This window comes from Variovorax pasteuri, assembly GCF_051216435.1.
Lineage (GTDB): Bacteria > Pseudomonadota > Gammaproteobacteria > Burkholderiales > Burkholderiaceae_C > Variovorax.
The window spans coordinates 1-110,096 of sequence record NZ_JBPJZS010000011.1 but is presented as its reverse complement, the minus strand read 5'-3'; the positions used below and the strand labels follow the sequence as shown (position 1 = coordinate 110,096).

General features: G+C 67.3%; 108 protein-coding genes, 1 tRNA gene and 1 pseudogene (1 of these 110 running past the window's edge). 68 read left to right on the top strand and 42 right to left on the bottom strand.

Going from position 1 to position 110,096, the window contains the following annotated elements; genetic code table 11:
- From rimI to pyrF, 3 genes are all read left to right on the top strand, one after another.
- Positions 1 to 472 carry the 3' portion of a ribosomal protein S18-alanine N-acetyltransferase gene (gene rimI / locus ACSFBM_RS29570; protein WP_435487564.1) on the top strand. It extends 71 nt beyond the left edge of the window, so the window shows 472 of its 543 coding nt (coding positions 72–543); its start codon lies beyond the left edge, outside the window; it ends in the stop codon at positions 470 to 472.
- Positions 469 to 1,278: a uracil-DNA glycosylase gene (locus ACSFBM_RS29565; RefSeq protein ID WP_435487563.1), complete on the top strand. Its 810-nt coding sequence runs from the start codon at positions 469 to 471 to the stop codon at positions 1,276 to 1,278. The genes rimI and ACSFBM_RS29565 overlap by 4 nt, the downstream gene beginning before the upstream one ends.
- 78 nt (positions 1,279 to 1,356) lie before the next feature.
- Positions 1,357 to 2,181, top strand: coding sequence for an orotidine-5'-phosphate decarboxylase (gene pyrF, locus ACSFBM_RS29560; RefSeq protein WP_435487562.1), 825 nt, complete (start codon positions 1,357 to 1,359; stop codon positions 2,179 to 2,181).
- A gap of 6 nt (positions 2,182 to 2,187) precedes the next feature.
- Here pyrF and ACSFBM_RS29555 read toward each other — a convergent pair whose 3' ends face one another.
- On the bottom strand, positions 2,188 to 2,922 hold the full coding sequence (locus ACSFBM_RS29555; protein ID WP_435437466.1) for a helix-turn-helix domain-containing protein: 735 nt from the start codon (positions 2,920 to 2,922) through the stop codon (positions 2,188 to 2,190).
- A gap of 138 nt (positions 2,923 to 3,060) precedes the next feature.
- Here ACSFBM_RS29555 and ACSFBM_RS29550 point away from each other — a divergent pair, with 138 nt between their 5' ends.
- The 6 genes from ACSFBM_RS29550 (at position 3,061) to ACSFBM_RS29525 (ending at position 8,914) form a co-directional block, all read left to right on the top strand.
- Entirely contained in the window at positions 3,061 to 3,915 is an 855-nt protein-coding gene (locus tag ACSFBM_RS29550) for a hypothetical protein (protein ID WP_435487561.1), read from the top strand.
- A 14-nt stretch (positions 3,916 to 3,929) separates the two neighbouring features.
- Positions 3,930 to 5,885: an MFS transporter gene (locus tag ACSFBM_RS29545; RefSeq protein WP_435487560.1), complete on the top strand. Its 1,956-nt coding sequence runs from the start codon at positions 3,930 to 3,932 to the stop codon at positions 5,883 to 5,885.
- 116 nt (positions 5,886 to 6,001) lie between these two features.
- On the top strand, positions 6,002 to 6,508 hold the full coding sequence (locus ACSFBM_RS29540) for a YiaA/YiaB family inner membrane protein (protein ID WP_435437469.1): 507 nt from the start codon (positions 6,002 to 6,004) through the stop codon (positions 6,506 to 6,508).
- A gap of 27 nt (positions 6,509 to 6,535) precedes the next feature.
- The gene (locus tag ACSFBM_RS29535) at positions 6,536 to 6,994 is read left to right on the top strand and encodes a hypothetical protein (protein WP_435487559.1); all 459 of its coding nucleotides are present in this window, start codon (positions 6,536 to 6,538) and stop codon (positions 6,992 to 6,994) included.
- 65 nt (positions 6,995 to 7,059) lie between these two features.
- The gene (locus tag ACSFBM_RS29530) at positions 7,060 to 7,803 is read left to right on the top strand and encodes a DUF2145 domain-containing protein (protein ID WP_435487618.1); all 744 of its coding nucleotides are present in this window, start codon (positions 7,060 to 7,062) and stop codon (positions 7,801 to 7,803) included.
- 19 nt (positions 7,804 to 7,822) lie between these two features.
- Positions 7,823 to 8,914: a serine endopeptidase gene (locus ACSFBM_RS29525; protein WP_435487558.1), complete on the top strand. Its 1,092-nt coding sequence runs from the start codon at positions 7,823 to 7,825 to the stop codon at positions 8,912 to 8,914.
- Positions 8,915 to 8,981: 67 nt separating this feature from the next.
- Here ACSFBM_RS29525 and ACSFBM_RS29520 read toward each other — a convergent pair whose 3' ends face one another.
- Positions 8,982 to 10,196 carry an MFS transporter gene (locus ACSFBM_RS29520; RefSeq protein WP_435487557.1) on the bottom strand — a complete coding sequence of 405 codons (1,215 nt, stop codon included), beginning with the start codon at positions 10,194 to 10,196 and terminating at the stop codon, positions 8,982 to 8,984.
- 100 nt (positions 10,197 to 10,296) lie between these two features.
- Between ACSFBM_RS29520 and ACSFBM_RS29515 the strand changes: the two genes are divergently transcribed.
- Both ACSFBM_RS29515 and ACSFBM_RS29510 read left to right on the top strand, forming a co-directional pair.
- Positions 10,297 to 11,280 carry a GlxA family transcriptional regulator gene (locus ACSFBM_RS29515; protein ID WP_435487556.1) on the top strand — a complete coding sequence of 328 codons (984 nt, stop codon included), beginning with the start codon at positions 10,297 to 10,299 and terminating at the stop codon, positions 11,278 to 11,280.
- Positions 11,281 to 11,409: 129 nt separating this feature from the next.
- Positions 11,410 to 11,790, top strand: coding sequence for a DUF3597 domain-containing protein (locus ACSFBM_RS29510; protein WP_124959031.1), 381 nt, complete (start codon positions 11,410 to 11,412; stop codon positions 11,788 to 11,790).
- A gap of 70 nt (positions 11,791 to 11,860) precedes the next feature.
- On the opposite strand, the gene ACSFBM_RS29505 is transcribed toward ACSFBM_RS29510, so the two are convergent.
- The 3 genes from ACSFBM_RS29505 to queA all read right to left on the bottom strand — a co-directional run bounded on the left by ACSFBM_RS29505 (position 11,861) and on the right by queA (position 14,967).
- Positions 11,861 to 12,637 (bottom strand): SDR family NAD(P)-dependent oxidoreductase, encoded by a 777-nt coding sequence (locus tag ACSFBM_RS29505; protein ID WP_435487555.1) that lies wholly within the window; start codon positions 12,635 to 12,637, stop codon positions 11,861 to 11,863.
- Between the two features lie 108 nt (positions 12,638 to 12,745).
- Positions 12,746 to 13,918, bottom strand: a complete 1,173-nt coding sequence (tgt, locus tag ACSFBM_RS29500) for a tRNA guanosine(34) transglycosylase Tgt (RefSeq protein WP_435487554.1) — start codon at positions 13,916 to 13,918, stop codon at positions 12,746 to 12,748.
- A gap of 5 nt (positions 13,919 to 13,923) precedes the next feature.
- Positions 13,924 to 14,967, bottom strand: coding sequence for a tRNA preQ1(34) S-adenosylmethionine ribosyltransferase-isomerase QueA (gene queA, locus ACSFBM_RS29495; RefSeq protein ID WP_435487553.1), 1,044 nt, complete (start codon positions 14,965 to 14,967; stop codon positions 13,924 to 13,926).
- 114 nt (positions 14,968 to 15,081) lie between these two features.
- Between queA and ACSFBM_RS29490 the strand changes: the two genes are divergently transcribed.
- The 3 genes from ACSFBM_RS29490 to recG are packed head-to-tail and all read left to right on the top strand — an operon-like array spanning position 15,082 to position 19,393.
- A complete protein-coding gene (locus ACSFBM_RS29490; protein WP_435487552.1) occupies positions 15,082 to 15,768 on the top strand; it encodes a DUF4166 domain-containing protein in 687 nt (228 codons plus the stop codon).
- On the top strand, positions 15,765 to 17,255 hold the full coding sequence (locus ACSFBM_RS29485; RefSeq protein WP_435487551.1) for a TIGR01777 family oxidoreductase: 1,491 nt from the start codon (positions 15,765 to 15,767) through the stop codon (positions 17,253 to 17,255). Before ACSFBM_RS29490 ends, ACSFBM_RS29485 begins: the two co-directional genes overlap by 4 nt.
- 5 nt (positions 17,256 to 17,260) lie before the next feature.
- Positions 17,261 to 19,393 (top strand): ATP-dependent DNA helicase RecG, encoded by a 2,133-nt coding sequence (gene recG, locus ACSFBM_RS29480; RefSeq protein ID WP_435487617.1) that lies wholly within the window; start codon positions 17,261 to 17,263, stop codon positions 19,391 to 19,393.
- Between the two features lie 6 nt (positions 19,394 to 19,399).
- Here the strand turns inward: recG and ACSFBM_RS29475 are convergent, their stop codons facing one another.
- Together ACSFBM_RS29475 and ACSFBM_RS29470 are read right to left on the bottom strand one after the other, a co-directional pair.
- Positions 19,400 to 20,032 carry a LysE family translocator gene (locus ACSFBM_RS29475; RefSeq protein WP_435487550.1) on the bottom strand — a complete coding sequence of 211 codons (633 nt, stop codon included), beginning with the start codon at positions 20,030 to 20,032 and terminating at the stop codon, positions 19,400 to 19,402.
- 24 nt (positions 20,033 to 20,056) lie between these two features.
- Positions 20,057 to 20,761: a GntR family transcriptional regulator gene (locus tag ACSFBM_RS29470; protein ID WP_435487549.1), complete on the bottom strand. Its 705-nt coding sequence runs from the start codon at positions 20,759 to 20,761 to the stop codon at positions 20,057 to 20,059.
- A gap of 320 nt (positions 20,762 to 21,081) precedes the next feature.
- Between ACSFBM_RS29470 and ACSFBM_RS29465 the strand changes: the two genes are divergently transcribed.
- From ACSFBM_RS29465 to ACSFBM_RS29415, 11 genes are all read left to right on the top strand, one after another.
- The gene (locus tag ACSFBM_RS29465) at positions 21,082 to 21,825 is read left to right on the top strand and encodes a DUF969 domain-containing protein (RefSeq protein WP_435487548.1); all 744 of its coding nucleotides are present in this window, start codon (positions 21,082 to 21,084) and stop codon (positions 21,823 to 21,825) included.
- A 2-nt stretch (positions 21,826 to 21,827) separates the two neighbouring features.
- A complete protein-coding gene (locus ACSFBM_RS29460; RefSeq protein WP_435437481.1) occupies positions 21,828 to 22,784 on the top strand; it encodes a DUF979 domain-containing protein in 957 nt (318 codons plus the stop codon).
- Between the two features lie 21 nt (positions 22,785 to 22,805).
- A complete protein-coding gene (gene pcp, locus ACSFBM_RS29455; protein WP_435487547.1) occupies positions 22,806 to 23,501 on the top strand; it encodes a pyroglutamyl-peptidase I in 696 nt (231 codons plus the stop codon).
- Between the two features lie 51 nt (positions 23,502 to 23,552).
- A complete protein-coding gene (locus ACSFBM_RS29450; protein WP_435487546.1) occupies positions 23,553 to 24,329 on the top strand; it encodes a LamB/YcsF family protein in 777 nt (258 codons plus the stop codon).
- A 5-nt stretch (positions 24,330 to 24,334) separates the two neighbouring features.
- Positions 24,335 to 25,924 carry a 5-oxoprolinase subunit B/C family protein gene (locus ACSFBM_RS29445; RefSeq protein WP_435487616.1) on the top strand — a complete coding sequence of 530 codons (1,590 nt, stop codon included), beginning with the start codon at positions 24,335 to 24,337 and terminating at the stop codon, positions 25,922 to 25,924.
- A gap of 10 nt (positions 25,925 to 25,934) precedes the next feature.
- Positions 25,935 to 27,662, top strand: a complete 1,728-nt coding sequence (locus ACSFBM_RS29440) for an acetyl/propionyl/methylcrotonyl-CoA carboxylase subunit alpha (protein ID WP_435487545.1) — start codon at positions 25,935 to 25,937, stop codon at positions 27,660 to 27,662.
- A gap of 4 nt (positions 27,663 to 27,666) precedes the next feature.
- Complete coding sequence (locus ACSFBM_RS29435) at positions 27,667 to 28,686, top strand: TRAP transporter substrate-binding protein (protein WP_435487544.1); 1,020 nt, start codon at positions 27,667 to 27,669, stop codon at positions 28,684 to 28,686.
- Positions 28,687 to 28,769: 83 nt separating this feature from the next.
- Positions 28,770 to 29,735, top strand: coding sequence for a LysR substrate-binding domain-containing protein (locus ACSFBM_RS29430; protein ID WP_435437501.1), 966 nt, complete (start codon positions 28,770 to 28,772; stop codon positions 29,733 to 29,735).
- 141 nt (positions 29,736 to 29,876) lie between these two features.
- Positions 29,877 to 30,452: a Dps family protein gene (locus tag ACSFBM_RS29425; RefSeq protein WP_435487543.1), complete on the top strand. Its 576-nt coding sequence runs from the start codon at positions 29,877 to 29,879 to the stop codon at positions 30,450 to 30,452.
- A 75-nt stretch (positions 30,453 to 30,527) separates the two neighbouring features.
- Entirely contained in the window at positions 30,528 to 31,388 is an 861-nt protein-coding gene (gene ubiA, locus ACSFBM_RS29420) for a 4-hydroxybenzoate octaprenyltransferase (protein ID WP_435487542.1), read from the top strand.
- A gap of 11 nt (positions 31,389 to 31,399) precedes the next feature.
- Entirely contained in the window at positions 31,400 to 31,870 is a 471-nt protein-coding gene (locus tag ACSFBM_RS29415; RefSeq protein WP_435487541.1) for a MaoC/PaaZ C-terminal domain-containing protein, read from the top strand.
- A 6-nt stretch (positions 31,871 to 31,876) separates the two neighbouring features.
- Here the strand turns inward: ACSFBM_RS29415 and proC are convergent, their stop codons facing one another.
- Both proC and ACSFBM_RS29405 read right to left on the bottom strand, forming a co-directional pair.
- On the bottom strand, positions 31,877 to 32,743 hold the full coding sequence (proC, locus tag ACSFBM_RS29410) for a pyrroline-5-carboxylate reductase (RefSeq protein WP_435487540.1): 867 nt from the start codon (positions 32,741 to 32,743) through the stop codon (positions 31,877 to 31,879).
- Positions 32,740 to 33,927, bottom strand: coding sequence for an esterase-like activity of phytase family protein (locus tag ACSFBM_RS29405; protein ID WP_435487539.1), 1,188 nt, complete (start codon positions 33,925 to 33,927; stop codon positions 32,740 to 32,742). The genes proC and ACSFBM_RS29405 overlap by 4 nt, the downstream gene beginning before the upstream one ends.
- A 215-nt stretch (positions 33,928 to 34,142) precedes the next feature.
- On the opposite strand from ACSFBM_RS29405, the gene rplN reads away from it, so the two are divergent.
- The 18 genes from rplN to ACSFBM_RS29315 all read left to right on the top strand — a co-directional run bounded on the left by rplN (position 34,143) and on the right by ACSFBM_RS29315 (position 43,066).
- The gene (gene rplN, locus ACSFBM_RS29400) at positions 34,143 to 34,511 is read left to right on the top strand and encodes a 50S ribosomal protein L14 (protein WP_009124801.1); all 369 of its coding nucleotides are present in this window, start codon (positions 34,143 to 34,145) and stop codon (positions 34,509 to 34,511) included.
- Between the two features lie 12 nt (positions 34,512 to 34,523).
- Positions 34,524 to 34,856 (top strand): 50S ribosomal protein L24, encoded by a 333-nt coding sequence (rplX, locus tag ACSFBM_RS29395; protein ID WP_435437507.1) that lies wholly within the window; start codon positions 34,524 to 34,526, stop codon positions 34,854 to 34,856.
- An 11-nt stretch (positions 34,857 to 34,867) separates the two neighbouring features.
- The gene (gene rplE / locus ACSFBM_RS29390; protein WP_013544114.1) at positions 34,868 to 35,407 is read left to right on the top strand and encodes a 50S ribosomal protein L5; all 540 of its coding nucleotides are present in this window, start codon (positions 34,868 to 34,870) and stop codon (positions 35,405 to 35,407) included.
- A gap of 8 nt (positions 35,408 to 35,415) precedes the next feature.
- Positions 35,416 to 35,721, top strand: coding sequence for a 30S ribosomal protein S14 (rpsN, locus tag ACSFBM_RS29385; protein ID WP_093436359.1), 306 nt, complete (start codon positions 35,416 to 35,418; stop codon positions 35,719 to 35,721).
- Between the two features lie 20 nt (positions 35,722 to 35,741).
- Positions 35,742 to 36,137: a 30S ribosomal protein S8 gene (gene rpsH, locus ACSFBM_RS29380; RefSeq protein ID WP_056516708.1), complete on the top strand. Its 396-nt coding sequence runs from the start codon at positions 35,742 to 35,744 to the stop codon at positions 36,135 to 36,137.
- Positions 36,138 to 36,161: 24 nt separating this feature from the next.
- Entirely contained in the window at positions 36,162 to 36,695 is a 534-nt protein-coding gene (gene rplF / locus ACSFBM_RS29375) for a 50S ribosomal protein L6 (RefSeq protein ID WP_435437508.1), read from the top strand.
- Between the two features lie 14 nt (positions 36,696 to 36,709).
- Positions 36,710 to 37,075 (top strand): 50S ribosomal protein L18, encoded by a 366-nt coding sequence (gene rplR, locus ACSFBM_RS29370; protein ID WP_042672913.1) that lies wholly within the window; start codon positions 36,710 to 36,712, stop codon positions 37,073 to 37,075.
- Between the two features lie 18 nt (positions 37,076 to 37,093).
- Complete coding sequence (gene rpsE, locus ACSFBM_RS29365; protein WP_013544109.1) at positions 37,094 to 37,612, top strand: 30S ribosomal protein S5; 519 nt, start codon at positions 37,094 to 37,096, stop codon at positions 37,610 to 37,612.
- A gap of 25 nt (positions 37,613 to 37,637) precedes the next feature.
- Positions 37,638 to 37,823, top strand: a complete 186-nt coding sequence (gene rpmD, locus ACSFBM_RS29360) for a 50S ribosomal protein L30 (protein WP_009124818.1) — start codon at positions 37,638 to 37,640, stop codon at positions 37,821 to 37,823.
- Between the two features lie 11 nt (positions 37,824 to 37,834).
- Entirely contained in the window at positions 37,835 to 38,266 is a 432-nt protein-coding gene (gene rplO, locus ACSFBM_RS29355; RefSeq protein WP_101491466.1) for a 50S ribosomal protein L15, read from the top strand.
- A 27-nt stretch (positions 38,267 to 38,293) separates the two neighbouring features.
- Positions 38,294 to 39,607, top strand: coding sequence for a preprotein translocase subunit SecY (gene secY, locus ACSFBM_RS29350; RefSeq protein ID WP_435437510.1), 1,314 nt, complete (start codon positions 38,294 to 38,296; stop codon positions 39,605 to 39,607).
- 66 nt (positions 39,608 to 39,673) lie between these two features.
- Entirely contained in the window at positions 39,674 to 39,787 is a 114-nt protein-coding gene (gene rpmJ / locus ACSFBM_RS29345; protein ID WP_013544106.1) for a 50S ribosomal protein L36, read from the top strand.
- Between the two features lie 23 nt (positions 39,788 to 39,810).
- On the top strand, positions 39,811 to 40,176 hold the full coding sequence (gene rpsM / locus ACSFBM_RS29340) for a 30S ribosomal protein S13 (RefSeq protein WP_093243005.1): 366 nt from the start codon (positions 39,811 to 39,813) through the stop codon (positions 40,174 to 40,176).
- Positions 40,177 to 40,188: 12 nt separating this feature from the next.
- Positions 40,189 to 40,593, top strand: a complete 405-nt coding sequence (gene rpsK / locus ACSFBM_RS29335) for a 30S ribosomal protein S11 (RefSeq protein WP_009124825.1) — start codon at positions 40,189 to 40,191, stop codon at positions 40,591 to 40,593.
- 130 nt (positions 40,594 to 40,723) lie between these two features.
- Positions 40,724 to 41,347 (top strand): 30S ribosomal protein S4, encoded by a 624-nt coding sequence (gene rpsD / locus ACSFBM_RS29330; protein WP_009124826.1) that lies wholly within the window; start codon positions 40,724 to 40,726, stop codon positions 41,345 to 41,347.
- Between the two features lie 142 nt (positions 41,348 to 41,489).
- On the top strand, positions 41,490 to 42,479 hold the full coding sequence (locus ACSFBM_RS29325) for a DNA-directed RNA polymerase subunit alpha (protein WP_093059385.1): 990 nt from the start codon (positions 41,490 to 41,492) through the stop codon (positions 42,477 to 42,479).
- A gap of 93 nt (positions 42,480 to 42,572) precedes the next feature.
- Positions 42,573 to 42,971 (top strand): 50S ribosomal protein L17, encoded by a 399-nt coding sequence (rplQ, locus tag ACSFBM_RS29320; protein WP_116910279.1) that lies wholly within the window; start codon positions 42,573 to 42,575, stop codon positions 42,969 to 42,971.
- 18 nt (positions 42,972 to 42,989) lie between these two features.
- Positions 42,990 to 43,066, top strand: a tRNA-Met gene (locus tag ACSFBM_RS29315).
- 112 nt (positions 43,067 to 43,178) lie between these two features.
- On the opposite strand, the gene ACSFBM_RS29310 is transcribed toward ACSFBM_RS29315, so the two are convergent.
- Positions 43,179 to 43,829 (bottom strand): HD domain-containing protein, encoded by a 651-nt coding sequence (locus ACSFBM_RS29310; protein ID WP_435487538.1) that lies wholly within the window; start codon positions 43,827 to 43,829, stop codon positions 43,179 to 43,181.
- Between the two features lie 107 nt (positions 43,830 to 43,936).
- Between ACSFBM_RS29310 and ACSFBM_RS29305 the strand changes: the two genes are divergently transcribed.
- On the top strand, positions 43,937 to 44,914 hold the full coding sequence (locus ACSFBM_RS29305; RefSeq protein ID WP_435487615.1) for a GlxA family transcriptional regulator: 978 nt from the start codon (positions 43,937 to 43,939) through the stop codon (positions 44,912 to 44,914).
- 28 nt (positions 44,915 to 44,942) lie between these two features.
- On the opposite strand, the gene ACSFBM_RS29300 is transcribed toward ACSFBM_RS29305, so the two are convergent.
- The 6 genes from ACSFBM_RS29300 to ACSFBM_RS29275 are packed head-to-tail and all read right to left on the bottom strand — an operon-like array spanning position 44,943 to position 51,877.
- The gene (locus ACSFBM_RS29300) at positions 44,943 to 45,341 is read right to left on the bottom strand and encodes a RidA family protein (protein WP_435437511.1); all 399 of its coding nucleotides are present in this window, start codon (positions 45,339 to 45,341) and stop codon (positions 44,943 to 44,945) included.
- Positions 45,338 to 46,960, bottom strand: coding sequence for an AMP-binding protein (locus ACSFBM_RS29295; RefSeq protein WP_435487537.1), 1,623 nt, complete (start codon positions 46,958 to 46,960; stop codon positions 45,338 to 45,340). Before ACSFBM_RS29295 ends, ACSFBM_RS29300 begins: the two co-directional genes overlap by 4 nt.
- Before the next feature lie 5 nt (positions 46,961 to 46,965).
- Positions 46,966 to 48,159, bottom strand: coding sequence for an acyl-CoA dehydrogenase family protein (locus ACSFBM_RS29290; RefSeq protein ID WP_435487536.1), 1,194 nt, complete (start codon positions 48,157 to 48,159; stop codon positions 46,966 to 46,968).
- 4 nt (positions 48,160 to 48,163) lie between these two features.
- Complete coding sequence (locus tag ACSFBM_RS29285; RefSeq protein WP_435487535.1) at positions 48,164 to 49,018, bottom strand: enoyl-CoA hydratase family protein; 855 nt, start codon at positions 49,016 to 49,018, stop codon at positions 48,164 to 48,166.
- Positions 49,015 to 49,494, bottom strand: a complete 480-nt coding sequence (locus ACSFBM_RS29280) for a MarR family winged helix-turn-helix transcriptional regulator (protein WP_435437515.1) — start codon at positions 49,492 to 49,494, stop codon at positions 49,015 to 49,017. Before ACSFBM_RS29280 ends, ACSFBM_RS29285 begins: the two co-directional genes overlap by 4 nt.
- A 1-nt stretch (position 49,495) precedes the next feature.
- Positions 49,496 to 51,877: a bifunctional salicylyl-CoA 5-hydroxylase/oxidoreductase gene (locus tag ACSFBM_RS29275; RefSeq protein ID WP_435487534.1), complete on the bottom strand. Its 2,382-nt coding sequence runs from the start codon at positions 51,875 to 51,877 to the stop codon at positions 49,496 to 49,498.
- 129 nt (positions 51,878 to 52,006) lie between these two features.
- On the opposite strand from ACSFBM_RS29275, the gene ACSFBM_RS29270 reads away from it, so the two are divergent.
- Both ACSFBM_RS29270 and ACSFBM_RS29265 read left to right on the top strand, forming a co-directional pair.
- Positions 52,007 to 53,278 (top strand): class I SAM-dependent methyltransferase, encoded by a 1,272-nt coding sequence (locus ACSFBM_RS29270; RefSeq protein ID WP_435487533.1) that lies wholly within the window; start codon positions 52,007 to 52,009, stop codon positions 53,276 to 53,278.
- 12 nt (positions 53,279 to 53,290) lie between these two features.
- Positions 53,291 to 53,614 (top strand): DUF1840 domain-containing protein, encoded by a 324-nt coding sequence (locus ACSFBM_RS29265; protein WP_435487532.1) that lies wholly within the window; start codon positions 53,291 to 53,293, stop codon positions 53,612 to 53,614.
- 12 nt (positions 53,615 to 53,626) lie between these two features.
- Here the strand turns inward: ACSFBM_RS29265 and ACSFBM_RS29260 are convergent, their stop codons facing one another.
- Together ACSFBM_RS29260 and ACSFBM_RS29255 are read right to left on the bottom strand one after the other, a co-directional pair.
- On the bottom strand, positions 53,627 to 54,646 hold the full coding sequence (locus ACSFBM_RS29260) for a Bug family tripartite tricarboxylate transporter substrate binding protein (RefSeq protein WP_435487531.1): 1,020 nt from the start codon (positions 54,644 to 54,646) through the stop codon (positions 53,627 to 53,629).
- Positions 54,647 to 54,724: 78 nt separating this feature from the next.
- Entirely contained in the window at positions 54,725 to 55,678 is a 954-nt protein-coding gene (locus ACSFBM_RS29255) for a LysR family transcriptional regulator (protein WP_435487530.1), read from the bottom strand.
- 124 nt (positions 55,679 to 55,802) lie between these two features.
- Here ACSFBM_RS29255 and ACSFBM_RS29250 point away from each other — a divergent pair, with 124 nt between their 5' ends.
- Entirely contained in the window at positions 55,803 to 56,570 is a 768-nt protein-coding gene (locus ACSFBM_RS29250) for an SDR family oxidoreductase (RefSeq protein ID WP_435487529.1), read from the top strand.
- Positions 56,571 to 56,700: 130 nt separating this feature from the next.
- On the opposite strand, the gene ACSFBM_RS29245 is transcribed toward ACSFBM_RS29250, so the two are convergent.
- From ACSFBM_RS29245 to ACSFBM_RS29215, 7 genes are all read right to left on the bottom strand, one after another.
- Positions 56,701 to 57,123 (bottom strand): MarR family winged helix-turn-helix transcriptional regulator, encoded by a 423-nt coding sequence (locus ACSFBM_RS29245; protein WP_435487528.1) that lies wholly within the window; start codon positions 57,121 to 57,123, stop codon positions 56,701 to 56,703.
- 20 nt (positions 57,124 to 57,143) lie between these two features.
- Complete coding sequence (locus tag ACSFBM_RS29240; protein WP_435487527.1) at positions 57,144 to 58,121, bottom strand: alpha-ketoacid dehydrogenase subunit beta; 978 nt, start codon at positions 58,119 to 58,121, stop codon at positions 57,144 to 57,146.
- A gap of 5 nt (positions 58,122 to 58,126) precedes the next feature.
- Positions 58,127 to 59,149, bottom strand: a complete 1,023-nt coding sequence (locus tag ACSFBM_RS29235; RefSeq protein ID WP_435487526.1) for a thiamine pyrophosphate-dependent dehydrogenase E1 component subunit alpha — start codon at positions 59,147 to 59,149, stop codon at positions 58,127 to 58,129.
- A 114-nt stretch (positions 59,150 to 59,263) separates the two neighbouring features.
- Positions 59,264 to 61,660, bottom strand: a complete 2,397-nt coding sequence (locus tag ACSFBM_RS29230) for an ATP-binding protein (RefSeq protein WP_435487525.1) — start codon at positions 61,658 to 61,660, stop codon at positions 59,264 to 59,266.
- Positions 61,657 to 62,319, bottom strand: coding sequence for a response regulator (locus ACSFBM_RS29225; protein ID WP_435487524.1), 663 nt, complete (start codon positions 62,317 to 62,319; stop codon positions 61,657 to 61,659). The genes ACSFBM_RS29230 and ACSFBM_RS29225 overlap by 4 nt, the downstream gene beginning before the upstream one ends.
- A gap of 140 nt (positions 62,320 to 62,459) precedes the next feature.
- Entirely contained in the window at positions 62,460 to 63,191 is a 732-nt protein-coding gene (locus tag ACSFBM_RS29220) for a winged helix-turn-helix domain-containing protein (protein WP_435487523.1), read from the bottom strand.
- A 42-nt stretch (positions 63,192 to 63,233) separates the two neighbouring features.
- A complete protein-coding gene (locus ACSFBM_RS29215) occupies positions 63,234 to 64,568 on the bottom strand; it encodes an EAL domain-containing protein (protein WP_435487522.1) in 1,335 nt (444 codons plus the stop codon).
- 522 nt (positions 64,569 to 65,090) lie between these two features.
- Here ACSFBM_RS29215 and ACSFBM_RS29210 point away from each other — a divergent pair.
- Entirely contained in the window at positions 65,091 to 70,427 is a 5,337-nt protein-coding gene (locus ACSFBM_RS29210) for a YadA-like family protein (protein ID WP_435487521.1), read from the top strand.
- 44 nt (positions 70,428 to 70,471) lie between these two features.
- On the opposite strand, the gene ACSFBM_RS29205 is transcribed toward ACSFBM_RS29210, so the two are convergent.
- Positions 70,472 to 73,891 (bottom strand): ESPR-type extended signal peptide-containing protein, encoded by a 3,420-nt coding sequence (locus ACSFBM_RS29205; protein ID WP_435487520.1) that lies wholly within the window; start codon positions 73,889 to 73,891, stop codon positions 70,472 to 70,474.
- Between the two features lie 492 nt (positions 73,892 to 74,383).
- On the opposite strand from ACSFBM_RS29205, the pseudogene ACSFBM_RS29200 reads away from it, so the two are divergent.
- Together ACSFBM_RS29200 and map are read left to right on the top strand one after the other, a co-directional pair.
- Positions 74,384 to 74,620, top strand: a pseudogene (locus ACSFBM_RS29200) (ParD-like family protein); the annotation flags it as partial.
- 110 nt (positions 74,621 to 74,730) lie between these two features.
- Complete coding sequence (gene map / locus ACSFBM_RS29195) at positions 74,731 to 75,612, top strand: type I methionyl aminopeptidase (protein WP_435487519.1); 882 nt, start codon at positions 74,731 to 74,733, stop codon at positions 75,610 to 75,612.
- Between the two features lie 15 nt (positions 75,613 to 75,627).
- On the opposite strand, the gene ACSFBM_RS29190 is transcribed toward map, so the two are convergent.
- The gene (locus ACSFBM_RS29190; protein ID WP_435487518.1) at positions 75,628 to 76,581 is read right to left on the bottom strand and encodes an AraC-like ligand-binding domain-containing protein; all 954 of its coding nucleotides are present in this window, start codon (positions 76,579 to 76,581) and stop codon (positions 75,628 to 75,630) included.
- 305 nt (positions 76,582 to 76,886) lie between these two features.
- Here ACSFBM_RS29190 and ACSFBM_RS29185 point away from each other — a divergent pair, with 305 nt between their 5' ends.
- Both ACSFBM_RS29185 and ACSFBM_RS29180 read left to right on the top strand, forming a co-directional pair.
- Positions 76,887 to 77,519, top strand: a complete 633-nt coding sequence (locus tag ACSFBM_RS29185) for a response regulator (RefSeq protein ID WP_435437533.1) — start codon at positions 76,887 to 76,889, stop codon at positions 77,517 to 77,519.
- 19 nt (positions 77,520 to 77,538) lie between these two features.
- On the top strand, positions 77,539 to 78,819 hold the full coding sequence (locus ACSFBM_RS29180) for a phospholipase D-like domain-containing protein (RefSeq protein WP_435487517.1): 1,281 nt from the start codon (positions 77,539 to 77,541) through the stop codon (positions 78,817 to 78,819).
- Here the strand turns inward: ACSFBM_RS29180 and ACSFBM_RS29175 are convergent.
- On the bottom strand, positions 78,816 to 79,235 hold the full coding sequence (locus tag ACSFBM_RS29175; RefSeq protein WP_435487516.1) for a surface-adhesin E family protein: 420 nt from the start codon (positions 79,233 to 79,235) through the stop codon (positions 78,816 to 78,818). The genes ACSFBM_RS29180 and ACSFBM_RS29175 overlap by 4 nt on opposite strands.
- A gap of 151 nt (positions 79,236 to 79,386) precedes the next feature.
- Between ACSFBM_RS29175 and ACSFBM_RS29170 the strand changes: the two genes are divergently transcribed.
- Both ACSFBM_RS29170 and ACSFBM_RS29165 read left to right on the top strand, forming a co-directional pair.
- Positions 79,387 to 80,073 carry an alpha/beta hydrolase family protein gene (locus ACSFBM_RS29170; RefSeq protein WP_435487515.1) on the top strand — a complete coding sequence of 229 codons (687 nt, stop codon included), beginning with the start codon at positions 79,387 to 79,389 and terminating at the stop codon, positions 80,071 to 80,073.
- A gap of 172 nt (positions 80,074 to 80,245) precedes the next feature.
- On the top strand, positions 80,246 to 80,752 hold the full coding sequence (locus ACSFBM_RS29165; RefSeq protein WP_435487514.1) for a ferritin-like domain-containing protein: 507 nt from the start codon (positions 80,246 to 80,248) through the stop codon (positions 80,750 to 80,752).
- Between the two features lie 37 nt (positions 80,753 to 80,789).
- Here ACSFBM_RS29165 and ACSFBM_RS29160 read toward each other — a convergent pair whose 3' ends face one another.
- On the bottom strand, positions 80,790 to 81,071 hold the full coding sequence (locus ACSFBM_RS29160) for a hypothetical protein (RefSeq protein ID WP_435487513.1): 282 nt from the start codon (positions 81,069 to 81,071) through the stop codon (positions 80,790 to 80,792).
- 294 nt (positions 81,072 to 81,365) lie between these two features.
- Here ACSFBM_RS29160 and xylF point away from each other — a divergent pair, with 294 nt between their 5' ends.
- The 4 genes from xylF to ACSFBM_RS29140 all read left to right on the top strand — a co-directional run bounded on the left by xylF (position 81,366) and on the right by ACSFBM_RS29140 (position 85,819).
- The gene (gene xylF / locus ACSFBM_RS29155; protein WP_435487512.1) at positions 81,366 to 82,388 is read left to right on the top strand and encodes a D-xylose ABC transporter substrate-binding protein; all 1,023 of its coding nucleotides are present in this window, start codon (positions 81,366 to 81,368) and stop codon (positions 82,386 to 82,388) included.
- A gap of 124 nt (positions 82,389 to 82,512) precedes the next feature.
- Complete coding sequence (locus ACSFBM_RS29150) at positions 82,513 to 83,703, top strand: sugar ABC transporter permease (RefSeq protein WP_435487511.1); 1,191 nt, start codon at positions 82,513 to 82,515, stop codon at positions 83,701 to 83,703.
- 144 nt (positions 83,704 to 83,847) lie between these two features.
- Positions 83,848 to 84,654, top strand: coding sequence for an ATP-binding cassette domain-containing protein (locus tag ACSFBM_RS29145; RefSeq protein WP_435487510.1), 807 nt, complete (start codon positions 83,848 to 83,850; stop codon positions 84,652 to 84,654).
- 1 nt (position 84,655) lies between these two features.
- Positions 84,656 to 85,819, top strand: coding sequence for an ROK family transcriptional regulator (locus tag ACSFBM_RS29140; protein WP_435487509.1), 1,164 nt, complete (start codon positions 84,656 to 84,658; stop codon positions 85,817 to 85,819).
- A gap of 4 nt (positions 85,820 to 85,823) precedes the next feature.
- Here the strand turns inward: ACSFBM_RS29140 and ACSFBM_RS29135 are convergent, their stop codons facing one another.
- Positions 85,824 to 87,137, bottom strand: coding sequence for a helix-turn-helix domain-containing protein (locus ACSFBM_RS29135; RefSeq protein ID WP_435487508.1), 1,314 nt, complete (start codon positions 87,135 to 87,137; stop codon positions 85,824 to 85,826).
- A gap of 131 nt (positions 87,138 to 87,268) precedes the next feature.
- Here ACSFBM_RS29135 and ACSFBM_RS29130 point away from each other — a divergent pair, with 131 nt between their 5' ends.
- Positions 87,269 to 89,383, top strand: a complete 2,115-nt coding sequence (locus tag ACSFBM_RS29130; protein ID WP_435487507.1) for a PQQ-dependent dehydrogenase, methanol/ethanol family — start codon at positions 87,269 to 87,271, stop codon at positions 89,381 to 89,383.
- Positions 89,384 to 89,491: 108 nt separating this feature from the next.
- On the opposite strand, the gene ACSFBM_RS29125 is transcribed toward ACSFBM_RS29130, so the two are convergent.
- Entirely contained in the window at positions 89,492 to 90,466 is a 975-nt protein-coding gene (locus ACSFBM_RS29125) for a tripartite tricarboxylate transporter substrate-binding protein (RefSeq protein ID WP_435437545.1), read from the bottom strand.
- 208 nt (positions 90,467 to 90,674) lie between these two features.
- On the opposite strand from ACSFBM_RS29125, the gene ACSFBM_RS29120 reads away from it, so the two are divergent.
- Positions 90,675 to 91,868: a M48 family metalloprotease gene (locus tag ACSFBM_RS29120; protein ID WP_435487506.1), complete on the top strand. Its 1,194-nt coding sequence runs from the start codon at positions 90,675 to 90,677 to the stop codon at positions 91,866 to 91,868.
- A 133-nt stretch (positions 91,869 to 92,001) separates the two neighbouring features.
- On the top strand, positions 92,002 to 92,571 hold the full coding sequence (locus ACSFBM_RS29115) for a type 1 glutamine amidotransferase domain-containing protein (protein WP_435487505.1): 570 nt from the start codon (positions 92,002 to 92,004) through the stop codon (positions 92,569 to 92,571).
- Here ACSFBM_RS29115 and ACSFBM_RS29110 read toward each other — a convergent pair.
- Positions 92,516 to 93,742 (bottom strand): citrate synthase, encoded by a 1,227-nt coding sequence (locus ACSFBM_RS29110; protein WP_435487504.1) that lies wholly within the window; start codon positions 93,740 to 93,742, stop codon positions 92,516 to 92,518. The genes ACSFBM_RS29115 and ACSFBM_RS29110 overlap by 56 nt on opposite strands.
- Before the next feature lie 82 nt (positions 93,743 to 93,824).
- Here ACSFBM_RS29110 and ACSFBM_RS29105 point away from each other — a divergent pair, with 82 nt between their 5' ends.
- Together ACSFBM_RS29105 and ACSFBM_RS29100 are read left to right on the top strand one after the other, a co-directional pair.
- A complete protein-coding gene (locus tag ACSFBM_RS29105) occupies positions 93,825 to 94,946 on the top strand; it encodes a citrate synthase/methylcitrate synthase (protein WP_435487503.1) in 1,122 nt (373 codons plus the stop codon).
- 88 nt (positions 94,947 to 95,034) lie between these two features.
- Positions 95,035 to 96,054, top strand: coding sequence for a hypothetical protein (locus ACSFBM_RS29100; RefSeq protein WP_435487502.1), 1,020 nt, complete (start codon positions 95,035 to 95,037; stop codon positions 96,052 to 96,054).
- Here the strand turns inward: ACSFBM_RS29100 and ACSFBM_RS29095 are convergent.
- The 7 genes from ACSFBM_RS29095 to ACSFBM_RS29065 all read right to left on the bottom strand — a co-directional run bounded on the left by ACSFBM_RS29095 (position 96,045) and on the right by ACSFBM_RS29065 (position 104,724).
- On the bottom strand, positions 96,045 to 97,292 hold the full coding sequence (locus ACSFBM_RS29095; RefSeq protein ID WP_435487501.1) for a phenylacetate--CoA ligase family protein: 1,248 nt from the start codon (positions 97,290 to 97,292) through the stop codon (positions 96,045 to 96,047). The genes ACSFBM_RS29100 and ACSFBM_RS29095 overlap by 10 nt on opposite strands.
- A 46-nt stretch (positions 97,293 to 97,338) precedes the next feature.
- Positions 97,339 to 98,151 carry an ABC transporter ATP-binding protein gene (locus tag ACSFBM_RS29090; protein ID WP_435487500.1) on the bottom strand — a complete coding sequence of 271 codons (813 nt, stop codon included), beginning with the start codon at positions 98,149 to 98,151 and terminating at the stop codon, positions 97,339 to 97,341.
- Between the two features lie 92 nt (positions 98,152 to 98,243).
- Positions 98,244 to 99,575, bottom strand: a complete 1,332-nt coding sequence (locus ACSFBM_RS29085; RefSeq protein ID WP_435487499.1) for an ABC transporter substrate-binding protein — start codon at positions 99,573 to 99,575, stop codon at positions 98,244 to 98,246.
- 68 nt (positions 99,576 to 99,643) lie between these two features.
- Positions 99,644 to 100,708, bottom strand: a complete 1,065-nt coding sequence (locus ACSFBM_RS29080) for a branched-chain amino acid ABC transporter permease (protein WP_435487498.1) — start codon at positions 100,706 to 100,708, stop codon at positions 99,644 to 99,646.
- A gap of 3 nt (positions 100,709 to 100,711) precedes the next feature.
- Entirely contained in the window at positions 100,712 to 101,641 is a 930-nt protein-coding gene (locus tag ACSFBM_RS29075; protein ID WP_435487497.1) for a branched-chain amino acid ABC transporter permease, read from the bottom strand.
- A gap of 345 nt (positions 101,642 to 101,986) precedes the next feature.
- Complete coding sequence (locus ACSFBM_RS29070) at positions 101,987 to 102,772, bottom strand: ABC transporter ATP-binding protein (RefSeq protein ID WP_435437556.1); 786 nt, start codon at positions 102,770 to 102,772, stop codon at positions 101,987 to 101,989.
- Positions 102,769 to 104,724 carry an AMP-dependent synthetase/ligase gene (locus tag ACSFBM_RS29065; protein ID WP_435487496.1) on the bottom strand — a complete coding sequence of 652 codons (1,956 nt, stop codon included), beginning with the start codon at positions 104,722 to 104,724 and terminating at the stop codon, positions 102,769 to 102,771. Before ACSFBM_RS29065 ends, ACSFBM_RS29070 begins: the two co-directional genes overlap by 4 nt.
- Positions 104,725 to 104,808: 84 nt before the next feature.
- Between ACSFBM_RS29065 and ACSFBM_RS29060 the strand changes: the two genes are divergently transcribed.
- The 4 genes from ACSFBM_RS29060 to ACSFBM_RS29045 all read left to right on the top strand — a co-directional run bounded on the left by ACSFBM_RS29060 (position 104,809) and on the right by ACSFBM_RS29045 (position 107,182).
- Entirely contained in the window at positions 104,809 to 105,597 is a 789-nt protein-coding gene (locus ACSFBM_RS29060) for a Crp/Fnr family transcriptional regulator (protein WP_435487495.1), read from the top strand.
- Entirely contained in the window at positions 105,594 to 106,067 is a 474-nt protein-coding gene (locus ACSFBM_RS29055) for a hypothetical protein (RefSeq protein ID WP_435487494.1), read from the top strand. Before ACSFBM_RS29060 ends, ACSFBM_RS29055 begins: the two co-directional genes overlap by 4 nt.
- A gap of 62 nt (positions 106,068 to 106,129) precedes the next feature.
- On the top strand, positions 106,130 to 106,897 hold the full coding sequence (locus ACSFBM_RS29050; RefSeq protein WP_435437560.1) for an SDR family NAD(P)-dependent oxidoreductase: 768 nt from the start codon (positions 106,130 to 106,132) through the stop codon (positions 106,895 to 106,897).
- A gap of 27 nt (positions 106,898 to 106,924) precedes the next feature.
- Complete coding sequence (locus tag ACSFBM_RS29045; protein ID WP_435437561.1) at positions 106,925 to 107,182, top strand: hypothetical protein; 258 nt, start codon at positions 106,925 to 106,927, stop codon at positions 107,180 to 107,182.
- 139 nt (positions 107,183 to 107,321) lie between these two features.
- On the opposite strand, the gene ACSFBM_RS29040 is transcribed toward ACSFBM_RS29045, so the two are convergent.
- Positions 107,322 to 108,350, bottom strand: coding sequence for an MBL fold metallo-hydrolase (locus tag ACSFBM_RS29040; protein ID WP_435487493.1), 1,029 nt, complete (start codon positions 108,348 to 108,350; stop codon positions 107,322 to 107,324).
- Positions 108,351 to 108,410: 60 nt separating this feature from the next.
- Complete coding sequence (locus tag ACSFBM_RS29035; protein ID WP_435487492.1) at positions 108,411 to 109,391, bottom strand: Bug family tripartite tricarboxylate transporter substrate binding protein; 981 nt, start codon at positions 109,389 to 109,391, stop codon at positions 108,411 to 108,413.
- Between the two features lie 206 nt (positions 109,392 to 109,597).
- Between ACSFBM_RS29035 and ACSFBM_RS29030 the strand changes: the two genes are divergently transcribed.
- A complete protein-coding gene (locus ACSFBM_RS29030; protein WP_435487491.1) occupies positions 109,598 to 109,975 on the top strand; it encodes a VOC family protein in 378 nt (125 codons plus the stop codon).
- Positions 109,976 to 109,979: 4 nt separating this feature from the next.
- On the opposite strand, the gene ACSFBM_RS29025 is transcribed toward ACSFBM_RS29030, so the two are convergent.
- Positions 109,980 to 110,096 (bottom strand): Fe-Mn family superoxide dismutase (locus ACSFBM_RS29025; RefSeq protein WP_435487099.1); only part of this gene is annotated, 117 nt, incomplete at its 5' end.

The window sequence follows — 110,096 nt, the reverse complement described above, 5'->3', positions numbered from 1 at the left end:
CGCGGTCGAGCAGACGGCCTACAGCCACCCCTGGACGCGCGCCAACTTCACCGATTCCATGGCCGTGGGCTACCACTGCCAGTGCCTTCTGGCGCCCGGCGTGGCGCAGGGCGTGCGCTCGCCGGTCACCGAACTGGGCGAAACGCTGATCGGCTATTTCGTCGCCATGAAGGGCGTGGACGAGGTGCACCTGCTGAACATCACCGTGGCGCCGGCCTTCCAGCGCCAGGGCTGGGCGCCGCTCATGCTCGAGGCCCTGGGCGGCTGGTCGCGCGCCGAGAGCGCGCAGTGGCTGTGGCTCGAAGTGCGCCAGAGCAACCAGCGCGCGCTCGACATCTATCTGCGCCACGGTTTTCGCAGCGTCGGCGTGCGCAAGGGCTACTACCCGGCCCATGACAACAAGCGTGAGGACGCGGTCGTCATGAGCCTGCGATTGAATGAAACAGGCACCGCCTGGGGAGCCTTGCGATGAGTGCCGTGCAGACATTGAAGCTCGACGCGCGCCAGCGCGCCATGCTCGAAGAGATGGGTGTGAAGGTCTGGTGGCCCGTGCCGGAGGTCGCCGATGCGGTCGAGGCGGCGCCAGCTGCTATTGAAACAGTAGCGGCATACGCAGATGCGGCGCGCGCAGATGAGCGAAACGAGGCCGAAATGCCGGTCGCCGCACCGGCGCCTGCGCCTGCGCCTGTCGCCCGGCCCGCCATGGCGCCCGCGCCGGCCGCCCGTCCGGCCGCCGCGCTCCAGCCTCAAGGCGCCGCCGTGCTGGTCGAAGCGCCCTGCCGCCTCTATGCCGAAGCCGGCGCCAAACCCGCGCAAGGCGGCTGGCTCGTCGTCGCCGACATGCCGCCCGAGGCCGACGGCCGCCACGGGGAGCCCTTTGCGGGCGACGCCGGCCGCCTGCTCGACAACATGCTGCGCGCCCTGAAGCTGCACGACGGCCGCACGCCCGTGCACCTCGTGCGCACCCACCGCGGCGTGGCCGCCGGCCAGCCCGGCAGCCCGCGCGCGTTGGACGAGGCCTTCGGCGAACACGCCGCCGCGCTCGCCCCGCGCGTCGTGCTGGCCATGGGGCCGCTGGCCGCGCAAGGCCTGATGCAAAGCGGCGACCCGCTGGGCAAGCTGCGCGGGCGCGTCGTGCCGCTGGCTGGCGTCGACGGCGCGTCGGTGGTGGCGACGTATCACCCCGCCTACCTGCTGCGCAATCCGGCCGACAAGGCGCGCGCCTGGGCCGACCTGTGCCTGGCCGCGGAACAGCACGCACCCACCCCATCGCCCTGAGGGGCTCGCCGGCTGAAACAGGCGCGCAGACAGGCGCTGAAACAGCTGCCGGAGCGGGCCGGCCTAAAATCCCGGCCCATGACTTTCCTCGACAAGCTGGCCGCCGCACAGCAAAAAAACGGTTCGTTGCTCTGCGTGGGGCTCGATCCCGAGCCCGCCAGGTTCCCGGGGCAATTCAAGGGCGACGCCAGCCGCATCTATGACTTCTGCGCGCGCATCGTCGACGCCACGGCCGACCTGGTCATCGCCTTCAAGCCGCAGATCGCCTATTTCGCGGCCCACCGCGCCGAGGCGCAACTCGAGCAGCTCATGGAGCACATGCGCCGCAATGCGCCCCACGTGCCCACCATCCTGGACGCCAAGCGCGGCGACATCGGCTCCACCGCCGAGCAGTACGCGCTCGAAGCCTTCGAACGCTACGGCGCCGACGCCGTCACGCTGTCGCCCTTCATGGGTTTCGACTCGGTGGCGCCCTACCTCAAGCACGAAGGCAAGGGCGCCTTCCTGCTGTGCCGCACCAGCAACCCCGGGGGCTCCGACCTGCAGGGGCAGCGGCTGGCGGACGTGGAGGGCCAGCCCTTCCTGTACGAACACGTCGCCAAGCTGGCACAGGGGCCGTGGAACCTCAACGGCCAGCTCGGCCTGGTGGTGGGTGCGACCTATCCGGCGGAAATCGAGCGCGTGCGCGAACTCGCGCCGACCGTGCCGCTGCTGATTCCGGGCGTCGGCGCCCAGGGCGGCGACGCGGTGGCCACGGTGCGCGCCGGCTGGCGCGCGGACGCGCCGATCATCGTGAACTCGTCGCGCGCGATCATCTATGCGTCGTCGGGCGACGACTTCGCCGATGCGGCGAAGAACGCGGCGCGCGGCACGCGCGACGCGCTGGAAGCCGCCAAGGCCTGAGCGACATCAGGCGCGGCGCAGCCGGGTGAACAACTCGAACTCCCAGTTGCGCATGCCCAGCAGCAGCGTGTAGCCCTCGCGGTCCTTGGCCGACAGCTTCTGGTCGGTCTGGTGCTGCTGCGCAAAGTCCTGCGCCACGCGCTGCAGGCGCTCCAGGAAAGCGGGCGCCAGCGAGCGGCTGATCGAGCCGTGCACCAGCAGCAGCCCCTCGGCCGGGCCGTCGAAGCCGCCGCGGTAGTAGTCGAGCACCACGTTCTCGCGGAAGAACTCCATCACCGGGCCGTGCGGCCGCCAGCGGAAGGTCTTGGCCAGCTTCAGGCGGTAGCGGTTCAGCGGGCGCAGCTCGATGATGCCGATGCGGTCCAGCTGCGCCAGGCAGCCGATGCACTCGGCCTCGCTGATGCGGTAGGCCGTCACGATCTGCTCCAGCGTCCACTGGCTCAGCACGCTGATGGCCACCAGCAGCAGCTTCTTGTCTTTCACCACCGCCTTTTCCTGCTCCTGCGTCAGCTCCTTGAGCAGCGGCTGGGCGTCGGCCACGCGGCGGGCCAGCTCGGCAAAGTCGATCTTCAGTGCGCGGCAGATGGCGTCCACCCGCGACAGCGGCATGTCGCTCTTGGCCAGCATGCGCTTGACGCTGGACTCCGCCATGTCCAGCGACCGGGCCAGGTCGGCGTAGGTCATGCGGGCGCTTTTGAGTTCGTTCTTGAGGGCTTGGACGAGGTCGACGGTGGTGCTCATGAAGGTTCAGGTCAGGCGGAAGGTATTGAAAGAAGATACCAAGGGGTGTGAATTAGTACCTCGTATCGATTCTCGATGCCTGCAGGGAGGCTGGCAACCAGAATCCGCGGCTTGTTACCCCACCCACCGAGGCCCGCCATGCATCTGCCCTCTCTCAGCCGCCGCGAACGCGGACTGCTTTTCACCCTCGCGCTGCTCACGCTGATCGCCATCTTCGGCCCCGAGCTGCCGGCCGCCGACGTCGCCATCGCCTCGGTGTTCGCCGACGACCGCGGCTGGCAAGGCCTGCCCAATGCCATGGACGTGCTGAGCAACATTCCGTTCGTGGTGGTCGGCCTGTGGGGCCTGTACCGGCTCAACCGCATCGACCGCTCGCACCAGCAGGCGCTGTCGGCGTTTCCGCTGGCGCCGCCGGCCAGCGATCCGCCCGACAACACGCTCGACTGCGCCTGGCTCTTCTTCGCCGGCCTGATCGCCGCCGCCGCGGGCTCGGCCTTCTACCATCTCGTGCCCGACGCCCCCCGGCTCGCCGCGGACCGCGCCGGCATGGCGGTGGCCTTCGCGGGGCTGATCGGCGTGGCGGTGTGCGAACGGGTGAGCCAGCGCGCCGGCTGGCCCGCCGCCTGGTTCGTGCTCACGGCCGGCCTGCTGTCGGCCGAGGTGTTCCAGGAGAGCGGCAACGTGCTGCCCTGGGCGCTGGTGCAGTTCGGCGGCATGGCGCTGGTGCTCACGCTGGCGCTGTCCACGCCGATGCGCAAGTCGGTCGGGCTGAAGCTGGGCTGGGTGATCTTCTTCTATGTGGTGGCAAAGGGCTTCGAGCTGGCCGACCACCAGATCTACGAGTTCACGCGGCACACGGTGTCGGGCCACTCGCTCAAGCATCTGACGGCGGCGCTGGCCGGCCTGCCGGTGGTGTTCGCCCTGCGCAAGCTCGAAATGCGCTGGCAAGCCGCGCTGCGGCACAATCCGGGCGCCGCCGCCGTGGCAGCCTGAGGAGAATTCTTCGAATGACAAACCCCGCCGCTGCTGCAGCCACCCCCGTGGTCCACGAAGCGAACGCCCACGCCAACCAGTTCGCCCTCCTCAAGCAGCGGCGCTTCGCGCCTTTCTTCTGGACCCAGTTCGCCGGCGCGGCGAACGACAACCTCTTCAAGTTCGCCTTCACCGTCATGGTCACCTACCAGCTGCAGCTCAGCTGGATGCCGCCGGCCATGGCGGGCCTGGCGATCGGGGCGCTGTTCATCCTGCCGTTCCTGCTGTTCTCGGCCACGGCCGGTCAGCTGACCGACAAGTTCGACAAGACGAAGATGATCCGCTTCGTCAAGAACCTCGAGATCGCGATCATGTTCATCGCGGCCTGGGGCTTCGTCACGGCCAATGCGGTGGTGCTGCTGGGCTGCGTGTTCCTCATGGGGCTGCACTCCACGCTGTTCGGGCCGGTCAAGTTCGCCTACCTGCCGCAGGTGCTCGACGCGCGCGAGCTCACGGGCGGCAACGGCATGGTCGAGATGGGTACCTTCGTGGCCATCCTGCTGGGCCAGGTGGCGGGCGGGCTGCTGGTGGCGGTGCCGCAGGTCGGCCACATGAGCGTGGCCGTGGCCTGCGTGCTGCTGGCGCTGGTGGGGCGCGGCGTGGCGCAGGCCATTCCGCAGGCGCCGGCCACCGACCCCTCGCTGGTCATCAACTGGAACCCGTTCAGCGAGACCTGGCGCAACCTCAAGCTGGCGCACCAGAACGTGGTGGTGTTCCGCTCGCTGCTGGGCATTTCGTGGATGTGGTTCTTCGGCGCGGTGTTCCTGAGCCAGTTTCCGAGCTTCGCCAAGGAAGTGCTGCACGGCGACGAGCAGGTGGCCTCGCTGCTGCTGGTGGTGTTCTCGATCGGCATCGGCGTCGGCTCGCTGCTGTGCGAGACGCTGAGCCGCCGGCAGGTCGAAATCGGCCTGGTGCCGCTGGGCGCGATCGGCATGAGCGTGTTCGCGATCGACCTGTACTTCGCCTCGCGCGGCCTGCCGCAGGTGCCCGAGATGGGCATCGGCAGCTTCGTGCACCAGGGCGCGCACTGGCGCGTGATGGCCGACCTGGGGCTGCTGTCGCTGTTCGCGGGGCTGTACAGCGTGCCGATGTACGCGCTCATTCAGCTGCGCAGCCAGCCCACGCACCGCGCACGCATCATTGCGGCGAACAACATCCTCAATGCGCTCTTCATGATCGGCAGCTCGGTCATCGCCGGCGCGCTGCTGGGCGCGGGCTTCACCATTCCGCAGATCTTCCTGTTCACCGGCATCGCCAACGCGGTGGTGGCGTTCTACATCTTCATGCTGGTGCCCGAGTACCTGCTGCGCTTCGTGGCGTGGGTGCTGTCGCGCTTCGTCTACCGCTTCGACATCAAGGGCGACGAGCACATTCCCACCGAGGGCGCGGCCGTGCTGGTGTGCAACCACGTGAGCTTCATCGACGCGGTGCTGCTGATGGCGGCGAGCCCGCGGCCCATCCGCTTCATCATGGACCACCGCATCTTCAAGGTGCCGGTGCTGGGCTGGCTGTTCAAGCTGGCCAAGGCCATTCCCATCGCGCCGCAGAAGGAAGACCCGGCCGCCTACGAAGCGGCCTTCGCCAAGGCGCTGGGCGTGCTGCGCGAGGGCGACCTGCTCGCCATCTTCCCCGAGGGCGCCATCACCCGCGACGGCACGCTGCAGCCCTTCAAGGGCGGCGTGATGAAGATCATCGAGAGCGCCCGCGCCGAGGGCCTGGAGCCGCCCGTGATCCCGATGGCGCTGACCAACCTGTGGGGCTCGTACTTCAGCCGCATCGAGCTGCGCGGCGGGCAGAACGTGGCCATGGCCAAGCCCTTCCGCCGCGGCTTCTACAGCCGCGTGGGCCTGAACGTGGGCACTGCCGTGCCGCCGGTCGAGGTGCAGCCCGAGTCGCTGCGCCAGCGCGTGAGCGGGTTGCTCGGCGCCTGAAAGTAGCTCCCTGAGATACCGGTGGCGCTGCAAGCCGCCACCGGTGCAAGCATTCAAGCCTCGCGGTGCGGGAGCGAACCATCATTCGCCCACCTTCACTACGCCGCGAGGCACAAATGCAACCCCTTTCATCCACGACCGTTTCCATCCAGCGCGATTCGCGGGCCTGGCAGTTCCAGACCTGGGCCTCTTTCGCGATCGCCGTCTTCCTGTGCGCCACCGGCTTGAGCTGGCTGCCGGGCGAGGCGCTGGACCGGGCGTTCATGGTGATGGGCTACGTGTTCTGCCTGAGCACGGCGTTCATGCTGTCCAAGTTCATCCGCGATGGCGAGCAGGCCGCCGCGGCCGCCGCTGGCTCCGCCACCGGCCGCGACGTGCCCCTGTGGCGCCTGGTGGTCTGGGGCAGCTTCTTCACCGCGATGGGCCTGACCGCGTGGGGCCTCGTGCGCATGGAGATCAATGACGCCTACAAGGCCTTCCTGGGCGTGAGCTGGTTGTTCCTCGTGAGCTCGGCCTTCACGCTGGCCAAGACGCTGCGCGACCGCCATGAAGCCGACATGGCCGAGGCCCGCCTGCAAGGCCGCCGCCTGGCCCGTGCCGAAGCTGCCGGCACCACCGAATAAGCCGTGCCCGAACAACGAAAGACCGTCATGAAAAAGTCCATTGCCGCCGTCCTGCTCGCTGCCTGCACGGCCTTCGCCGGTGTCGCGTTGCCTTTGCAGGCCCAGGCGCAGAGCGACGCCTCCGTGGCCCTGTCGATGATGCCGGTCGCCTCGGTGCTGGTCGCCGGCTCGGCGGCCGGCGCGTCGGCCACTGCGGTGGTCGCGGTGCCTGCCGCGCTGTCGGTGGGCGGCGCCACGCTCGTGGTGGTCGCGGTCGAAGCCTCGGTCGACGGCACGGTGTACGTGCTCGAACGCGCCTCGGACGGTGCACGCGCCAGCATCAAGGTGGCCGGACGCGCCGCCAACGGCGTGTCGAATGCCGTGGGCACCAGCGTGCTGGTCAGCGTGATCGGCGCCGGTGTGGTGCTGTCGGCCGCCGGCGAGGTGCTGGCCGTCGTGCCCAACGTCATCGGCCGGGCGCTGCTCCACAACGAGAGGCTGTTGTGAAGCGCGCGCTTTCCCTTTCCGCCACCGCCGTGTTTGCCGTCGTCGTTGCCGCGGCGGCGCTGCCGATGCAGGCGCAGGCCGGGCGCTCTTGCGAGCAGGCCAGGCCGACGCCCGCGGTCATCGTCAAGGGCATGCAGCTGGCCGAGCGCACCTCCCAGGCGCTCGACGCCAGCGGCGCGCGCGTGGTGATCCTGGCGCGCGCCGGGCAGGACCTGGGCAAGTACGGCCTGGGCTACTCGCACCTGGGCATCGCCTACAAGACCGAGGCCGGCCCGTGGCGCGTGGTGCACAAGCTCAACCAGTGCGGCACCGCGGTGGCGGACGTCTACCGCCAGGGGCTGGGCGAGTTCTTCCTCGACGACCTGTGGCGCTACGAGGCCGCCTGGGTGGTGCCTGCACCTGCCGTGCAGGCGCAGCTGATGGCCGCGCTCAACGAGTCGCCCGCGCGCATCGTGCGGCTGCACACCGCGCCGTACAGCATCGTCGGCTACGCCTGGGGCCAGAAGTACCAGCAGTCGAACCAGTGGGCGGTCGAGACGCTGGCCGCAGCCATGGAGCCCGCCACCATCAACAGCCGTGCGCAGGCGCAGGCATGGATGCAGTTCAAGGGCTACGAGCCGACCACGCTGAAGCTCGGGCCGCTCACGCGGCTGGGCGGTCGCGTGGGCTCGGCCAACGTGGCCTTCGACGACCACCCGAACGACAAGCGCTTCAGCGACCGCATCGAGACGGTGACGGTCGACTCGGTGTTCGCATGGCTGCCGCGCGCCGGCCTGGGCGCGGCACCCGTCACCCTCAGGATTCAATGAACAGAAAAGAAAGAACGGCATGAGCAAATCTCTGCGTCTGTCAGAAAAGTGGTTCCGCCGCGGCCTGTGGCTCGTGGCGTTCGTGTTCGCGAGCTTCCTCATCGGGCTGGGCAGCACGATCGTGGGCGACCTGCCGCAGGTCGAGCGCGTGCGCGGCATCGACGACTTCATCGACCTGCGCGCCGCGCAGCCGTTGCGCGCGACCATCGCGGCCTCGGAAGCCACCGAGCTGCAGGCCGCGCGCGACCTCGACCAGATCCGCCTGCAGCTGCAGGCCGCGCAGCAGGCCAATGCCAATGCGCGCGAGACCTTCGGCAACTGGCTCGCCACGCGACGCGCCACCGCGCAGCCCGACCAGGACCCCGAGCTCATCGCGCGAACCAAGGCGCTCGACGCCTTCAAGCGCAAGGAAGAAGAGGTGCAGCGCCAGGTCAACGCGCAGCAGCAGATCACGCTGGACGCGCGCCAGGCCGAGCAGCGCGCACGCACCGCGCTCGCCGAACTGGAGCGCGACGCGCAAGTAAAGCTCGACGCCGAGTACCGCCGCATCGAACTGCGCGTGTTCGGCTACCGCCTGGCGCTCACGCTGCCGCTGCTGGTGGTGGCCGGCTGGCTGTTCGCGAAGAAGCGCAAGAGCACCTACTGGCCGTTCGTGTGGGGCTTCATCTTCTTCGCGCTGTTCGCCTTCTTCGTCGAACTGGTGCCGTACCTGCCGAGCTACGGCGGCTATGTGCGCTACGTGGTGGGCATCGTGCTGACGGTGATCGTGGGGCGCTACGCCATCGTCGCGCTCAACCGCTACCTGGCGCGCCAGAAGCTCGCCGAGCAGCAACCCGACCAGGTGCGGCGCGAAGAGCTCAGCTACGACACCGCGCTCGCGCGCCTGGGCAAAGGGGTGTGCCCCGGCTGCGAGCGGCCGGTGGACCTGAAGAACGGCGAGATCGACTTCTGCCCTCATTGCGGCATCGGCCTGTACGACCACTGCGGCGTGTGCGAGACGCGCAAGAGCGCGTTCTCCAAGTTCTGCCATGCCTGCGGCACCTCGGCGGCACCGCACGGGCTGCCGCCGCCGGGCAACGAAGGCGCACCGGCGCTCCGGCCGGCGAACTAGCCGAGAGGCAGGCTCTTGCCACGTCGCGACCAGGCTTTCGACCCGAACGAAGTCCGTCCGACACGCTTCATGCGGCGGCCGTCGCACGGCGCGTCGAGCGCGCCCAGACGAAGGTCATGGCGGCCGCGAGCAGGACCACCGGCAACATCGCGGCATTCAGCGGCGCCCAACCGAAGTGGTCGAGCGCCGGGCCGGCGGCCAGCGTCGCAAAGGCGGTGCACACGTTGCGCAGCAGCTCGGCGGCGCCCTGCGCGCGGCCGCGCTCCTGGGGGCGGTACGACTGCGCCAGCAGCGTGGTGCCGCCGACGAACATGAAGTTCCAGCCCACGCCCAGGCAGAAGAGCGCCGCGTAGAAGGCGGGCAGCGTGGTCGAGCTCATCGCGACGACCGAGCACACGACGTTGAGCACCATGCCCAGGCTCACCACGCGCGGCAGGCCCCAGCGCTGGATGAGCGCGCCCGCGAACAGCGCCGGCGCATACATGCCCACCAAGTGCCACTGCATGATGCCCGCGCCGTCGTTGATGCTGTGGTTGCAGGCCACGGCCGCGAGCGGCGCGGCTGTCATCACGAACATCATCGACACCGAACCCACCACGTTGTTGGCCAGCGCGGCGATGAAGATCGGCTGGCGTGTGATCTCGCGCAGCGGGCGTGGCGGGCGTATGTCGATGGGCGCGCCTGCTGCGGTCTGCGGCTGCGTGTCGCGGTAGAGCGCCAGGATCAGCACGACCGATATCGCGCCCAGCACCGTAACCATCAGGTAGGCGCCCGCGAACAAGACCGGCGGAAAAAGGTCCTTGCTCCACGCCGCCAGCGCGGGCCCCGCAATGGCCGCGATGACCCCGCCGGCCAGCACCGTCGACACGGCGCGGCTCTTGTCCGCAGCAGCCACGCCATCGGCCGCTGCCAGCCGGTAGAACTGCGCGAAGGCCTGGTAGACGCCCACCAGCGCCGTGCCCGCACAGAACACCCAGAAGTCGCCGTGGAACACGGCCCACACCGACACCAGCCCGCCCGCCGTGCCCGCGAGCGCGCCCAGCGTGAAGCCGCCGCGCCGACCGATGCGCTGCATGAGCAGCGACGCGAACCATGTCGCCACCGCGCCCGCCACCGTGATGAGCGCGTAGGGCAGCGTGGCCAGCGACTTGTCGGGCGCGAGCATGTGGCCCGTGAGCGCGGTGAGCGTGAGGTCGATGGACACGGCCGCCGTGTAGAGGCCCTGGCAGATCGCGAGCACGCGCGCGTCGCGGCGGCCGGTGGAGGTTGAGGTGGCGGTCATGGGAGCGCGTGAACAAGACAACGGGACAACGGGTTTTGACAGTGCCGACTTTATGCGCCGACACTGTGGCCATAAAGACATACTTCCCTCATAAATCGACATGACTCATTTCGTTGCCTTTCTGGTCGTTCCCGAGTTCCAGCTGCTCGACATGGCCGGTCCGCTGTCGGTGTTCCAGGTGGCGGGCGAGATCGGACGCAACCGGCGCGGGCCGGCCTACGAGGTCGCGGTGCTGTCGGAGCGCGGCGGGCGTGTCGCGTGCTCCGCCGGGGTCGAGATGCAGACGCGCTCGTGGCGCGACTCACGGGCCGGCACGCTCGTCGTCCCCGGCGGCTGGGGGGCGCGACAGGCCGGCGCGGCCACGCCAGCGCTCATGCAGCACCTGCGCGCCGCGCTGGCCGCCAGGCGGCGCGTGGCCAGCGTGTGCACGGGTGCGTTTTTGCTGGCCGAGGCGGGCCTGCTCGACGGCCGCCGCGCCACCACGCACTGGCGGCAGGCCACGCGGCTGCAGCGCGACTACCCGGGCGTGACGGTCGATGCCGATCGCATCTTCGTGCGCGACGGCAATGTCTGGAGTTCGGCCGGCATCGCGGCCGGCATCGACCTGGCGCTGGCCATGGTCGAGGCCGACCTGGGCGCGGACATCGCGGGCGCCGTGGCGCGCGAAATGGTCGTCTACCACCGGCGCACGGGCGGGCAGTCGCAGTTCTCCGCGCTGCAAGACCTCGCACCGCAGAGCGGGCGCATGCGCGCCGTGCTGGCGCACATCGGCGAGAACCTCACGGCCGACCTCGACATCGAGCGGCTCGCCGGCGTGGCCTGTGTGAGCCCGCGCCAGTTCATGCGCGCCTTCAAGGCGGAAACGGGCCAGACGCCGGCCAAGGCCGTGGAGCGCATTCGCGCCGAAGTCGCACGCGCGCATATTGAGAGCGGCGACAGCAGCATCGAGGCGGTGGCGCGGCTCACCGGCTTCGAGGACACCGAGCGCATGCGGCGCGCGTTTGTGCGCGTGTATGGGCAGCCGCCGCAGGCCTTGCGGCGCGTGGCGCGCGCCGCCGCACCTGCCGGATCGCCCGATGTGTGAAGCAGATCACGCAGCGGACCTCGCAAGACACACCCCGTAGCGGGAGCGCCGCAGGCCCGTGCTACAACCAGCGGCTGCGGCACAAATGTTGCCGCAGGTTATCAATCCCTCATTCCACGGAGCACTCGCATGAGCATTTTCGGCAGCATCCTCTCCAAGATCTTCCCGTCCGCGAACGCCGCGCCTGCACCCGCTGCGCCGGCCGCGCCTGCTCCCGCCGGCGCACCCGCGGCCGCCGCGCCGCCGCCCGCCATCACGGTGGTGGACGTCGAGGCCCTGCTCGACGGCATGCCCGGCGCGAGCAGCCTGAACTGGCGCACCTCCATCGTCGACCTGATGAAGCTGCTGGGCCTGGACAGCAGCCTGGACGCGCGCAAGCAGCTGGCCGCCGAACTGAGCTACGGCGCCGACACCAGCGACAGCGCCAAGATGAACATCTGGCTGCATCGCCAGGTGATGACCAAGCTGGCCGCCAACGGCGGCAAGGTGCCCGCAGAGCTGCGCGACTGATCCTTCACGCAGCGCAAACAAGAAAGCCCGGCATGCCGGGCTTTCTGCTTTGTGAAGAGGGTGAAAGGCTTCAGGTCCAGCCTGCATCCACGACATAGTCTTGCGCGGTGCACATGCGCGAGTCGTCCGCCGCCAGGAACAGCGCCATCGCCGCGATGTCCTCGGCCATCACGCGGCCCGGCAGGCATTGCGCCGCGTCGATCTCCGCGCCCGACTCGGGCTTGACCCACAGCTTGATCTGCCGCTCGGTCATCACCCAGCCCGGCACGATCGAATTCACGCGGATGTTCTGCTTGCCCAGGTCGCGCGCCAGCGAGCGCGTGAGGCCGCGCGCCGCGGCCTTGCAGGCCTGATAGACGGGGTAGCCCTTGCCCTTGATCATCCAGCTGATCGAGCCGAAGTTGACGATCGAGCCGCCGCCCAGCGCGCGCATGTCGTCGGCCACCGCCTGCGCGGCGAAGAACTGGTGCTTGAAGTTGACGGCCACGAGCCGGTCGAAGTCGTCGCTGGTCACATCGGCCATCTCGTGGCGGCGGTCGTTGGCGGCGTTGTTCAGCAGCACGGCGATCGGGCCGAAGCGTTGGCGCACCGCGTCGATGGCGGCGGCGAGCGCGGCCGTGTCGGTCACGTCGCAGGCCACGAACAGGGCCGGGTGTTCGCCCTGCAACTGCGCCGCGAGCGCGTCGCCGGCGGCGGTGTCGAGGTCGCAGAAGCCGACCTTCGCGCCCTGCGTATGAAAGGCCCGCACCAGCGATTCGCCGATGCCGCTGGCACCGCCGGAGATGAACACGGTGCGCCCGGCCAGCGAGGGGTAGCGGGCGGTGTAGGGAGAGGATGCGTTGGTCATGGGCGTGCGGCAACAGCAGTGGGAACGGACAGCGAGCCTACCGGATGCGAATGCCCATGGCCAGGCCAGTGCCAGGTTGGTGCCGACGGGCCGCGGCCCGCACGCCCGTCAGACGCCGCGCGCGCGCTCCGACTTGAACCGCGCGCGGAATTCCGTGAACGTGCCCGCATCCAGCGCCGCGCGGATCTCGGTCATCAGGTTCAGGTAGTAGTGCAGGTTGTGGATGGTGCACAGCATCGGCCCGAGCATTTCGCCGCAGCGGTCCAGGTGGTGCAGGTAGGCGCGGCTGAAGCCTTCGCGTCCGCCGTCGTTCCAGCTCACGCCCGACGTGCCCGCGCAGGCGTGGCAGGTGCAGCTCGGGTCCACCGGCTGCGGGTCGGTCTTGTGGCGCGCGTTGCGCATCTTCAGGTCGCCGAAGCGGGTGAACATGGTGCCGTTGCGCGCATTGCGCGTGGGCATCACGCAGTCGAACATGTCCACGCCGTCGGCCACGCCTTGCACCAGGTCTTCGGGCGTGCCCACGCCCATCAGGTAGCGCGGCTTGTTCGCGGGCAGCCGGTGCGGCGTGTGGCCCATGATGTGCAGCATCTCTTCCTTGGGCTCGCCCACGCTGACGCCGCCGACGGCATAGCCCGGAAAGTCCATGTCGACCAGCGCCGCCAGCGACTCCTCGCGCAGGTTCTCGAACATGCCGCCCTGCACGATGCCGAAGAGGGCGTTCGGGTTTTCCAGCCGCGCGAACTCGGTCTGGCAGCGCCTGGCCCAGCGCAGGCTGAGCTCCATCGAGACGCGCGCCTCGGCCTCGGTCGTGATGTGGCCCTGGGTGTCGTAGGGCGTGCACTCGTCGAACTGCATCACGATGTCGCTGTTCAGCACGGTCTGGATCTGCATCGAGACCTCGGGCGTCAGGAACAGCTTGTCGCCGTTGACGGGCGAGGCGAACTTCACGCCCTCTTCGCTGATCTTGCGCATGGCGCCCAGCGACCACACCTGGAAGCCGCCCGAGTCGGTGAGGATGGGCTTGTTCCACTTCTCGAACTGGTGCAGGCCGCCGAAGCTCTGCATCACGTCCTGGCCCGGGCGCATCCACAGGTGGAAGGTGTTGCCCAGGATGATCTGCGCGCCCATTTCTTCGAGGCTGCGCGGCATCACGCCCTTGACGGTGCCGTAGGTGCCCACGGGCATGAAGATCGGCGTCTGCACCTTGCCATGGTTGAGCGTGAGCGTGGCGCGGCGCGCGTGGCTGTCGGGGTCGGTCTTGAGGAGTTCGAATTTCAGCATGTCGTTCAGTCCGTGTGTCGTGCGAGCAGCATGGCGTCGCCGTAGCTGAAGAAGCGGTAGCCGCCGGAGATTGCGTGGGCATACAGCGCCATCACGCGCTCGTAGCCCGCAAGGGCCGAGACCAGCATCATCAGCGTGCTCTTGGGCAGGTGGAAGTTCGTCACCAGCAGGTCGACGTGCTGGAACGCGAAGCCCGGCGTGATGAAGATGCGGGTGTCGCCCGCGGCCTCGCCGGTCTTGGCCCATGACTCCAGCGTGCGCACGGTGGTCGTGCCCACCGCCACCACGCGCCCGCCGCGCGCCTTGCACTCGGCGATGGCGCGCTGCGTGGCCTCGGGCACTTCGTAGCGCTCGGCGTGCATCGTGTGCTCTGCAATGTTCTCGGTCTTCACCGGCTGGAAGGTGCCCGCGCCCACGTGCAGCGTGACGCTCGCACGCTGCACGCCGCGCGCTTCGAGTTCGTCCAGCAGGCCCTGGTCGAAGTGCAATGCGGCCGTGGGCGCGGCCACTGCGCCGGGCACGCGCGCGAACACGGTCTGGTAGCGGCTTTCGTCGTCGGCGGAATCGGTGTGCGTGATGTAGGGCGGCAGCGGCACGTGGCCGCAGCGCTGCATCAGCGCGTACGGGTCTTCGCCCGCGTCGCTTTCGAAGCCGAAGCGGAACAGCGCGCCGTCTTCCTCGGGCCAGCGGCCCAGCAGCGTGGCGCGGAAGCCTCCCACCATCTGCAGCGTGGTGCCCACGGGCGGCTTCTTGCTCACCTTCATGTGGGCAACGACCTCTTGGCCCTGCAGCACACGTTCGACCAGCAGTTCGAGCTTGCCGCCGGTCGGCTTCTCGCCGAACAGGCGCGCCTTGACCACGCGCGTGTCGTTGAAGACCAGCAGGTCGCCCGCGCGCAGCAGCGAAGGCAGGCTCTTGAAGATGCGGTCGACCGGGGCGGGGCCTGTGCCGTCGAGCAGACGGGAGGCGGTGCGTTCGGTGGCCGGGTGTTGCGCCACCAGATCGGGTGGCAGGACGAAATCGAAATCGGAGAGCGTAAAAGCGCGCATGGTGCTTGAGGGCCGGACGGGCCCGTTCCAAGGAAGACGGCCGGCATTCTCCCATGCCGAGAAAACCGGGCCGCGGCGTGAGGCTGCACGGGGTTGCCGAGGCAGAATCAGCGGATGGTCGATTCACAAGCAGCCCGCGTTTCTTCGGGGTCCGAACCGGGCGTTGCCCCCGGCCCCTCCGAAGGCGAGCTCTTCAAGAAAATTCTCGGCCATGCCTGGCAGGGCCTGCACCCCGACATTCGCCGCCGCTTCGACAAGAACCCCTCGCCGGGCAAGGCGCTGCACTACCTGGGCGCGCTCAGCGAGCTGCGCTGCTCGCGCTTCGGCCGGTTGCTCGGCCACCTGACGCAACCGATGATCCAGGGCGCGCTCATTCCTTACAGCGACAGCCACTTTCCCGTGGAGATCCAGGTCTACGCGAAGCCGGATGACCCGGCCATCTACAAGCAGCGCATCTACCGCCTGCACGGGCGCAAGCCCATCCAGTTCACCAGCTTCATGCGCGAGAGCGAGCGCGGCGAGGTGCTGGAGTACGTGGGCATGGGCCTGGGCATGAAGCTGGTGCTGAGCGTGGAAAACGGCAGCCTGCATTTCCAGAGCGACGGCTATTTCTGGGACCTGTTCGGCTGGCGCATTCCGTTGCCGGGCCTGCTCACGCCGGGCAAGACCTTTCTCTGGCACCACAACGAAACGCCCGAGCGCTTCAACATCCGCATCGAGATCCGCCACTGCCTGATGGGCACCACCTTCACCCAGGTCGGCGTGTTCGAGGAAGTGCCGGAACCGAAAGCCCCCCGATGATCGACACCCACCTGCTGGCCCTGCAGCTCATGGCCGCCCAGGGCGCGCTCGGCGCCTTCGACACGCTCTACCACCACGAGGGCACCGAGGCGCTGCCGCGGCGCGCCACGGCGGGGCGCGAGCTGTCGATACACGCCACGCGCTCGTCCATCTACTGCGCGCTGTTCATCGGCCTGTCGTCGTGGGCCTGGCACGGCGCATGGGCGTGGGTGCTGCTGGCGGTGTTCGGCGTCGAGATCGTGCTCACGCTGTGGGACTTCGTGGTCGAGGACGGCAGCCGCCTGCTGCCGCCGACGGAGCGGGTCACGCACACGGTGCTGGCCATCAATGCGGGCGCCTTCATCGCGCTGCTGGCGATGAATGCGGTCGACTGGGCCGCGCAGCCGACGGCCATGGTGTGGCAGCCGTACGGCTGGCTCAGTGCCTTCCTCGCGTTGTGCGGCGCGGGCGTGGGTGTGTCCGGGTTGCGCGACGGTCTTGCGGCGCGCGCGATCTTCAAGCGCCAAAGGCAGGCGCAGGCACGCGACGCGCAGGCGCTGGTGCGCTTCGGTTCGAAGCCGCAGCGCGTGCTGGTCACGGGCGGCACCGGCTTCATCGGCCAGTTGCTCGTGCGCCAGCTGCTGGCCGACGGCCATGCGGTGACGGTGTGGACGCGCGACGCGCGCTCGGCCGCCTGGGGCTTCGGCGGTGCGGTGCGCTGCGTGCAGTCGCTGGCGCAGGTGCCCGCGGCCGACGACATCGAGGTGGTCGTCAACCTTGCGGGCGCGCGCATCCTGGGCCTGCGCTGGAGCGAGCGGCGCCAGCAGCAGCTGCTGCAAAGCCGCGAGGGTCTGACGCAGCAGCTGGTCGCGTGGATCGCGGCGCGGCCGCGCAAGCCGTGGCTGCTGCTCTCGGGCTCGGCCATCGGGTACTACGGCGTGCAGCCGCACGGCGACACCACCAAGCTGGCCGAAGACGCGCCGCCGCAGGACATCTTCATGTCGCAGCTGTGCCGGCGCTGGGAGCAGGCCGCGCATGCGGCCGTGGCGCACGGCGTGCAGGTGGCCTGCATGCGCTTCGGCTTCGTGCTGGGCCACCAGGGCTCGCTGCCGCAGTTGCTGCTGCCGATTTCTCTGGGCATGGGCGGTCGGCTGGGCAGCGGGCGGCAGTGGCTGTCGTGGGTGCACGTGCACGACCTGGTCCGCGCCATGGCCCATGTGTGGACCGTGGCGGAAGGCACCGCCGGGCCCGCGACCGCGCGAGCCTGGAACTTCACCGCGCCCGGCGCGTTGAGCCAGGAAGAATTCACCCGCGTGGCCGCCGGCGTGCTGCACCGCCCCTGCTGGATGCCCACGCCCGCCGCGCCCGTCAAGCTGCTGCTCGGCGAACAGGCCGACCTGCTGCTCGAAGGCCAGCGCGTGGTGCCGGCGCGGCTGCTGCAGACCGGCTTTCGCTTCGCGTTTCCCGATGCCCGCAGCGCCTTGACGGACCTTTGCCGCCCGCGCTAGAAGCCCTGCCTGTGCCCGCCAAGAAAGCCCCGACCCCCGCCACTGCCACCGCACCTGCGCCTGCGCCTGCAGGGCCGCCCGGCAGCGGCCTGAGCCTGGTGCAGCGCGCGCTGCGCAAGCTCGGCCTGGTGCGCGACATCGACTTCGCGCTGTACCTGCCGATGCGCTACGAGGACGAGACGCGCATCGTGCGGCTGGCCGACACGCGCGACGGCGACATGGCGCAGGTCGAGGGCGTGGTGACCGACTGCGAGGTGGTGTTCCGCCCGCGCCGCCAACTCATCGCCACCCTCGACGACGGCTCCGACACCTGCGAGCTGCGCTTCTTCAACTTCTATCCGTCGCAGCAGAAGCAGCTGGCGGTCGGCGCCAAGGTGCGCGTGCGCGGCGAGATGCGTGGCGGCTTCGTGGGGCGGCAGATGATGCACCCCACGGTCAAGGCGGCCGGCACCTCGCTGCCCAATGCGCTCACGCCGGTGTACTCGACCGTGGCCGGCCTCGCGCAGCCGGTGCTGCGGCGCGAGGTGCGCTCGGGCCTGGCGCGCGCGGTACTCGACGAGACGATCCCGGTGCAGATCGGCCTGCGCGGCGCGTGGGACCTGCGCGCCGCGCTGAGCTTCCTGCACTACCCGACGCCCGACGTGTCGATGGCAGCGCTCGAAGACCACAGCCACCCGGCGTGGCAGCGCATCAAGGCCGAGGAACTGCTGGCGCAGCAGCTGTCGCAACTGCAGGCCCGGCTGGAGCGCGCGGCGCAGCGCGCGCCGGTGCTGCCCTCGTCCGCCGAGCCGGCCGCGACCTCGCTGCATGCGCAGCTCCTGGCCGTGCTGCCCTTCGGCCTGACCGGCGCGCAGCAACGCGTGGGCGAAGAGATCACCGCCGACCTGGGCCGCCCCATTCCCATGCACCGCCTGCTGCAGGGCGACGTGGGCTCGGGCAAGACGGTGGTGGCCGCGCTGGCGGCGGCGCGCTGCATCGACGCGGGCTTCCAGTGCGCGCTGATGGCGCCCACCGAAATCCTCGCGGCGCAGCATTTCGGCAAGCTGGTCGGCTGGCTCGACCCGCTGCTGGCCGAACGCGGCCTGCGCGTGGCATGGCTCACGGGCAGCCAGAAGAAGAAGGAGCGCGACGAGATGTCGGCCGCCGTCGAGAGCGGCCAGGCGGCGCTGGTCATCGGCACGCACGCGGTCATCTCAGAGAAGGTGCGCTTCAAGAAGCTCGCGCTGGCGATCATCGACGAGCAGCACCGCTTCGGCGTGGCGCAGCGGTTGGCCTTGCGCGGCAAGGCCAGCGGCGACCTGGAGCCGCACCTGCTGATGATGAGCGCCACCCCCATTCCGCGCACCCTGGCGATGAGCTACTACGCCGACCTCGACGTCTCCACGCTCGACGAGCTGCCGCCGGGCCGCACCCCCATCGTCACCAAGCTGGTGGCCGACCACCGGCGCGACGAGGTGATCGAGCGCATCCAGTCGCAGATTTCGCAGGGCCGGCAGGTCTACTGGGTGTGTCCGCTGATCGAGGAGAGCGAGGCGGTCGACCTGCGCAACGCCACCGAAACGCGCGAAGAGCTGGCCGGCACGCTGGGCGATGCCGTCCAGGTCGGCCTGCTGCATTCGCGCATGCCCACGGCCGAGAAGCAGGCCGTGATGGCGGCGTTCACCGCCAATGAAATCCAGGTGCTGGTGAGCACGACCGTGATCGAAGTGGGCGTCGACGTGCCCAACGCCTCGCTCATGGTCATCGAGCATGCCGAGCGCTTCGGCCTGTCGCAGCTGCACCAGCTGCGCGGGCGCGTGGGGCGGGGCGCGGCGGCCTCGGCCTGCGTGCTGCTCTATGCGCCGGGCGACAGCGGGCGCGTGGGCGAGGCGGCGCGCGCGCGGCTCAAGGCCATGGCGGAAACGGGAGACGGCTTCGAGATCGCGCGGCGCGACCTGGAGATTCGGGGCCCGGGCGAGTTCCTGGGCGCGCGCCAGTCGGGCGCGCCGCTGCTGCGCTTCGCCGACCTGGCGACCGACACGCTGCTGCTCGACTGGGCGCGCGAGCTGGCGCCGGTGATGCTGCACAAGCACCCCGAGCTGGCCCAGCGGCACATCGACCGCTGGCTCGGCACCAAGGCCGAGTACCTGAAAGCCTGAAGTCGCTCAGCCCGCCGGCCGGCGCGTGAACGCCAGGATCAGCCCGAAGCCGACCATCATGCTGCCACTCACGCGGTTGAACCAGCGCATGGCGCGGCTGCCATCGGCCAGCCGGCGCATGCGTGCGCCGAGCATCGCGTAGAGCGCGATCGCGACCAGCTCGAACACCAGGAAGGTCACGCCCAGCAGCAGGTAGCTGGAGGCGTACGCGCCGGGCACCACGAACTGCGGAAAGAAGGCGGTGAACACCAGGATGGCCTTCGGGTTGCCCGCTGCCACGGTGAATTCCTGGCGCACCAGCGCGCGCATGGACAGCGGCGCCGAAGCGTCGCGCGACTGCACCTCGGCCGTGGGCGCCGGCGCACGCAGCAGCCGGATGCCGATCCACACCAGGTAGGCCGCGCCGATGTACTTGATGACGTCGAAGGCCATCTCCGACGCCACCAGCACCGCACCCATGCCCAGCCCCGCGATGGCGATCATGATCGCGAAGGCCACGAGCCGCCCGCTGGCCGCCATGACGGCCGGCGACACGCCGTGCTTCGCGCCGTTGGTGACCGACAGCAGGTTGTTGGGGCCGAAGGCCATGTTGATGGCGAAGCAGGCCGGCAGGAAGAGTAGGTAGGCAGACAGGGTCATGGCGTCTCCTTGAAGTGGAAATGGTCAGTTGTCGATGCCGTTTTCGGGCATCTGCCGCGCGTAGACGGCCAGCACGATGCGTTCGGAGTGAATGAGGTAGTCGTTGAGCGACGCCGAGCCCTCGGCGAACTTGCCGGCCTCGATGAGTTCGAGCAGCTTGGTGTTCATGTCCACATAGGGCGCGTGCAGGAACTCCGGGTCTTTCAGCAGGCCGAAGGCCAGCCGCAGCTCGACCAGGATGTGCGCGAACAAGATGTTCAGCCGTTCGCTGTCCGCCAGCTCCACGATGCCCTTGTGGAACTCCATGTTGGCCGTGCCCACGCCCAGCCAGTCGCCGGCGTCGCGGCATTTCAGCGCCGTTTCCACCGCCTCGCGCATGTGCTTCTTGGCCGGATGCCGCGGGTAGGCCTGCGCCAGCGCCTGGCATTCGATGAGCCGGCGCACCCGGTAGATGTCGATGATCGACGCGATGCTCGGCACCGCCACGAACACGCCGCGGTTGGGCGCGTGCTTGAGCAGCCCTTCCTTGGTCAGCGTGCGGAACACCTCGCGCAGGGTGTTGCGCGAAATCTCGAAGCTGTCGGCCAGTGCGGCCTCCGACAGCCGCTGCCCGGGCGAGAACTCGCCCTTCACGATCTTCTGGCGGATGAGTTCGGCGACCCGGTCGTTGAGCGTCTGCGTGCCGGCGGCCGGCGATGCGGGGGAAGTCGGGGAGGCCAGTGAAGTCATTCCAGGAAGGGGAGGATGGAAGGGGCGGGAAAACCGGGTGAACCCGGGCGAACCGGGCCCAGGCGAGTTTGCAGCAGATTGCGCTCCCGGATTGCAGGTTTCAGGCCATGGCCGATGCACCCGGAGCGGGCGCGATCAGGGTTTTCATGGGGTCACCCGGGCACTGTTGTTGGGCACACTAATCATGATTGTTCAACAATCTCTGATTAATGAGTGATTCAGGTGAAATCAATTGCTCATTCATTGGCACGAGGTTTGCATCAAGCGAAGGACCGGCGTTCCCGCGCAAGGTGTCTCTGAATCCATAACGAAAGACCAACATGACTCCTGACATCCCTCATCTGTGGCCGCTGATCGGCGTGGCCGTGATCATTGCGGGCTTCATCCTGCGCTTCAATCCGATGCTGGTGGTGATCGTCACGGCCATCGTGACGGCGGCCGCTGCGGGCTTCGGGCCGATGGCCATCCTCACGGCCATCGGCAACGGGTTCATCAAGACGCGCAACCTGCCGCTGATCATTCTTCTGCCGCTGGCCGTCATCGGGCTGCTTGAGCGCCACGGCCTGCGCCAGCACGCGCAGAACTGGATCAGCCGCATCAAGTCGGCCACCGCCGGGCGCCTGCTGATCGTCTACCTCGCCGCGCGCGAACTCACCGCCGCCGTCGGCCTCACCAGCCTGGGCGGCCACCCGCAAATGGTTCGCCCGCTGCTCGCACCCATGGCCGAAGGCGCCACCGAGACCCGCTACGGCAAGCTGCCCGACCGCCTGCGCCACAAGCTGCGCGCCTATGCCGCGGCCACCGACAACGTGGGCCTGTTCTTCGGCGAGGACATCTTCGTGGCCTTCGGCGCCATCGTGCTGATGAGCACCTTCCTGCACGAGGCGGGCATCGACGTGGAGCCGCTGCACATTGCGCTGTGGGGCATTCCGACGGCCATTGCCGCCTTCATCATCCACTCGTGGCGCCTGCGCCGGCTCGACCAGTCGATCGCGCGCGAGATGGCCGGTGAGAAGGCCCAAGACGCTGTCGTCGCACCTGTTGCGACCCAGGAAGGCCGCTGATCATGATTCTCTCGATCCAGCACCTCTACATCCTGGTCGGCCTGATCCTCGCGGTCACGGCCATCATGACGCTGACCGACCGCCAGCATCCCAAGCGCTACACCAGCGGCCTGTTCTGGGCGCTCTATGCGCTAGTGTTCCTGATCGGCGACAAGCTGCCGCCGGCCGTGGTCGGCGGGGGCGCCATCGTCATGGCGGTCATTGCCGGCCTGCGCGGCGTTGGCGCGGGCAAGCACCGCGAGCCCACGCCCGAGCAATACCAGGCCAGCGCCACGCGCCTGGGCAACAAGCTCTTCATGCCCGCGCTGGCGATTCCGCTTGTCACCGTGATCGGCACCGTGCTCATGAGCAAGGTGAAGATCGGCGACGCCTTCCTGCTCGACCCCAAGAACACCACGCTGGTGAGCCTTGGCGTGGGCTGCGTGGTGGCGCTGGCGCTGGCCTGCTGGCTGACGCGCGAGACGCCGATGCAGGGCATGCGCGAGTCGAGGCGCCTGACCGACGCGCTGGGCTGGGCCGTGGTGCTGCCGCAGATGCTGGGCATGCTGGGCCTGGTGTTCTCCGACGCGGGCGTGGGCAAGGCCGTGGCGTACATCACCACCAGCTACATCAACATGGACATCCGCTTCGTGGCGGTGGTGGTGTACGTGCTGGGCATGGCGCTGTTCACCATCATCATGGGCAACGGCTTCGCGGCCTTCCCGGTGATGACGGGCGGCGTGGGCGTGCCGGTGCTGGTGGGCGTGTACCACGGCGACCCGGCCGTGATGGCGGCCATCGGCATGTTCTCGGGCTACTGCGGCACGCTGATGACGCCGATGGCGGCCAACTTCAACATCGTGCCGGCGGCGCTGCTGGAGCTGCCCGACAAGAACGCGGTGATCAAGGTGCAGATACCGACCGCGGCCGCCTTGCTGGTGGTCAACATCTTCCTGCTGTACTTTCTGATGTTCCGTTGACATGCCACGGAGGTAACGCGCATGACCACCAAAGCCAGGCAGCCGATCGCACCCCGGGTGCTGCTCGCGGGCTTCGAGCCCTTCGAGAACGATCCCGTCAACCCCGCGTGGGAGATTGCCCGCGCGCTCGACGGCTGGGCCTGCGAAGGCGCCGTGGTGCAGGCGCTGCAGCTGCCCTGCGTGTTCGGCCGCGCCATCGACACGCTGGACGCCGCGCTGGCGGACATCCTCGGCAACAAGGCGCCGCTGCCGCTGGTGCTGTGCATCGGCGCGGCGGGCGGGCGCACCGAGATCTCGATGGAGCGCGCCGCGCTGAACGTCGACGACGCGCGCATCCCCGACAACGCGGGCTTCCAGCCCATCGACACCGAGGTGGTGGCCGGCGGGCCGGCGGCCTACTTCTCGACATTGCCCATCAAGGCCATGGTGCGCGACATGCGCGCCGCGGGGCTGCCGGCGGCGGTGTCGAACAGCGCAGGCACCTTCGTGTGCAACCACATCTTCTATGCGCTGATGCACCGGCTGGCGACGCAGCCGGCGCTGGCGCACACGCGCGGCGGCTTCGTCCACGTGCCCTACCTGCCCGAGCAGGCCGCACCCAAGCCGGGCGTGGCGAGCATGGCGCTGGCCGCGCAGGTGGACGCCTTTCGTGTGGGCATACGCACCGCGCTCACCGTGCGCCAGGACGTGCGCGAGACCGCCGGCCGCCTGCATTGACCTTGCATTGACATCCAGGGCGCGCCTCACTGCGCGCCGGAGACGAACACGATGAACATCGACTTGAACAGTGACCTCGGCGAGAGCCTGGGCGTGTGGCGCATGGGCGACGACGCGGCCATGCTCGCCCTCGTGAGCAGCGCCAACGTGGCCTGCGGCTTCCATGCGGGCGACCCGGCCGGCATTCTGCGCACCCTGCGCCAGGCCAGGGAACGCGGCGTGGCCATCGGCGCGCATGTGTCGTACCGCGACCTCGTGGGCTTCGGGCGCCGCAACATGGACGTCGAAAGCGCCGACCTGCGCGCCGACGTGATCTACCAGATCGGCGCGCTCAAGGGACTGGCCGCCGCCGCCGGCACCACGGTGCGCTACGTGAAGCCGCACGGCGCGCTCTACAACACCATCGCCCATGACGAGCGCCAGGCGCGCGACGTGATCGCCGCCATCCAGCAGGCCGACCCCACGCTGTGCCTGGTGGCGCTGGCGGGCTCGCCCTTGCTGGGCTGGGCGCGCGGCGAAGGCCTGCGCGCCGTGGCCGAGGCCTTTGCCGACCGCGCCTACACGCCCAAGGGCACGCTGGTGTCGCGGCGCGAGCCCGGTGCGGTGCTGCACGACGCCGGCGAGGTGGCCGAGCGCATGCTGCGGCTGGCCGCCGACGGCGTGCTCACGGCCATCGACGGCAGCACGGTGCGCATCGAGGCCGAATCGGTCTGCGTGCACGGCGACAGCCCGGGCGCGGTCGAGATGGCGCGCCAGGTGCGCGCGCGGCTGGAGCAGGCGGGCGTGACGATCCGGCCTTTCGTGGACGACCTTGCGAGCGCTGACTAATGACGATGCGCTTTCTTCCGGTCAACCTGAATGCGCTGCTGGTCGAGCTCGACGACCTGCCGCAGACGCTGGCGCTGCTGGCCTCGCTGCGCGCCGAACCCATCGCCGGCATCGAGGAGCTGGTGCCCGCCGCGCGCACGCTGCTGGTCACGTTCCGTCCGGCCGCCATCGGCGCGGACGAACTCGTGAGGCAGATCGGACAGCGCAGCCTCGACGCCTGCGAGACGCGCATCGACAAGCACATCGAGATTGCGGTGCGCTACAACGGCGAAGACCTGGCCGAGGTGGCCGGGCTGCTGGGCATCGCGCCCGAGGAAGTGGTGCGACGCCACACCGGCAGCGACTACACCGTGGCCTTCACCGGCTTCGCGCCCGGCTTCGCCTACCTCTCGGGCGGCGACGCCAGCCTGAACGTGCCGCGCCGCTCGGTGCCGCGCACCCGCATTCCGGCGGGCGCGGTGGGCCTGGCGGGCAGCTTCAGCGGTGTCTATCCGCAGGCCAGCCCGGGTGGCTGGCAGATCATCGGCATCACCGATGCGCCGATGTGGGACCTGTCGCGCGAAACACCGGCGCTGCTGCAGCCGGGCGACACGGTGCGCTTCGTGGATGCCACGGCGCTGCCGAAGGCAGAGCCCGCGGCGGTGGAGGCCGCGCCTTCCCGCCCTGTTGCGGCGAACGGCTGCGCCTTCGAGATCCGTGCCGCCGGGCTGCAGGCGCTGCTGCAGGACGGCGGCCGCCACGGCCAGGCGAAGCAGGGCGTGTCCGCGTCCGGCGCCATGGACCGGCGTTCGCTGCAGGCGGCCAACCGGCTGGTGGGCAACCCTTCGGACGCGGCCTGCATCGAGATCGCCTATGGCGGCTTCCAGTTCGTCTGCCGCGGCGATGCGGTGGTGGCCATCACCGGTGCCGAGGGCCCCGTCACGCTGACCCGCGCCGATGGCGCGGCGTGGCCGCTGCCGCGCTACCAGCCGGTCGCGCTGGCTGACGGCGACACGCTGGCGCTGGGCGAGCCGCAGGCCGGCATCCGCAGCTACCTGGCGGTGCGCGGCGGCTTCGACGTGGCGCCGGTGCTCGGCAGCCTGTCGACCGACACGCTCGCTCGCATCGGTCCGCCGGCCGTGGCCACGGGCGATGTGCTGCCCGTGCGCGCGGTGGCGGCAGGCGCCTTGGTGGGCGCCGCCGAAACGCCGCCGGACGACCTGCCCACGGTGCAACAGGAGGTCGTGCTCGACATCGTGCTCGGCCCGCGCACCGACTGGTTCACGCCCGAGGCGGTCGCCTTGCTGTGCAGCCAGTCGTGGGTGGTCACGCCGCAGTCGAACCGCGTCGGCATCCGCCTGTCGGGCGAGTTGCCGCTGGCGCGCGCCAACCCCGCCGAGCTGCCCAGCGAGGGCACTGCCTACGGTGCACTCCAGGTGCCGCCCAGCGGCCAGCCCGTGCTGTTCCTGGCCGACCATCCGCTGACCGGCGGCTACCCCGTGATCGCCTCCGTCGCCACCCACCACCTGGACCGCGCGGGTCAGATTCCCGTGAACGCGCGCGTCCGCTTCCACCCGATTGCCGCTCCCGGCCCCGTCGCGCCCAGCGCACCGTGAAAGCCCCCCGATGAAAAAACTCCTGATCGCCAACCGCGGCGAAATCGCCGTGCGCATCGCGCGCGCCTGTGCCGACCACGGCGTGCAGTCGGTCGCCGTGTATGCCGATGCCGACCTGAACGCGCTGCACGTGCGCATGGCCGACGAGGCCTGCGGGCTGGAGGGCGACAAGCCCGCCGACACCTACCTGAACATCGCCAAGCTGCTGGCCGTGGCCAGGCGCAGCGGTGCCGACGCGGTGCACCCGGGCTACGGCTTCCTCTCCGAAAGCGCGGCGTTCGCGCAGGCCGTGATCGACGCCGGCCTCACCTGGGTCGGCCCGTCGCCGTCCGCCATCGCGATGCTGGGCGACAAGGTGCAGGCCCGCAAGCTCGCGCTCAAGGTCGGCGCGCCGCTGGTGGCGGGCACGGCCGACCCGGTGAGCAGCGCCGGCGAGGTGCTCGCCTTCGCCGAGACGCACGGCCTGCCGGTCGCGATCAAGGCCGCCTTCGGTGGCGGCGGGCGCGGCATCAAGGTGGCGTGGCGGCTCGACGAGGTCGAAGGGCTCTACGAATCGGCGGTGCGCGAGGCCGTGACGGCCTTCGGGCGCGGCGAGTGCTATGTCGAGCAGTTCCTCGACCGGCCGCGCCACGTCGAGGCGCAGGTGCTGGCCGACACGCACGGCCATGTGGTGGTGGTCGGCACGCGCGACTGCTCGCTGCAGCGGCGCAACCAGAAGCTGGTGGAAGAGGCGCCCGCCCCCTTCCTGAGCGACGAACAGCGCGAGCGCATCCACCAGTCGGCGCGCGACATCTGCGCGGCGGCCGGCTACACGGGCGCCGGCACGGTCGAATTCATGCTGAGCGCGAGCGGTGCGATCTCCTTCCTCGAGGTGAACACGCGGCTGCAGGTGGAGCACCCGGTGACCGAGGAGACCACGGGCATCGACCTGGTGATCGAGCAGTTGCGCATCGCCGAGGGGCTGCCCCTGTCGATCACGCAGACGCCCGCGCCGCGCGGCCATGCCTTCGAGTTCCGCATCAATGCCGAAGACGTGGGGCGCGGCTTCCTGCCGTCGCCGGGGCCGGTGAAGGTGTTCGACGCGCCTTCGGGCCCGGGCGTGCGCGTGGACACGGGCGTGGACGCGGGCTCGCAGGTGCCGGGCACCTTCGATTCGCTGATGGCCAAGCTCATCGTCACCGGCGCCACGCGCGAGCAGGCGATTGCGCGGGCGCGGCGCGCGCTGAAGGAGTTCCGCATCGAGGGGCTGCCCACGGTGCTGCCGTTCCACCGCGCGGTGATGGCGCACCCCGACTTCGTGTCGGGCGACGCGTTCAAGGTGCACACGCGCTGGATCGAGACCGACTTCGCCAACGGCGAGGCCGCGGCGATGCGGCCCGACCCGCTGCCCGACACGGCCCTGTTGCGCACGGCGATCGAAGTGGACGGCCGGCGCATGGCGCTGGGCCTGCCGGCAGTGCTGTTGAGCGGGCTGTCGTCGGCCGCCGGTGCTGCGGGCATGGCGCCCGCCCAAGCGGTCGTGGCGGATGCCGCCGCCGTGGCCGCGCCGGTGTCCGGCACCTTGCAGGGCTGGAAGGTCGCCGACGGCGACGAGGTGGTGCAGGGCGCGGTCGTCGCCGTGATGGAGGCGATGAAGATGGAGATGCAGGTCGTCGCGCACCGTGCGGGGCGCATCGCCTTCGCGGTGGCAGCGGGCGGCCATGTGGCGGCGGGCGCCACGCTGGCGACCATCGGCTGATGCCATGAACCACGCCCCCGTCATCAGCCGCCGGTCATTCACGTTGCTGGCGTGCGGTGCGGGGGCGATGTCGGCGTTGTCAGCGCTGTCCCCCGCCTCGGCCGCGCCCGGTGCCACCGTGTGGCGGCTGGCCACGGGCTATCCGGCGGAGAACTTCCACACCGTCAACCTGCTGGCAATGGCCCAGGAGGTCGAGCTGGCCACCCAGGGGCAGCTGCGCATCGAGGTCCATCCGAAGAACACGCTGGTCGCGCTGAACGCCATCCGCGCCGCGGTGCAGGACGGCAAGGTCGAGGCCGGCGAAGCCATCATGAGCAGCCTGGTCGCCGACGTGCCGATGGCCGGCGCCGACTCGGTGCCGTTCATCACCCACGGCTATGCCGACGCGATGCGGCTGTGGCGCATCCAGCGTCCGCTGATCGAGCGGGCGTTCGCGCAGCGCGGCCTGCGCGTGCTCTATGCCGTGGCGTGGCCGCCGCAGGGCCTGTATGCGAACCGGCCGCTGGGCGGCATGAGCGACCTGCGCGGCCTGCGCATGCGCGCCTACAACGCCACCACCGCACGCATCGCCACGTTGATGGGCGCGGTGCCGGTCGACGTGCCGGCCACCGAGCTCGACCGCGCGCTGGCAGACGGGCGCATCGACTGCATGATGACCTCGGCCGTCACGGGCGTGGAAAGCCGGGTGTGGCAATCGATGCGCTTCTTCTACGACATCGACGCCTGGTTTCCCAAGAACCTCGTGTTCGCCAACGGCAGGGCCTGGGACGCATTGCCCGCGGCCTCGCGCGACGCGCTGACGGCGGCCAGCACGGCCGCCGAGTCGCGCGGATGGGCCGCCAGTGCCACCGCCGCGGCCCGCGCCATGGACGAGCTGCGGCGCAACGGCGTGAAGACCGAACCGGTGCCCTACCTGTTCAGCCGCGACCTCCAGCGCCTGGGGGAGCACTTCTCGCTGGACTGGGTCAAGCAGGCGGGCGTGGGGGCCAACGACATCTTCATTCCGTATTTCGACAAGCACTGAAACACAGGGAGCTACAAAACACAGACCTGCTTAGACCCTGGGCCAGCCGGGTCACGGCCCCTTGCGCATAATTGACGCAAGCTATGACTCTCACCGAACTCAAATACATCGTCGCTGTAGCCCGCGAACGGCACTTCGGCAAGGCGGCCGAGGCCTGCTACGTCTCCCAACCGACCCTGTCGGTGGCCATCAAGAAGCTCGAGGACGAACTCGAGGTCAAGCTCTTCGAGCGCAGCGCCGGCGAAGTGACTGTCACGCCGCTGGGCGAGCAGATCGTGCAGCAGGCGCAAAGCGTGCTCGACCAGGCTGCCAGCATCAAGGAGATCGCCAAGCGCGGCAAGGACCCGCTGGCCGGCCCGCTGAACCTGGGCGTGATCTACACCATCGGCCCGTACCTGCTGCCCGACCTGGTGCGCCAGGTGATCGCCCGCACCCCGCAGATGCCGCTGGTGCTGCAGGAGAACTTCACGGCCAAGCTGCTGGAGATGCTGCGCGCCGGCGAGATCGACTGCGCCATCATGGCCGAGCCCTTTCCCGACACCGGCCTGGCCATGGCGCCGCTGTACGACGAGCCCTTCATGGCGGCGCTGCCCGTCAAGCACAAGTTCGCCGACCGCGAATCGATCACCTCCGAAGAACTGCAGAGCGAGACCATGCTGCTGCTGGGCACGGGCCACTGCTTTCGCGACCACGTGCTCGAGGTGTGCCCCGAGTTCGCGCGCTTCTCCAGCAATGCCGAAGGCATCCGCAAGAGCTTCGAGGGCTCGTCGCTGGAAACCATCAAGCACATGGTGGCCTCGGGCATGGGGGTGACCCTGGTGCCGCGCCTGTCGGTGCCGGCCGAGGCGCTCAAGCCCAAGGTCAAGGGCCGCAAGGAATTCGAGCAGATGGTGCGCTACCTTCCCGTGCGCGACGCGCACGACCGCGAGCCGCCCACGCGCCGCGTGGTGCTGGCGTGGCGGCGCACCTTCACGCGCTACGAGGCCATTGCGGCGCTGCGCAATGCCATCTATGCGTGCGAGCTGCCTGGCGTGAAGCGGCTGTCCTGAAGGCGGCAATTCGGGGAATCGGCCTACGCCAGGGCCGTTTTGAATCGTTGATCGCTGAGATAGAGTGACGCTGTTGCGAAGCCGCACGCCGGCTTCCAGAATCGAAGCGTTTCACCCAAACTTGAAGAAAGAGTTCTCGCCATGGCCAAAGCCCCGAAGAAATCGTCGTCAGCTTCCTCCGCCGGCAAGGTGCCCAAGAAGGGCGGCACGGTGGTCGCGCAGGAGTCGGGCAGCCGCAATGCACCGATCATCAACATCGGCATCGAGCGCCAGGACCGCGCCGCCATTGCCGAAGGCCTGAGCCGCGTGCTGGCCGACACCTACACGCTGTACCTCACCACGCACAACTTCCACTGGAACGTGACGGGCCCGCACTTCAACTCGCTGCATGCGATGTTCATGGGCCAGTACACCGAGCTCTGGAATTCGACCGACGTGCTGGCCGAGCGCATTCGTGCACTGGGTCACTACGCGCCGGGCTCGTACGCCGAGTTCAGCAAGATCGCCACCGTGCCCGACGTGCCGCAGAACCCGCCCAAGGCGATGGAGATGGTGCGCATCCTGGTGAAGGGCCACGAGACCGTGTCGCGCATCGCGCGCGAATTCATTCCGGTGGCCGAAGAAGCCGGCGACGACCCGACGGCCGACATGCTGACCGCGCGCTGCACGGTGCACGACCAGACGGCCTGGATGCTGCGTTCGCTCCTCGAGGACTGATCCCCGTCCCTCGGATTCCGAGACCCTGAAACGAGCGGCACAATGGCCGCTCTTTTTTTGCCCGCCGCAATCGCAATGCTTGCCCGTCGTTTCGCGCTGTACCTCGACCTGATCCGCTGGAACCGTCCCGCCGGCTGGCTGCTGCTGCTGTGGCCCACGCTCGGCGCGCTGTGGTTCGCGGCGGGCGGCTGGCCCGGCTGGCACCTGCTGGTGGTGTTCACGCTCGGCACTTTCCTCATGCGCAGTGCCGGCTGCTGCATCAACGACGTGGCCGACCGCGACTTCGACCGCCACGTGAAGCGCACCGCGCAACGGCCCGTGACCAGCGGTGCCCTGCCGGTCAAGGAGGCGCTGGGGCTCGGTGCCGTGCTGGCGCTGGCGGCCTTCGCCCTGGTGCTCACCACCAACCGGCTCACGGTGCTGTGGTCGTTCGCGGCGCTGGCCATCACGCTGGCCTATCCCTTCGCCAAGCGCTTCGTCTCGGTGCCCCAGGCGGTGCTGGGCATCGCCTTCAGCTTCGGCATTCCGATGGCCTTCGCGGCGGTGCAGTCGACGGTGCCGGTGCTGGTCGTGTGGCTGCTGGCCGGCAACCTGTTCTGGGTGCTGGCCTACGACACCGAGTACGCCATGGTCGACCGCGACGACGACCTGAAGATCGGCATGAAGACCTCGGCCATCACCTTCGGGCGCCTCGATGTGGCCGCGGTGATGACGAGCTACGCGATCTTCCTGGCGATCTGGTGCTGGGCCGGCGCGAGTCACTCGCTGGGCTTGTTGTTCTACGCCGGCATCGCCCTGGCGACGGCGCAGGCTGTGTGGCACTGGCGCCTGATTCATGACCGCACGCGCGACGGCTGCTTCAAGGCCTTCCGCCTGAACCACTGGTTGGGCTTCACCGTGTTCGCCGGCATCGTGGCCGGCTACGCGGTGCGCTGAGGGCTTCTTCGATGCTGGAGAGACTGACGCAGAAGATCGGCCAGGCGGGCTTCTCCGAATGGCACCGCATCACGCAGGAAATGGTCGAGCGCTACTCGGAGCTGTCGGGCGACGGTGAAGGCGAGTGGATCCACCTCGACCCCGAGCGCGCGGCGCGTGAGGCGCCTTACGGCGGCACCATCGTGCAGGGCTTCTTCCAGGTCTCGCACCTGATCCGGCTGACCGGCGAGGCCATGCGCACGCTGCTGCCCTTCGATTCGAACCACGCGCTGAACTACGGCTTCGACCGGCTGCGCTTTGTGCGGCCCATGCCGGTGGGCGCGCGCTTCCGGGCGCGGGTGCGCATACTGGAGGTGACGCCCAAGCCGGACGACAGCTTCCTGCTGAAAGAGGAAGTGCTGCTCGAGCTGGAGGACGGCACCGTCACGCTGGCCGCCGAGTGGCTGTTCTTCCTGGGGCCGCGCGCGCTGCCGCCGGCCTGAGCGCCATCAGCTGCGGCCGAATTCCTCGCCCAGCTCGGCGGCGCGCTTCTGCGCCGCGCGGATCGCGGTCTTGAACTGCGCCTTCACGTCGGCCTGCTGCAGCGAGGTGATGGCTGCGTAGGTCGTGCCGCCCTTGGAGGTGACGCGCTCGCGCAGCACCGAAGGCGGCTCGGCCGCGCTGTGCGCCAGCGCCGAGGCACCGGTGAAGGTGCCGATGGCTAGCTGCTGCGCCTGCTCGGGCGTGAGGCCCATCTCGACGCCGGCTTCGGTCATCGCCTCGATGAAATAGAACACGTAGGCCGGGCCCGAGCCGGACATGGCGGTGACGGCGTCCAGCGCCGATTCGGCATCGACCCAGATCAGTTCGCCGGTGGGCGCCAGCAACTGCCCGACCGTCGCGCGGTCGGCGCTCTCGGCGCCGGGGCGGGCGTACAGGCCCGTCATGCCCTTGCCCACGAGCGCGGGCGTGTTGGGCATGGCGCGCACCACGCGCTCGGTGCCGAGCCAGCTGGCGATGCTGTCCGACGGAATGCCCGCAGCCACGCTCAGGTGCAGGGCGTCGGTCGCGAATTCGCGCACCGGGCGGGCCGCGTCCGCGAAGGTCTGGGGCTTGACCGCCCAGACCACCACGCCGCAGCGCGACAGGGCCTCGCCGGCCTCTGCCTGCGCCGTGATGCCGAAAGACTGGGCGAGCTTCGCGCGGGCTTCCTCGAAGGGCTCGACCACCTCGAACGCGTCCGCCGGTGTGCCTTGCTGGATCAGGCCGCCGATGATGGCGCTCGCCATGTTGCCGCCGCCGATGAAGGCCACGGGCGGCAACGGCGGGAGCGGCGCGGGGCCGGTGCGGGGGAGGAAGGTGACGGCGATGGTCATGGTCGGTCGGTGCGGTCTGTGTAGGCGAAGGCGGCGAACTGGGTCACTTGAAGCGGGTTGAAATTGTCGTCGCTCACGACCACCAGCACGCGCTGGCCGTCTGGCAGCGGCGGCCCCCAGCACATGCCTTCGGTGTTGTCGAGGCGGGACAGGCCGAGCGTCGCGAAGTCGGCCACCAGGGTCTTGGCCGCAGGGCGGTGGTTGCCCGGCGCCAGCGCGTCGACGGCGAGCACGTCGCTGGCCGCGCGGGTGTCGATCTCGTACAGGCGCAGCGAGTTGCCTGTGCCGGTGGCGTAGGCGCGCTCCAGCACCAGCATGCGGTCGGCGTCGAGCATGAGGATCTCGCTCACGCCGTTGTCCGCGTAGGTGCCGGGAACCAGCGGGCGCAGCGGGATGGCGTCGGGCACGTAGGCCACCTGGCGGTCGGCCTGGCCGGTCTGCAGGTCGATGCGGGTGAAGCGGCAGGGGCCGCCGGGCGCACCGACGGTGGGCTCGGGGCCGTCCTGGATCAGGGCGTTTTCCATGCCCAGCCAGGCGAAACGGCCGTCGGGCGTGAGGGTGACGCCCTCGAAGCTGAGGTTGTCGCGCGGGCCGCGGCGCTGCGCCGGATCGGGCTGGAACATCGCCGGCATCGGGAACTCGCGCAGGAAGCGGCCGTCGCGGGCCGACTCGTACAGCGCGGGCCCGAAGCCGCGGGCGACGTCGCCCTCGCTGGTCCAGAGCAGGGTGTTTGTCGCCGGCCGCAGGCGCAGGGCTTCCGGGTCGGGCACGGGCAGCCCGTCGACCGCATGGCGCCGGTTCGGCCAGGGGCCGCCGCCGGGGCGTTGCAGCTGCACCACGCCGATGGGCTCGGGCTGCGCCAGCTGGGGCTGCGGCCAGCGGGCGGTGTAGTAGCGCGCGGGGGCCAGGTCCGACCGGTCATCGCTGATCAGCAGGTACTCCCCCTGGATCGGGTCGTAATCGATGCCCGAGAGGCCGCCTGCCGTGGTGCCCTCTATATTGAAGCGGTGCGGCCATCGGGCTTCGGCGATGCGGCGCAGCCGGCCAGTTCCGGGGCTGGAAGCCGGGGAGGCACTCCTGCACGCGGCCAGGCTCAGCGCCAGCAGGCCGGCCGCGCCCGCCAGAAGGCGCCGGCGCAGGGGCGGCGAAGGGGCGTTCGAAAGGGAGTTCTCGGGGGAGCGCACGCCCCGAAGTCTAGTGCCAGTGCGAAATGCTGGAATGGGGTAGTTGACATCGCTCTGAGTGCGTGCAACAATCGCGGGCTTCGCTTCTAAAAGGCGAAGCTTTCAGCCCAAAGCGGAAGCGCCCCGAGTGGTTCGGGGTGTGGACGACGGGACCAAGACTGACCGCGGTGTCTCCCTCCTGGAGGCTCATCGGTACAAGTTGGGAATATCAAGAAATGATCCAAACTGAATCCCGGCTCGAAGTGGCCGACAACACGGGCGCGAAATCCGTCCTGTGTATCAAGGTGCTCGGTGGCTCCAAGCGGCGTTATGCCAGCGTGGGCGACGTCATCAAGGTGAGCATCAAGGAAGCCGCTCCGCGTGGTCGCGTCAAGAAAGGCGAGATCTACAGCGCAGTGGTGGTCCGCACCGCCAAGGGCATCCGTCGCGCTGACGGCTCGCTCGTCAAGTTCGACGGCAACGCTGCAGTGTTGCTCAACGCCAAGCTGGAGCCTATCGGCACCCGCATCTTCGGACCGGTCACGCGCGAACTGCGCACCGAGAAGTTCATGAAGATCGTGTCGCTGGCACCCGAAGTTCTCTAAGGACACAACGCCATGAACAAGATTCGCAAAGGCGACCAGGTCATCGTGTTGGCCGGTCGTGACAAGGGTAAGCGCGGTACCGTTTCGCTCCGCAAGGACGATTCGCACATCGTCATCGACGGCCTGAACCTCGTCAAGAAGCACACCAAACCGAACCCGCTCAAGGGTACGACCGGTGGCATCGTCGAGAAGTCCATGCCCATTCACCAATCCAACGTGGCGATCTTCAATGCCGCGACCGGCAAGGCCGATCGCGTGGGCATCAAGGTCACCCAGGGTGCTGACGGCAAGCGCGTGGCTGTTCGCGTCTTCAAGTCCAGCGGCGACGAAATCAAGTTCGCCTAAGAGGTACTCACATGGCACGTCTCCAACAACACTATCGCGAAAAGATCGCGAAAGACCTGACTGAAAAGTTCGGCTACAAGTCGCCGATGCAGGTCCCGCGCCTCACCAAGATCACGCTCAACATGGGCGTGGGTGAAGCAGTCGCCGACAAGAAGGTTCTCGACAACGCTGTCGCCGACCTGACCAAGATCGCCGGCCAGAAGCCCGTGGTCACCAAGTCGAAGAAGGCTATCGCCGGTTTCAAGATCCGCGAAAACCAGCCCATCGGCTGCATGGTCACGCTGCGTGGCGTGCAGATGTATGAGTTCCTGGACCGTTTCGTGACCATCGCGCTGCCGCGTGTTCGCGACTTCCGCGGCATCTCCGGCCGTGCGTTCGACGGCCGTGGCAACTACAACATCGGCGTCAAGGAACAGATCATTTTCCCCGAGATCGAGTACGACAAGGTCGATGCCTTGCGCGGTCTCAACATCAGCATCACGACGACGGCCAAGACCGACGAAGAAGCCAAGGCGCTTCTGGCTGGTTTCCGTTTCCCGTTCAAGAACTGAGGCGAACTGTGGCTAAACAATCTTTGATCCAGCGCGAACTCAAGCGCGACAAGCTGGTTGCCAAGTTCGCGGCGAAGCACGCAGAACTGAAGGCGGCTTCCAACGACCTGAAGAAGAGCGACGAAGAGCGCGCAGCAGCCCGCCTGGGCCTGCAAAAGCTCCCGCGCAATGCGAACCCGACCCGCCAACGCAACCGTTGCGCAATCACCGGTCGTCCGCGCGGTACCTTCCGTCAATTCGGTCTGGCTCGCGCCAAGATCCGTGAACTGGCTTTCGCTGGCGACATCCCCGGTGTCACCAAGGCCAGCTGGTAAGCCAGGCAGGAGCAAACAACATGAGCATGAGTGATCCCATTGCCGACCTGCTGACGCGTATCCGTAACGCGCAGATGGTGGCGAAGCCCACTGTGTCGATCCCGTCTTCCAAGGTGAAGGCTGCGATTGCACAAGTCCTGAAGGACGAAGGCTACATCGACGGCTTCGAAGTGAAGACCGATGCAGGCAAGTCCGAACTCGTCATCACGCTGAAGTACTACGCTGGCCGTCCGGTCATCGAGCGTATCGAACGCGTGAGCCGCCCCGGCCTGCGCGTCTACAAGGCCAGTGCAGCCATTCCGCAAGTCCAGAACGGCCTCGGCGTTGCGATCGTCACGACCCCCCAGGGCGTGATGACCGACCGCAAGGCTCGCGCCACCGGTGTCGGCGGCGAAGTTCTGTGCTACGTCGCCTAACCGAGACATCGAGGAGTTACTGAAATGTCCCGAGTAGGAAAAATGCCGATCACCATCCCCGCAGGCGTGGATGTGTCGATCAAGGAAGACCAGATCAGCGTGAAGGGCACGGGCGGTTCGCTCGTCCTGCATCGCAATGCACTGGTCAAGGTCGTCAGCAATGACGGCAAGCTGAGCTTCGAGCCCGCCAACGAGTCGCGTGAAGCGAACGCGATGAGCGGCACGATCCGTCAGCTGGTGAACAACATGGTGGTTGGCGTGACCAAGGGCTTCGAGAAGAAGCTCAACCTGGTCGGCGTCGGCTACAAGGCTGCAGCCTCCAACAACAAGTTGAACCTGCAAGTCGGTTATTCGCACCCGGTCAACATCGAAATGCCGCAAGGCATCACGGTGGCCACTGCGACCCCGACCGAAATCGTGATCAAGGGTGCTGACCGTCAGCGCGTTGGTCAAATCGCCGCTGAGATCCGCGCTGTTCGTCCGCCTGAGCCTTACAAGGGCAAGGGCATCCGTTATTCGGACGAGAAGATCGTGATCAAAGAGACCAAGAAGAAGTAAGGGGCAGCAAAATGATGTTGACCAAAAAAGCACAGCGTCTTCGCCGCTCGCGCCAGACCCGCATTCGCATCGCGACGCAGGGCGTGGCCCGTCTCACGGTGAACCGCACCAACCTGCACATCTACGCAACCGTCATCTCCGACGACGGCACCAAGGTGATTGCAACCGCATCGACGGCAGAAGCCGAAGTGCGTACCTCGCTCGGCGGTTCGGGCAAGGGCGGCAATGCCGCCGCAGCCACCGCAGTCGGCAAGCGCATCGCTGAAAAGGCGAAGGCTGCAGGCGTCGAGAAGGTCGCTTTCGACCGCGCTGGTTTCGCATACCACGGCCGCGTCAAGGCGCTGGCCGAGGCCGCCCGCGAAGCCGGTCTGCAGTTCTAACCGGACACGAGATTCAAAATGGCAAAGATTCAAGCAAGAACGCAGAACGAAGGCCCTGAAGACGGTTTGCGCGAGAAGATGATCGCGATCAACCGCGTCACCAAGGTGGTGAAGGGTGGTCGTATCCTCGGTTTCGCAGCACTCACCGTGGTGGGTGACGGCGAAGGTCGCGTCGGCATGGGCAAGGGCAAGTCGAAGGAAGTGCCTGCTGCCGTGCAGAAGGCAATGGAAGAAGCCCGTCGCAACCTGGCCAAGATCTCGATCAAGAACGGCACGCTGCATCATCGCGTGACGGGTCATCACGGCGCCGCTTCGGTCGTCATGATCCCCGCCCCGAAGGGTACCGGCATCATCGCCGGCGGCCCGATGCGCGCCGTGTTCGAAGTCATGGGCATCACCGACATCGTGGCCAAGAGCCATGGTTCGTCGAACCCCTACAACATGGTTCGCGCCACGCTCGACGGGTTGAAGAACTCGACGACCGCGTCCGCGGTGGCTGCCAAGCGTGGCCTGACCGTCGAAGAAATCTTCGCTTGAGCGCAAGCCTGAAAGAAGCATTCAAATGACGACGCAACAACAAACCCTCAAGGTGCAATTGGTCAAAAGCCCGATTGGCACCAAGGAATCGCATCGCGCGACCGTGCGTGGCCTCGGCCTGCGCAAGCTCAACAGCGTGAGCGAGCTGCAAGACACCCCGGCGGTGCGCGGCATGATCAACAAGATCAGTTATCTGGTCAAAGTTCTGTAAGAGAGACTGATATGGAACTCAATGGCATCAAGCCGGCAGCCGGCGCCAAGCACGCCAAGCGTCGCGTTGGCCGTGGTATCGGCTCTGGCATCGGCAAGACCGCAGGTCGCGGTCACAAGGGCCAGAAGTCGCGCGCAGGCGGTTTCCACAAGGTGGGCTTCGAAGGCGGTCAAATGCCTCTGCAGCGTCGCCTGCCCAAGCGTGGCTTCAAGTCGCACCTGCTGAAGTTCAACGCCGAAGTCACGCTGACTGCCCTCGAGCAGCTCGGCCTGGCCGAAGTGGACGTCCTGGCGCTGAAGCAAGCCGGCCTCGTGGGCCAGCTCGCCAAGGTCGTCAAGATCATCAAGACCGGTGAACTCACCAAGGCCGTCAAGCTGACGGGCGTGGGTGCAACGGCTGGCGCCAAGGCTGCTATCGAAGCAGCCGGCGGCAGCTTCGCCTGATCACCCTCGGACTGAAAGAAGTTCTTCGTGGCAACTAACGCGGCAACGATCGCAAAAACAGGCAAGTTCGGCGACCTTCGTCGTCGGCTCGTGTTTTTGCTGCTCGCGCTCGTGGTCTACCGGGTCGGCGCTCACATTCCTGTGCCGGGTATCAACCCGGACCAGCTGGCAGCGTTGTTCCAGGGCCAGCAGGGCGGCATTTTGAGCCTGTTCAACATGTTCTCGGGCGGGGCGCTGTCGCGTTTCACCGTGTTCGCGTTGGGGATCATGCCGTACATCTCGGCGTCGATCATCATGCAGTTGATGACCTACGTGATTCCTACCTTCGAGCAATTGAAGAAGGAAGGCGAGGCTGGCCGCCGCAAGATCACTCAGTACACGCGTTACGGCGCGCTGGGTCTGGCACTGTTCCAGTCGTTCAGCATCTCGGTGGCGCTCGAGTCGTCGGCCGGCCTGGTCATCGCACCCGGCTTCGGCTTCCGCCTGACCGCCATGGTGAGCCTGACGGCCGGTTCGATGTTCCTGATGTGGCTCGGCGAGCAAATCACCGAACGCGGCCTGGGCAACGGCATCTCGATCCTGATCTTTGCAGGTATCGCAGCTGGCTTGCCCAATGCCATCGGCGGCCTGGCGTCCCTGGTGACAACCGGTGCGATGAACCCCATCATTGCGCTCTTCATCATCGCGGTCGTGGTGCTGGTCACCTACTTCGTGGTGTTCGTGGAACGTGGTCAGCGCAAGATCCTCGTGAACTATGCGCGGCGACAGGTGGGCAACAAGGTCTATGGTGGCCAGTCTTCGCACCTGCCGCTGAAGCTGAACATGGCTGGCGTGATCCCGCCGATCTTCGCTTCGTCGATCATCCTGCTGCCCGCAACGGTGGTTGGCTGGTTCAGCACGGGCGAAGGTGGTTTCCGCTGGATCAAGGACATCGCTGGCGCGCTGCGTCCGGGTGAGCCGATCTATGTGCTGCTGTATGCCGCTGCGATCGTTTTCTTCTGCTTCTTCTACACGGCTCTCGTGTTCAACAGCAAGGAAACGGCCGACAACCTGAAGAAGAGTGGAGCATTCATTCCTGGCATTCGCCCGGGTGACCAGACCGCTCGCTATATCGACAAGATTCTGGTTCGCCTGACGTTGGCCGGCGCGGTGTACATCACCTTCGTCTGCCTGCTGCCAGAGTTCCTGATCCTGAAGTACAACGTGCCGTTCTACTTCGGTGGTACCTCCCTGCTGATCATCGTGGTCGTCACGATGGACTTCATGGCCCAGGTGCAAAACTACATGATGTCCCAGCAGTACGAATCGCTGCTGAAGAAGGCTAACTTCAAGACATCGTAGGGCTGTGTTTTTCAGTATTGAGTCCGGGCGGTAGACCGCCACGTTAAACAGTTTTAGGAGAATGAAATGAGAGTTTCGGCTTCGGTCAAAACCATCTGCCGTAATTGCAAGGTCATCCGCCGTAAAGGTGTGGTGCGTGTGATTTGCACCGACCCGCGCCACAAGCAGCGCCAGGGTTGATTGAAGAGTATTAGAGGACGCACATGGCACGTATTGCTGGCATCAACATCCCGCCGCACAAGCACGCTGAAATCGGCCTGACCGCCATTTTCGGTATCGGTCGCACCCGCGCCCGTCAAATCTGCGAAGCGAGCGGCATCGAATATTCGAAGAAGATCAAGGATCTGACCGACGGCGATCTCGAGAAGATCCGTGATCAGATCGCTCTCTTCACCATCGAAGGCGATCTGCGTCGCGAAACGACGATGAACATCAAGCGTTTGATGGACATCGGTTGCTATCGCGGCTTCCGTCACCGTCGCGGCCTGCCGATGCGCGGCCAGCGCACGCGCACCAATGCCCGCACCCGCAAGGGTCCGCGCAAGGCTGCGCAGTCCCTGAAGAAATAAGGATAGACCAGCATGGCTAAAGCACCTGCAAACAACGCCGCACAGCGCGTTCGCAAGAAGGTTCGCAAGAACGTTGCGGACGGCATCGCCCACGTGCATGCCTCGTTCAACAACACCATCATCACGATCACCGATCGCCAGGGCAACGCCCTGTCGTGGGCTTCGTCGGGTGGCCAGGGCTTCAAGGGCTCGCGCAAGTCGACGCCGTTCGCTGCGCAGGTGGCTTCCGAAGTTGCCGGCCGTGCTGCTGTTGAACAAGGTATCAAGAACCTCGACGTCGAGATCAAGGGCCCCGGCCCCGGTCGCGAATCGTCGGTGCGCGCACTGGCTGCGCTCGGCATCCGGATCAATTCCATTGCCGACGTGACGCCCGTTCCGCACAACGGCTGCCGCCCCCAGAAGCGTCGCCGCATCTGAGCGTCAGTCTGCAAGGCGCAGCCGGCTTTGAATAGCGGCTGCGCATTTGTTTTTTATCTAAGCCCACCGCCATCCGCGTCTCGCAGGTGGCTCCCGCAGGCAACTGCGGCAGATACACAAAGGAAAAATCGTGGCACGTTACCTCGGCCCCAAGGCCAAACTTTCCCGCCGTGAAGGCACCGACCTGTTCCTGAAGAGCGCCCGCCGCTCGATCCAGGACAAGGCCAAGTTCGACTCCAAGCCCGGCCAACACGGTCGCACCTCGGGTCAGCGCACTTCCGACTACGGCCTCCAACTGCGTGAAAAGCAGAAGGTCAAGCGCATGTACGGCGTGCTCGAGAAGCAATTCCGCCGCTACTTCGAAGAAGCCGATCGTCGCCGTGGCAACACCGGCGCCAACCTGCTGTTCATCCTCGAATCGCGCCTGGACAACGTCGTCTACCGCATGGGCTTCGGCTCGACCCGCGCTGAAGCGCGTCAACTCGTGTCGCACAAGGCGATCACGGTGAACGGTCAGTCGGTCAACATCCCGTCGTACCTGGTCAAGACCGGTGACGTGATCGCCGTGCGCGACAAGTCGAAGAAGCAGAACCGCATCGTCGAAGCGCTCCAGCTCGCCCAGCAAGTCGGTATTCCGGCATGGGTCGATGTGAACGCCGACAAGGCCGAAGGCACGTTCAAGAAGGTGCCCGATCGCGACGAATTCGCAGCCGACATCAACGAATCGCTGATCGTCGAACTCTATTCGCGTTGATTTTTTCTTCCCGCATCCGCCCTTCGGCGCATGCGGGAGATTGTTATTGTTGTTCACGTTCCTGCCCCGCACTCTGCTGCGGGTCAGGTGCTTCACCAGCCTTACCGGTGTAACGAGCCGGGGGTATTGAGAGGAAGTCTGCATGCAAACCACCCTGCTGAAACCCAAGACCATTCAGGTCGAGCAACTTGCGCCGAACAAGGCCAAGGTCACGCTCGAACCTTTCGAGCGCGGCTACGGCCACACGCTCGGCAACGCGCTGCGTCGCGTTCTGCTGTCGTCCATGGTGGGCTACTCGGCCACCGAAGTCACGATCGCTGGCGTTCTGCATGAGTACTCGTCAATCGACGGTGTGCAGGAAGATGTCGTCAACATCCTTCTGAACCTCAAGGGCGTGGTGTTCAAGCTCCACAACCGCGACGAAGTCACGCTGAGCCTGCGCAAGGACGGCGAAGGCCCTGTCCTGGCCTCGGACATCCAGACCCCGCACGACGTCGAGATCATCAATCCTGACCACGTGATCGCGCACCTGTCGCAAGGCGGCAAGCTCGACATGCAGATCAAGGTCGAAAAGGGTCGCGGCTACGTGCCCGGCACGATGCGCCGCTACGCGGACGAGCCGACCAAGTCGATCGGCCGCATCGTTCTCGACGCGTCGTTCTCGCCCGTGAAGCGCGTGAGCTACACGGTCGAAAGCGCCCGTGTCGAACAGCGTACCGACCTGGACAAGCTGCTGGTCGAGATCGAGACCAACGGTGCGATCACCGCCGAAGACGCAGTGCGCGCATCGGCTAAAATCCTGGTCGAGCAGCTCGCCGTGTTTGCGCAGCTCGAAGGCGGCGAACTCGCCGCATTCGATGCACCCGCACCGCGCAGCGCACAGCAATTCGATCCGATCCTGCTGCGCCCTGTCGACGAACTCGAACTGACGGTGCGCTCGGCCAACTGCCTGAAGGCCGAAAACATCTACTACATCGGTGACCTGATCCAGCGCACCGAGAACGAGTTGCTCAAGACCCCTAACCTGGGTCGCAAGTCGCTCAACGAAATCAAGGAAGTCCTCGCTTCGCGCGGCCTGACCTTGGGTATGAAGCTCGAAAGCTGGCCACCGGCCGGCCTCGACAAGCGTTGATTTGAATTTTTGAAGGTTGGCCCAGAAAAGGGCCAGTGCACCGGGCAGTACCTGACACGGCTGCCTGTTTTTATAAAGTAAAGGAAAAGCACCATGCGTCACGGTCACGGACTCCGCAAACTCAACCGCACCAGCTCGCACCGCCTTGCGATGCTGCAGAACATGATGAATTCGCTCATCGAGCACGAAGTCATCAAGACCACGGTCCCCAAGGCCAAGGAACTGCGCCGCGTCATCGAACCGATGATCACGCTCGCCAAGAAGCCCACGCTGGCCAATAAGCGCCTGGCCTTCGACCGCCTGCGCAGCCGCGACAGCGTCGTCAAGCTCTTCGGCGAACTCGGCCCGCGTTTCGCCGCGCGCCCGGGCGGCTACACCCGCATCCTGAAGATGGGTTTCCGCGTGGGCGACAACGCTCCGATGGCGCTCGTCGAACTGGTCGACCGTGCTGAAATTAAAGACGACGCAGCTGAGCAAAACGCTGCTGAATAAGCTATAATTTATACTTGCCGCGCGATGGAGCAGCCTGGTAGCTCGTTGGGCTCATAACCCAAAGGTCGCAAGTTCAAATCTTGCTCGCGCAACCAATTTAAAAGGCCCTTTGAATTTCAAAGGGCCTTTTTTCTTGGCTCGGTAAATGAATTGAAAAAGCCCTCGCAATGAGGGCTTTTTTGTTTCCAGAGTTTCCGAAGATGAACCTCAGCCGTGCCAGGCCGAGCAACGGATCACGCTGCAGAAGTTGCCCCGGTGAAAGTGCGGCTCCTTGTCCGCGATCACGTCTGCCTTGACGTTGCCGAAGGTGCTCTGTGGCTTGTGCCGGATGCCTTCATAGAAGGCCTGGATGATGTCTTCCTTGAAGTTTTCCGTGCGTGGATGCGCATGCACGACCCGCGCGCGCTCGGCCTCGCTGAACTCCTTGTAGGTCAGCCCCAGCACGTCCATCTCGACACCGGCCGTGACCAGCGCCACCACCGGATGCATGTGCTGCGGAATCCCGGGCGTCGTGTGCAGCGCGATCGCCGTCCACACCAGGTCGATGTCCTGTTGCGTGATCCCGTGTCCCCGCAGAAAGTCCCGCGCCACGTTCGCGCCGTCGACCTCGAAACGCTCGTGCGCGCTGCTGTGCTCTTTCAGCAGGCCCATGTCGTGGAACATCGCGCCCGCGTACAGCAGCTCCGGATCGAACGTGAGCCCGCGGCGTTTGCCGGCCAATGCGCCGAAGTAGTAGACCCGGCTCGAGTGGTGGAACAGCAGCGGCGGTGCCGTGTCCCGGACCAGTTCGGTGATCTCGTGTGCAAGCTTGCTGTCGGGGATGCGCACCCCTTCGATGTCTGTCGTCGTCAAAGCCATGTGGATTCTCCTGTGCGTGTGAGCATGACTCTAGGGTTCGGATAGAGTGTCCTGAATCGCCATGAAGCGACGAATCCAGCCATTCCACGACCGAAGGAGACACCGACATCGCACGCAGCGCCAAGACCATCGCGATCCTCGCCATGCCCGGCGTCCAGCTGCTGGACGTGTCGGGCCCGCTCGATGTATTCGCCGAAGCCAACGTACAAGCCCGTGCGGAGGCCTATCGCATGCGGGTCATCGCGAGCCGGCGCGGCGCCATTCGCAGCTCGTCAGGCGTGCGGCTGATGCCGGACGCGGTGATAGGCGACGAGATGAACGAGCCCATTCACACGCTGCTCGTCGCCGGCACGCCGCATGCGGCAAGCACACTGTTCGACCTCGACGTGACCGCATGGCTGCGCCAGCGCACACCGAAGGTGCGCCGCTTCGGCTCCGTCTGCAGCGGTGCCTTCGTGCTGGCGCAGGCCGGCTTGCTGAACGGCCGTCGTGTGACCACGCATTGGGCGGTGGCCGATCAACTCGCACTGGATTTCCCTTCGGTCACCGTCGATGCAGACGCCATCCACGTTAGCGACGGCCGCGTACGCACCGCCGCCGGCGTGACCGCGGGCCTCGACCTGGCGCTCGCTCTGGTGGAAGAAGACCTGGGCCGCGAAATCGCGATGAAGGTCGCCGCTCAGCTCGTGATGTTCTTCAAGCGCCCCGGTGGCCAGATGCAGTTCAGCCGCAAGGGCGAAGCCGCACCCACGGGGCGTTCGGCCTTGCAGGAGGTCCAGCGCTGGATCGCGGCGAACCCCGCCATGGCCCATGGCGTCGCGAATCTCGCCGCGCGCATGGGCCTCAGCGAGCGCCATTTCGCGCGGCTGTTCAGGCAAGAAGTGGGGGTCACGCCCGCGGCATGGGTGGAAGAGATTCGCGTGGCCGCCGCGCGCCGCCTGCTGGAGGTGGGGGACGCCGCACCCAAGCAGGTGGCGTCGCTGTGCGGCTTTGCCGATGCCGACACGCTGCGCCGTGCGTTCCGGCGTCAGGTCGGCATCACGCCTGCGGAGTACCGCAAGCGCTTTGCGCACGCCATCGTGTGAGCCACGATGGCGGTGCGCGGGAACGGCATCAGTCGGGAACGACCGCCGTCACCTCGATCTCGACCTTCGCGCGGTGCTCGACCAGCGCCGCCACCTGCACGCAGGTCATGGCCGGGAAGTTGCGGCCCATCGCATCGCGATAGACGGGGCCGAGCTCGGAGAGCCGGCGGCTGTATTCGTCGCGGTCCGTCACGTACCAGGTCATGCGCACCATGTGCTCGGGGCCCGCTCCGCCCGCGCGCAGCACCTCGACGATGTTGCGCAGTGCCAGCCCGCACTGTTCGATGAAGTCGTCCGACTCGAACTGCTGCTGCGCATTCCAGCCGATCTGGCCGCCGACGAACAGCATCGTGCCGCGCGCGGCAATGCCGTTCGCATAGCCCTTGGGAGGCAACCAGCCTTCAGGCTGCAGGAGTTTGTTGATCATGGTGTGGTGTTGAGTTGTCTCAGTTTGAATCGCTGGAGCTTGCCGGTCTCGGTGCGCGGAAGCACCGTTACGAACTCGATCTCGCGCGGGTATTTGAACGGCGCGATCGTCGCCTTCACGTGGTCCTGCAGCGCCTTCACCAGGGCTGCGTCGCCTTGCTGGCCGGGCTTGAGCACGCAGAACGCCTTCACGATCATGCCGCGGTCCGCATCGGGTTTGCCGATCACGCCGCACTCGGCCACGGCCGGGTGCTTGAGCAGGGCATCTTCGACCTCCGGGCCGCCGACGTTGTAGCCGGCCGTGATGATCATGTCGTCGGCGCGCGCCTGGTAGAAGAAGTAGCCGTCGTCGTCCTGCACGAACGAGTCGCCGGGGTAGTTCCAGCCGTTCTTCACGTAGTCGGTCTGGCGCGGGTCTTCGAGGTAGCGGCAGCCCACGGGGCCTTGCAGCGCGAGCTTGCCGACGGTGCCGCGCGGCACCTCGTTGCCCGCGTTGTCCACCACCTTCGCGATGAAGCCGGGCACCGCCTTGCCGACCGCGCCGCGGCGCACGTCGTCGCCGGCGGCCGAGATGTAGATGTGGAACACCTCGGTGCCGCCGATGCCGTCGAGCATCTCGATGCCCGAGGCTTCCTTCCACAGCTGGCGCGTCGCGTCGGGCAGCGCCTCGCCGGCGCTCACGCTGATGCGCAGCGTGGGCAGGCCGTGCTGCTTCACGAACGGCGCCATCTGGCGATAGAACGTGGGCGCGGTGTAGCAGATGGTCGCACCGACCTCGTTGATGAGCTTCACGAGCCCTTCGGGCGTGAACGGCGCATCGGCGAAGTAGACCGAGGCACCAGCCCACATCGGAAACACCAGCAGCCCGCCGAGCCCGAAGGTAAAGGCCAGCGGCGGCGAGCCGATCACGATGTCGTCGCTGCGCGCGTGCAACACATGGCGCGGCCAGGTCTCGCACATCGCGAGCACGTCGCGGTGCGTGGTGACGGGCGCCTTCGGCTTGCCCGTGGTGCCCGAGGTGAACGCGAGCAGCGCGATGTCGTCCGATGCCGTGCGGCAGGCCTTGAACACGCCGCTCTTCGTTGCTGCGCGTGCAGAGAGGGAGTCGGGTGCGTCGGGCTTGTTGAACGCGATCACCGTGGCAAGCACCGGGTACTCGCGCTGCGCGATCAGGAGTTCGTCGAGCAGGCGCCCGTCGCACAACGCGGCCACGGGCCGTGCCTTGTCGATGATCTCGCCCAGTTCCTTCGCACGCAGCAAAGGCATCGTGGCCACGGCAATGAGGCCCGCCTTCACCACCGCCAGCCACGACAGCGCCATTGCCACCGAATTGCCGCCGCGCAGCAGCACGCGGTTGCCCGGCACCAGCCCGAGGTCTTCCGTCAGCACCTGCGCGATGCGGTTGACCTCGACGGCCGCTTGCGCGTACGTCAGCGTGCCTGCGGGCGAACGCAGCATCGGCTTGTCGCCGAAGCCTTTCGCGGCGGCCTTGTCGAGCAGCTCCTCGACCAGGTTCAGCTGGTCGGGCAACTGCAGCTCGGGCAGCTCATAGCGAAAGACGGGCAGCTGCTCGGCAGGCGGCAGGCGGTCGTGAACGAAGCGGTCGACTTGGGCAGACACGGTATTTATCCCCGCAGAACGGATTTGCCAATGATCAGTTGTTGAACTTCCGTCGCGCCTTCATAGATGCGCAGCGAACGGATGTCGCGGTAGAGGCTTTCAATCTTCGTGCCAACCTTCACGCCCAGGCCGCCGTGCATCTGCAGGGCCATGTCGATCACGCGGCTTGCGTTCTCGGTGGCGCACATCTTGGCCATGGCGGCGGCAGCGGACACGTCGCCGACCGCGGGTGCACCGCGTTGCTCCGCGTCGTCGCGCATCCATGCCGCGCGGTAGGTGAGCAGTGCGGCACTGTCGATCAGCGCGGCCATCTCGCCGAGCTTGGCCTGCGTGAGCTGGAAGTCCGCGAGCGTCTGGCCGAACATGCGCCGGTTCTTCGAATGCGAGATGGCTTCCGCCAGCGCGCGTCGGCCCATGCCGAGTGCCGCGGCAGCGACCGATGCGCGGAAGATGTCGAGCGTGCGCATCGCCAGCTTGAAGCCGCCGTTGAGCTCCCCGAGTTGCGCGGTGCGCGGCACGACGCAGTTCTCGAAGCGCAGTGTCGCGAGCGGATGCGGCGCCATCACGTCGATGTGCTCGGAGCTGTCGAGGCCCGGTGTCGTCGCATCGACGATGAAGGCCGTGATGCCGCGCGTGCCACCGTTCGGATCGGTCTTCGCGAACACGCAGTAGAAGTCGGCGATGCCGCCGTTGCTGATCCAGGTCTTCTCGCCGTTCAGCTTCCAGCCATCGGCCGTCGCTTCGGCGCGCATCGCCATCGCGCCCACGTCGGAGCCCGCTTCGGGCTCGCTGAGCGCGAAGGCCGCGATCTTGCTGCCCTTCGCAACTGCAGTCAGGTAGTTCGCATGCTGCTCGGGCGTGCCCGCGAGCGTGATCGCACCGCTGCCCAGGCCCTGCATCGCGAAGGCGAAGTCGGCAAGCGGCGAATGGAAGGCGAGCGTTTCGCGCAGCAGCACGAGTGCGCGCGAGTCGAGGCGCTCGAGCGCCCCGCCCGAGGTGCCCGGCACGCAGTAGCGCAACCATCCACCCTCGCCGAGGCGCCGCACCCAGTCGCGGCATGCGGCGCGATCGTCATGTTCGTCCACCTCCTGTGCCGCCGCCCAAGGCAGCAGGCCATCGGCCAGCGCGCGGTGCGCGTCGTCGAAGAAGGGCAGTGCGAGGTGCGCGGTCGAGGGCGGCGCGGGTGCTTTGGTCATCATCGCGTCAGTCTCCGCCGAACACCGGCTTGCGCTTGGCCGCGAAAGCTTCGTAGGCACGCTTGAAGTCTTCGGTCTGCATGCAGATGGCCTGGGCCTGCGCCTCGGCTTCGATGGCCTGGTCGATGGTCATCGACCATTCCTGCGCGAGCATGGTCTTGGTCATGCCGTGCGCGAAGGTCGGGCCTTCGGCCAGGTCGCGCGCCACCTTGGTGGCGGCCTCGAGCAGCGCATCGCTTTCGTGCAGCGCATTGAAGAAGCCCCAGGCATGGCCTTCCTGCGCCGTCATGGCGCGGCCGGTGAACAGCAGCTCCGACGCACGGCCCTGGCCGATCACGCGCGGCAACAGTGCGCACGCACCCATGTCCGCGCCAGCAAGGCCCACGCGCGTGAACAGGAACGCGGTGCGCGTGGCAGGCGAGCCGTAGCGCAGGTCGCAGGCCAAGGCGATCATCGCGCCGGCACCGGCGCACACGCCGTCGATCGCACCGACGATGGGCTGCGGGCAGGCGCGAATGGCCTTCACCAGGTCGCCCGTCATGCGCGTGAACTCCAGCAGCTCGGGCATGCGCATGCCGGTCAGCGGGCCGATGATCTCGTGCACGTCGCCGCCCGAGCAGAAGTTGCCGCCCGCGCCGGTGACCACGATCACCTTCACGTCGGTGGCGTAGTTCAGCGCGCGGAACAGGTCGCGCAGTTCGGCGTACGAGTCGAAGGTCAACGGGTTCTTGCGCTCGGGCCGGTTCAGCGTGACGGTGCCGATGCCGTTGTCGTAGCTCCATGCGAAGTGCTCGGCCTTGTAGGCTGCCTTCGCTTCGAATTGGGCGCGCATGGGATTGCCTGCGCCGATGTAGTGCTTCATTCGGTCTCCGCCATCGATTGGTTGTGTGAGTGTTGCTTGACCTTGCCGAGCAGCTTGTGCAGCTGCGCGATCTCCTTGGTGCTGAGGCCGGAGAAGGCCCCGACGATCCAGTCTTCGTGCTGTTGCGCCATCTCGTTGAAGAGCTTGCGTCCGCGCGCCGTGAGGCGCACGCGCCAGGCGCGGCGGTCGCCTTCGACGTTGATGCGCTCCACCAGGCCTTCGGTCACCAGCTGGTCGGTGATGCCCGTGACGTTGCCGCCCGTGACCATCATGCGGCGCGAGAGCTCGTTCATCTTCAGGCCCTCGGGCGAGCGCTCGAGTTGCGACATCAGGTCGAAGCGCGGCAGCGTGGTGGTGAACTGCGAGCGCAGCTCGTTGCGCACCTGCTTCTCGATCAGCTGGGTGCATGTAAGCAGCCGCAGCCAGAGCCGAAGGGCTTCCGGATGTTCGCTGTGCGCGCGCGCTTCGAGGTCCATGTCAGTGCGTCTCGTCCGTGTTCGCGGCGGCAGCCGATGCGGTGGCCGCGGCGATCTGCTGTTGCTTGGCGATCTCGCGGTACATCTGGTCGCGCCCGCTCAGGTACTGCTTCGGCCAGTCGACGTAGCGGCTTTGCAGCTTGGCCGCTTCGTGCAGCGTCCACGCCGGGTCGGCCAGGTGCGGGCGCGCCACGGCGCACAGGTCGGCGCGGCCGGCCGCGATGATGCTGTTGGCCTGGTCGGCGTCGGTGATGGCGCCGACCGCGATGGTCGCAATGCCGACCTCGTTGCGGATGCGGTCCGAGAACGGCGTCTGGTACATGCGGCCATACACCGGTTTCGCGGTGCGCGTGGTCTGGCCGGACGACACGTCGATGAAGTCTGCGCCGGCTTGCTTGAACAGGCGCGCGATCGCCACCGCATCGGCGTCGGTGTTGCCGCCGGGGGCCCAGTCGTGCGCGGAGATGCGCACGCTCATGGGCTTGTCTTCGGGCCACGCGGCGCGCATGGCGCGGAACACCTCGAGCGGATAGCGGCAGCGCGCTTCGATGTCGCCGCCGTATTCGTCCGTGCGCAGGTTGGTCAGCGGGCTGATGAAGGCCGACAGCAGGTAGCCGTGCGCGCAGTGCAGCTCGAGCCAGTCGAAGCCGGCCTCCAGCGTGCGGCGCGTGGCGTCGACGAACTGGTCGCGCAGCGTGTCCATCTGCTCGCGCGTGATCGCGGCGGGCAGCTGGTTCTGTTCGCCGTAGGGCACGGCGCTCGCGCCCAGCACCGGCCAGTTGCCGCTTTCCAGCGGCTCGTCGGTGCCTTCCCAGCCCACGCGCGTGGAGCCCTTGGGGCCGCTGTGGCCGAGCTGCATCGCGATCTTCGCGCTCGACTGCGTGTGCACGAAATCGACGATGCGCTTGAACGCGGCCTGCTGCGTGTCGTTGTAGAGGCCCGTGCAGGCCGGGGTGATGCGGCCTTCGGGCGTCGGGCTCGTCATTTCGACGAACACCATCGCGGCGCCGCCGAGCGCGCGCGCGCCCAGGTGCACCAGCAGGAAGTCTTGTGGCACGCCGTCGACCGCGCTGTAGGTGGCCATCGGCGACACCAGGATGCGGTTCTTCAGCGTGAGCCCGCGCACGGTGTAGGGCATGAGCATCGGCGGCATCGCCTTGCCGCCCGCCAGCCACTGCTCGTAGCCGCCGAGCCATTGCGTGTCGCGCACGCGCAGGTTCTCGTGGCTGATGCGTTGCGACCGGGTGAGCAGCGAATAGGCGAACTGCTCGATCTGCATGCCGGTGTAGCGCGGCACGTTCTCGAACCATTCGGTGGAGTTGCGCGCGGCGTTCTGGATCTTCAGCACCTCGACGCTGCGGCGCGCTTCGTAGCCTTCGAGCACATGGTCGACGGTGCCGCCCTGCGCGAATTCGTTGGCCAGGTCGATCGCGTCTTCCAGCGCGAGCTTGGTGCCCGAGCCGATGGAGAAGTGCGCCGTGTGCGCGGCGTCGCCCATCAGCACCACGGGCACCGAGCGGCCCTCGACGTCGATGCGGTGCGTCCAGCGCTCGCACACCACGCGCGGAAAGCGGATCCAGTTGGCCGAGCCGCGCAGGTGCGTGGCGTTGCTGATGAGCGAGTGGCCGCCCAGGTACTTGGCGAACAGCTTCTCGCAGAAGGCGACGGCCTCGGGCTGCTCCATCTGGTCCAGGCCATGGGCCTTCCACACGGCTTCGGGCGTCTCGACGATGAAGGTCGAGGTCTTGTCGTCGAACTGGTAGGCGTGCGCCTGGAACCAGCCGTGCTCGGTCTCTTCGAAGGCGAAGGTGAAGGCGTCGAAGGTCTGGTGCGTGCCCAGCCACACGAAGCGGCATTCGCGCAGGTCGACGTCGGGCTTGAACACTTCGGCGTAGCGCTGGCGGATGCGGCTGTTCAGGCCGTCGCTGGCAATGACCAGGTCGGCGTTGTACTTGGCGGCAACCGCCTGGTCGTCGGCGGCATCGGTTTCAAAGACCAGTTCCACGCCGAGCGCGAGGCAGCGTTCCTGCAAGATGTTGAGCAGCCGCTTGCGGCCGATGCCGCAGAAGCCGTGACCGCCCGAGCGCACCTGGCCGCCCTTGAAGAAGACCTGGATGTCGTCCCAGTGGTGGAACTCGTTGCCGATGAGCGCCGCGGTGGGACCGTCGGCCGCGCGCAGGTTGCCCAGCGTCTGGTCGCTCAGCACCACGCCCCAGCCGAAGGTGTCGAAGGGGCGGTTGCGCTCCAGCACGGTGATCTGGAGCGCCGGGTTGCGCGCCTTCATCAGCAGGGCGAAATACAGGCCTGCCGGCCCGCCGCCGATGCACAGGATGCGTTGGAGGTCCGAGGCGGGAGCGGTTTTGACCGTGCTGAGGCTGTTCATGGTTGAATAGTTTAGGCATAAACAATCTGCTGTCAATGAGGATTCGTAACGGGGCCGGCGCGCCGCTCGGCGCCCCCGCCGGCGCGGGGAGTCATGCAAAAACTTTGAAAAATCAATACCATGGCCCCCATGCAAAACTTGATACTGAAGATCGAGTCGCAGCTGGCCTCGCTGCCTGTTCCCATTGCCCTGGAACTGCCGGACGGCCGGCGCGTTGCCCAGGCGGGGGCCCGCGTCACGCTGGCTTTCAAGGAGTGGAAGGTGCTTGCCAAGCTGGCCGCCCACCAGGTCGGCGCCATCGGCGAGGCTTACGTCGAGGGCAAGGTGCAGATCGAGGGCGCCATGCGCGACCTGATCGACGCCACCGTGGGCATGCTGCCCGGCAACCCGGCCGAGACCGACACCAGCTGGTGGAGCCGCCTGCAGCACCGCGCCAAGTCGCGCGGCTCGCACTCGCTGCGCAAGGACGCGGCCCAGATCGAGTTCCACTACGACGTTTCCGACGATTTCTACGCGCTGTGGCTCGACCCGCGCCGCGTGTATTCGTGCGCCTACTTCCGCACGCCCGAGCTCACGCTGGCGCAGGCGCAGGAAGCCAAGCTCGACCACATCTGCCGCAAGCTGATGCTGCAGCCGGGCGAGCGCTACCTGGACATCGGCTCGGGCTGGGGCGCCTTGCTGCTCTGGGCGGCCGAGCACTACGGCGTCGACGCCACCGGCATCACGCTGTCGAAGAACCAGCATGCGCACGTGCAGCGGCTCATCGAGGAAAAGGGCCTGCAGGGCCGGGTGCGCGTGGAATTGCGCGACTACCGCGAGCTGCCCGACGCGCAGCCCTTCGACAAGATCTCATCGGTGGGCATGTTCGAGCACGTCGGCGCTGCCAACATGCCGACCTATTTCCGCAAGATCCACGCGCTGCTCAAGCCGGGCGGGCTGGTGCTCAACCACGGCATCACCTCGGGCGAGCTGAACTACCGCCAGCTGGGCGCCGGCATGGGCGACTTCATCGAGAAGTACATCTTCCCGGGCGGTGAGTTGCTGCACGTGACCCACGTGCTGCGCGACACCGCGGCTGCGGGCCTGGAGATGGTCGACACCGAAAGCCTGCGCCCGCACTATGCGCGCACGCTGTGGGCCTGGTCGGATGCGCTGGAGGCGCAGCTTGGCACCGCGCTCGAGGTGCTCCAGCGCAACGGCGGGCGCCAGGCCGAGAACGCCGAGCGCGTGCTGCGCGCCTACCGCCTGTACCTGGCGGGCTCGGCCATGAGTTTCGAGCAAGGCTGGATTTCCTTGCACCAGATGTTGTCGACAAAGCCTGACGGCAATGTAGGGCGCGCAGGCGTCTTGCGCGGCGCGCAGTCGGTGTACCCTTTTGCCCGTGATTACATCTACAAGTGAGTGAGGAACACCATGCTCTATCGTTTCCAGTCCCGGGCTTCCGCTGATTTCGTCATGCTCGAAGTGCACGCACGCCAGCTGCTCGACATCGTCGGCAAGTCGGTCGCGCCGCAAGGCATCATCACCGTCGAGCAGATTCCCGGCGCCATCTCCGCGCTCGAGGCCGCGCTGGCCCGCGAGGGCGGCAACGCCCACAACCATGACGACTACGCCGTCGAAGGCCATGCCGCCGATGCAGAGAAGCAGCATGTAGGACTGCACCAGCGTGCAGCGCCTCTGCTTCACATGCTCAAGGACTCCCTGGCCGACAAGAAGGACGTGACCTGGAAGACCTGAGGGTCCTGCGCGTCAGTCCACTGTCGCGCCAGAGTCCTTGACGACCTTCGCCCACTTCACGTGTTCGCTCGCAATGAGCTTCGTGAAGTCCGCGGGTGAATTCCCGCTGGGCAGCGCCCCCTGCGCGAGCATCTTTTCCTTGATGGCCGGCGTGTTCAGCGACTTGGCCACTTCCTGCTGAATCCGGTTGACGATCTCGGGCGAGGTGCCGGCCGGCGCCAGCAGCCCGAACCACGAACTGGCCTCGTAGCCCTTGAGCGACGGGCCTCCCACCTCTGCCACCGTCGGAATGTCCACCAGCGCCGGCGAACGCTGTGCGCTCGTCACGGCCAGCGCGGTGAGCTTGCCGGCCTTGATCTGCGCCATGGACGAGGGCAGGTTGTCGAACATCACGTCGGCGTTGCCGCCCACCATGTCCAGCAGCGCCGGGCCCGAGCCCTTGTACGGAATGTGCGCCATGAACGTGCCCGTCATGCTCTTGAACAGCTCGCCCGCCAGGTGGATCGAGGTGCCGCTGCCGCTGGACGCCATGTTCAACTTGCCGGGGTTGGCCTTGGCGTACTTGATGAAGTCCTGCACGTTGTGGATGTTCAGCGCCTTGGCCTTCTCGGCGTTCATTTCCATCACGTTGGGCACGGCGGCGACCAGCGTGATCGGCACGAAGTCCTTGATCGGGTCGAAGGGCAGCTTGGGGTACAGCGCGCGGTTGATGCCATGCGTGCCCACCGTGCCCATCAGCAGCGTGTAGCCGTCGTTCGGCGCGCGCGCCACCAGCTCGGCGCCCACGTTGCCGCCGGCGCCCGCGCGGTTGTCCACGATGAACTGCTGGCCGAAGGCCTTGGAGAGCTCGGGCGCCATGGCGCGCGCGAGGATGTCGGTGGTGCCGCCGGCCGCGAACGGCACGACGATGCGCACCGGCTTGGTCGGCCAGGTGGCCTGGGCCCACGAAGGAGCGGCCATCACGGTGAGGGCGGTTGCGAGGGAAGCGGCCAGCGCGGTGCGGCGATTCGATTGAAATGAGAAAGAAGTCATGCGCGCGTTTGTACAGGGGCGCGCCGCGGGCGTCGCGGGTGAAAACCCCGTGACCCGACGGGCCGGCCGTTCGCCAGGTCAGCCCACCTGCATCCGCTGCGCGAAGCGCTCGTCGCGAAAGCGCTGCAGCACGAAGTCGATGAACACGCGCGTCTTGGGCGGCAGCAGCTTCTTGCTCGGGTAGTAGAGCCACACCGCGCCCGCATCCTGATGCCACTCGGGCAGCAGCCGAACCAGTGCGTCACTGCGCAAGCCGCGCTCCACGAAGGGCATCGGCAGCATGGCCACGCCCAGCCCCATGAGCGCCGCATGCGCGATGGCTTCGGGGTCGTTGAAGATGGCGCGCGGCCGGGGCAGCTCGACGGTGGCCTCCTCGCGGTCTTGGCGCTCCTGGCCGTCCTGGCCCTTGGCATGCCGCAGCGTCCAGCTTCGCACCCGTCCCGTGGGCGAGGACCGGCGCAGCAGCGTGTCGAGCGAGGCCAGCTCCGACGGGTGCCGCGGCCGCTTGCGCCCCTGCATGTAGGCGGGCGAGGCCACCGCCACCACGTGGATGCGCGAGAGCTCCCGCGCCACCAGCCCGGCCGGCAGCTCGATGCCCCCGCCGATGGCCGCGTCGAAGCCTTCGCCCACCAGGTCGACCTGCTGGTTGTCGAAATGCCAGTCCGGCACGATGCCCGGGTAGCGCGCCAGAAAGTCGCCCAGCATCGGCAGCACATGCTCGCGCCCGAAGGCCTGGCCCATGCTCACCTTCAGCGTGCCCGCCGGCTGGCCGTCGTCGGTGTCGACGCCCGCCACGGCCGCCTGCAGCGTGGCCAGTGCGCCGCCGATCTGCGCCAGGAAGCGCTCGCCGCCCTCGGTCAGCGTCAGGCGGCGCGTGCTGCGCTGGAACAGCCGCACGCCCAGCCGGGCTTCGAGCCGCGCAACGTTCTTGCTGACCGCGGCCGGCGTCAGCCCCAGGCGCCGGGCGGCGGCCGAGAAGCTGCCGCCCTCGGCACTTTGCACGAAGGATTCGAGGTGGTTGAGCGGTTCCATGCAGTGCATTCTCCCGCGCATCTTCAACCAACGGTTGAAGTTGATTGCGCCAATTAATGGCTACCGCGAAGGGAATGGAATGCCGACACTGAAGGCCTTCTTCCTCCAACCGATCGGAAAAATCATGACCTCGAACGTCGCTTCTTCTTCTCCCGTCCTGGCCGGCAAGGTCGCCTTCGTCACCGGCGGCTCGCGCGGCATCGGCGCGGCCATCGTGCGCCGCCTGGCGCGCGACGGCGCGGCCGTGGCCTTCAGCTACAGCGCCTCGCAGGCGCCCGCCGACGAACTGGCGCGCGCCATCGAGGCCGAAGGCGGCCGCGCGCTGGCGCTGAAGATCGACAGCGCCGACGCCGACGCGCTCAAGGCCGGCATCGACCAGGCCGCCCGGCACTTCGGCGGGCGCATCGACATCCTGGTCAACAGCGCGGGCGTGCTGCACCTGGGCCCCGTCGACCAGTTCAGCCTGGCCGACTTCGACCGCACCATCGCCGTCAACGTGCGCGCCGTGTTCGTCGCCATCCAGGCCGCGCTGGCGCACATGGGCTCGGGCGGGCGCATCGTGAACATCGGCAGCACCAACGCCGAGCGCATGCCCTTTGCCGGCGGCAGCGTGTACGCCATGAGCAAGTCGGCGCTCACCGGCCTGGTGCAGGGCCTGGCGCGCGACCTGGGCCCGCGCGGCATCACGGTCAACAACGTGCAGCCCGGCCCGGTCGACACCGACATGAACCCGGCCAACGGCCCGATGGCCGCCACCATGCACAGCTTCATGGCCATCGACCGCCACGGCCATGCCGACGAGATCGCGGGCATGGTGGCCTACCTGGCCAGCCCGGAAGCGGCGTTCGTGACGGGCGCCGGACTGAACATCGACGGCGGGTTCGCGGCATAAGGCTCGCCCCCAGGCTCCGCGCACTTCGTGTCGCTGCTCCTTCCCCCTACCGGGGGCAACACCGGTGGCCCGGCGGAGCCGGTTCCACGGTGTTTCTGGAAGGGGCGGGAGAGGGCGGCCGTTTCGTTGGTCAGTGGGTGCGCTGGACGGCGTCGATGAGCTTGTCGAGCGTTGCGTCCAGCCGGGCCAGTTCATCGGCATCGACGCCCGCGAACAGCGTGGCTTCGCGTTCGCGGCCCAGGGCGCTCACCGTCTCGTGCAGCGTCTTGCCGGCAGCCGTCAGATAGAGCCGGCGGCTGCGCTGGTCGGTCGGGTCGTCGTGGCGCTGCACGCGCTTGTGGCGCTTCAGGCCGGCCAGCGCGCGGCTCACGGCCATCTTGTCGAGGCCGGTCTGGTCGGCGACCTGCGTGGCGTTGAGCCCGGGCTGCGCGGCCAGCACGGCCATGGCGCGCCACTCGTTCAGCGTGAGCTGATGGTCGCGGCCCACGCGCTCATGAAACGGCCGCGCCGTGAGGTTGACCACCCGCACCAGCTTGAAGAAGAGCGGGTCCATGCAGATCGGTGGTCTCGGCTTCAGCCCGCCAGCTTCTTCGCCGCCGCCACGATCGCTTCCACCCCGACGCGCGACTGCGCCTCCAGCACCGGCGCATAGCCCACCGGAATGCGCGGCGCGCCCAGCCGCGCGATGCGGCAGCCCGTGGCCTCCGCCGCGCTGGCCGCGATTTCGGCGCCGAAGCCCGCCGCCTGCACCGCCTCGTGCACGACCAGCAGGCGCCCGGTGCGCGCGCACGACGACAGCACGGTGTCGCGGTCCCACGGCCACAGCGTGCGCAGGTCGATCAGGTCGACCGCCATGCCCTCGGCCGCCAGCGCGTCGCAGGCGGCCGCGCAGGCCTGCATCTGCTTGCTCCAGCTCACCAGCGTGAGCGCGTTGCCCTCGCGCACGCGCGCCGCCTTGCCCAGCGGCACGGCGACGTCTTCGTCGACCTCGCCGCGCACGCCCCACAGCGCCTTGTGCTCGATGTAGACCACCGGGTCGCCGCACTGCAGCGCCGAGCGCAGCAGGCCGTGGTTGTCCTGCGGGGTCGACGGGCACACCACCACCACGCCCGGCAGGTGCGCGAACCACGCCTCCAGCGACTGCGAATGCTGCGCGGCCGAGGCGTCCCAGATGCCGCCCGGCATGCGCGCCACCAGCGGCACGCGGCCCTGGCCGCCGAACATGAAGCGGTTCTTGGCGGCCTGGTTCACCAGCTCGTCCATGCCGCACAGGGCGAAGTCGACCACCCGCATCTCGACCACAGGGCGCAGCCCCGCCAGCGCCATGCCCACGCCTGCGCCCATGATCGCGGCCTCGCTGATCGGCGTGTCGATCACGCGCTCGGGGCCGAAGTGGTCCTGCAGTCCCTTGTACTGGCCGAAGATGCCGCCGCGGCCCACGTCCTCGCCGAGCACCACCACGCGCGGGTCGGCCTGCATCTCGCGCTGCAGGGCGAGCACGGCGGCTTCGGCATAGCTCAGGTCCTTCGTCGTGGCGTTCATTGCGTTCATTGCCTTCATTTCCATTGGCCTGCGCCGGTGGTCTGCACGTCGGTGAAGGCGGCGCCGGCGTCGGGCCAGGGTGCCGCGTCGGCCACCGCCAGGGCAGTGTCGACCTCGTCGCGCGCCGCGTTCTCGATGGCGTCGAGCGTCGCGGCGGCAATGCCCGAACCCAGCAGACGGTCCCGCGCCCGGGCGATCGGGTCGGTCTGCAGCGCGGCGGCCAGTTCGGCCGGGTCGCGGTAGGCGGCCAGATCGACCGACACATGCCCCTTCACGCGGTACGTCAGCGCATGCAGCAGGCGCGGCCCGCTGCCGGCCCGCACCTCGGCCACCAGCCGGGCGGCGGCCTCGTGCACCGCGAACACGTCGTTGCCGTCGACCTGCGTGGCCGCGATATCCATCGACGCGGCGCGCGCCGACGCGCCGTCGCCCGCCGTCATCGGCCCGCTCGCCGTGGTCGCGCTCCAGCGGTTGTCCTCGCAGACGAAGAGCACGGGCAGCGCGTACACCCGTGCCCAGTTCAGCGCTTCGAGAAATGGCCCGCGGTTGATGGCGCCGTCGCCGAAGAAGCAGACCGTGATGTCGCCCGGCTTCTTCAGCAGTTTCTGCGCATGCGCCGCGCCCACCGCGATCGGCAGGCCTGCCGCCACCACGCCGTTGGCGCCCAGCATGCCGACCGAGAAGTCCGCGATGTGCATCGAGCCGCCCTTGCCGCCGTTGAAGCCGGTGGCCTTGCCGAACAGCTCGCACATCATCCGCGCGAGGTCGGCGCCCTTGGCCAGCGTGTGGCCGTGGCCGCGGTGGGTGGAGGTGAGGTAGTCGGTGGTGCGCAGGTGCCCGCACACCCCGGCCGGCACCGCTTCCTGGCCGGTCGACAGGTGCAGCGGCCCGCGGACCTTGGCGGCGCCGGCGGCCTGCTGGCCATAGGCGCTCACGCCGCCCTGGCTGGCCGTCTCGGCGGCGTTCTCGAAGGCGCGGATGCGCACCATGACGCGGTACAGCGCCTGGGCAGCGGCGCTGGATGTGTGCAGGTCCATCTTGTCTCCATCGCCCATGGAACAGGCGCTTTGGAGAAAATCGTATCAAGCGAGAGGGAATCGGCGTACCGGACTTACCCGCCGCCGTTCCACGAAGGGCTTGCTGACCAAAAGCTAAGAAGACGGGAATTGCAGATGCCAGCATTCCAGGAGCGACGCCAAGGCCGATCGGCTCTCGTCACCTGCGCCGGTTCGCAGCAATGCCTCGAGCTGTCTGGCCGGTTGTGCGAGTGTGTCCAATCCAAGCGTGAGCGCTGCCCCGTGGAGTCGATGCGCCGCGCGGCGGGCGGCGTCCGTGTCGTTCGAGGCCATGGCGTCGCGCACGGCGTTCAGGTCTGCCTGCAAGTGGTCGCGCACAGTGCTGCAAGTGGCGGCGGGGACGTCCGGCAATGCCTCGGGCGCATGCGCGCTTGCTGGCGTTGCATCGTGGGGGGCGCACCAGAGCTCAATGACGTTCTGAAGCTTGCTGGTGCGGATGGGTTTGCTCAGGACGCCGTCCATTCCCGATGCGAAGCAGCGCTCGACGTGAGCCTCGTCATTGGATGCGGAAATGGCAATGATCGGTGTGCGCGCGCGCTCCAGTTCGCCCTCCACTTCTCGCAACACCCTGGAAAGGGTGTAGCCGTCAGTGTCCGGAAGATCGCAGTCCATGAGGATGAGATCGAACGAGCCTTCGGCGAACGCGGTCTCCGCCTGCGCGCCATCCACGGCCATCTCGACCTCGCATCCCAGCGATTCGATCTGTGCTTGCAGGACCTGCTGGTTGACGGGGGTGTCCTCGACGACGAGAACCCGCAAGCGACCCTGGGACTCGACAAGCCGTGCGCGCGCAGCGATATCCTGAAGCGCGGCGTCCGAAGTCCTCGTGGCCAGGCGAGGGTCATTGTCCGCCACGACTTCGGCTGTCAACGACAAGGTGACCGTCGTGCCCTTTTCCAGCTCGCTGGCCAGCTCGATCCTGCCCTCCATCAATGTCGCGAGTTCGCGGCAGATCGCCAGTCCCAGGCCTGTTCCGCCGGAGCGCTTGTAGGTGTTGGCGGCCTGCACGTAGGGCTGGAACAGCCGGGCCTGCGTCTCGGGCGACACGCCAATGCCCGTATCGGCAACGTCCACGACCACGTCCGACCACCCAGGTCTCGCGGCAGAGGCGGACACGGTGACGGTCACGCCGCCCGCTTCCGTGAACTTGATCGCGTTGGAGATCAGGTTGTGCAAGATCTGGGCGACGCGCGCCTCGTCCAGCATCAACCAGGAAGGAAGCGTACTTGCCGTGACATCGAGGGCGATCTTTTTCTCGTGCGCACGCAGGCGATGCAGATCCGCGATGTTGCGAACCAGCGCGTTCAAGTCCACCGGCTCGCGATCGAGCCTCAACTGGCCAGCCTCCAGTTTGGAAATGTCCAGCACATCGTCCACCAGCCGCAGCAGCGTGAGCCCGCCGCTGTTGGCCAATTGCGCGAAATGCCGCTGTTGCTCGTTCAGTGGCGTGTTGCGCAACAACTCGACGGCGGCCAGCACCGCATTCATGGGCGAGCGGATCTCGTGGCTCACGATGGCGAGAAAGCGCGCCTTCTCGCGCTCGTTGCGCATCGCGGCCCTGCGCTGCCGGTAGAACTGCACGAGCACGATGCAAGCCAGCAGCGCGAGCAGGCCCGCCAGCCCGAGCTCGAGCGCGAAATGGCGCCCGAGCGCCCCGGCCGAAGGCACGTCCGGCGAGTCCCGGTCCATCCAGTTCTCGTACAGGACGTGGGTGTCCTCATTCGAGAACGAGGCCAGCGTCTTCTGCAGGATCGACTGCAGCACCACGTCGTCTTCCCGCACCAGTGCGGTGGTCCTGCCCAGCCGGGTCCCGTAGATGCCGGCGGTCTGGAGCTGTCCCCCCCAGCGGCGGTGCAGGTAGGGCAGAAAGAGGAGCTCGTTGCCGATCGCAAAGTCGGCCTGCTCGGCCACCAGCTTTGCCAGCACGTCCGGGGCGTTGGCGCCGTTCACCAGCGTGACACCGGGGACAGAAGCCTTCAGTTCGTCTTCGAACGGCCAGCCCTTGACGACCACGACGGTCTTGCCTTCCAGCTGACGAAGGTCCTTTACCAAGGCCTGCCCCGGCCTGGAAATGGTCAGCAACGGATACGCACCCTTCGCGGGAACCGACGAGATTCCGGACAACGTCGAAGGAGCGTCGTCGTATGCGATCACGAAGCACAGATCGGCTTCACCATCTCTGAGCATGTCGCGCTTCGACTTGTCCGCCACGCTGACATAGACGAACCCGAGCCCGGTCCGGCTTGCGATCAAGTTGGCGTACTCGACGGACAGGCCGCGCACGACGCCCTTGTCGAAGTACTCGATCGGCAGCGAGGTCGGCGACAGCGCCACGCGCAAGGTTGGGTGCTGCGCGATCCAGGCGTTCTCTTCCTCGCTCAGCAATGACCTCCCGGCGGCCGCGCAGCCGAATGACGCCAGCGCGGACAAGGCCGCCGACACGGCAAGCAGGCGCGGCCCGAAGAGCTTCATTGCAGATCGATATCGATGGTGTGCTTGATCTTGAACAGGCCGTTGTTGGACGTGACGCCCAGCTTGCGGAACGCGGCAGCTTTTTGCGAGCTGATGGTCTTGATGCTGCGATTGAACTTCTCTGCAATCTCCGTCACCGTCATGCCCGCCAGATAGCAGCGTATGACCTCCTGCTCGCGCGCCGTGAGCGAGGCGCCGTCGAGCGCGTTCGTCTTCTCGTCCGACGCCGGCTCGATGGACGCCTCTGCGACCCGGTAGGACATGTCCGAGCTGAGGTAGATCGCGCCCTCCGTGACGGTTCGGATGGCCTTGATGAGGTCGACCATGTCTTCGCCCTTGCCGACGAACCCGCGCGCACCCACGCGCAGCGCCAGGGCAACGGTCGCCGGGTCGTGATGCGACGAGAGAACCAGGATGCGGCATTGCGGGAACTTGACGCGCAAGGCGCGAATGAGCGAGACGCCGTCGAGCTCGTCCGCGCTCAGCGCAAAGTCCAGCAGAAGCAGGTCGGCCGGGCTTTCCCCCAGGCCCCGCATGGCGTCGCTGCTTTTTCCATAGACACCGACGACGAGAAAGTCGGGCTCTGCCTGCAGTCTGCTGGCAAGGCCGTGGCGAACGACGGCGTGATCGTCCAGCAGCGCGATGCGTAAACGTTCCATGCTGATCAGCTTTCGTGTCGCGCTTTGCGAGCGCTCCAAAGGCCTAGGCCTTTTCTGTGACACCGCCCTGGGAGGCTCAGTCTAGTCTTCGGCGCGGCTTCGCGCCGGGCGTTGGAGGTCTTCATTTCAAGCCAGCGAATTCAGGCCAGCGTCGCTGGGATTCTGTTGCCCGAAAGCGAAACCAGCTGGTAGCCGCGGCCGTAGACGGCGCGCAGGATCAGGCCGTTCTGTTCGCTGAGCTGGAGCTTCTTTCGAACGTTGACGGCGCACACGTCCATCGAGCGCGATCCCAGCTTCGGGCTCTCGCCAAAACACCGCGCCATGTGATCGCGCGAAATCACCGTTCCGACGTTCTGGAAAAGCGCGAGGGCAAAAATGAATTGCCTGCGTTGCAGGGGAATTTCGACGCCCTTGTGGTGCACCACCGTTCGTGCACCATTGATGAACCGGTAGTCGCCCCAGGAATAGCCGTTGGTAGGTATTTCGAAATCTTTGGCGCGCGGTGCGCGGGCGAGCAAAGCGCTCAGGCGCCATTGAAGCTCCAAATAGTTGAATTCGGAACCTGAAACTACATCGAAATAAATACAGTCGCGGCACGGAAAATCGAAGATTTCCAGCTTCTTCGAATTCATGATGAAAATGACGGGAATCTTGGCCGCGTCGCACACCTTCAAAACCAGTCGCCATTTGAAATCCTGCACATCCATCAGCACGGCGTCGTATTTCTTCCTGTCGATGACCTGCTCGATGAAGGCATTGGAGTCGCATTTGATTGTCGAGGTATAACCTGCGTGAATCAGATTGTTGAGCAACTGCTTCCTTTGCCCTTCGTCGTCGATCAGACACAGTTCTAGCTTTTCGAGGTTGTTCATTTGGCTGTCCGTGAAATATGTTTGCCGAAATGGATGGATGGATCAAGCGACGGACTGTGCGGTCAGGGCCTGAAAAAAGGCCTCGGCCTCCATCGGTGCGGAAAGAAAATAGCCTTGACCGAAATTGCAGCCAACTTCCTTGAGCATCGCCACGGCCTCTTGCGTTTCGATGCCTTCCGCAACGAGCCGGAAATTTCTTTGAGCTGCCGCATTGGCCAGGTCGCGCAGGCTTTCACGCGAGTTTGCGGAGCGCAGGGCGCTGTGCACCAGCGCCGCGTCGATCTTCACTTCATTGAAATTCGCCTTGCAAAGCACCAGCGGCGTGGAGCCGGAACTCCCGAAATCGTCCAGAGAAACGGGAATGCCTTTGGCCTGAAGGGTGGGCACGGCAGCGCCGAGGGCCGGTAGATCTGAAATGACGATGTCCTCCGTCAATTCGATCTTCAGCAATTGCGGCAAAAGCTCGGCCAGCTGCATCCGCTGCGCGACCCGCTCGGCCAAGGCTGGCGTGCACAGCGTGCGAACCGAAGCATTGACTGCAACAGGGATCTCGGCCGAGGCGGCAACAAGGCGCGTCAACATGCCGACGGCCCTGGTTTTCACAAAACTGAACAGCAGAAGATCCAGCCCGAGCCGCTCCGCCATTTCGACGAACAGCGCCGGCGACACGTCGCCGCAACGCGGATGCCGCCACCTAACGAGCGCCTCGCAGCCGACAATTTCGTGACTCGACAGGTTGAATTGAGGCTGGAAGACCACGCGAAGCCCTTCGCCCGTTGCCAGCGCTTCGACCACTTCCTCCTCGGTCGGCAAGATGCACGCGGGCGCTACAAATGGCGCCATGCAGACACGCTTGATTTTTGACAAGGCTGCCAATGCATCCGAAAGACCGGCCAATCCCTCCTCATGGGAAATTGCGACGTAAATGCCGGATGTGCGAAGCAGTTTTCCGTAAAGGCGCAAAGCGGAAACAGGAACGCCGCCAATCAGCTTGATTTTTCCGTGCCTTGAATTGACCCTGCCTCCGGTCGGTTCGTCCCACCAGGCATGGCCGGCACTGGTGGTCGATTTCCCAAACCACAGCAAATTCGGAATCGGATGAGCTCCGCCCTGCGACCGTGCCTTTTTCAGCACCTCGGGCGCACCCAATGCATTGCAGAGGTCGTGGGACACATCGCCCACCACCACGTCCACCAACCCTTTGCACACTTGGCGGTGCAATGCGTCGAGGGTATGGATGCAGGTGACATCGACAACACCCACATCGCGCAAAGTGCGTTCCAGATCGAGAGCCTTCGCGGGCGTATCGCTCAAGGCTGCGACGCGCATCGAGCTGAATGGCGCAGAGGGGCTGCTCGCCGGTTTTTCCGATTTCAATGATTTCTCCTGCTGTGACGGCGGCGAATCTACCAACGTCGTCGAATGCAGGAAATCAGACTGGGACTAAAAATCAGGGAACCGTTGACCTGGATAATTTTTTAGAATTTCTGTGAATTAATGCCAGGCAGTTTCAGACTGGTCTGATTGCAAGCCTGAATGGTTTGATGAAAGGCGAAAAGCGTCCGCGCGAACGTCATGGAAACGGTAATTTTTCACGGATGTGAGCCATTAAATGCCAAGATTTCAGCCCGTCTTGTTTTTTCAGACCAGTCCTATTTCACTAAAAAGGTGCGGTCAATAAAGTCGCGGCCAGTGATTTCCAGCGCGGCGCCAGCGCCGTGGCAACCGGTCGTAGACCGGGTTGCTCGCGGGAATCCCACTCCGATCGCCGACCGGCTGAGCCGAATCAGTCAGTCAGGCGAATTCTTCGACCTTCGCTCGGCCTCTCCCTTCATGCAGGGGGAGGGGCCCTCCGCTTCGAGCGGTGCCGAGCGAACCACGACCCAGTGAGCTTTTTCTGTGAACACCCGATCGATCGCGGCCACCAAGCGCAACTTTCTCTTCAACTTCAAGGCGCCCTTCCTGGCGGCAGGCGCCGTATCCGCAGCGGGACAGAGCCGCTCGCAGCGCAAACGCATCAGCGCATTGATGCGCCTGGCCTGCCGGGTGCTCGGCATGAAGCACCGTGGAGGAACCGGCCTCGGACTGCTGGGAATTGTGGCGGCAGCCGGCTTTTCGGCTGTTTCGCCCGCGATGGCGCAAGGCCTGCAGGGCGTCTACATCAATGCCGGCGGCAGTAACAGCTGCATCCATTACCTCTCCGACAGGACGCTTCTCAATCAGAGCACCAACGCTGCAGCTGATCCTGGCACTCATATGAGAATTCTGACGAGCGACAATTGCTATCCCAGAGATGCGGCAACGCAGACCGGCCGCGTGCTGTTCTATGGCACCGGTGGGGTGGGGCTTGTGCCCGCATCTGGCCCGAAATCGCTTTCCTTGGGCGGCGAGCTGTTCGTCAATGGAGGATTCCTTGGCCTGAGCAACTCGGGAAGCGCTAACGCTCAAAACGGCGAAAGATCCATGCGCATCGGAAGCGCCGATACAACTGCCGCCGGGAAGGATTCGATCGCACTGGGCACATCGGCATCGGCATCCGCGGGAAATGGCATTGCCATCGGACGAAATGCAACTGCTACGACCGCCTCTTTTGGCACCGACGCGTTGAACTCAACGATCGCGATCGGGAGCAATTCCAAGGCTTGGCTTTCAGGCGTGGCCATTGGCGACCAGGCCTCGGCGGGAGCTGGCGGAAGCGCCGAAGTTGGCTACAGCGTTGCGGTCGGTTTCTCGGCAAACGCCGCAGGGGAGCGCGCAATCGCAATTGGAGCGTCAACCCAAGCCTCGGGCGCTGGCAGCGCTGCGGTCGGGCGATTCAGCAACGCGTCGGGAGAAAGTTCCACGGCGCTCGGCCGACAAATTCTGGCAAGCGGAAAAAACAGTATCGGCATCGGCGTGCTGGCCAAAGCTACTGCAGAGGACACATTCGCGGTTGGTCTCAACTCGCGCGCGCAGGCCATTGGAAGTATCTCCATAGGGTCTGGATCAGTCGTCGGGGACTCGGCGAATGCAAATGTCGCCAAGGAGGCTGTGGCTATCGGCAAAGGAACCACGGCGCTGCACGACAAAAGTGTTGCCCTCGGCAGTTTTTCCCAGACGGAGAACATGCGGCCAGTTGACTCCCTCGTGCTGGCGAACGGTCGGACCTACAACTTCGACACCTCGCGCGCGCAAGGCGTGGTCAGCGTAGGAAATTCCCAGGCAACCCAGGCAAATCCCCGTATCGAGCGGCAAATCATCAATCTTGCGCCGGGCTCCGTGAACCCCACCAGCACCGATGCCGTCAACGGCTCGCAGCTGTTCGCCGCGTTCAACGAAATCAACCTCCTCGGCGCCAAGGACATCGAACTCGAGACGCGCTTGAACAACCTTCCGAAGGGAGGCAGCGCCCAGTCCGTGCTCGCGGCAATGGGCCCCGGCTCCACCGTCAGCCCCACTGGCGAACTGGTGCTGCCAAAGCTGAACCTGGCCAGTCTGGGCGATAGCGCGAACGGCCAACCTGCCAATCAACCCACGACGGTGCTCGGTGCCATCGGCGCCCTGGACGGTGAATTGGTCAAGACCAACGAGTCGTTGGGCCTGGTTTTCGACGCCGCGCTGCGCTACAACCCTCTCACCAAGACCTACGACGCCCGCCGTGCAGACCAGGCGACGACCAAGATCTCCAACGTGGCTGCCGGCGAGGCAGAGGCGGATGCGGTGAACGTCAGTCAACTGAAGGCAGTGAGCGCTGTCGCCGAGGCAGCCAAGGGTTCAGCCACTGCGGCACAGGCTTCTGCCACCGAGGCAAAGAAGGCGGCCGACACGGCGCAAGGCACTGCCAACACCGCTTCGACTGCTGCCGCCGATGCCAAGAAAGCTGCCGATGCAGCCCAAGTCACGGCCAATACCGCTTCGACCACGGCTGCTGCTGCGAAGACCGCCGCGGATGGCGCCCAAGGTACTGCCAGCACCGCGTTGACGACTGCCGGCGATGCCAAGAAAGCTGCCGATGCAGCCCAAGTCACGGCCAATACCGCTTCGACCACGGCTGCTGCTGCGAAGACCGCCGCGGATGGCGCCCAAGGCACTGCCAGCACCGCGTTGACGACTGCCGGCGATGCCAACAAAGCTGCCGATGCAGCCCAAGTCACGGCCAATACCGCTTCGACCACGGCCGCTGCTGCGAAGACCGCCGCCGATGGCGCCCAAGGCACTGCCAGCACCGCGTTGACGACTGCCGGCGATGCGAAGAAAGCTGCCGATGCAGCCCAAGGCACGGCCAATACTGCTTCGACCACGGCCGCTGCTGCGAAGACCGCCGCCGATGGCGCCCAAGGCACGGCCACCACCGCATTGACGACTGCCGGCGATGCGAAGAAAGCTGCCGACGCCGCCCAAGGCACAGCCAATACTGCTTCGACCACGGCCGCTGCTGCCAAGACCGCCGCCGATGGCGCGCAAGGCACCGCCAATACCGCCCTTGCAGCCGCCAACACCGCACAAGGTGCTGCTACCAAGAATGCCGGTGCCATTGCCGAGAACAAGGCGGCGACGACGAAGAACACCACCGACATCGAAGCCCTGCAAAGGCAGATCACCACCCAGGGAGGTGAAAACCTGGTGCGCCAGGACGCCACCAGCCGCAACATCACCGTGGCCAAGGACACCGACGGCACCGTGGTCGACCTCACCGGCAACCAGGGTGTGCGCACCGCCAAAGGCCTGAAGGACGCCACGCTTGCAAATGGCAGCACGGAAGCGGTGACCGGCGCGCAGCTGTTCTCGACCAATGAAAAGCTCGCTGTCGTCGAAGCAGGTGTGACCCAGAACGGCAAGGACATCGCCGACATCAAGGCCGCGACCACCAAGAACGCGCAGGACATCAAGGGCCTGGACGGCCGCGTGACGCAGAACACCGCCGATATCGCAAAGAGCGCTGGCGACATCGCAAAGAACACGGGTGACATCGCCGACAACAAGGCAGCGACAACGAAGAACACCAGCGCCATTGAGGCACTCGAACGGCAGGTTGCTACCCAAGGAAGCGAAAACCTCGTGCGCCAGGACGACAGCAGCCGCAACATCACCGTGGCCAAGGACACCGACGGCACCGTGGTCGACCTCGCCGGCAAACAGGGTGTGCGCACCGCAAAGGGCCTGAAGGACGCCACGCTTGCAAAGGACAGCACGGAAGCTGTGACCGGCGCGCAACTGTTCTCCACCAATGAAAAGCTCGCTGGCATTGATGAGCGCGTGACGCAAAACACCACTGACATTGCAAAGAACACCGGCGACATCGCCAAGAACGCCACCGACATCGCTGACAACAAGGCCGCGACCACGAAGAATGCCGAGAACATCCAAAGCCTGGATGGTCGCGTGAAGCAAAACACCACTGACATCGCCAAGAACACCGGAGACATCGCCGACAACAAGGCCGCGACGACAAAGAACGCACAGGACATCCAAGGCCTGGACGGTCGCGTGACGCAGAACACCAGCGACATCGCAAAGAACACGGGTGACCTTGCAAAGAACGCTGGAGACATCGCAAAGAACACTGGCGATATCGCGAAGAACGCCGGAGACATTGCGAAGAATGCAGGTGACATCGCCGACAACAAGGCTGCGACCATCAAGAACGCTCAGGACCTCCAGGGCCTGGATGGCCGCGTGACGCAGAACACCAGCGATATCACGAAGAACACGGGTGACATTGCAAAGAACACTGGCGACATCGCAAAGAACACCGGCGACATCGCGGACAACAAGGCTGCGACCACCAAGAACGCTCAGGACATCCAAGGCCTGGACGGTCGCGTGACGCAAAACACCAGCGACATTGCGAAGAACACTGGTGACATCACGAAGAACGCAGGTGACATCGCCGACAACAAGGCCGCGACCACCAAGAACGCTCAGGACATCCAAGGCCTAGACGGTCGCGTGACGCAAAACACCAGCGACATTGCGAAGAACACTGGTGACATCACGAAGAACGCTGGCGACATCGCCGATAACAAAGCGGCGACCACAAAGAACGCCCAGGACATCCAAGGCCTGGACGGCCGCGTGACGCAAAACACCAGCGACATTGCGAAGAACGCTGGCGACATCACGAAGAACGCTGGCGACATCGCCGATAACAAAGCGGCGACCATGAAGAACGCCCAGAACATCCAAGGCCTGGACGGTCGCGTGACGCAGAACACCAGCGACATCGCAAAGAACACGGGTGACATTGCAAAGAACACTGGCGATATCGCGAAGAACACCGGAGACATTGCGAAGAACGCAGGTGACATCGCCGACAACAAGGCCGCGACGACAAAGAACACCCAGGACATCCAAGGCCTGGACGGCCGCGTGGCGCAGAACACCAGCGATATCGCAAAGAACACCGGCGACATCACCAAGAACGCCATCGACATCGCCGACAACAAGGCCGTGACGACAAAGAACACCCAGGACATCCAAGGCCTCGACGGCCGCGTAACGCAGAACACCGCCGACATCGCGGACAACAAGGCCGCCACGGTGAAGACGGCCGGAGATCTCGTCGCACTCGACGGCCGTGTCGGCAAGCGGCTCGACCAGCTCGACCTGAAGGGCAGCATGTTCGCGGCAGACAACCTGGGCGACGGCAGCGACCGCGCCACAGTGACCCCTGGCAGCCGGGCCGTGGCGGCAGGCGCCGACGCCCAGGCCACCGGGCAGAACAGCGTCGCGGTTGGTGCGGGCGCCCGGGCCCCGGCCCCCGGCAGCATCGCGCTGGGTGCCAACGCCTACGCAACGGCAGAAGGCAGCGTGGCGATCGGCGAAGGCTCGCAAGCCACGCGGGCCCGCACGGTGTCCGTGGGGTCGGTCGGCGCCGAACGCCAGATTGCCAACGTGGCGCCGGGCACCGAAGACACCGACGCAGTGAACCTCGGCCAGGCCAGAGGCCTGTCGAACCAGGCCGCCGGCCGCGCGCTGACACAGGCCAACAACTACACCGACAGCCGCATCAGCCAGCTGCGACGCGAAGCCAACGCGGGCATCGCATCGGCAATGGCCGCGGGTGTGCTGCCGACGGCGCCGTCACCCGGAAAATCGATGCTGGCCCTGGGCACGGCGACCTATGGGGGCCAGACGGCCATTGCGGTGGGCTTTTCGGCGCGCTCCGCCAGCGGCGCCTGGTCCTATCGCGCCACCGGCACCACGACGACACGCGGCGACGTCGGCGCCGCGGTCGGGATCGGCTTCGAGTGGTAACAGGCACCGGGGTGGCCAGCCTGCTGGCCACTCCAGTCAGGTCGTCAGTTCCACTTCCAGCCGATGCCGGCGTTGATGCCCCATTCCTTCCCGGTGGTCGTCACCCCCGCGCCCCACGACATCTTCCCGTCGTCCGACAACGTCTTGAAGGTCAGCGCAAGCGCCGTGTAGCCCTTGTAGCTGCCCAGGCCCACGCCGACCGTCTTCTCACAGGCGTAGAGCGTGGGCAGGTAGGTGCCTGACATTGCAAAGGCCATGGCCGTGCCAGAGTAGGCGACGCGCGCCACGTCGCCCAGCTGGCCCTGCACGCCCTGCAACTGTCCGAGGTTGACCGCATCGCCCGGAAGCACGCCCGGCGCGACGTTGCTCACGCGCGTGCCGATGGGCGCCTGACCGTTGCCCAGCGTGAGCTGGTTGTAGTTGACGGACCCGTCGGGGTTGCTCGCGTACTGCGCGCTGCCGGCGACGACCGCGTTGGCCGTGGCCTTCAGCTGCGCGATGTTGGCCGCGTCGCTGTCGGCCGTGCCGCCGGCCACCCCCGTGATCTGCCGGAACTGCCCGCTCGCCGGGTCGCCCACCGACACCGCCGCCTGCGTGCTGTTGGTCGCGCGGATGGCCATTGCCTGCAGGGGCGTGGCGCTGGCCGGCACATAGGCGGCCACGCCGGCCGCGGCGGACGCCACCGAGCTCGCGCCGATCGCCACGCCGCCGGTCTGCTGCACCACCGCGCCGAAGCCGATGGCCGTGCCTTGCGCCACGGCTGGCGCCTTGCTCAGCGGCGTGCCGCCCGCATCGGCGTTGTCGCCGAGCGCCACGCCGCCCCCGCCCGCGCGCGCGTTGGCACCGATGGCCTGCGAGCCCGTGGCCAATGCGCCGGAGCCGATGGCGATCGCGTTCGCGCCCGTGGCCTGCGCACCGAAGCCCACGGCCACCGCGCCATCGGCGGTGGCCCTGGCGCCGTTGCCGGCCGCGAACGAACGCGCGCCGCTGGCTGTCGACTGCGGGCCTATCGCCACCGCCTCCTGCCCGCTGGCCGTGGCGTCTGCCGCGGTCGAGCTCGCATGGAAGTACTTGGTGCCGGTGTCGTTGATGTTGTTGATCGTCGTGCTGAGGTCGCCGACGTTGCTGTTGGCGGTGCTCAGCCCGGTCGAGAGGCTGTTGAAGCCGGTGCTCGCGCCGATCACGCTCGTGGACAGGCTGCTGAGGCTGCTGTTGGTGGTGCTCAGGCCCGTGGAAAGGCTGCCGATGCCGCTGGACGCGGTGCTCAACCCGGTGGAGGTCGAGGTCGACAGGCTGCCCACGTTGCTGTTCGTCGTGCTCAGGCCGGTGGACAGGCTGGCGAGGCCGCTGGTCGAGCCGCTCAAGCCGGTGGAGAGGCTGGCGATGCCGCTCGTGGCGGTGCTCAGGCCGCTCGATGTGGAAGTCGACAGGCTGCCGACGTTGCTGTTCGTGGTGCTCAGGCCAGTGGAGAGGCTGCCCACATTGCTGTTCGTGGTGCTCAAGCCCGTGGACAGGCTTGTGATGCCACTGGTTGCAGTGCTGAGGCCCGTGGAGGTCGAAGTCGACAGACTTCCTATGCTGCTTGTCGCCGTGCTCAGCCCAGTGGACAGGCTGCCCACATTGCTGTTCGTGGTGCTCAAGCCCGTGGACAGGCTTGTGATGCCGCTGGTTGCAGTGCTGAGGCCCGTGGAGGTCGAAGTCGACAGGCTTCCTATGCTGCTTGTCGCCGTGCTCAGGCCGGTGGACAGGCTGCCCACATTGCTGTTCGTCGTGCTCAAGCCCGTGGACAGGCTTGTGATCCCGCTGGTTGCAGTGCTGAGGCCCGTCGAGGTCGAAGTCGACAGGCTGCCGATGCTGCTCGTCGCAGTGCTCAGCCCGGTCGACGTGGAAGTCGACAAGCTGCCGACGTTGCCGTTGGTCGTGCTCAGGCCGGTGGACAGGCTTGTGATGCCGCTCGTCGCGGTGCTCAAGCCCGCCGACGTGGAAGTCGACAGGCTGCCCACATTGCTGTTCGTCGTGCTCAGCCCCGTCGACAGCGATGCCGTGGTGGTGGAAAGCTGACTGACGTTGACCGCATCCGTTGGCGCACCGCCAGCGGCCACGTTGGTCATCCGGCGCTCGCTGCCGCTGGCGCCGACGGACACCTCGCCTGCCGGCGTCGCGCCTGCGATGGCGGCGCCCGCGAAGGGCGTGTAGGCGGCCACCGCCTGCAGTGCCGCCAGCGAGGCCATGGTCTGGCTCGCGTTGCCCAGCGCCACGCTGTTGGCATAGACGGCGGTTGCGCCGCTGCCAATGGCAACGGCCCCCGCGCCATTGGCGCTGGCGCCCGTGCCGAGCCCGATGGCGTTCGAGGCGGCCGCCGTCGCGCCATCGCCCAGTGCCAGGGTGCCCGCGGCAGCTGCGTTCGAGTTGTTGCCCAGGGCCACGGCCCCCTGTCCGACCGCGTTGTTGGCGTTGCCTATCGCCACGGCGCCATTCGCGGCCGTTGTGCCGTCCGCGCTCCCCGCTGCGGTGTTGTTCGCACCCACCGCGACGGCGCCCGTGCCGTCGGCCGTGTTGGGGTCGCCGATCGCCACCGCGCCGTTGCCGGTGGCCGATTGCGCACGCCCGATGGCCACGGCCCCGCCCGCCGCCGTGCCGGCGTTGGCCGTGGTTGCACCCGAGCCGATGGCCACGTTCTGGCCCGTGGCGCCGCTGACGGTGCCGTCGCCCTGGGCAATTCCGAACGCCGCGTTCACGGTTGCACCGCGCCCCACGGCAATGCCCGAGGTCGCCCCCGCGGCCACTGAAGACTGCCCGCCCACTGCGATGCCGTCCGCGGCGGCGGCCTGCGCGCCCTTGGTGGCGTTGGCACCGATGGCGATCGAGCCCGCGCCCGATGCGGTGGTGGAGTTGGCGATGCTCAGCGGCGTCGTGCCGTTGCCGCCGGCGCCACCGATGGCGACCGAGTTGAGGGCCGAGGCATTCGCCCCGAAGCCCAGCGCCACGCTCGCATTGCCGCCGGCCGATGCCTCGAGGCCGAACGCAGACCCCCAATGCTGGGCCTGCGCCAAAAACCCGAATGCCGCCGAGCCGGGGCCCAGGGCGCTGGCAAAGGTCCCATACAACGTGACGGCGCTGAACCCGCCTCCGTTTGCATTGCATCCCGCGACGGCCGAGTAGGTGCCCGATCCGTCCTGCGTGGGGGTGCCCGTGCCGCCAGGACCGTCGGTCGTCGGGCCCGTGGTTATCCGCCCTGGCTGCCCTGAACTGCCGGTGGTGCACGAGGTGTTCATGGAGATCGCATCGGCCAATGCCGACCGGGGCCAGGCCTGCATCACGAGCAGTGCCGCGGTGGTCACGACCAGCTTCAGGTGCAGGCGGGTGGTGTCGCGGCCGCCCTTGGCGCGCCGCCGGCTGGTCTCGGGAACCGCGACCCAGGCACACAGGGACGAGTTCCAGACCGTCGCAAATATCCTGTTCATGGCACGCCTTCTTTCCACGGTGAGGTCAGCGCTGCATGCGTGCAGCGGCTGTTGGCTCCCTTGAAAGACGTGACCCGCGTGTTTCAGGTGGGGGGCGGACCCCGAGACCTGAGGTTCGATACTCGCGCCGAATCTAGTTCATCGAAACACGGTCTGAAACCTCCAAACAGCCTATCTAGAAAGACGTAGGCCGACACTGGAGAACGGTCTTGCATGCGCGCCCTCCAGACGTAAGGCTGCGGCCGACCGTCCAACCAACCACCTTGCCATCGAAGCAGTCGATCACAGGCGACAGATGGACCTTGCCCGGTGGTCCAGCCACAGGGGTTCACTCCAATCAACAGCCACCGACCGCACCTGTCAAAGCCACCCCGCTTCGCCGCGTGTTCCTGTTCGATGGAGCGGCGGTCTTGTGCGGGAACGGTCCCCAGGGTTTTACAACCGGGACTGCGAACGATATGATTCATATACGTTTCATATATAAATTCCATCATGGGCATCGTCAAGATTTCAGACCTCATGCACGAGAACCTGCGCGTCGCGGGCAATGCGCTGAGCCGTTCCATCAACGCGCAGGCCGAGCACTGGATGCGCATCGGCATGCTGGCCGAACTGCATCCCGCGCTCGATCACCGGGAGATCTGCCAGTTGCTGATTCGCGCCGAGCAGGCCGGCGGCTTCGATCTGGCGACGGTGTCGGCCTCGCTGGCCGCGCCGGTGGCGCCGGCTTCTGCGAAATCTTCGGACCCCTCTGTCCCCCCTGTCCCCTCTGGCCCCTCTGGCCCCTCTGGCCCCTCGGCGCGCCCGGCCGTCGCACGCCGCAAGGCCGGAGCGCCCGCATGAGGGCGGGCGTCTCGCTCAAGTCGCCCGCGGAGATCGCCATGTCCCGCGCGGCGGGCGGCCTCGCCGCGCAGGTGCTGGCCCTGATCGGCGAGCACGTGAAGCCCGGCGTCACCACCGAGGCGCTCGACCGCATCTGCCACAACCACATCGTGAACGTGCAGGGCGCCGTTCCGGCCAACATCGGCTACAACGGCTACCCCAAGACCATCCTCACCTCGGTGAACCAGGTGGTGTGTCACGGCATCCCGTCGGCGCAGAAGGTGTTGAAGAAGGGCGACATCGTCAACATCGACGTGGCGGTCATCAAGGACGGCTGGTTCGGCGACTGCAGCCGCATGTACTTCGTGGGCGAGCCGAGCGCGCTGGCGCGCCGGCTGGTCGACACCGCCTACGAGGCGATGCGGGCCGGCATCCTGCAGGTGCGCCCGGGCGCCACGCTGGGCGACGTCGGCCATGCGATCCAGAGCGTCGCGCACCGCGAACGTTTCAGCGTCGTGCGCGAGTACTGCGGGCACGGCATCGGGCAGGTCTACCACGACGACCCGCAGGTGCTGCACTATGGGCAGCCCGGCCAGGGCCTGCGCCTGGAGGCCGGCATGGTCTTCACCATCGAGCCGATGATCAATGCCGGGCGGCGCGAGACCCGCGAGCTGCCCGACGGCTGGACCGTCGTCACGCGCGACCATTCGCTGTCGGCCCAGTGGGAGCACATGGTCGCGGTGACGCCCACTGGTTTCGAATTGCTCACGGCCTGGCCGGACGGACCGGGGCACTATGCCCCCATTGACGCCCCCATTGACGCCCCCATTGACGCCCCCATTGGCGCCCCCATTGACGCCCCCATTGGCGCCCCCATTGGCGCCCCCTCCATCGCCTGAGGGCGCGGAGCGCCTTCAGTGGTCTCCCGGGCCCGGCAGCAGGCTGCTGGGCGTCACGCCGAAGGCGTTCCTGAACGCCCGCGAGAAGTGCGACAGGTCGTTGAAGCCGCACTGCAGCGCCGCCTGCGACACCTGGTGCACCCGGCCCTCCTCGAGCACGCGGAAGCTGGCTTCCAGCCGCCGCTGCCACACGTGGTGCATGACGGTGGTGCCGTGCGTTGCGAACACCCGCGCCAGCGTGCGCGGCGAAATGTGCACCGCCGCCGCGATGCCGTCGCTGTCGAGTTCGCTGTCGTCCAGGTGGGCGTCGATGTACTGGCCGGCGCGCTGGTAGACCGAGCCGTAGCGCGACCCCTGCGCGCCGTCGGCCCCGTGGCCGTCCTGCATTTCCATGGCGGCGGTTAGCGTGTCGAGGAAAGCGCCCGCCAGCCGCGCCTGCGCCGCGCCCGGCGCGCCGCCCGAGGAAAAGTCGAACGCCTCTTCCGCCATGCGCATCAGCAGGGTGGCCATCGAGCGGCCCTCGGCAATGCGCACCGTGGCCATCGACTCGGCCCGCGCGAAGCGCGACAGCAGCTGCTGCCGCGGCATGCGCACCAGCAGCGCCGAGGCCGGCGCGAGGTGGTGCACGAAAGGGCGCGCCGCGTCGTACAGCACGATGTCGCCCGGGCGCACCTGCACCTCGCGCCCGCCTTGCTGCAGCAGGGCCGAGCCCTCCTGCATCAGCACCGCCACGAAGTCTTCCTCGGGTGCCACGCGCACGTGGTGGGCCGTGCGGTCGAAGGTGTGCGGCTGCGAACTCATGCGGCACACCGTGAGGTTGCCCAGCGTGTGGCCGGTGAGCGAACCCTGGAAGTCGCCCGCATGGCTGAACTTGCCGGCCGCCGGAATCAGGCGCTTGCAGACCGATTCGGCCCAGTAGTCGAGCCTGCGGGAGCCGGAAACGTCCGCTGTCGAGTAGTTGAAGTGCATGGGTGCCTTCCGAAGGAACATGGGCCCTGAGCCGTACGCTGGCTGCTGCAGGTGCAACGCACACCGTCGCAAAAAATGTACCAAAGGCACCTGCCACCCCACCCTTGGCGGATTCCCTTAGCCCCCCCTTCGGGTGGTTGCGCATCGCCCGTGTCCGACGCGAGCGACAGCGAATGCTGCATTGCCGTGCAGGACAAGGCCGCTTCCTGCTTTTCGGGCCTCCCGGGTGCACGGGCCTGTGGCATCGTCCCCACCCTATCGCGCCGAACCGCAGGCGCTCACCGTTCAAGCAGCAGGAGCACACCATGATCAAGATCGGCATCGTTGACGACCACGCCGTCGTCCGCACAGGCCTCAAGGCGTTCTTCTCCACCTTTGTCGATTTCCGCGTCGTCGGCGAGGCCGCCACCGGCCGTGAGGCCATCGATCTCGTGCGCACGGCGGACATCGACGTGCTCGTCATGGACCTGTCGATGCCCGGCCAGAGCGGCATCGACGCGCTCGCCATGGTGCGCGCCAAGGCGCCGGACCTGGGCGTGCTCATCCTGAGCGGCTACCCCGAAGAACACTACGCGGTGAACCTGATCCGCCAGGGCGCCTCGGGCTACCTGAACAAGGAGTGCGAGCCGGAAGAAATCGCCAAGGCAATCCGCACCGTGGCCCTGGGCCGGCGCTACATCTCGCCCTCGGTGGCCGAACTGCTGGCCGGCCAGCTGGAGCGCAAGGACAACGCGCCGCCGCACAAGCATCTCTCGGAGCGCGAGTTCCAGGTGTTCCTGAAGCTCGCCAAGGGCGAGTCGGTGGGCTCCATCGGCGAGGCGCTGTCGCTCTCGGTGAAGACCATCAGCACCTACCGCACGCGCCTCATGGAGAAGATGAACCTGTCCACCAACAGCGACCTGACGTACTACGCGATCAAGACGCAGCTGATCGACTGAGCAGGCGCGGCGTCCTGACGTGCTCCATCGAGGGACGCTCAAGGCAGTCGTCTGGACCGTCGTCCTGACGCTGGCCGCCACGCTGCTGGTGCTCAACCTGAGCAGCGGCGAGAAAAAGCTCGACGAGCAGGTCAAGCGCGAATATGCGCTGCACGACGCCCAGTACCAGCGCGCGCTGGGCGTGATGCTCGGGCCGCCCATCACCGGCGGCAACCGCTTCGAGGCACTGCAGAACGGCGACCAGATCTTTCCGCCGATGCTCGCCGCCATCCGCGGCGCGCAGAAGAGCATCACCTTCGAGACCTACATCTACTGGTCGGGCGACATCGGCCGCACCTTCGCCGACGCGTTGTCCGAGCGCGCCCGCGCGGGCGTCAAGGTGCACGTGCTGCTCGACTGGGTCGGCAGCGCCAAGGTCGACGCCGACTTCATCCGCGAGATGGAAGGTGCCGGCGTGGAGATCCGCAAGTTCCACAAGCCCAGCTGGTACGACATCGCCCGCATGAACAACCGCACCCACCGCAAGCTGCTGGTGGTGGACGGGCGCACCGGCTTCACCGGCGGCGTGGGCATCGCGCCCGAGTGGACCGGCCATGCGCAGGACCCGGACCACTGGCGCGACTCGCACTACAAGGTCGAGGGGCCGGTGGTCGCGCAGATGCAGGCCGTGTTCATGGACAACTGGGTGAAGGTGTCGGGCGACGTGCTGCACGGCGAGCGCTACTTTCCGGCGCTGCCTGCCGTGGGCGAGGGCCGCGCGCAGGTGTTCAGCAGCTCGCCCTCGGGCGGCAGCGAGAGCATGCACCTGATGTACCTGCTGTCGATCGCCGCGGCCACCAAGACCATCGACCTGTCGAGCGCCTATTTCGTACCCGACGACCTGACCGTGGGCGCCCTGGTGGCGGCCATGAAGCGCGGCGTGCGGCTGCGCATCATCACGCCGGGGCCGATCATCGATTCGCAGACCGTGCGCGGCGCCTCGCGCGCGGCCTGGGGGCCGCTGCTGGAAGCGGGTGCGCAGATCAGCGAATACCAGCCGACCATGTTCCATTGCAAGGTCTTCACGGTCGACGGTCTGCTGGTGTCGGTGGGCTCCACCAACTTCGACAACCGGTCGTTCCGCCTGAACGACGAGGCCAACCTCAACATCTACGACGAGGCCTTCGCCGCCGCGCAGACGGTGCAGTTCGAGGCCGACCTGAAACAGTCGAAGCGCCTCACGTACGAACAGTGGCAAGACCGCCCCCTGCACGAGAAGGCGATGGAGCAGCTGGCCGCGCTGTTGTCGGCGCAGCTTTAGCTGGTGCGCGGGCGGCAGGCGGCACGCACGATGCGCGCGGTCGGGTTCGGCTTCATGTCGCGAAACGCCACGGGCTTGGGCGCATCGGTGTAGTCCGCCTCATGGTGCGGCTTGCCCTGCCACCGCGGCTCGATGTAGTAGCGGGCCGCCACATAGCTGGCGCGGCCTGCCTGGCAGTCGAACACCACGCGCGACTCGTACGAGCGGTAGGCAATGCCGTCCCAGTTCAGGCGCTTGGCCGCGCGGTTCACGCGCAGGTTCATCGCCTTCGGGCTTTCCAGGGACGCGACCCTGTCGGGATCGACCTGGACGGTGTCTGCCACCTCGTCCAGCGGATCGCCCACCACCGTGAACCAGCCCGGCTGCGCATGCGCCACGCAGCCGACCATGCCGATCGCCATCAACCAGTGCCTCACGACCGTGACTCCAGAAAAGTCCCAAAAAGCCGGTTGGGAATCCGGTGCGGAAACATCAATTTACAGCGAACGGGGCCCGGCGCGTGTCGGACGGCGCCGAAGGCGGCGCTCCACGACCGCATCGCTTCGGCATCTTCGGCAAACTAGGGCTGTGACCACCACCCAGAAGCTCTCCATTGCCGTGGCGCCGGGCATCGCCGTGTCCGCCCTCGCCGTGTCCCCGCCGACGCCGGAGGCCTGCTGCGTGCTCGCGCACGGCGCCGGCGCGGGCATGACGCATCCGTTCATGCACGCCGTGGCCGAGGGGCTTGCGCAGCGCCGCATCGCCACGTTGCGCTACCAGTTCCCCTACATGGAACAGGGCAGCAGACGCACGGACGCGCCGGCCCTGGCGCATGCAACCGTGCGCGCGGCGGTGGCCTGCGCGTCGGCACGTTTCGAAGGCTTGCGGCTCTTTGCCGGCGGCAAGTCCTTCGGCGGCCGCATGACCTCGCAAGCCCAGGCGCTGGCGCCGTTGCCCGGCGTGCAAGGCCTGGTGTTTCTCGGTTTTCCGCTGCACCCGTCGGGCAAGCCCTCCGCCGCCGCGGCACGGGCGGCGCATCTGCAGGACGTCGAGCTGCCGATGCTCTTCGCGCACGGCCCGCGCGACGCGTTGGCCGAATCCGACGCGTTCAGCGCTGCCACGCAGGCGCTGGGTGCCATGGCCACCGTGCTGGAAATCGATGGCGCGGACCACGGGTTCCACGTGCTGAAGCGTTCCGGGCGCACCGACGAAGAAGCGCTCGACGACCTGCTCGACGGCATCGCCGTGTGGATGCAGGCCTGGCGCATCGGCTGATTCCGGGTCGCACGCGCGGGGTCGTCCTTCGCCTACGCCCGGTTGCCCGATGGGACGACGCCGGTGCGACGCGAACCTTTCAACCATGGGTCTTCGATCAGCCACACAACAACGAAAGGCTGAAACCCCAACCCTTCCTGTCACGCAGACAGGCAACCAAAGGACTCCAGACATGGCTTACAACGACACCACCGCAGACACCCTCAACACCGGCCCCGTGCTCGCCAACGACGACGTCGTGGGCGTGCTGAACGACCTGCTCGAAAACTCCCGCGACGGCGAATACGGCTTTCGCGCCTGCGCCGAGGAAGTGAAGAGCCCGGCTGCCAAGCAGCTGTTCGCCAGCCGCGCCGAAGAATGCAAGAAGGCCGAGGCCGAACTGGTCGCGCTGGTCAGGGCCTATGGCGGCACACCCGCCGACGGCGGCACCGCCAGCGGCGCACTGCACCGCGGCTGGGTGCATGTGAAGGGCTCGCTGGGCGCCAACAGCGAACTGTCGATCCTCGAATCGTGCGAACGCGGCGAAGACACGGCCGTGGCGCGCTACCGCAAGGCGCTGAAGCAGAACCTGCCGGCCGATGTGCGCAACGTGATCTCGGTGCAGGCCGAAGGCGCCCAGCGCAACCACGACCAGATTCGCGACCTGCGCAACGCCGCACGCACACGCGACGCTTCGTGATCCATCGCAGGCACGGCGGCTCGCGCCGCCACCTGCTTCAGGAATAGGCCGGGGTTCCCCGGCCTTTTTCATGGGCGTTGCCATGTGCACCCTCGCCGGGGTAGCGCACGCGCTGCAGTTCCTCGAAGCCCTTCTGCGTCACGGCGAGAACCTGCACCACACGCAGGCCCGGCATCTTTTCGATGTCGGCGGCCGAGGGCACCAGTGCGAGCACGAAGCCGGCGGCGCGCAGCTTCAACACCGCATCGACGTCCTTCGACGAAGACATGACGAGGGGCAGCCGCGAGGCGGCAATCTGCTTGAGCATTTCGGTCGACATGGGGCTTTCCTTCTGGTTGGGCTGCGTGGGAGTGGGTCTGGCGGATGCGAAACATACCGGCCGCCCCAGGCGCCCTGCGTAGGACCGCATCCAGCCGCGCGCAGGCAAAACGCGCAGCACGAAACGCACTGCCGCAAGCGCCTTGGCGATGTCCTCGACATGCCCTCCCGCCGCTCCGGGAATTCCCGGATGCCCAGAGTCCTGCCGCGATGGGATAGTTAGTTCGCCCTTCAAACTAACTAATTTCTTACACGGTTGATGGCTGCGGGGCGCACCAACACTGGAGAGACATCGATGCAACTGAAACACACCCTGGCCGCCATGGCCTTCGGTTTCACGGCCGTGGGCGCCATGGCGCAGACCGTGGTCGGCGTGAGCTGGTCCAACTTCCAGGAAGAGCGCTGGAAGACCGACGAGGCCGCCATCAAGGCCCAGCTCGAGAAGCTGGGCGCCAAGTACATCAGTGCCGACGCGGGCGGCTCGCCCGAGAAGCAGCTGGGCGACATCGAGGGCCTGATGGCCAAGGGCGCCAAGGCGCTCATCGTGCTGGCCATGGACAAGGACGCCATCCTGCCCGCCGTGACCAAGGCCACGCGCCAGAAGGTGCCGGTGGTGGCGTATGACCGCCTCATCGAGGCGCCGGGCGTGTTCTACATCACCTTCGACAACGTCGAGGTCGGCCGCATGGAAGCGCGCGAGGTGCTCAAGGTCAAGCCCAAGGGCAACTACGTGATCATCAAGGGCTCGCCGAGCGACCCCAATGCCGACTTCCTGCGCGCGGGCCAGCAGGAGGTGCTCGACGCCGCCATCAAGAAGGGCGACATCAAGATCGTGGGCGACGAATACACCGAAGGCTGGAAGCCCGAGGTCGCGCAGAAGAACATGGAGCAGATCCTCACCAAGAACGGCAACAAGGTCGACGCGGTGGTGGCGGCCAACGACGGCACGGCCGGCGGTGCGGTGGCCGCGCTCACGGCCAAGGGCCTGCGCGGCATTCCGGTGTCGGGCCAGGACGCCGACTTCGCCGCGCTCAACCGCATTGCGCTGGGCACGCAGACCGCGACCATCTTCAAGGACTCGCGCGAACTCGGCCGCGAAGCCGCCTCGGCAGCCGTCGCCATGTCGCAGGGCAAGCCGGTCGACAAGGCCGCGACCTGGGCCAGCGGCCCGAAGAAGGTCTCGCTGCAATCGCACCTGCTGACGCCCGTGCCCATCACGCGCGACAACCTCGACGTGGTGGTCAAGGCCGGCTGGATCAAGAAGGACGAGCTCTGCAAGGGCGTGACGGGCGCGAGCGCGCCCGCAGCCTGCAAGTAATGCAACCGGCGCGATCGTCCTGAAGGCGGCGCGTCTCTCCATCCCCGCAACACAGCTGCTGGCCGGCCCGCAAGGGCCCGGCGGGTGGCCGGTTGCGCACCTGTAGTCCCGAGGGGGTTTGAAAATGAGCGATCCGACACCGGGTTGGTGGCGCCGCACGGGCATCGACCTGCGGCTGGTGCTGATGTGCTTGCTGCTGGTCGTCATGGCCGTGGTGTTCAGCGTGATGTCGGGCGGCGTGTTCCTCTCGCCCGAGAACCTGTACAACGTGGCGCAGCAGACGGCGGTGGTCGGCATCGTGTCGACCGTGATGGTGCTGATCATCGTGGCGCGCCACATCGACCTGTCGGTCGGCTCGGTGATGGGCTTCGTGGGCGTGCTCATCGCCTACCTGCAATACACCTCGGGCTGGTCGTGGCCCACGGCCTGCCTTGCGGGCCTGGCCGTGGCGCTGCTGGTGTCCGTCTACCAGGGCTGGCTCACGGCGGTGCTGGGCGTGCCTTCCTTCGTGGTCACGCTGGGCGGCCTCATGTCGTTTCGCGGCGCGGCCTTCCTGGTGGCCGACGGCAAGACGCAGCCGGTGAACGACGAGTTCTTCCAGCGCCTGGGCGGCGGCTACGACGGCGGCATCGGCGTCACGGCCAGCTGGATCATTGCGGGCCTGGTCACGCTGGTGCTGTTCGCGCGCATGGTGCACAAGCGCCGCGCGCGCGCCCGCCACGACATGCCCAACGAGCCGCTGTGGCTGGAGGTGGTGCTCACGGCGGTGCCGGCGGCGGTGGTCATTGCCTTCGCGGCGGTCATGAACCACTACAAGATCGATTCGAAGGACGCGCCGCAGGGCATTCCGATTCCGGTGCTGATCTGGGCGGTGGTGGCGATCGTGCTGTCGTTCATCGTGCACCGCACCCGCTTCGGGCGCTACATCTTCGCGATGGGCGGCAACCCCGATGCGGCGGCGCTGGTGGGCATTCCGGTCAAGCGCGTCACGCTGATGCTGTTCGCGTTGCTGGCGGTGCTGGTGACCATCGCGGCCATCGTGTCGATCGCGCGGCTCAACGCGGGCACCAACTCGCTGGGCACGGGCATGGAGCTGTACGTGATTGCGGCGGCCGTCATCGGCGGCACGGCGCTGGCGGGCGGCAGCGGCTCGATCTTCGGCTCGGTGCTGGGCGCGCTGATCATGCAGTCGCTGGACAGCGGCATGCTGCTGCTCGACGTGCCCATCGGCAAGCGCATGGTCATCATCGGCCAGGTGCTGATCGTCGCGGTGGTGTTCGACGTGCTGTACCGGCGCAAGTTCGGGGAGAACTGAAGTGAAGCCCACCCCCGTTTCCTGCTCACTTCGTGTAGCGGCATCCCCCCTCAAGGGGGCGCACCCAGCGGCCCGGCAAAGCCGGTTCCGCGGGTGCCCCCGAACAGGCCTCGCTGCGCGGGCCAACCGTAGGAAAGAGTCGCAATGAGCACCCTCCCGGACACGACGAAACCCCTCGTCGAACTGCGCGAGATCCGCAAGTCCTTCGGCGGCGTCAAGGCCGTGGACGGCGTGAGCGTCAACCTCTACCCGGGTGAAGTGGTGGCCTTGCTGGGACACAACGGTGCAGGCAAGTCCACGCTCATGAAAATGCTCGCGGGCGCCTACCCCATCGACTCCGGCGACACGCTCATCGCCGGCGAGAAGGTCAGCATCCGCAGCCCCGCCGAAGCCCAGTCGCAAGGCATCGAGACCATCTACCAGACGCTGGCGCTGGCCGACAACCTGGACTCCGTGTCGAACCTGTTCCTCGGCCGCGAGAAGATGACCCGCTGGAACACGCTGGACGACCATTTCATGGAAGTGCAGGCGCGCAAGGTGTTCCAGCGCCTGAACAAGAACTTCACCAACATCCGCATTCCGGTGCGGCGACTGTCGGGCGGGCAGCGGCAGGTGGTGGCCATTTCGCGGGCGCTGTACTTCAACGCGCGCATCCTCATCATGGACGAGCCCTGCGCCGCCCTCGGCCCCGAAGAAACCGCCATGGTCGGGCGGCTCGTGAAGCAGCTGAAGGACGACGGCGTGGGCATCTTCCTGATCACCCACGACATGCCCGACGTGTTCTCGCTGAGCGACCGCCTCGCCGTCATGAAGAACGGCAAGCTCGTGGGCACCTACCGCACCGCCGACGTCACCGAAGACGAAGTGCTCGGCATGATCATCGCGGGCAAGCGGCCCGAGGGCAGGGAGCAGGCGCCTCACGCAGCCACGGCGAAGGCGACGGCGGCCTGATGTGACCACCATCGGCGACCAGCAGCTGCTCAAGCGCATGAACCGCAGCGTGCTGCTGCGGCTGCTGCGCGCGCAGTCCGGTTTGTCGCGCGCACGGCTCGCCAGCGAGAGCGGTCTCACCAAATCGACCGTGAGCCTGCTGGTGCGCGAACTGCTCGACGAGGGCTGGCTGAAGGAATCCGATGCGGCCGTGAACGACGGGCTGGGCCGCCCCTCGACGCCGCTGCAGATCAATGTCGGCGTGCGCGCGCTGATGGGCGTGGAGATCGCCGTCGAAACCGTGCGCCTCGTGTGCGTCTCGCTGCAGGGCGAGGTGCTGTACGCGGACACCCACGCGCTGACCGACGGCTCGCCGGCCGGCGTGTGCGCGCAGGTCGCGCGCATGGCGTCGGCCGCCCACGCGCAGCTGAAGAAGCTCGCGCTGCGCCTGTCGAGCATCGGCGTGTGCGTGCCCGGCGCGGTGGACGACTGCACCGGCGTGGTCCGCTTCGCGCCTAACCTCGGCTGGCGCAACGTGAGCCTGCTGCCCGAGCTCGAGAAGGCCTTTGCCGCCGTCGGCCTGCCCGGCGTCACGGTGCAACTGCAGAACGACGCCGACGCTGCCGCGCTCGGCGAGTACGAGTTCGCGGCCGGTGCCGGCAAGGACGGCGAAGACCCGCTCATCTTCGTCAACTGCGACGTGGGCGTGGGCGCGGGCGTGGTGTTGAACGACCGGCTCTTCACCGGCGCGCAGGGCATGGCGGGCGAGATCGGCCACACCATCCTCGAGCTCGACGGGCCGCTGTGCTCGTGTGGGCGCCGCGGCTGCGCCGAGGCCTTCTTCGGCTCGCGCGTGCTGGAACGCCCGGGCGCCGACATGCCGCGCGCCGCGGCCTTCTTCGGCGTGCTGCTGCAGAACCTGTGGGTCACCTTCAATCCGCGCGCGATCGTGCTGGGCGGCAAGGCGTGCGCGGACCATCGCGGCTTTGCGCAGGCGGCGTTCGAAAGCGTCAAGCGCCATGCGGACGGCGCGGGCATGCCGCCGCCGGAGCTGCGCACCTCGCGCTACGACGCGCTGGCGCCCGCGGTGGGCGCCGCCGCATTGGCCTTGCACGAGTACTTGCGGCCGCTGCAGCCCGACGCGAAGGCGCGCCGCGCGCGTGCGCTGGCCCGCGCGGCGGTCTGATCCTTCAATCCGGAGCCGGCGCGGCGCCGCCTTCCCCTTCCTCGCGTTCCTCCCCATCGCGCCAGCCGCGCAGCCGCCGGTAGAGCGTGCCGCGCGACACGTTCAGCTGCCGCGCCGCCTGCGACACATTGCCGCCGTGCGCCGCGAGCGTGTCCTCGATCAGCTTGCGGCTGTGCGCGCGCAGCGTTTCTGCGTGCGCGGCGTGCGCGGCGTGCGCCACGGGCGCCACGGGCGCGCTGCCGCCGCCGCTTGCGCCGGCCTCGGCGGCCATCGCATGCGCGCCGCGTTCGATGCCGATCGGTGCCGCCTCGCCCGGCATCGCCACCGCGTGCCGAAAGTCCACGCCGTCAGAGCCCTTCAGGTGCGCCTGCACCCACACGCCCAGGCCGCTCGCCAGCCGCAGGGGCTGCGCCGCCTCGCATCGGCCGGGCCGTCCCAGCCGCAGCAGGCTCGCCAGGTCGTGCCCCAGCAGGCATTCGACGTCGCGCTCGTGCGCCGCCTCGGGCAGCCGCCCCAGCAGCCGCGCGCCCGCGTTGTTGAGCCATGCGATGGTGCCGTCGGGCGCGATGCCCGCCAGGGCTTCGAGCGGCGTGCCCAGCAGCGTGGGGCTGGCCTGGAAACGCAGGATCAGGTGGTCGCGCGACTGCGCCTGCAGCAGCCGGTTCTCGATGGTCGTGGCATAGAGCGCCACCACCGACGCCGCGTCGAAGCCGAAGCGCCGCGCCTCGGCCGTGAGGTCGAGCACGCCGGCGAGCTGCCCGTTCACGCCGCGGATCGGCGCGGCCGCGCACTGCATGTGGCACAGCACGTCGAAGTAGTGCTCCGCGCCGTCCACCGTGCAGGCCTGGCCGGTGCTCGCCACGATGCCCGGCGCGGTGGTGCCGACGATGCGCTCGGAAATGTTCACGCCCACGCGCGCCGTCTTGCGCAGCACCGGCTGGTGCGCGGCGGCGGGCTGGTCGGTGACGTGCACCACCACGCCTTCGCTGTCGGTCAGGATCACGCGGCAGTCGGTGCCCGCGAGCATGTTTTCCATCTGCGCGAGTTCTTGCCGCGCCACCTCGAGCAGCTCGCGGTTGCGCGCCAGCGTGGCATGCAGCCGGCTCGGCGTGACGGCGTCGAAGGGCACGATGCGCTGGCGGTCGGCGTGCGTGCGGCTGCAGCGCAGCCACGACTGGATGACCGCCTCGCCCACGAGGCCCGAGGGGCGCACGCCTTCCTCGAAGAACTGCTGCCGCGCGAGCGCCACGCGCTGCGCCGGCGTGCTGGCAAAGAGCTGGCGCGGCGCATCCGCCGTGCCGATTCTGTCGAGGGCCATGGGTTCGTTGCCTCCCGGTTCGGGACCAGCGTCGAATGTGTTCCGCAATGGAACATCGCCGGACTGGGGAAATCCCCAAGATGAAGGCAAGGCCCGCGCGAACGATCCTTGCGGCACAAAGGAGACCTGCGATGACAAAAACACCCACCGGGCTGCTCGTGCTCGCCGGCGCGTTGCTGTGCCTGGGCGCATCGACCGCGGCCACGGCCCAGAACGCCCAGGACCGGGCCGCCGCCGCCACGAAACGCGTCGACGGCGGCTTCATCCGCGCCAATGCCGCGCAGAAGAAAACCCCCGACTGGCCCAGCGTCGGCCTCGACTACGCCGAGTCGCGCTTCAGCAGGCTCGACCAGGTGAACGCGGCCAACGTGAAGGACCTGGGGCTGGTCTGGTCGTACAACCTCGAGTCGACGCGCGGCGTGGAGGCCACGCCGCTGGTGGTGGACGGCATCATGTACGTCACCGCCTCGTGGAGCGTGGTGCACGCCATCGACACCCGCACCGGGCAGAAGCTGTGGACCTTCGATCCGCAGGTCGACAAATCGAAAGGCTACAGGGGCTGCTGCGACGTGGTGAACCGCGGCGTGGCGCTCTACGAGGGCAAGGTCTACGTGGCGGCCTACGACGGCCGCCTGATCGCGCTCGACGCGGCCACCGGCCAGACGGTGTGGGAGAAGAACACGCTCGACGGCCAGAAGGGCAGCTACACCATCACCGGCGCGCCGCGCGTGTTCAAGGGCAAGGTCATCATCGGCAACGGCGGCGCCGAGTACGGCGTACGCGGTTTCGTGACCGCCTACGACGCAAAGACGGGCGATCAGAAGTGGCGCTGGTTCGTGGTGCCCGGCGACCCGGGCAAGCCCTTCGAGGACGCATCGATGGCGCGCGCCGCCAAGACCTGGGACCCGAGCGGCAAATACTGGGAGGCCGGCGGCGGCGGCACCGCATGGGACAGCTTTGCCTTCGACCCCGAGCTCAACCTGATGTACGTGGGCACCGGCAACGGCTCGCCGTGGTCGCACAAGGCGCGCAGCCCCAAGGGCGGCGACAACCTCTACCTGGGCTCGGTGGTGGCGCTGGACCCGGACACCGGCAAGTACAAGTGGCACTACCAGGAGACGCCCGGCGACAACTGGGACTACACCTCCACGCAGTCGATGATCCTGGCCGACGTGAAGCTCGACGGCAAGCCGCGCAAGGTGCTGCTGCATGCGCCGAAGAACGGCTTCTTCTTCGTCATCGACCGCACCAACGGCAAGTTCATCTCGGCAAAGAACTTCACCGAAGTGAACTGGGCCACCGGCTACGACAAGAACGGCCGGCCCGACGTGGTGGCGTCCGCGCGCGACGGCACCAAGCCCAACGACGCCATCCCCGGCCCCTTCGGCGCGCACAACTGGCACCCGATGTCGTTCAACCCGCAGACCGGCCTGGCCTACCTGCCCTCGCAGCATGTGCCGATCAACCTGATGGACGACAAGGACTGGAAGTTCAACGAGGACGTGCCCGGCCGCCCGCATTCCGCGCTGGGATGGAACACGGCCAAGTTCGCCAACGCCGAGCCGCCCAAGAGCAAGCCCTCGGGTCGGCTGGTGGCCTGGGACCCGGTGACGCAGAAGGAGGCCTGGGGCGTGGACTACGTGTCGCCCTGGAACGGCGGCACGCTCACCACCGCCGGCAACCTGGTGTTCCAGGGCACGGCCGACGGCCGCCTGCTGGCCTACAACGCCAAGACCGGCGAGAAGCTCTGGGAAACGCCCACCGGCACCGGCGTGGTGGCGGCGCCCTCGACCTACATGGTCGACGGCAAGCAGTACGTGTCGGTGGCCGTGGGCTGGGGCGGCGTGTACGGCCTGGCGCAGCGCGCCACCGAGAAGCAGGGCCCGGGCACGGTCTACACCTTCGCGGTGGGCGGCACCGCCAAGATGCCGGACTTCGTGCAGTACCGCATGGACAAGCTGGTGCAGGGCGTGAAGTACGACCCCGCCAAGGTCCAGGCCGGCACCATGCTCTATGTGAGCAACTGCGTCTTCTGCCACGGCGTGCCGGGCGTGGACCGCGGGGGCAACATTCCCAACCTCGGCTACATGGACGCGGCCTACATCGAGAACCTGGACAAGTTCATCCTGAAGGGCCCGGCCATGGCGCGCGGCATGCCGGACTTCACGGGCAAGCTCTCGGGCGACGACATCGAGAGCATCAAGGCCTTCATCCAGGGAACGGCGGACGCCGTGCGGCCGAAGTAGAAAAGCGCGTGGACGTGGAAGAACGCCGGCGGCGAGCATCAACAAAAAAGCCGCCTGGCCCCGGGGGGCTCAGGCGGCCTTGCGGCTGCGCGTGTGGAAGACTGTCGATCAGTCGGCGTACACGCCCGCGGCCTTGATGATCGGGCCCCACTTGGCGATTTCGGCCGAGACGAACTTCTTGTGTTCCGCCGGCTGGGTGCGGCTGTCGGTGGTGATCACCGCGCCCAGCGCCTCTTCACGCTTGATGAAGCCCGGGTCCTTCATGGCGGCGTTGATGGCTTCGTTGAGCTTCTTCAGCACCGGTGCCGGCGTGCCCTTGGGGGCGTACACGCCGTGCCAGATCGACACTTCGAAGCCCTTGACGCCCGCTTCCTGGAGCGTGGGCAGGTCCTTCAGGGCCGGCGTGGTCAGGCGCTTGGCCGTGGTCACGGCGTAGGCCTTGACCTTCTTGGCCTCGATCTGCGAGGTGGTGTTGGTGGTCTGGTCGCACAGCAGGTCGATCTGGCCGCCCAGCAGGTCGGCGATGGCGGGCGCCGTGCCCTTGTAGGGAACCGGCGTCATCTCGACCTTCAGCGCGCTCTGGAACAGCAGGCCGCACAGGTGGGACGCGGCGCCCAGGCCGGCGTTGCCCAGGTTGATCTTGCCCTTGTTGGCTTCGATCCAGGCCGTCAGTTCCTTGTAGTTGTTGGCCGGCAGCGTGGGCTTGCCGATGAGCGTCATGGGCACTTCGTTGACCATGCCCAGGTACTCGAAGTCGGTCTCGACGTTGAACGGCAGCTTGCGGTAGAGCGCCGGCATGGTCGACATGCCGATGTGGTTCAGCAGCAGCGTGTAGCCGTCGGGGTTGGCGCGCGCCACCTTGGCCGTGCCGATGGAGCTGCCCGCGCCGGCGGTGTTGTCCACCACGATCGTCGTGCCGAGCGTCTTCTGCATGGCTTCCGCCAGGTCGCGCGCGACACGGTCGGTCGGGCCGCCGGCTGCGAAAGGCACCACGAGCGTGACGGTCTTGCCCGCAGGAAAGTCCTGGGCGTGGGCTCCGGCAGCTGCGGCGGCAATCGCCGCGAGGGCGAACAGTTTCTTCATGTGGTCTCCGATTTCCGTGATGGGGGTGTCAAACGGCCGCGATCTTATCGGCTGACCACGACCTGACCTATAGCGAATAGCCCTTAGACCTGCATCGAAATCTGCACTGTGCTGGGGCATGATCGGCGCGTGCAGGCCGCGCCGGGGGGCGCGCAGAAAGAACCACAAACCAAGCGGTCTTCCAGGCCGCAACGAGGAGGAAATTCCAATGGATCCATGGGTCTATCCGCGCGAGCGCTGGCTCGGCAACATCACGCTGTGGCTCGGCCTGCTGGTCTGGCTGCTGCTGGTCGTCGGCACGCTGGGCATCGCGCTGGTCTACGTGCTGCTGGGCTTCATCGGCTATGTGTTCGCACAGTCGGCCGTCATCGCCTGGATCAAGGGGACGGGCGTGAAGCTCTCGCCCACCCAGCTGCCCGAGCTGCATGCGCGCTTCGAGGCGTGCTGCGGCTTCCTGGGCATCGAGAAGCCGCCCGAGGCCTACCTGCTGCACGGCGACGGCATGTTCAACGCCTTCGCCACGCGCTTCTTCGGGCGCAACTTCGTGGTGCTGCTGTCCGACGTGGTCGACGCCATGGAGCGGCAGCCCGACGGCGTCAATTTCTACATCGGCCATGAGCTCGGCCACATCCGGCGCGGCCACCTCACGGGCCACATCTGGCGCGCCCCCGTGCTGTGGCTGCCGCTGCTGGGCGCGGCCTATGCGCGCGCCAAGGAATACACCTGCGACCTGCACGGCGAGGCCTGCTGCGAAGAGCCCGACTCCGCGCCGCGCGCGCTCGTGGCGCTGGCTGCCGGCGCGCACCAGTGGCGCAACGTCAACCTGCAGGCCTATGCGGCGCAGTCGGCGGGCAACAGCGGCTTCTGGGCCTCGTTCCACGAGCTGATCGCCGGCTATCCCTGGCTCACCAAGCGCGTGGCGCGGGTGCTCGACCGGGAAGCCCGGCTGCCCAGCCGCAACCCGCTGGCCTATGTGCTGGCGATCTTCGTGCCCTACACCGGGCGGGCCGGCGGCGGCGCCCTCGGCGCGCTGATCACGGTGGCCGTCATCGGCGTGCTGGCGGCCTTGGCCATTCCGGCCTACCAGGAATACACGAGCCGCGCGGTCGTGGCGCAGGCCTGGTACGAAGGCGCTTCGGTGCGCGAGGCGCTTGGCAACTACTACACCGAGAAGGAAGAGACGCCCGAGTCCCTGGCCGCCGCCCGCCTGCCCGACACGCTGCCCGGCGGTGCCACCCTCACGCTCGACCCGCAGAGCATGGTCGTCGAGGCGACCCTGCCCAAGGGCGTGAAGGGCACCCTGCGCATGGAGCCCTCGGAGGCCGACAGCGGCATCGCCTGGCGCTGCGTGGCGGGCGACGACCTGCCGGAGAAGGCGCTGCCCAAGGGCTGCCGCAAGTAGGGTTTCAGCGTTCGGGTCTGCCCGTCGACTTGTCCGACAGGCGGACCCGGCGCAGGACGATGCGGTGCGCGAGGGCGGGGCTTAGGGTGGGTCTTCATTGCCATGAAACCACCAACCCAGGAGTGATTCACCCATGCCCATCACCTCGTCTTCCCTCGACGGAATGAAGGTCGCCATCCTCGTGTCGGACGGCTTCGAGCAGGTCGAGATGACCGACCCCCGCAAGGCGCTGGACGCTGCCGGCGCGCAGACACAGATCGTCTCGCCCATGGACGGCAGCGTGCGCGGCTGGCATCACCACGACCAAGCCGACAGCTTCACGGTCGACGTGCCGCTGCAGAGTGCCAGCGCCGAAGACTTCGACGCCTTGCTGCTGCCGGGCGGCGTGGTCAACCCCGATGCGCTGCGCATCGACGAGAAGGCCGTCGCCTTCGTGCGGGCCTTCGTGGAAGCGGGCAAGCCCATCGCCGCCATCTGCCACGGACCGTGGACCCTCATCGACGCGGGCGGCGTCCAGGGCCGGCACATGACCTCGTGGCCATCGCTGCGCGCCGACCTGCAGAACGCGGGTGCGACCTGGATCGACCAGGACGTCGTGGTCGATCACCTGCTCGTGACCAGCCGCAAGCCCGACGACCTGCCGGCCTTCAACCGCGAGATGACGAAGCTCTTCGAAGTGGCGCACGAGGCGCAGCTTCAGTGACCGCGGCGGCAGGCCCGGTGTAGCGCGCGCGGGGGCGTATCAACTGCCCCGTGGCCTGTTGCTCCAGCACATGGGCCGTCCAGCCGACGCTGCGCGCCAGCGCGAACAGGATGAGCGGTGCGCCCGCGGGCAGCCTGTGGACGGCCGCCATGGCTGCGAGTGCGAAGTCGATGTTGACGGCCTCGCCCAGCAGCTTCCCGCCGATGGCGCGCAGCTCGGTGAACGCCGCGGGCAGCTCGATGCCGGCAAGCAGTGCGCCGCAGCGCACATCGCCGTTCGGATAGAGCGGGTGACCGAAGGCCACCAACGGCCTGTCGTGCGCGAGCCATTCGCGCACGGCGGCCTCGGTGCCGATGGCTGCCGCGTTGCGCATCAGCGCTTGCACCGCGGCGGAGGCGCCACCGTGCAGCGGGCCAGTCAATGTCGAGAGGCCCGTGAGCAGGCAGGCGGCCACCGAAGCGCCGGTCGATGCGGTCACACGCGCCGCGAAAGTGGACGCGTTGAGTTCATGGTCGGCCAGCAGCACCAGCGCGCGGCGCAGGTCGTCCGCTGCGCGCGGGCGCCGCCAGGCGCTGGCCATGCGCATGTGCAGCGGCATCGCGCGCGCGGAAAGGGGGGCGGCGCCGAGCAGTGCATCGGCCAGCGTGCCGATGACGTCGGCCGCCTCGGCTTGCAGCGCGGCGCGCGAGCGGCCGCGCGTGGGGAGGTCGGTGGTGGCGCGCGATGCGAGCGCAACCAGGCCGGCCTGGAGCGGCGCGGCGCCTTTCGGTGTCGACGCTGCAGCAGTGGCGGCGGCAAAGCGGGCCGCAGCGCTCTCCCACAACACGCCGGCAACCTCTTCCAGCGTGGCGCGTTCGGCCAGCTCGCATGCATCCTGCCCTCGGTAGAGCAGCCGTCCCCCGACCACCGTGGACACACCCGACGCCAGCACCGGCTCCCCCCACTGGATCGCCTCGCTGGCCACCGTCTCGGTGCTGCGGCGCCCGCGCGTGCGCGCCGCGATGCGCTGCACGTCGTCGCGGTGGTAGAGGCTGCGGCGCGGGTCCGTTGCATCGGGCTTGGCGCGGATGCGCCCGCGGCTCACGCTGGCGTAGAGCGTCTGCGGGCGGACCTGCATCAGTTCGAGGGCGTCGGCGGCGGGCAGCCAGAGCGGTGCTTTGGTCAAGGTCATGTTGACAGAATAGATCAAGATTGACGTCAATATCCGTACGGCCAGAATCCATCGCATCGTGACAAACCCAGGAGCAAAGACGATGAACGACGACGATGGCAGCCTCGAAGGCGTGGTGGCCGCACGCACGGTGCTGTCCGAGGTGGACGGTGCCGCCGGCCGGCTGGTGATCCGCGGCCATGAGCTCGACGAGATCGCGCAGCGCTGGCGCTATGAAGACGTGGTCGCGCTGCTGTTCGACGGCTTCTTCGACACGCTGCCGCCCGCCGACGGCCTGCGTGCCGCCATCGGCCGCGCACGCCGCGAAGCCTTCGAGCGCCTGCAACCCAACGACGACGCCGTGCTGCGCCGCATGCCGCCCATCGAGGCCGTGCGCGCGCTGCTCGCGCGCCTGCCCGACGGCGACGATCTGCCCACCGCCCTGCGCCTGGTGGCCGCACCCGCTGTCTACACCGCAGCCGTCATGCGCTGGCGCCTGGGCGTGCAGGCCCTCGCGCCCGACGAGTCCCTGCCGCACGCCACCGACATGCTGCGCATGCTGCACGGCCGCATGCCCGCGCCCGTGCAGGCCGCCGCGCTCGACACCTACCTCGTCACCGTGTGCGACCACGGGCTCAACGCCTCGACCTTCGCCGCGCGCGTGGTGGCATCGACCGGCGCGGGGCTCGCCTCGGCCGTGCTCGCGGGCATCAGCGCGCTCAAGGGCCCGCTGCATGGCGGCGCACCGGGACCGGTGCTCGACGCGCTGGACGCCATCGGCACCGCCGCCAACGCGCGCCCCTGGCTGGAGGAGGCGGTGGCCGGCGGACAGCGGCTGATGGGCTTCGGCCACCGCATCTACCGCGTGCGCGATCCGCGCGCCGATGCGCTCAAGGGGGCGCTGCGCAGGCTTGGCGACGAAGGCAGCGTCAACGTCGCACGCTTCGCGCTGGCCGAGGCGGCCGAACAGGCCGCGCTCGCGATCCTGCGCGAGACCAAGCCCGGCCGCGCGCTGGAGACCAACGTCGAGTTCTACACGGCGCTGCTGCTCGAGGCCCTGGGCTTCGGCCGCGAGAGCTTCACCTGCGTGTTTGCCGCGGGCCGCGTGGGCGGCTGGCTGGCGCATGCGCGCGAGCAGGTGAAGAAGGGGCGGCTGATCCGGCCGCAGTCGGTGTATGTGGGCCCGGCACCCAGGGAGGCGGCCGAAGCCGCGCTCGCGCACTGAGCCTGCACGGCGCGCGCGCCGCCATCCGATACCCTCGCTGTCTTCGCATGCCGCTGCGGCATGCGCGAATCAACGAAAGTACTCTGATATGACGGCGAATCCCTCCCTGCAACGCGCACTGCGCCTGCCCCGCGACTTCGCGCTCATCGCGGTGGGCCTCGACGCGGTCATGTTCGTCATCAACATGGCCCTGCTGCTGGCGCCTTCCACGCCCGAGGCCGAGCAGATGCGCGGCGCGTACACCATGCCCGGCGTCTGGGTCACGCTGCTCGCGGGCATGACGATGTCCTGGCTGCTGGCCGCGGCGCTGTCGTGGAGCCACGGGCGCAATGCGCTGGAGCGCCAGGGCGCGGCCCGCGTGGCGCTGGCCCACGATGCGCGGCTGCGCTTCGGCGGTGTGTGGGTGCTGGCGATGGTGCTGAACTACTACGCGCTGACCCCGTTGTTCTACGAGGTCCAGGTGATGTTCATGCCGGGCGGCCGGCTGGAGGGCGTCTTCGCCTATTCGCCGCGCATGTACATGGGCGTGGCCATGATGCTGCAGTCGCTGGTGCAGATGGTGGTGCTGGTGCTCGGCCTGTGGCTGGCGGCACGCATCGCGCTGATGAAGAGCCGCGTTGCAGGGGCACCCGCGCAGGAAGAGGGCGCAGCCGGGGAGCCGCTCCCCGGGTCGCCGCGCCGCGCCGTCGCGCTGCTGGTGGGCGCGCTCTTCGCGGCGCTGCAGCTTTGGAGCGGTCTGGCCGTGGCACGCTGGGCGCCGTCGTCCAGCGACCTGGGCGTGGGCATTCTGCTGCTGACCTGGGTGCTGCCGGCCCTCGTGACCTTCGCGCTCGCGGCCTGGGGCGGCTGGCTCGGCACGCGGCCCGGGCTGTTGCTGGCGTGGCCGTTCAGGGCCGTGGCGGCCGCGGTGTCGGCCTTTTTGCTGGTGCAGGTGAGCTGCATCGCCGTGGCGCTCGCATGGCTGTTCGTGGCCGCGAAGACCTCGTTCAGCTTCTACAGCGGGGGCGGCATCATCGGCTTCGTGCTGGCCTTGGTGCTGCTCTACACGGCGATGGCGGTCGTGCTTGCGCGCGCCGCCACGCGCGTGCTGTACCGCCGCTACTTGTAGCTGCGCGCGTCCTCGATCACCTTGCCGTCGTTGGGCAGGCTGCCCGGTGCCACCAGCTCGATGGTGCCGCGCAGCTTGGTCACCTCGCGCACCGCGTCGGCAATGCGTGTGTCGAGTCCTTCGGGCGCGCCTGCGCATTCGAGCCTGAAGGTCATCCGGTCGTCGCCCATCTCGCCCGACACCACGAGCCGTGCGCGCTGCACTTCGGGAAAGCGCCGCACGACCTGCGCCACCTGCGAGGGGTGGACGAACATGCCGCGCACCTTGGTGGTCTGGTCGGCGCGCCCGAGCCAGCCCTTGATGCGCCGGTTGGTGCGCCCGGTGGGGCAGGTGCCCGCGAGCACGGCCGACAGGTCGCCGGTGCCGAAGCGCACCAGCGGGTAGTCGGGGTTGAAGGTGGTCACGACGACCTCGCCCACTTCACCGTCGGGCACCGGGTCGCCGGTGCCGGGCCGCACGATCTCGACCAGCACCCCTTCGTCGATCACCAGGCCTTCGCGCGCGCTGGTCTCGTACGCGATCAGGCCGAGGTCGGCGGTGGCATAGCACTGCGTGCCCTTCACGCCGTGCGCGGCGATCCAGTCGTGCAGGCTGGGCGGAAAGGCTTCGCCGGAGACCAGCGCCTTGGTGAGCGAGGGCAGCTTGAGCCCTTTCTCCTCGGCCTTCTCCAGCAGGATCTTCAGGAAGCTCGGCGTGCCCGCATAGCCTTCGGGCCTGAGGTCGGCCATGGCTTCGAGCTGCTGTTCGGTCTGGCCGGTGCCGCCCGCGAACACGCTGCAGCCCATGGCATGCGCGCCGCTTTCCATGATGGAGCCGGCGGGTGTCATGTGGTAGCTGAAGCTGTTGTGGATCAGCTCGCCGCCCCGAAAGCCCGCCGCATGCAGCGCGCGCGCGGTGCGCCAGTAGTCGCGCGCCTCGCCTTCGGGTTCGTAGATGGTGCCGGGGCTCGCGAACACGCGCGGCATGCGCGGCCCGCGCACGATGGACGAGAACCCGCCGAAGGGATCGTCGGCGCGGCGCGCCTTCTGCAGCTCGAGCAATTCCGATTTGCGCGTGACCGGCAGTTTCGCCAGTGCCTCGCGCGTGGTGATGTCCGCGGGCTTGACGCCGTCGAGGATCTTCGTGAACGCTGGTGCGGCGCTCTGGGCCTGCGCGATCTGCCTGGGCAGCGCGGCCAGCAGGTCGCGTTCGCGCTCCGCGGGGTCGCGGATCTCGAGGTGGTCGTAGTGGTCGGTCATGTCCGGACCCTTCATCAATCGATTCGTTGTCTGTGGGGTGGGGACTTCAGGCCAGCCAGCGCTTGCGCCGCTTGTAGCTCTTCACGTCGCGGAAGCTCTTGCGGTCCGCGCCGCCGACGCCGAGGTAGAACTCCTTCACGTCCTCGTTCTCGCGCAGGCTCTTCGCCTCGCCGTCCATCACGATGCGGCCGTTCTCCAGGATGTAGCCGTAGTCGGCATAGCGCAGCGCCATGTTGGTGTTCTGCTCGGCCAGCAGGAAGGTCACGCGCTCCTTGGTGTTGAGGTCTTTCACGATCTCGAACACCTCCTCGACGATCTGCGGCGCCAGGCCCATCGAGGGCTCGTCGAGCAGCACCATGGTCGGGTTGGCCATCAGCGCGCGCCCGATGGCGCACATCTGCTGCTCGCCGCCCGAGGTGTAGGCCGCCTGGGAGGTGCGCCGCGTCTTCAGGCGCGGGAAATACGCGTACACCTTGTCCAGCGTCTGCTGCACTGCGGCCTTGCCGTCGGTGCGCGTGTAGGCGCCCGTCATCAGGTTCTCCTCGATGGTCAGGTGCGCAAAGCAGTGGCGGCCTTCCATCACCTGGATCAGTCCGCGCTTGACCAGCTCCGCCGGCGACAGCGCCTCGATGCGGTCGCCGCGCAGCTCGATGGTGCCCTTGGTCACCGCGCCGCGTTCGCCCGCGAGCAGGTTGCTCACCGCGCGCAGCGTGGTCGTCTTGCCCGCGCCGTTGCCCCCGAGCAGCGCCACGATGCCGCCTTCGGGCACCGAGAGCGACACGCCCTTGAGCACCAGGATCACGTGGTTGTAGATGACCTCGATGCCGTTGACGTTGAGAAGGATGTTGGGTTCGCTCATGGTGTGGTCCGAAGCATTCGAAAGAACAGCGGGGCTGCTCTTTTGAATGGCGGCTCCTGCGAGCCGCCACCGTTACCGAGTGCGTCAGTGCATCAAGACTGGCAATCCGCTGCCTCGCGGCGCGTCAGCTTCTTCTCGGTGGCGTACTTGTCGGCCGCAGCCTTGGCCATCGGCTTGATGATCTGCTCGTCGGCCTGGTACCAGTCGGGTGCGATGTTCCACTTGGCGCCGTCCCAGGTTTCCATGCGGGCCCAGGTCGAGCCGATGTGGTCCTGGCATGAGGTGCTCACCGGGCGCATCACGCCGGCGAAGCCCAGTGCGTCGAGCTTCTTCTGGTCGAGCGCCAGGTTCTCCAGGCCCCAGCGCACCTGCTCGCCGGTCATGACCTTGCCCTTGCCGAAGCGCTCCTGCGCACGCTTGACCGCCTCGACGCCGAGCATCGAGATGATCGCGCCGCGCGTGTAGAGCACCGAGCCCACTTCGTCCTTCGGACCGGTGCCCTGGCCCTTGTCGTGCACCTGCTTCAGGATGTCCTGGATCACCTTGTTCTCGGTGCCCGAGCCGTTGAGCGCCAGCGCGTTGTAGCCCTTGGCGTTGGCGCCCACGTCCTTCACGTCGGGCTCGGCACCGGCCCACCACACGCCATACATCTTTTCGCGCGGGAAGCCGGTGGCCACGGCTTCTTTCAGCGCGGTGGAGTTCATCACGCCCCAGCCCCACAGCAGCACGAAGTCGGGCCGTTGCTGGCGCACCTGCAACCAGGCGGACTTCTGTTCCACGCCCGGTGCGGTCACCGGAATGAGCGACAGGTCGAAGCCGTGCATCTTGGCGCGCTCCTGCAGCAGCGGGATCGGTTCCTTGCCGAACGGCGAGTCGTGATAGACCAGCGCGATCTTCTTGCCCTTGAGCTTGTCCAGGCCGCCCTCTTTCTTGCCCAGGTGCTGGATCAGGATGTCAGCCGCGGTCCAGTAGCTGCCCATGAGTGGAAAGTTCCACTTGAACACGCCCCCGTCCTGCGAGGCCGCAAGGCCGTAGCCCAGCGTGACCAGCGGGATCTTGTCGGTGAGCACCTTGTCGGTCAGCGCAAAGGTGATGCCGGTGGCCTGCGGGTCGAACAACGCAACGCCGGGGCGGCCCTTCAGGCGCTCGTAGCATTCCACGCCCTTGTCGGTGGCGTAGCCGGTTTCGCATTCCTCGAACGTGATCTTCACGCCGTTGATGCCGCCCTGCGCGTTGACCAGCTTCAGGTAGTCCTGCTTGCCGTTGGCCCATGGCGTGCCGTTGGGTGCGTAGGGGCCGGTGCGGTACACCAGCAGCGGGAAGAACTGCTCCTTGGCCTGCGCGCTGGCTATCGATGGCGCGAGCATGGCGCCGAGGGTGCTGGCCACCAGGGCGGCGGTCAGAGCGAGCGATTTCAGTTTCATGCCTGTCTCCTTATGTGGGCACCTCGGTGCCGGGTTTTTTACGAACGAACGGGAACGCTGGAAACGAATCAATGCGGGAAGGGCCAGAGGCGCAGCTTCTCCTTGGCCGTGGACCACAGCCGCGCGAGGCCGTGCGGCTCGACGATCAAAAAGAACACGATCAGCGCGCCGAAGATCATGGTCTCCAGGTGGGAGGCCAGCGCGGTGGAAATCGAGAAGCCCAGCCACGCGGGCAGCTGGTTCAGGAACAGCGGCAGCAGCACGATGAAGGCGGCGCCGAAGAAGCTGCCCATGATCGAGCCGAGCCCGCCGATGATCACCATGAACAGCAGCTGGAACGAGCGGTCGATGCTGAACGCCGCCGGCTCCCACGCGCCCAGGTGAATGAAACCCCACAGCGCGCCGGCCACGCCGACGATGAAGCTGCTGACCGCAAAGGCCGTGAGCTTGGCGTACACCGGGCGAATGCCGATCACCGCCGCGGCGACGTCCATGTCGCGCATGGCCATCCACTCGCGGCCGATGGCGCTGCGCACCAGGTTCTTGGCGAGCAGGGCGAACACGACCACGAAGGCCAGGCAGAACAGGTACTTCTGCACCGGCGATTCGATCGGCACGCCGAACACGTTGAGCCCCGCCACGCTCACCGAGCCCGAGGAAGAATTGTTGGTGAACCACTGGATGCGCAGGAACGCCCAGTCGGTGAAGAACTGCGCCGCGAGCGTGGCCACCGCAAGGTACAGGCCCTTGATGCGCAAGCTCGGAATGCCGAAGAGCACGCCGATCACCGTGGCGCACAGGCCGCCCAGCAGCAGCGAGGCGATGAGCGGCATGCCCTCGATGCGCACCTGGAAGTTGTAGGCCGCATAGGCGCCCACCGCCATGAAGGCGCCGGTGCCCAGCGAGATCTGGCCGCAATAGCCCACCAGGATGTTCAGGCCCAGCGCGGCCAGCGAAAGAATGAGGAAGGGCGTGAGGATGGCGCGCATCCAGTAGTCCGACACGCCCAGCGGCACCACGATGAAAGCCACGAGCAGCAGCACGAGCATCGCGATGCGGTCCTGCGCAATCGGGAAGATCTGTTGATCGGCCCGGTAGCTGGACTTGAATTGACCGTTCTCTCTGTAGAACATGGCTCAGACCCGATCGATGATTTTTTCGCCGAACAGGCCCTGCGGACGAACCAGCAGGAAAACCAGTGCGAGCACATACGCGAACCAGATCTCGATGCCGCCACCGAGCATGGGGCCGAGATAGATTTCAGACAGCTTCTCGCCCACGCCGATCAAGAGGCCGCCGATGATGGCGCCGGGTATCGAGGTGAGCCCGCCCAGGATCACCACCGGCAGCGCCTTCAGCGCCACCAGCGACAGCGAGAATTGAACGCCCAGCTTCGACCCCCAGATAATCCCGGCCACCAGCGCCGAGAAGCCGGCCACCGACCACACGATCACCCAGATGCGCTGGAGCGGAATGCCGATGGACTGCGCCGCCTGGTGGTCATCGGCCACTGCGCGCAGCGCCCGGCCCGTGGCGGTCTTCTGGAAGAAGATGGCCAGCACCACCACCAGGCCGGCCGCCACCAGCGCGGCGACCAGGTCTTCCTGGCTCAGCAGCAGGCCGCCTTCGAAGGTGCCCTGCAGCACCATCAGCGGCTCCTTGGGCATGCCCACGTCGATCTTGTAGATGTCGTTGCCGAAGATGGTCTGGCCCAGGCCGTCCAGGAAGTAGGCGATGCCCAGCGTGGCCATCAGCAGCGTGATGCCTTCCTGGTTCACCAGCTTGCTGAGCGCGAGCCGCTCGATCAGCCAGGCCACGGCGATCATCACGGCCATGGCCGCGATGAAGGCCAGGATGTTGGCGAGCACCAGGCTCTGGAAGCCGAACCACAGCGGGAACCATTCCGAGAAGCGCGCCATGGCCAGCGCCGCGAACAGCACCATCGCGCCCTGCGCGAAGTTGAAGACGCCCGAGGCCTTGTAGATCAACACGAAGCCGATGGCGATCAGCGAATACAGCATGCCGACCATGAGGCCGCCGAAGAGGGTTTCGAGGAAAAAGCCCATGGTCAGTTTCTTTCTTGTTTTTCTCCCTCCCCCGCTGGGGGAGGGTTGGGGTGGGGGCACGCGGCGGTCGATGAGGCGCAGCTGCTTTGCGAGGGCTGTCGTGCCCCCATCCCAGCCTTCCCCCAGAGGGGGAAGGAGCAATGCATCAGAGGCGAGTTGGGCATTGCGTCAGTGCTCCACACCCAGGTTCTCCGTTTTTCTCCCTCCCCTTCCGGGGGAGGGTTGGGGTGGGGGCAGGCGGCGGTCGATGAGGCGCTGCTGCTTTGCGAGGGCCGTCGTGCCCCCATCCCAACCTTCCCCCGGAAGGGGAAGGAGCAATGCTTCATGGCGACGATTGGCATGGCGTCAGTGCTCCACACCCAGATAAGCCCGAATCACGTCTTCGTTGTTGCGCACTTCATCGGGCGTGCCGTCCCCGATCTTCTTGCCGTAGTCCAGCACCACCACGCGGTCGGAGATGTCCATCACCACGCCCATGTCGTGCTCGATCAGCACGATGGTCGCGCCGAACTCGTCGTTCACGTCGAGGATGAAGCGGCTCATGTCCTGCTTCTCTTCCACGTTCATGCCGGCCATCGGTTCGTCCAGCAGCAGCACCTGCGGTTCCATGGCCAGCGCGCGGCCCAGGTCGACGCGCTTCTGCAGGCCGTAGGGCAGGCGGCCCACCGGCGTCTTGCGGTGCGCCTGGATCTCCAGGAAGTCGATGATGTGCTCGACGAACTCGCGGTGCGCGAGCTCTTCGCGTTCGGCCGGGCCCCAGCGAAAGGCCTGCGCCAGCAGCCCGCTCTTCATCTTCAGGTTGCGCCCCGTCATGATGTTGTCGAGCACGCTCATGCCCTTGAACAGCGCCAGGTTCTGGAAGGTGCGCGCCACGCCCATCTCGGCCACCTGGCGCGAGTTCATGTGCTTGAAGGTCTGGCCGCGGAAGGTGATGGAGCCCTGCTGCGGCCAGTACACGCCGTTGATGCAGTTCAGCATCGAGCTCTTGCCCGCGCCGTTCGGCCCGATGATGGCGCGCACCTCGTGCTCGCGCACGTCGAAGCTGATGTCGGTCAGCGCCTTCACGCCGCCGAAGCTCAGCGAAATGTTCTGCACGTCGAGGATGACCTCGCCGGTCTTGCGAGTGCTCATGCCGCGGCCTTCACGATGGGATACGTCTTCGCTTCGACGATCTTGAGCGTGGCATTCACCACCCCGGTACGTCCGTCCTCGAACTTCACCTGGGTCTCGATGTACTGCTCGGTCCTGCCGCCGTAGAGCGCCTCGAGCAGCACCGCGTATTTCTCGGCGATGAAGCCGCGGCGCACCTTGCGCGTGCGGGTGAGCTCGTCGTCGTCGGGGTCCAGCTCCTTGTGCAGCACCAGGAAGCGCGCGATCTGCGTCTCGCCCATGCCGTCCTCGCCCGCCAGGTCGGCGTTGACCTTGCCGATGCACTCGGCAATGAGCGCCAGCACGTCGGGCTTGCCCGCCAGGTCGACGTAGCCGCCGTAGGCCAGCCCGCGCCGTTCGGCCCAGTTGCCCACGGCCTCGAAGTCGATGTTGATGGCCGCGCACACTTCGTCGCGCGCATTGCCGAAGCACACGGCTTCCTTGATCTGCGGAAAGAACTTGAGCTTGTTCTCGATGTAGTTGGGCGCAAACATCGCGCCGCTCACGAGCTTGCCCACGTCCTTGGCGCGGTCGATGATGCGCAGGTGGCCTTCGCTGTCGAGCACGCCCGCGTCGCCGGTGTGGAAGTAGCCGTTGGCATCGAGCACCTCGGCGGTGGCGTCGGGACGTTTGTAGTACTCCTTGAGCACCGACACGCCGCGCACCAGCACCTCGCCGTCTTCGGCGATCTTCAGTTCGATGCCCGGCGCGGCCGTGCCCACGGTCTGCAGCTTGACCTTGCCGTCCTGCTGCAGGCACACGTAGGCGCAGGTCTCGGTCTGGCCGTAGAACTGCTTCAGGTTCACGCCGATGGAGCGGTAAAAGCGGAACAGGTCGGGCCCGATGGCCGCGCCGGCCGTGTACGCCACGCGGATGCGGCTCATGCCCAGCACGTTGCGCAGCGGGCCGTACACCAGCAGGTTGCCCAGGCCGTACATCAGCCGGTCGCCCGTGCTGACCGGCGCACCGTTGAGGATGTCCGCGCCCACGCGCTGCGCGAGCGCCATGAACTTCGCATAGAGCCAGCGCTTCGGGCGCGCCGCGTCTTCCATGCGGATCGACACGGCGGTGAGCAAACCTTCGAAGGTGCGCGGCGGGCCGAAGTAGTAGCTCGGGCCGATCTCGCGCATGTCGTTCATCACCGTCTCGGCCGACTCGGGGCAGTTCAGCGTGAAGCCGCCCACCAGCCACTGCGCCACCGAGAACAGGTGGTCGCCCACCCACGCCATCGGCAGGTAGCTCATGATGTTGTCGCCGGGGCCGAGCCGGTCGGTCTCCACGCCGCCGCGGCCCGCCGCGATGAAGCTCGCATGCGTCTGGCACACGCCCTTGGGGCGGCCGGTGGTGCCCGAGGTGTAGAGGATCACGCCCACGTCCGTCGCTTCGCCGGCGGCCACCGCGCGGTCGTAGTAGCCCAGGTTGGCCTTGTCGAACTCGCGGCCCAGCGCGCGCAACTGCTCGTAGCTCATGAGCCCGGGCTGGTCGTAGTGGCGCAGGCCCTTGGGGTCGTCGTAGATGATGTGGCGGATCGCGGGGTAGCGCTCCTTCTGGATCTCGCGGCACTCCAGCAGCTTGTCGACCTGCTCCTGGTCCTCGACGAACACGAACTCGATGCCCGCGTCTTCCAGCATGAACACCATCTCGCTGGCCACCGCGTCCTGGTAGAGCGGCACCGGCACGCCGCGCAGGCTTTGCGCGGCGACCACCGCCATGTACAGGTGCGGGCGGTTGGCGCCCACGATGGCCAGGTGGTCGTTGGCCTTGAAGCCGAGGCTCGCGAGACCGCAGGCCATTTCGCGCACCTCCTGCGCCACGGCGTTCCAGGTCCAGGTTTGCCAGATGCCGAGGTCCTTCTCGCGCACGGCGGGCGACTCGGGTCGGGCTTCGGCATGCGCGAGCAGCAGACGGGGGAAGGTGGGAGCGGTTGTTTGCACAGTGGGCGGATCGTAGGTCTCACTTTGACGCCCGGGTGTCGTTCCAACGACAATCCTAGGGACACTACTCCCCGGAGTTTCCCGATGCCTCAAGGCAATCCTTCCCATGGCGGTTCTCACAGCGTGCTCGGCGGTTCGATCAAGGACCGCGTGCGCCCCGCCAACGCCGCCGAGCTCGATGGCATCCCCTGGTTGCCCACGCTCACGCCCGCCGAGCGCCGCCGCGCCGAGGCCGCGCTGGTGGTGGGCGAGGCCGAGCCCGGCGACCTGGTGTGCCGCGTCGGCCGCTCGCCCACCTACTGGTTCGGCGTGGTCGAAGGCCTGCTCAAGATGAGCAACGACAACGCCGACGGCGGCTCGGTCACCTACACCGGCGTGCCGCCCGGCGGCTGGTTCGGCGAAGGCACGGTGATGAAGCGCGAGCCCTACCGCTACAACATCCAGGCGCTGCGCCGCAGCGTGGTGGCGGGGCTGCCGATCGAGAGCTTCCACTGGCTGCTGGACCACTCCATCGGCTTCAACCGCTTCGTGATGAACCAGCTCAACGAGCGGCTGGGCCAGTTCATCGCGGCGCTGGAGATCGACCGGCTCAACAACCCCGACGCGCGCGTGGCGCGCAACCTGGTGTCGCTGTTCAACCCGGTGCTGTATCCGGGCGTGGGCGAAGTCTTGCGCATCACGCAGCAGGAGCTGGCCTACCTGGTCGGCCTGTCGCGCCAGCGCGTGAACGAGGCGCTCAACGGCCTTTCCGCGCAGGGGTTGATCCGCGTGGAGTACGGTGGCCTGCGCGTGCTCGACCTGCCGGGCCTGCGCGTGAGCGCGATGTCGAACAAGAAGAACAGCCAACCCTCCGCGGAAACGGAAACCTCATGACGCTCAAAGACCAGATACAGATCGTGCCCGCGAACGCGGAGGCCGCGTTCATTCCCCCGCCGGAGCCATCGAAGAAGCCCAAGGCCGAAGAGGCCGGGCCGACGCTCGAAGAGGCCCTCGCGCGCAATGAGCAACTGGCCGAAAGGCTCGAGGAACTGGACGCGGTGCTGGCCAAGCCGCTCAGCGAGATCCTCGCCGACCGCGAGAAGTCCGAAGAGGCCGCGCTCGCCTGGGACCGCTTCGGCGCCATGTGGATGCTGTCGCAGCGCGCCATGCGGCGCGTGGCGCTCGACCTGGCGGCGCAGCTCGGCGTGAGCGAGGAAGAGGTCGTGGCGCGCGCCATGACGAACGCCAACGCGGTGCTCAACGGCGCGGACGAAATCGACCTGGGCGGCACCGTGGCGCCTGCGCAGCTGCAGCACATCGCCAGGCATCGCGCCTTCCTGCGCAAGCAATTCAGGACCGGTTGAGCCGCGAGGCTTTTCGTTACCCCTTAACCTCCCGCCTTCTTTCCAGAAAGACTTTCTTCCAGATGACCGCTTCTTCCCACCTCACCCTCATCACCGGCGCCTCGCGCGGCCTGGGCCAGGCCATGGCCGAACAGCTGCTGCAGGCCGGCCACACGGTGCTGGGCATTTCGCGCAAGCAAAGCCCCGCGCTGGCCGAGGCGGCCAAGGCCGCGGGCGCCGAGCTCACGCAATGGGAGCAGGACCTGTCCGATCCGGTCGCCGCCGCGGCGCGCCTGTCGGCCTGGCTGCAGACCGTCGATGCGCAGCGCTTCGACAGCGTCACGCTCATCAACAACGCGGGCACCGTCGGCAACCCCGCGCCGCTGTCGGGCGCCGTGGCCGCCGAGCTGTCGCTGGCCCTGCGCATCGGCCTCGAAGCGCCGATGCTGCTGACCTCCGCCTTCCTGGGCGCCACGCGCGAATGGCGCGGCGCGCGCAAGGTGCTGAACATCTCCTCGGGCCTGGGCCGCAACGCCATGGGCAGCCAGGCGCCGTACTGCGGTTCCAAGGCCGGCATGGACCACTTCTCGCGCGCCGTGGCGCTCGAGGAAGCCCATGCGCCGAACGGCGCGCGCATCGTCTCGCTGGCGCCCGGCGTGATCGACACCGACATGCAGGTACAGCTGCGCGGCGCCACCGCCGAGAAATTCCCGGACCGCACGCGCTTCGAGAAGATGAAGAACGAAGGCCTGCTCGACAGCCCGGCCACGGCCGCGGCCAAGGTGCTGAAGTACCTGGCGCGTGCAGACTTCGGCGCGAACCCCGTGGCCGACGTGCGCGACCCGGCCTGAGCCTCAAAGAAGAAACGGCAGCACACCATGGCCACCGCCAAGTCGATCGACACCAACGACTACAAGCTCTTTCCGTCGCCGCGCAACGTGCACCGCGTCATCTTCGAACACCAGGTCTTCGTGCCGTACCCGTACGCGCTGATCGTGCTGGACGAGTTCTACTTCAAGGGGCGCAGCAGCCTGTTCTCGGCCTGCCGCATGAGCGACGGGAAGATGGGGCAGGTGGTGACCTTCGAGCTGGCGTCGGACGTCGACATCTTCAACACGAAGTTCGTGCCGGACTGAGCGGGGAGATTGCTCCCTCCCCCTCTGGGGGAGGGCAGGGGCGGGGGCAAGCGGCGTATCAATGGCTGTCGGCCTGTCGATTGCCGTCAGCCCCCATCCCGACCTTCCCCCAAAGGGGGAAGGAGCAAGACGGGAAGCCTCACTGCATCGTGAACCGATCGCGCTGCGCCTGCGCGCATTCCCCCATCACGTTCAACGCCCGCGCCACCGTCGGCGTGCCGAGCACGAACGGATTCGCCGCCCCTGCCGGCTGCTGCCGCAGCGCCGCCAGCTTGGCCTGCGAACTGTCGATGGCCGAGTGGTTGGACACCAGCACGTCGATCTTCTGTGCCGCGACCACCGTGGACATGCGCCGCGTGGCGTCGATGTAGCTGTCCAGGCGCGGCACGTTCTTGCCGAAGTTGAAGGAGGTACCGCCCCAGAGCAGGACGCGGTGCTTCTGCCCGCCGGAAGTCACGTCGAACACCGGCGAGAGGGTGCCCATGGTGTGGCCGGGCGTGAGGTAGAGCGTGACCGTGGTGTCGCCCAGCGTGACGCGGTCGCCGTCCTTCGCCGAAATGTCGTTGGCGCCGCGCTTGGGCGGCGCGCCCCAGATCGGCGTGGCGAACTCGAGCTTGGTCTCGGTCATCGTCCAGTCGGTGTCGCTCATCACCACCCGGGCGCCGTACTTCCTGGCGAGGTAGGGCGCGCCGCCATAGTGGTCGCCGTGGCCGTGGGTGACCACCACGTACTTGATCTGCGCCGGGTCCAGGCCCAGCTTGCGCATGCCGCCCTCGACGAGCGCGGCAGCCTCCACCTGGTTGTTCAGCGCATCGATGAGGATGATGCCGTCGGAGGTCTTGATCGCCCAGGCGCTGACCCAGTCGGCCCCCACGAAGTAGAGGTTGTCGAAGGCCTTGCCGGGCGGCGGTGCCGGCTTGTTGATGAGGGCGGTGAGGCCCCTGTCGAGCTCGGCCTGCGGCGGCTGCGCGGCGGGCGCGGGCTTGCACAGCGTGAGCAGGGGGCCGAGGTCGGTGCCCGCCGCTTGGGTGGCCGCCGCGACGTGGGCGGCGACGCTGGCGTTGGAAGGCGGCTGAAGAGAGGACTGGGCAGGCGTCTGCGCACAGCCCTGCAAGAAGGCGGCAGCCGCTGCCAGGGCGGCTGTCTTCAGGAAAAGCGAATGAACCATCGGTGTCTCCATGCCGTCGGTGCGGCTTGTTCTGGAGACACCATTCTGCGGTGCGCAGGCTTATTCGATTGTCGCGCCCGAGGCTTGCACGATGCCCTTCCACTTGTCGTAGTCGGTCTTCAGCAGCGTGCCGAACTGGGCCGGCGTCATGCTCTGCGGCTCCGCGCCCTGGGCGATGATGGCGGCCTTCATTTCGGGCGTGGCCAGCAGCTTGTTGATTTCGGCGTTGAGCAGGGTCACCACATCCTTGGGCGTGCCGGCCGGCACGAAGATGCCGTACCAGGTGCTCACGTCGAAGTCCTTGTAGCCGAGCTCGGCCACGGTGGGCGTGTCGGGCAGCGAGGTGCTGCGCTTGGCCGAGGTCACGGCCAGCGGACGCAGCTTGCCCGACTTGATCTGCGCCATGGCCGAAGGCACCGACGACACCATCAGGTCGACGTTGCCGGCCAGCACGTCCATCATGGCCGCGTTGGAGCCCTTGTAGGGCACGTGGCGCATCTTGATCTTGGCGGCGCTGTCGAAGATCTCGCCGGCCAGGTGGATGGTGGTGCCGTTGCCCGGCGAGCCGTAGGTGACGGTGTCGGGCGCGGCGCGCGCGGCCTTCACCACGTCGTCGAGCGTCTTGAACTTGGAGTTGGCCTGCGTGACGATCACCACCGGCGTGTAGGCCACGTGGGCCACCGCGGTCAGGTCCTTCACCGGGTTGTAGCTCAGGTTCTTGTAGAGCCAGGGCGCCACGACCATGTTGTCCTTCTGGCCCATCACGATGTCGTAGCCCGTGGGCGCGGCGCGCGCGGCCTCGGCGATGCCGATGGTGCCGCCGGCACCGCCACGGTTGTCGGGCACCACCGTCCAGTGGTTGGTCTCGGTGAGCTTCTGGGCCACCAGGCGCGCCAGGATGTCGGTGCCGCCGCCGGGCGGGAAGGGCACGATCATGCGGATGGGCTTGGCGGGGTAGCTCTGCGCATGCGCGGCGGCCGCGGCGAACGCGAGGGGGAGTGCCAGCGCAAGGGCCAGCGTGCGGGTGAGTTTGCGGATCATGGGTTTGTCTCTTTGTCTGGACGGATCGGGGTTGCAGCAGCGGCGATGGAGGTCTTTGGGCCTCACTGCACCAAGGGTGCAGTGTGCCGCAAGCGCCGCGGCGGTGTTTTCGTGGTTCGCGATGGGTCCCGTATCAGACGGCGGCGACTTGACAGGGCGGTTTCGGCGCCGAACATGAAATGTCGATCCAGACAAAGGAGACAACCATGCTCGCAAACATCGATGCGGTGGCCAACCTCGCGGTGAAAGACCTCGCGGTGGCCCGCCGCTTCTACGAAGGCACGCTGGGCCTTGCGCAAGTCGGCGCGGAAGGCGACGAAGTCGTGGTCTACGGCAGCGGCACCACGCGCATCAACGTGTACCGTTCGTCGTTCGCCGGCACGAACCAGGCGACGGCGGTGACCTGGCAGGTCGGCGCGGACATCGAGCGCCTCGTTGCTGCGCTCAAGGCCAAGGGCGTGCGCTTCGAGCACTACGACATGCCCGATACGAAGCTCGAAGGCGACCTCCATGTCATGGGCGACATGAAGGTCGCGTGGTTCAAGGACCCCGATGGGAACATCCTGAACCTGATCAACGGCTGATCGGTCAGCCGAAGTTCTTCGCCGCGAAGTCCCAGTTGGCCAGCTTGGCCAGGAAGGTCTCGACGAACTTCGGACGCAGGTTGCGGTAGTCGATGTAGTAGGCGTGCTCCCAGACGTCCAC

What these genes read in the sequence shown, in the direction of transcription:
- ACSFBM_RS29565 (WP_435487563.1), top strand. Translation starts at nt 469, where the DNA reads ATGAGTGCCGTGCAGACATTGAAGCTCGACGCGCGCCAGCGCGCCATG.
- pyrF (WP_435487562.1), top strand. Translation starts at nt 1,357, where the DNA reads ATGACTTTCCTCGACAAGCTGGCCGCCGCACAGCAAAAAAACGGTTCG.
- ACSFBM_RS29555 (WP_435437466.1), bottom strand. Translation starts at nt 2,922, where the DNA reads ATGAGCACCACCGTCGACCTCGTCCAAGCCCTCAAGAACGAACTCAAA.
- ACSFBM_RS29550 (WP_435487561.1), top strand. Translation starts at nt 3,061, where the DNA reads ATGCATCTGCCCTCTCTCAGCCGCCGCGAACGCGGACTGCTTTTCACC.
- ACSFBM_RS29545 (WP_435487560.1), top strand. Translation starts at nt 3,930, where the DNA reads ATGACAAACCCCGCCGCTGCTGCAGCCACCCCCGTGGTCCACGAAGCG.
- ACSFBM_RS29540 (WP_435437469.1), top strand. Translation starts at nt 6,002, where the DNA reads ATGCAACCCCTTTCATCCACGACCGTTTCCATCCAGCGCGATTCGCGG.
- ACSFBM_RS29535 (WP_435487559.1), top strand. Translation starts at nt 6,536, where the DNA reads ATGAAAAAGTCCATTGCCGCCGTCCTGCTCGCTGCCTGCACGGCCTTC.
- ACSFBM_RS29530 (WP_435487618.1), top strand. Translation starts at nt 7,060, where the DNA reads ATGCAGGCGCAGGCCGGGCGCTCTTGCGAGCAGGCCAGGCCGACGCCC.
- ACSFBM_RS29525 (WP_435487558.1), top strand. Translation starts at nt 7,823, where the DNA reads ATGAGCAAATCTCTGCGTCTGTCAGAAAAGTGGTTCCGCCGCGGCCTG.
- ACSFBM_RS29520 (WP_435487557.1), bottom strand. Translation starts at nt 10,196, where the DNA reads ATGACCGCCACCTCAACCTCCACCGGCCGCCGCGACGCGCGCGTGCTC.
- ACSFBM_RS29515 (WP_435487556.1), top strand. Translation starts at nt 10,297, where the DNA reads ATGACTCATTTCGTTGCCTTTCTGGTCGTTCCCGAGTTCCAGCTGCTC.
- ACSFBM_RS29510 (WP_124959031.1), top strand. Translation starts at nt 11,410, where the DNA reads ATGAGCATTTTCGGCAGCATCCTCTCCAAGATCTTCCCGTCCGCGAAC.
- ACSFBM_RS29505 (WP_435487555.1), bottom strand. Translation starts at nt 12,637, where the DNA reads ATGACCAACGCATCCTCTCCCTACACCGCCCGCTACCCCTCGCTGGCC.
- tgt (WP_435487554.1), bottom strand. Translation starts at nt 13,918, where the DNA reads ATGCTGAAATTCGAACTCCTCAAGACCGACCCCGACAGCCACGCGCGC.
- queA (WP_435487553.1), bottom strand. Translation starts at nt 14,967, where the DNA reads ATGCGCGCTTTTACGCTCTCCGATTTCGATTTCGTCCTGCCACCCGAT.
- ACSFBM_RS29490 (WP_435487552.1), top strand. Translation starts at nt 15,082, where the DNA reads ATGGTCGATTCACAAGCAGCCCGCGTTTCTTCGGGGTCCGAACCGGGC.
- ACSFBM_RS29485 (WP_435487551.1), top strand. Translation starts at nt 15,765, where the DNA reads ATGATCGACACCCACCTGCTGGCCCTGCAGCTCATGGCCGCCCAGGGC.
- ACSFBM_RS29475 (WP_435487550.1), bottom strand. Translation starts at nt 20,032, where the DNA reads ATGACCCTGTCTGCCTACCTACTCTTCCTGCCGGCCTGCTTCGCCATC.
- ACSFBM_RS29470 (WP_435487549.1), bottom strand. Translation starts at nt 20,761, where the DNA reads ATGACTTCACTGGCCTCCCCGACTTCCCCCGCATCGCCGGCCGCCGGC.
- ACSFBM_RS29465 (WP_435487548.1), top strand. Translation starts at nt 21,082, where the DNA reads ATGACTCCTGACATCCCTCATCTGTGGCCGCTGATCGGCGTGGCCGTG.
- ACSFBM_RS29460 (WP_435437481.1), top strand. Translation starts at nt 21,828, where the DNA reads ATGATTCTCTCGATCCAGCACCTCTACATCCTGGTCGGCCTGATCCTC.
- pcp (WP_435487547.1), top strand. Translation starts at nt 22,806, where the DNA reads ATGACCACCAAAGCCAGGCAGCCGATCGCACCCCGGGTGCTGCTCGCG.
- ACSFBM_RS29450 (WP_435487546.1), top strand. Translation starts at nt 23,553, where the DNA reads ATGAACATCGACTTGAACAGTGACCTCGGCGAGAGCCTGGGCGTGTGG.
- ACSFBM_RS29445 (WP_435487616.1), top strand. Translation starts at nt 24,335, where the DNA reads ATGCGCTTTCTTCCGGTCAACCTGAATGCGCTGCTGGTCGAGCTCGAC.
- ACSFBM_RS29440 (WP_435487545.1), top strand. Translation starts at nt 25,935, where the DNA reads ATGAAAAAACTCCTGATCGCCAACCGCGGCGAAATCGCCGTGCGCATC.
- ACSFBM_RS29435 (WP_435487544.1), top strand. Translation starts at nt 27,667, where the DNA reads ATGAACCACGCCCCCGTCATCAGCCGCCGGTCATTCACGTTGCTGGCG.
- ACSFBM_RS29430 (WP_435437501.1), top strand. Translation starts at nt 28,770, where the DNA reads ATGACTCTCACCGAACTCAAATACATCGTCGCTGTAGCCCGCGAACGG.
- ACSFBM_RS29425 (WP_435487543.1), top strand. Translation starts at nt 29,877, where the DNA reads ATGGCCAAAGCCCCGAAGAAATCGTCGTCAGCTTCCTCCGCCGGCAAG.
- ubiA (WP_435487542.1), top strand. Translation starts at nt 30,528, where the DNA reads ATGCTTGCCCGTCGTTTCGCGCTGTACCTCGACCTGATCCGCTGGAAC.
- ACSFBM_RS29415 (WP_435487541.1), top strand. Translation starts at nt 31,400, where the DNA reads ATGCTGGAGAGACTGACGCAGAAGATCGGCCAGGCGGGCTTCTCCGAA.
- proC (WP_435487540.1), bottom strand. Translation starts at nt 32,743, where the DNA reads ATGACCATCGCCGTCACCTTCCTCCCCCGCACCGGCCCCGCGCCGCTC.
- rplN (WP_009124801.1), top strand. Translation starts at nt 34,143, where the DNA reads ATGATCCAAACTGAATCCCGGCTCGAAGTGGCCGACAACACGGGCGCG.
- rplX (WP_435437507.1), top strand. Translation starts at nt 34,524, where the DNA reads ATGAACAAGATTCGCAAAGGCGACCAGGTCATCGTGTTGGCCGGTCGT.
- rplE (WP_013544114.1), top strand. Translation starts at nt 34,868, where the DNA reads ATGGCACGTCTCCAACAACACTATCGCGAAAAGATCGCGAAAGACCTG.
- rpsH (WP_056516708.1), top strand. Translation starts at nt 35,742, where the DNA reads ATGAGCATGAGTGATCCCATTGCCGACCTGCTGACGCGTATCCGTAAC.
- rplF (WP_435437508.1), top strand. Translation starts at nt 36,162, where the DNA reads ATGTCCCGAGTAGGAAAAATGCCGATCACCATCCCCGCAGGCGTGGAT.
- rplR (WP_042672913.1), top strand. Translation starts at nt 36,710, where the DNA reads ATGTTGACCAAAAAAGCACAGCGTCTTCGCCGCTCGCGCCAGACCCGC.
- rpsE (WP_013544109.1), top strand. Translation starts at nt 37,094, where the DNA reads ATGGCAAAGATTCAAGCAAGAACGCAGAACGAAGGCCCTGAAGACGGT.
- rpmD (WP_009124818.1), top strand. Translation starts at nt 37,638, where the DNA reads ATGACGACGCAACAACAAACCCTCAAGGTGCAATTGGTCAAAAGCCCG.
- rplO (WP_101491466.1), top strand. Translation starts at nt 37,835, where the DNA reads ATGGAACTCAATGGCATCAAGCCGGCAGCCGGCGCCAAGCACGCCAAG.
- rpmJ (WP_013544106.1), top strand. Translation starts at nt 39,674, where the DNA reads ATGAGAGTTTCGGCTTCGGTCAAAACCATCTGCCGTAATTGCAAGGTC.
- rpsM (WP_093243005.1), top strand. Translation starts at nt 39,811, where the DNA reads ATGGCACGTATTGCTGGCATCAACATCCCGCCGCACAAGCACGCTGAA.
- rpsK (WP_009124825.1), top strand. Translation starts at nt 40,189, where the DNA reads ATGGCTAAAGCACCTGCAAACAACGCCGCACAGCGCGTTCGCAAGAAG.
- ACSFBM_RS29325 (WP_093059385.1), top strand. Translation starts at nt 41,490, where the DNA reads ATGCAAACCACCCTGCTGAAACCCAAGACCATTCAGGTCGAGCAACTT.
- rplQ (WP_116910279.1), top strand. Translation starts at nt 42,573, where the DNA reads ATGCGTCACGGTCACGGACTCCGCAAACTCAACCGCACCAGCTCGCAC.
- ACSFBM_RS29310 (WP_435487538.1), bottom strand. Translation starts at nt 43,829, where the DNA reads ATGGCTTTGACGACGACAGACATCGAAGGGGTGCGCATCCCCGACAGC.
- ACSFBM_RS29300 (WP_435437511.1), bottom strand. Translation starts at nt 45,341, where the DNA reads ATGATCAACAAACTCCTGCAGCCTGAAGGCTGGTTGCCTCCCAAGGGC.
- ACSFBM_RS29290 (WP_435487536.1), bottom strand. Translation starts at nt 48,159, where the DNA reads ATGATGACCAAAGCACCCGCGCCGCCCTCGACCGCGCACCTCGCACTG.
- ACSFBM_RS29285 (WP_435487535.1), bottom strand. Translation starts at nt 49,018, where the DNA reads ATGAAGCACTACATCGGCGCAGGCAATCCCATGCGCGCCCAATTCGAA.
- ACSFBM_RS29280 (WP_435437515.1), bottom strand. Translation starts at nt 49,494, where the DNA reads ATGGACCTCGAAGCGCGCGCGCACAGCGAACATCCGGAAGCCCTTCGG.
- ACSFBM_RS29275 (WP_435487534.1), bottom strand. Translation starts at nt 51,877, where the DNA reads ATGAACAGCCTCAGCACGGTCAAAACCGCTCCCGCCTCGGACCTCCAA.
- ACSFBM_RS29270 (WP_435487533.1), top strand. Translation starts at nt 52,007, where the DNA reads ATGCAAAACTTGATACTGAAGATCGAGTCGCAGCTGGCCTCGCTGCCT.
- ACSFBM_RS29265 (WP_435487532.1), top strand. Translation starts at nt 53,291, where the DNA reads ATGCTCTATCGTTTCCAGTCCCGGGCTTCCGCTGATTTCGTCATGCTC.
- ACSFBM_RS29260 (WP_435487531.1), bottom strand. Translation starts at nt 54,646, where the DNA reads ATGACTTCTTTCTCATTTCAATCGAATCGCCGCACCGCGCTGGCCGCT.
- ACSFBM_RS29255 (WP_435487530.1), bottom strand. Translation starts at nt 55,678, where the DNA reads ATGGAACCGCTCAACCACCTCGAATCCTTCGTGCAAAGTGCCGAGGGC.
- ACSFBM_RS29250 (WP_435487529.1), top strand. Translation starts at nt 55,803, where the DNA reads ATGACCTCGAACGTCGCTTCTTCTTCTCCCGTCCTGGCCGGCAAGGTC.
- ACSFBM_RS29245 (WP_435487528.1), bottom strand. Translation starts at nt 57,123, where the DNA reads ATGGACCCGCTCTTCTTCAAGCTGGTGCGGGTGGTCAACCTCACGGCG.
- ACSFBM_RS29240 (WP_435487527.1), bottom strand. Translation starts at nt 58,121, where the DNA reads ATGAACGCAATGAACGCCACGACGAAGGACCTGAGCTATGCCGAAGCC.
- ACSFBM_RS29235 (WP_435487526.1), bottom strand. Translation starts at nt 59,149, where the DNA reads ATGGACCTGCACACATCCAGCGCCGCTGCCCAGGCGCTGTACCGCGTC.
- ACSFBM_RS29230 (WP_435487525.1), bottom strand. Translation starts at nt 61,660, where the DNA reads ATGAAGCTCTTCGGGCCGCGCCTGCTTGCCGTGTCGGCGGCCTTGTCC.
- ACSFBM_RS29225 (WP_435487524.1), bottom strand. Translation starts at nt 62,319, where the DNA reads ATGGAACGTTTACGCATCGCGCTGCTGGACGATCACGCCGTCGTTCGC.
- ACSFBM_RS29220 (WP_435487523.1), bottom strand. Translation starts at nt 63,191, where the DNA reads ATGAACAACCTCGAAAAGCTAGAACTGTGTCTGATCGACGACGAAGGG.
- ACSFBM_RS29205 (WP_435487520.1), bottom strand. Translation starts at nt 73,891, where the DNA reads ATGAACAGGATATTTGCGACGGTCTGGAACTCGTCCCTGTGTGCCTGG.
- map (WP_435487519.1), top strand. Translation starts at nt 74,731, where the DNA reads ATGAGGGCGGGCGTCTCGCTCAAGTCGCCCGCGGAGATCGCCATGTCC.
- ACSFBM_RS29190 (WP_435487518.1), bottom strand. Translation starts at nt 76,581, where the DNA reads ATGCACTTCAACTACTCGACAGCGGACGTTTCCGGCTCCCGCAGGCTC.
- ACSFBM_RS29185 (WP_435437533.1), top strand. Translation starts at nt 76,887, where the DNA reads ATGATCAAGATCGGCATCGTTGACGACCACGCCGTCGTCCGCACAGGC.
- ACSFBM_RS29165 (WP_435487514.1), top strand. Translation starts at nt 80,246, where the DNA reads ATGGCTTACAACGACACCACCGCAGACACCCTCAACACCGGCCCCGTG.
- ACSFBM_RS29160 (WP_435487513.1), bottom strand. Translation starts at nt 81,071, where the DNA reads ATGTCGACCGAAATGCTCAAGCAGATTGCCGCCTCGCGGCTGCCCCTC.
- xylF (WP_435487512.1), top strand. Translation starts at nt 81,366, where the DNA reads ATGCAACTGAAACACACCCTGGCCGCCATGGCCTTCGGTTTCACGGCC.
- ACSFBM_RS29150 (WP_435487511.1), top strand. Translation starts at nt 82,513, where the DNA reads ATGAGCGATCCGACACCGGGTTGGTGGCGCCGCACGGGCATCGACCTG.
- ACSFBM_RS29145 (WP_435487510.1), top strand. Translation starts at nt 83,848, where the DNA reads ATGAGCACCCTCCCGGACACGACGAAACCCCTCGTCGAACTGCGCGAG.
- ACSFBM_RS29135 (WP_435487508.1), bottom strand. Translation starts at nt 87,137, where the DNA reads ATGGCCCTCGACAGAATCGGCACGGCGGATGCGCCGCGCCAGCTCTTT.
- ACSFBM_RS29130 (WP_435487507.1), top strand. Translation starts at nt 87,269, where the DNA reads ATGACAAAAACACCCACCGGGCTGCTCGTGCTCGCCGGCGCGTTGCTG.
- ACSFBM_RS29125 (WP_435437545.1), bottom strand. Translation starts at nt 90,466, where the DNA reads ATGAAGAAACTGTTCGCCCTCGCGGCGATTGCCGCCGCAGCTGCCGGA.
- ACSFBM_RS29120 (WP_435487506.1), top strand. Translation starts at nt 90,675, where the DNA reads ATGGATCCATGGGTCTATCCGCGCGAGCGCTGGCTCGGCAACATCACG.
- ACSFBM_RS29115 (WP_435487505.1), top strand. Translation starts at nt 92,002, where the DNA reads ATGCCCATCACCTCGTCTTCCCTCGACGGAATGAAGGTCGCCATCCTC.
- ACSFBM_RS29110 (WP_435487504.1), bottom strand. Translation starts at nt 93,742, where the DNA reads ATGACCTTGACCAAAGCACCGCTCTGGCTGCCCGCCGCCGACGCCCTC.
- ACSFBM_RS29105 (WP_435487503.1), top strand. Translation starts at nt 93,825, where the DNA reads ATGAACGACGACGATGGCAGCCTCGAAGGCGTGGTGGCCGCACGCACG.
- ACSFBM_RS29100 (WP_435487502.1), top strand. Translation starts at nt 95,035, where the DNA reads ATGACGGCGAATCCCTCCCTGCAACGCGCACTGCGCCTGCCCCGCGAC.
- ACSFBM_RS29095 (WP_435487501.1), bottom strand. Translation starts at nt 97,292, where the DNA reads ATGACCGACCACTACGACCACCTCGAGATCCGCGACCCCGCGGAGCGC.
- ACSFBM_RS29090 (WP_435487500.1), bottom strand. Translation starts at nt 98,151, where the DNA reads ATGAGCGAACCCAACATCCTTCTCAACGTCAACGGCATCGAGGTCATC.
- ACSFBM_RS29085 (WP_435487499.1), bottom strand. Translation starts at nt 99,575, where the DNA reads ATGAAACTGAAATCGCTCGCTCTGACCGCCGCCCTGGTGGCCAGCACC.
- ACSFBM_RS29080 (WP_435487498.1), bottom strand. Translation starts at nt 100,708, where the DNA reads ATGTTCTACAGAGAGAACGGTCAATTCAAGTCCAGCTACCGGGCCGAT.
- ACSFBM_RS29075 (WP_435487497.1), bottom strand. Translation starts at nt 101,641, where the DNA reads ATGGGCTTTTTCCTCGAAACCCTCTTCGGCGGCCTCATGGTCGGCATG.
- ACSFBM_RS29070 (WP_435437556.1), bottom strand. Translation starts at nt 102,772, where the DNA reads ATGAGCACTCGCAAGACCGGCGAGGTCATCCTCGACGTGCAGAACATT.
- ACSFBM_RS29060 (WP_435487495.1), top strand. Translation starts at nt 104,809, where the DNA reads ATGCCTCAAGGCAATCCTTCCCATGGCGGTTCTCACAGCGTGCTCGGC.
- ACSFBM_RS29055 (WP_435487494.1), top strand. Translation starts at nt 105,594, where the DNA reads ATGACGCTCAAAGACCAGATACAGATCGTGCCCGCGAACGCGGAGGCC.
- ACSFBM_RS29050 (WP_435437560.1), top strand. Translation starts at nt 106,130, where the DNA reads ATGACCGCTTCTTCCCACCTCACCCTCATCACCGGCGCCTCGCGCGGC.
- ACSFBM_RS29045 (WP_435437561.1), top strand. Translation starts at nt 106,925, where the DNA reads ATGGCCACCGCCAAGTCGATCGACACCAACGACTACAAGCTCTTTCCG.
- ACSFBM_RS29040 (WP_435487493.1), bottom strand. Translation starts at nt 108,350, where the DNA reads ATGGTTCATTCGCTTTTCCTGAAGACAGCCGCCCTGGCAGCGGCTGCC.
- ACSFBM_RS29035 (WP_435487492.1), bottom strand. Translation starts at nt 109,391, where the DNA reads ATGATCCGCAAACTCACCCGCACGCTGGCCCTTGCGCTGGCACTCCCC.
- ACSFBM_RS29030 (WP_435487491.1), top strand. Translation starts at nt 109,598, where the DNA reads ATGCTCGCAAACATCGATGCGGTGGCCAACCTCGCGGTGAAAGACCTC.